At 66.8% G+C, this 114,128-nt stretch carries 101 protein-coding genes, 2 tRNA genes and 1 riboswitch (2 of these 104 only partly in view); of the genes, 43 read left to right on the top strand and 60 right to left on the bottom strand.

Annotation, left to right across the window (positions count from 1 at the left end; all coding sequences use genetic code 11):
- The 9 genes from AC07O8_RS06370 to AC07O8_RS06330 form a co-directional block, all read right to left on the bottom strand.
- Window positions 1-810, bottom strand: the 5' portion of a protein-coding gene (locus tag AC07O8_RS06370) for a flotillin family protein (protein ID WP_495047239.1). 924 nt of this gene lie to the left of the window's left edge; only the first 810 of its 1,734 coding nucleotides appear in the window; the start codon lies at window positions 808-810; its stop codon lies beyond the left edge, outside the window.
- Between the two features lie 104 nt (window positions 811-914).
- Window positions 915-1,541: a YqiJ family protein gene (locus tag AC07O8_RS06365; RefSeq protein WP_495047238.1), complete on the bottom strand. Its 627-nt coding sequence runs from the start codon at window positions 1,539-1,541 to the stop codon at window positions 915-917.
- Window positions 1,538-2,197 carry a PspA/IM30 family protein gene (locus AC07O8_RS06360; RefSeq protein ID WP_495047237.1) on the bottom strand — a complete coding sequence of 220 codons (660 nt, stop codon included), beginning with the start codon at window positions 2,195-2,197 and terminating at the stop codon, window positions 1,538-1,540. The genes AC07O8_RS06365 and AC07O8_RS06360 overlap by 4 nt, the downstream gene beginning before the upstream one ends.
- Window positions 2,198-2,210: 13 nt before the next feature.
- Complete coding sequence (locus tag AC07O8_RS06355; protein WP_495047236.1) at window positions 2,211-2,771, bottom strand: hypothetical protein; 561 nt, start codon at window positions 2,769-2,771, stop codon at window positions 2,211-2,213.
- A 289-nt stretch (window positions 2,772-3,060) separates the two neighbouring features.
- Window positions 3,061-3,312 carry a hypothetical protein gene (locus tag AC07O8_RS06350; RefSeq protein ID WP_495047235.1) on the bottom strand — a complete coding sequence of 84 codons (252 nt, stop codon included), beginning with the start codon at window positions 3,310-3,312 and terminating at the stop codon, window positions 3,061-3,063.
- 205 nt (window positions 3,313-3,517) lie between these two features.
- Window positions 3,518-3,847 carry a DUF4148 domain-containing protein gene (locus AC07O8_RS06345; protein WP_495047234.1) on the bottom strand — a complete coding sequence of 110 codons (330 nt, stop codon included), beginning with the start codon at window positions 3,845-3,847 and terminating at the stop codon, window positions 3,518-3,520.
- A gap of 258 nt (window positions 3,848-4,105) precedes the next feature.
- Entirely contained in the window at window positions 4,106-4,357 is a 252-nt protein-coding gene (locus tag AC07O8_RS06340; protein ID WP_495047233.1) for a hypothetical protein, read from the bottom strand.
- A gap of 205 nt (window positions 4,358-4,562) precedes the next feature.
- Entirely contained in the window at window positions 4,563-4,892 is a 330-nt protein-coding gene (locus AC07O8_RS06335; RefSeq protein WP_495047232.1) for a DUF4148 domain-containing protein, read from the bottom strand.
- Window positions 4,893-5,161: 269 nt separating this feature from the next.
- Complete coding sequence (locus AC07O8_RS06330; protein ID WP_495047231.1) at window positions 5,162-5,440, bottom strand: hypothetical protein; 279 nt, start codon at window positions 5,438-5,440, stop codon at window positions 5,162-5,164.
- Window positions 5,441-5,454: 14 nt separating this feature from the next.
- Between AC07O8_RS06330 and AC07O8_RS06325 the strand changes: the two genes are divergently transcribed.
- Together AC07O8_RS06325 and AC07O8_RS06320 are read left to right on the top strand one after the other, a co-directional pair.
- Window positions 5,455-5,793 carry a DUF3658 domain-containing protein gene (locus AC07O8_RS06325; RefSeq protein ID WP_495047230.1) on the top strand — a complete coding sequence of 113 codons (339 nt, stop codon included), beginning with the start codon at window positions 5,455-5,457 and terminating at the stop codon, window positions 5,791-5,793.
- A gap of 5 nt (window positions 5,794-5,798) precedes the next feature.
- A complete protein-coding gene (locus AC07O8_RS06320) occupies window positions 5,799-6,200 on the top strand; it encodes a HEAT repeat domain-containing protein (RefSeq protein WP_495047229.1) in 402 nt (133 codons plus the stop codon).
- Between the two features lie 116 nt (window positions 6,201-6,316).
- On the opposite strand, the gene AC07O8_RS06315 is transcribed toward AC07O8_RS06320, so the two are convergent.
- The 3 genes from AC07O8_RS06315 to AC07O8_RS06305 form a co-directional block, all read right to left on the bottom strand.
- Window positions 6,317-6,568, bottom strand: coding sequence for a hypothetical protein (locus AC07O8_RS06315; protein WP_495047228.1), 252 nt, complete (start codon window positions 6,566-6,568; stop codon window positions 6,317-6,319).
- Between the two features lie 204 nt (window positions 6,569-6,772).
- The gene (locus AC07O8_RS06310; protein WP_495047227.1) at window positions 6,773-7,102 is read right to left on the bottom strand and encodes a DUF4148 domain-containing protein; all 330 of its coding nucleotides are present in this window, start codon (window positions 7,100-7,102) and stop codon (window positions 6,773-6,775) included.
- Between the two features lie 258 nt (window positions 7,103-7,360).
- A complete protein-coding gene (locus tag AC07O8_RS06305) occupies window positions 7,361-7,612 on the bottom strand; it encodes a hypothetical protein (protein ID WP_495047226.1) in 252 nt (83 codons plus the stop codon).
- Between the two features lie 214 nt (window positions 7,613-7,826).
- A riboswitch (TPP riboswitch) is annotated at window positions 7,827-7,935 on the top strand.
- A gap of 80 nt (window positions 7,936-8,015) precedes the next feature.
- Between AC07O8_RS06305 and AC07O8_RS06300 the strand changes: the two genes are divergently transcribed.
- From AC07O8_RS06300 to AC07O8_RS06285, 4 genes are all read left to right on the top strand, one after another.
- A complete protein-coding gene (locus AC07O8_RS06300; RefSeq protein ID WP_495047225.1) occupies window positions 8,016-10,259 on the top strand; it encodes a TonB-dependent siderophore receptor in 2,244 nt (747 codons plus the stop codon).
- 36 nt (window positions 10,260-10,295) lie between these two features.
- Window positions 10,296-10,371: transfer RNA gene (locus AC07O8_RS06295), tRNA-Asn, on the top strand.
- A gap of 103 nt (window positions 10,372-10,474) precedes the next feature.
- Window positions 10,475-10,550, top strand: a tRNA-Asn gene (locus tag AC07O8_RS06290).
- Window positions 10,551-10,815: 265 nt separating this feature from the next.
- Window positions 10,816-14,772 carry an NACHT domain-containing protein gene (locus AC07O8_RS06285; protein ID WP_495047224.1) on the top strand — a complete coding sequence of 1,319 codons (3,957 nt, stop codon included), beginning with the start codon at window positions 10,816-10,818 and terminating at the stop codon, window positions 14,770-14,772.
- 482 nt (window positions 14,773-15,254) lie between these two features.
- On the opposite strand, the gene AC07O8_RS06280 is transcribed toward AC07O8_RS06285, so the two are convergent.
- Complete coding sequence (locus AC07O8_RS06280; protein ID WP_495047223.1) at window positions 15,255-15,545, bottom strand: helix-turn-helix domain-containing protein; 291 nt, start codon at window positions 15,543-15,545, stop codon at window positions 15,255-15,257.
- Between the two features lie 622 nt (window positions 15,546-16,167).
- Between AC07O8_RS06280 and AC07O8_RS06275 the strand changes: the two genes are divergently transcribed.
- The 10 genes from AC07O8_RS06275 (at window position 16,168) to AC07O8_RS06230 (ending at window position 24,598) form a co-directional block, all read left to right on the top strand.
- Window positions 16,168-16,551, top strand: coding sequence for a hypothetical protein (locus AC07O8_RS06275; protein WP_495047222.1), 384 nt, complete (start codon window positions 16,168-16,170; stop codon window positions 16,549-16,551).
- A 76-nt stretch (window positions 16,552-16,627) separates the two neighbouring features.
- Complete coding sequence (locus AC07O8_RS06270) at window positions 16,628-16,822, top strand: hypothetical protein (RefSeq protein ID WP_495047221.1); 195 nt, start codon at window positions 16,628-16,630, stop codon at window positions 16,820-16,822.
- A gap of 47 nt (window positions 16,823-16,869) precedes the next feature.
- The gene (locus AC07O8_RS06265) at window positions 16,870-17,331 is read left to right on the top strand and encodes a hypothetical protein (RefSeq protein ID WP_495047220.1); all 462 of its coding nucleotides are present in this window, start codon (window positions 16,870-16,872) and stop codon (window positions 17,329-17,331) included.
- Window positions 17,332-17,470: 139 nt separating this feature from the next.
- Entirely contained in the window at window positions 17,471-17,650 is a 180-nt protein-coding gene (locus tag AC07O8_RS06260; protein ID WP_495047219.1) for a hypothetical protein, read from the top strand.
- A gap of 8 nt (window positions 17,651-17,658) precedes the next feature.
- Window positions 17,659-17,796: a hypothetical protein gene (locus AC07O8_RS06255; protein WP_495047218.1), complete on the top strand. Its 138-nt coding sequence runs from the start codon at window positions 17,659-17,661 to the stop codon at window positions 17,794-17,796.
- Window positions 17,797-18,106: 310 nt separating this feature from the next.
- The gene (locus AC07O8_RS06250; protein ID WP_495047217.1) at window positions 18,107-19,435 is read left to right on the top strand and encodes a VapE domain-containing protein; all 1,329 of its coding nucleotides are present in this window, start codon (window positions 18,107-18,109) and stop codon (window positions 19,433-19,435) included.
- Window positions 19,436-19,640: 205 nt separating this feature from the next.
- Window positions 19,641-20,810 carry a site-specific integrase gene (locus AC07O8_RS06245; RefSeq protein ID WP_495047216.1) on the top strand — a complete coding sequence of 390 codons (1,170 nt, stop codon included), beginning with the start codon at window positions 19,641-19,643 and terminating at the stop codon, window positions 20,808-20,810.
- Window positions 20,811-21,550: 740 nt separating this feature from the next.
- Entirely contained in the window at window positions 21,551-21,895 is a 345-nt protein-coding gene (locus AC07O8_RS06240) for a hypothetical protein (RefSeq protein ID WP_495047215.1), read from the top strand.
- 652 nt (window positions 21,896-22,547) lie between these two features.
- Complete coding sequence (locus AC07O8_RS06235; RefSeq protein WP_495047214.1) at window positions 22,548-23,534, top strand: hypothetical protein; 987 nt, start codon at window positions 22,548-22,550, stop codon at window positions 23,532-23,534.
- 782 nt (window positions 23,535-24,316) lie between these two features.
- Window positions 24,317-24,598 carry a hypothetical protein gene (locus AC07O8_RS06230; RefSeq protein WP_495047213.1) on the top strand — a complete coding sequence of 94 codons (282 nt, stop codon included), beginning with the start codon at window positions 24,317-24,319 and terminating at the stop codon, window positions 24,596-24,598.
- 72 nt (window positions 24,599-24,670) lie between these two features.
- Here AC07O8_RS06230 and AC07O8_RS06225 read toward each other — a convergent pair whose 3' ends face one another.
- Entirely contained in the window at window positions 24,671-25,459 is a 789-nt protein-coding gene (locus AC07O8_RS06225) for a hypothetical protein (RefSeq protein ID WP_495047212.1), read from the bottom strand.
- 307 nt (window positions 25,460-25,766) lie between these two features.
- Between AC07O8_RS06225 and AC07O8_RS06220 the strand changes: the two genes are divergently transcribed.
- From AC07O8_RS06220 to AC07O8_RS06210, 3 genes are all read left to right on the top strand, one after another.
- The gene (locus tag AC07O8_RS06220) at window positions 25,767-26,381 is read left to right on the top strand and encodes a DUF4124 domain-containing protein (protein ID WP_495047211.1); all 615 of its coding nucleotides are present in this window, start codon (window positions 25,767-25,769) and stop codon (window positions 26,379-26,381) included.
- Window positions 26,382-26,396: 15 nt separating this feature from the next.
- Window positions 26,397-27,101, top strand: a complete 705-nt coding sequence (locus tag AC07O8_RS06215; protein WP_495047210.1) for a hypothetical protein — start codon at window positions 26,397-26,399, stop codon at window positions 27,099-27,101.
- A gap of 165 nt (window positions 27,102-27,266) precedes the next feature.
- Entirely contained in the window at window positions 27,267-27,890 is a 624-nt protein-coding gene (locus tag AC07O8_RS06210; RefSeq protein WP_495047209.1) for an NYN domain-containing protein, read from the top strand.
- 22 nt (window positions 27,891-27,912) lie between these two features.
- Here the strand turns inward: AC07O8_RS06210 and AC07O8_RS06205 are convergent, their stop codons facing one another.
- The 3 genes from AC07O8_RS06205 to AC07O8_RS06195 all read right to left on the bottom strand — a co-directional run bounded on the left by AC07O8_RS06205 (window position 27,913) and on the right by AC07O8_RS06195 (window position 29,872).
- Window positions 27,913-28,542 carry a hypothetical protein gene (locus AC07O8_RS06205; protein WP_495047208.1) on the bottom strand — a complete coding sequence of 210 codons (630 nt, stop codon included), beginning with the start codon at window positions 28,540-28,542 and terminating at the stop codon, window positions 27,913-27,915.
- 84 nt (window positions 28,543-28,626) lie between these two features.
- Window positions 28,627-29,388, bottom strand: coding sequence for a YoaK family protein (locus AC07O8_RS06200; RefSeq protein ID WP_495047207.1), 762 nt, complete (start codon window positions 29,386-29,388; stop codon window positions 28,627-28,629).
- Between the two features lie 91 nt (window positions 29,389-29,479).
- The gene (locus AC07O8_RS06195; RefSeq protein WP_495047206.1) at window positions 29,480-29,872 is read right to left on the bottom strand and encodes a response regulator; all 393 of its coding nucleotides are present in this window, start codon (window positions 29,870-29,872) and stop codon (window positions 29,480-29,482) included.
- Between the two features lie 136 nt (window positions 29,873-30,008).
- Between AC07O8_RS06195 and AC07O8_RS06190 the strand changes: the two genes are divergently transcribed.
- Both AC07O8_RS06190 and AC07O8_RS06185 read left to right on the top strand, forming a co-directional pair.
- Window positions 30,009-31,058: a LacI family DNA-binding transcriptional regulator gene (locus tag AC07O8_RS06190; RefSeq protein ID WP_495047205.1), complete on the top strand. Its 1,050-nt coding sequence runs from the start codon at window positions 30,009-30,011 to the stop codon at window positions 31,056-31,058.
- A gap of 457 nt (window positions 31,059-31,515) precedes the next feature.
- On the top strand, window positions 31,516-33,900 hold the full coding sequence (locus AC07O8_RS06185) for a TonB-dependent receptor plug domain-containing protein (protein ID WP_495047204.1): 2,385 nt from the start codon (window positions 31,516-31,518) through the stop codon (window positions 33,898-33,900).
- Between the two features lie 259 nt (window positions 33,901-34,159).
- Here the strand turns inward: AC07O8_RS06185 and AC07O8_RS06180 are convergent, their stop codons facing one another.
- From AC07O8_RS06180 to AC07O8_RS06165, 4 genes are all read right to left on the bottom strand, one after another.
- Complete coding sequence (locus AC07O8_RS06180) at window positions 34,160-34,612, bottom strand: cold-shock protein (protein WP_495047203.1); 453 nt, start codon at window positions 34,610-34,612, stop codon at window positions 34,160-34,162.
- 202 nt (window positions 34,613-34,814) lie between these two features.
- A complete protein-coding gene (locus AC07O8_RS06175) occupies window positions 34,815-36,809 on the bottom strand; it encodes a S9 family peptidase (protein WP_495047202.1) in 1,995 nt (664 codons plus the stop codon).
- A 153-nt stretch (window positions 36,810-36,962) separates the two neighbouring features.
- Window positions 36,963-38,276 carry a guanine deaminase gene (gene guaD / locus AC07O8_RS06170; RefSeq protein WP_495047201.1) on the bottom strand — a complete coding sequence of 438 codons (1,314 nt, stop codon included), beginning with the start codon at window positions 38,274-38,276 and terminating at the stop codon, window positions 36,963-36,965.
- 66 nt (window positions 38,277-38,342) lie between these two features.
- A complete protein-coding gene (locus AC07O8_RS06165) occupies window positions 38,343-39,290 on the bottom strand; it encodes a LysR family transcriptional regulator (RefSeq protein WP_495047200.1) in 948 nt (315 codons plus the stop codon).
- 162 nt (window positions 39,291-39,452) lie between these two features.
- On the opposite strand from AC07O8_RS06165, the gene xdhA reads away from it, so the two are divergent.
- Together xdhA and xdhB are read left to right on the top strand one after the other, a co-directional pair.
- Window positions 39,453-40,976 carry a xanthine dehydrogenase small subunit gene (gene xdhA / locus AC07O8_RS06160; protein ID WP_495047199.1) on the top strand — a complete coding sequence of 508 codons (1,524 nt, stop codon included), beginning with the start codon at window positions 39,453-39,455 and terminating at the stop codon, window positions 40,974-40,976.
- A complete protein-coding gene (gene xdhB / locus AC07O8_RS06155; RefSeq protein WP_495047198.1) occupies window positions 40,973-43,399 on the top strand; it encodes a xanthine dehydrogenase molybdopterin binding subunit in 2,427 nt (808 codons plus the stop codon). The genes xdhA and xdhB overlap by 4 nt, the downstream gene beginning before the upstream one ends.
- A 41-nt stretch (window positions 43,400-43,440) precedes the next feature.
- On the opposite strand, the gene AC07O8_RS06150 is transcribed toward xdhB, so the two are convergent.
- Complete coding sequence (locus AC07O8_RS06150) at window positions 43,441-44,406, bottom strand: SLAC1 anion channel family protein (RefSeq protein WP_495047197.1); 966 nt, start codon at window positions 44,404-44,406, stop codon at window positions 43,441-43,443.
- A 199-nt stretch (window positions 44,407-44,605) separates the two neighbouring features.
- On the opposite strand from AC07O8_RS06150, the gene AC07O8_RS06145 reads away from it, so the two are divergent.
- Entirely contained in the window at window positions 44,606-45,556 is a 951-nt protein-coding gene (locus tag AC07O8_RS06145; RefSeq protein ID WP_495047196.1) for a GlxA family transcriptional regulator, read from the top strand.
- 25 nt (window positions 45,557-45,581) lie between these two features.
- On the opposite strand, the gene AC07O8_RS06140 is transcribed toward AC07O8_RS06145, so the two are convergent.
- From AC07O8_RS06140 to AC07O8_RS06120, 5 genes are all read right to left on the bottom strand, one after another.
- Window positions 45,582-48,248, bottom strand: coding sequence for a DUF2339 domain-containing protein (locus AC07O8_RS06140; RefSeq protein WP_495047195.1), 2,667 nt, complete (start codon window positions 48,246-48,248; stop codon window positions 45,582-45,584).
- Window positions 48,249-48,385: 137 nt separating this feature from the next.
- Window positions 48,386-48,901, bottom strand: coding sequence for a hypothetical protein (locus AC07O8_RS06135; protein WP_495047194.1), 516 nt, complete (start codon window positions 48,899-48,901; stop codon window positions 48,386-48,388).
- A gap of 13 nt (window positions 48,902-48,914) precedes the next feature.
- Window positions 48,915-49,100 carry a hypothetical protein gene (locus tag AC07O8_RS06130; protein WP_495047193.1) on the bottom strand — a complete coding sequence of 62 codons (186 nt, stop codon included), beginning with the start codon at window positions 49,098-49,100 and terminating at the stop codon, window positions 48,915-48,917.
- On the bottom strand, window positions 49,097-49,786 hold the full coding sequence (locus tag AC07O8_RS06125) for a phytanoyl-CoA dioxygenase family protein (protein WP_495047192.1): 690 nt from the start codon (window positions 49,784-49,786) through the stop codon (window positions 49,097-49,099). Before AC07O8_RS06125 ends, AC07O8_RS06130 begins: the two co-directional genes overlap by 4 nt.
- Before the next feature lie 140 nt (window positions 49,787-49,926).
- The gene (locus AC07O8_RS06120) at window positions 49,927-51,945 is read right to left on the bottom strand and encodes a peptidase inhibitor family I36 protein (RefSeq protein ID WP_495047191.1); all 2,019 of its coding nucleotides are present in this window, start codon (window positions 51,943-51,945) and stop codon (window positions 49,927-49,929) included.
- Window positions 51,946-52,264: 319 nt separating this feature from the next.
- On the opposite strand from AC07O8_RS06120, the gene AC07O8_RS06115 reads away from it, so the two are divergent.
- Complete coding sequence (locus AC07O8_RS06115; RefSeq protein WP_495047190.1) at window positions 52,265-53,683, top strand: carbohydrate-binding protein; 1,419 nt, start codon at window positions 52,265-52,267, stop codon at window positions 53,681-53,683.
- A gap of 278 nt (window positions 53,684-53,961) precedes the next feature.
- Here AC07O8_RS06115 and AC07O8_RS06110 read toward each other — a convergent pair whose 3' ends face one another.
- From AC07O8_RS06110 to kduI, 19 genes are all read right to left on the bottom strand, one after another.
- Window positions 53,962-54,312: a GFA family protein gene (locus AC07O8_RS06110; RefSeq protein WP_495047189.1), complete on the bottom strand. Its 351-nt coding sequence runs from the start codon at window positions 54,310-54,312 to the stop codon at window positions 53,962-53,964.
- 56 nt (window positions 54,313-54,368) lie between these two features.
- Window positions 54,369-55,232 (bottom strand): HDOD domain-containing protein, encoded by an 864-nt coding sequence (locus AC07O8_RS06105; RefSeq protein ID WP_495047188.1) that lies wholly within the window; start codon window positions 55,230-55,232, stop codon window positions 54,369-54,371.
- A 50-nt stretch (window positions 55,233-55,282) separates the two neighbouring features.
- Window positions 55,283-55,984 (bottom strand): Crp/Fnr family transcriptional regulator, encoded by a 702-nt coding sequence (locus AC07O8_RS06100; protein ID WP_495047187.1) that lies wholly within the window; start codon window positions 55,982-55,984, stop codon window positions 55,283-55,285.
- A 143-nt stretch (window positions 55,985-56,127) separates the two neighbouring features.
- Window positions 56,128-57,477 carry a glycerate kinase type-2 family protein gene (locus tag AC07O8_RS06095; protein ID WP_495047611.1) on the bottom strand — a complete coding sequence of 450 codons (1,350 nt, stop codon included), beginning with the start codon at window positions 57,475-57,477 and terminating at the stop codon, window positions 56,128-56,130.
- Window positions 57,478-57,564: 87 nt separating this feature from the next.
- Window positions 57,565-58,497, bottom strand: a complete 933-nt coding sequence (locus tag AC07O8_RS06090) for a 2-hydroxy-3-oxopropionate reductase (protein ID WP_495047610.1) — start codon at window positions 58,495-58,497, stop codon at window positions 57,565-57,567.
- The gene (gene garL, locus AC07O8_RS06085; protein ID WP_495047186.1) at window positions 58,494-59,279 is read right to left on the bottom strand and encodes a 2-dehydro-3-deoxyglucarate aldolase; all 786 of its coding nucleotides are present in this window, start codon (window positions 59,277-59,279) and stop codon (window positions 58,494-58,496) included. Before garL ends, AC07O8_RS06090 begins: the two co-directional genes overlap by 4 nt.
- A gap of 66 nt (window positions 59,280-59,345) precedes the next feature.
- Window positions 59,346-60,341: a Bug family tripartite tricarboxylate transporter substrate binding protein gene (locus AC07O8_RS06080; protein ID WP_495047185.1), complete on the bottom strand. Its 996-nt coding sequence runs from the start codon at window positions 60,339-60,341 to the stop codon at window positions 59,346-59,348.
- A 32-nt stretch (window positions 60,342-60,373) separates the two neighbouring features.
- Window positions 60,374-61,660 carry an enolase C-terminal domain-like protein gene (locus AC07O8_RS06075; protein WP_495047609.1) on the bottom strand — a complete coding sequence of 429 codons (1,287 nt, stop codon included), beginning with the start codon at window positions 61,658-61,660 and terminating at the stop codon, window positions 60,374-60,376.
- An 86-nt stretch (window positions 61,661-61,746) separates the two neighbouring features.
- Window positions 61,747-62,742 (bottom strand): Bug family tripartite tricarboxylate transporter substrate binding protein, encoded by a 996-nt coding sequence (locus AC07O8_RS06070; RefSeq protein WP_495047184.1) that lies wholly within the window; start codon window positions 62,740-62,742, stop codon window positions 61,747-61,749.
- A 220-nt stretch (window positions 62,743-62,962) separates the two neighbouring features.
- On the bottom strand, window positions 62,963-63,709 hold the full coding sequence (locus AC07O8_RS06065) for a FadR/GntR family transcriptional regulator (RefSeq protein ID WP_495047608.1): 747 nt from the start codon (window positions 63,707-63,709) through the stop codon (window positions 62,963-62,965).
- A gap of 80 nt (window positions 63,710-63,789) precedes the next feature.
- Entirely contained in the window at window positions 63,790-64,596 is an 807-nt protein-coding gene (gene kdgR, locus AC07O8_RS06060; protein ID WP_495047183.1) for a DNA-binding transcriptional regulator KdgR, read from the bottom strand.
- A gap of 29 nt (window positions 64,597-64,625) precedes the next feature.
- Entirely contained in the window at window positions 64,626-67,031 is a 2,406-nt protein-coding gene (locus AC07O8_RS06055; RefSeq protein WP_495047182.1) for a pectinesterase family protein, read from the bottom strand.
- Complete coding sequence (locus AC07O8_RS06050) at window positions 67,031-68,182, bottom strand: oligogalacturonate lyase family protein (protein ID WP_495047181.1); 1,152 nt, start codon at window positions 68,180-68,182, stop codon at window positions 67,031-67,033. The genes AC07O8_RS06055 and AC07O8_RS06050 overlap by 1 nt, the downstream gene beginning before the upstream one ends.
- A 64-nt stretch (window positions 68,183-68,246) precedes the next feature.
- Window positions 68,247-69,584 carry an ABC transporter substrate-binding protein gene (locus AC07O8_RS06045; RefSeq protein WP_495047180.1) on the bottom strand — a complete coding sequence of 446 codons (1,338 nt, stop codon included), beginning with the start codon at window positions 69,582-69,584 and terminating at the stop codon, window positions 68,247-68,249.
- Window positions 69,581-70,795, bottom strand: coding sequence for an ABC transporter ATP-binding protein (locus AC07O8_RS06040; protein ID WP_495047179.1), 1,215 nt, complete (start codon window positions 70,793-70,795; stop codon window positions 69,581-69,583). Before AC07O8_RS06040 ends, AC07O8_RS06045 begins: the two co-directional genes overlap by 4 nt.
- Window positions 70,796-70,799: 4 nt before the next feature.
- Window positions 70,800-71,771, bottom strand: coding sequence for a carbohydrate ABC transporter permease (locus tag AC07O8_RS06035; protein ID WP_495047178.1), 972 nt, complete (start codon window positions 71,769-71,771; stop codon window positions 70,800-70,802).
- Window positions 71,768-72,655, bottom strand: coding sequence for a carbohydrate ABC transporter permease (locus AC07O8_RS06030; protein WP_495047177.1), 888 nt, complete (start codon window positions 72,653-72,655; stop codon window positions 71,768-71,770). Before AC07O8_RS06030 ends, AC07O8_RS06035 begins: the two co-directional genes overlap by 4 nt.
- A gap of 144 nt (window positions 72,656-72,799) precedes the next feature.
- Window positions 72,800-73,561 carry a 2-dehydro-3-deoxy-D-gluconate 5-dehydrogenase KduD gene (gene kduD / locus AC07O8_RS06025; RefSeq protein ID WP_421033079.1) on the bottom strand — a complete coding sequence of 254 codons (762 nt, stop codon included), beginning with the start codon at window positions 73,559-73,561 and terminating at the stop codon, window positions 72,800-72,802.
- A 41-nt stretch (window positions 73,562-73,602) separates the two neighbouring features.
- Complete coding sequence (kduI, locus tag AC07O8_RS06020) at window positions 73,603-74,439, bottom strand: 5-dehydro-4-deoxy-D-glucuronate isomerase (protein ID WP_495047176.1); 837 nt, start codon at window positions 74,437-74,439, stop codon at window positions 73,603-73,605.
- Window positions 74,440-74,619: 180 nt separating this feature from the next.
- Here kduI and AC07O8_RS06015 point away from each other — a divergent pair, with 180 nt between their 5' ends.
- The 3 genes from AC07O8_RS06015 to AC07O8_RS06005 all read left to right on the top strand — a co-directional run bounded on the left by AC07O8_RS06015 (window position 74,620) and on the right by AC07O8_RS06005 (window position 79,090).
- On the top strand, window positions 74,620-74,955 hold the full coding sequence (locus AC07O8_RS06015; RefSeq protein ID WP_495047175.1) for a cupin domain-containing protein: 336 nt from the start codon (window positions 74,620-74,622) through the stop codon (window positions 74,953-74,955).
- 261 nt (window positions 74,956-75,216) lie between these two features.
- Window positions 75,217-78,186 (top strand): TonB-dependent receptor, encoded by a 2,970-nt coding sequence (locus tag AC07O8_RS06010; protein ID WP_495047174.1) that lies wholly within the window; start codon window positions 75,217-75,219, stop codon window positions 78,184-78,186.
- Between the two features lie 139 nt (window positions 78,187-78,325).
- Entirely contained in the window at window positions 78,326-79,090 is a 765-nt protein-coding gene (locus AC07O8_RS06005) for a rhamnogalacturonan acetylesterase (protein WP_495047173.1), read from the top strand.
- Window positions 79,091-79,108: 18 nt separating this feature from the next.
- Here AC07O8_RS06005 and AC07O8_RS06000 read toward each other — a convergent pair whose 3' ends face one another.
- Together AC07O8_RS06000 and AC07O8_RS05995 are read right to left on the bottom strand one after the other, a co-directional pair.
- Window positions 79,109-80,044: a sugar kinase gene (locus tag AC07O8_RS06000; RefSeq protein WP_495047172.1), complete on the bottom strand. Its 936-nt coding sequence runs from the start codon at window positions 80,042-80,044 to the stop codon at window positions 79,109-79,111.
- 160 nt (window positions 80,045-80,204) lie between these two features.
- The gene (locus tag AC07O8_RS05995; RefSeq protein ID WP_495047171.1) at window positions 80,205-80,708 is read right to left on the bottom strand and encodes a hypothetical protein; all 504 of its coding nucleotides are present in this window, start codon (window positions 80,706-80,708) and stop codon (window positions 80,205-80,207) included.
- Between the two features lie 512 nt (window positions 80,709-81,220).
- Here AC07O8_RS05995 and AC07O8_RS05990 point away from each other — a divergent pair.
- Window positions 81,221-81,493 (top strand): hypothetical protein, encoded by a 273-nt coding sequence (locus AC07O8_RS05990; protein ID WP_495047170.1) that lies wholly within the window; start codon window positions 81,221-81,223, stop codon window positions 81,491-81,493.
- Window positions 81,494-81,555: 62 nt separating this feature from the next.
- On the opposite strand, the gene AC07O8_RS05985 is transcribed toward AC07O8_RS05990, so the two are convergent.
- The 3 genes from AC07O8_RS05985 to uraH form a co-directional block, all read right to left on the bottom strand.
- Window positions 81,556-82,809, bottom strand: coding sequence for a urate hydroxylase PuuD (locus tag AC07O8_RS05985; RefSeq protein ID WP_495047169.1), 1,254 nt, complete (start codon window positions 82,807-82,809; stop codon window positions 81,556-81,558).
- Between the two features lie 432 nt (window positions 82,810-83,241).
- Window positions 83,242-84,060 (bottom strand): xanthine dehydrogenase accessory protein XdhC, encoded by an 819-nt coding sequence (gene xdhC / locus AC07O8_RS05980; protein WP_495047168.1) that lies wholly within the window; start codon window positions 84,058-84,060, stop codon window positions 83,242-83,244.
- A 9-nt stretch (window positions 84,061-84,069) separates the two neighbouring features.
- Window positions 84,070-84,423 carry a hydroxyisourate hydrolase gene (uraH, locus tag AC07O8_RS05975; RefSeq protein ID WP_495047167.1) on the bottom strand — a complete coding sequence of 118 codons (354 nt, stop codon included), beginning with the start codon at window positions 84,421-84,423 and terminating at the stop codon, window positions 84,070-84,072.
- 100 nt (window positions 84,424-84,523) lie between these two features.
- Here uraH and AC07O8_RS05970 point away from each other — a divergent pair, with 100 nt between their 5' ends.
- The 6 genes from AC07O8_RS05970 to AC07O8_RS05945 all read left to right on the top strand — a co-directional run bounded on the left by AC07O8_RS05970 (window position 84,524) and on the right by AC07O8_RS05945 (window position 92,450).
- Window positions 84,524-85,207, top strand: a complete 684-nt coding sequence (locus AC07O8_RS05970) for a GntR family transcriptional regulator (protein WP_495047166.1) — start codon at window positions 84,524-84,526, stop codon at window positions 85,205-85,207.
- A gap of 109 nt (window positions 85,208-85,316) precedes the next feature.
- On the top strand, window positions 85,317-86,273 hold the full coding sequence (gene puuE / locus AC07O8_RS05965; RefSeq protein WP_495047165.1) for an allantoinase PuuE: 957 nt from the start codon (window positions 85,317-85,319) through the stop codon (window positions 86,271-86,273).
- 14 nt (window positions 86,274-86,287) lie between these two features.
- The gene (gene uraD, locus AC07O8_RS05960; RefSeq protein WP_495047164.1) at window positions 86,288-88,108 is read left to right on the top strand and encodes a 2-oxo-4-hydroxy-4-carboxy-5-ureidoimidazoline decarboxylase; all 1,821 of its coding nucleotides are present in this window, start codon (window positions 86,288-86,290) and stop codon (window positions 88,106-88,108) included.
- Window positions 88,109-88,139: 31 nt separating this feature from the next.
- On the top strand, window positions 88,140-89,474 hold the full coding sequence (locus AC07O8_RS05955) for a M20 family metallopeptidase (RefSeq protein WP_495047163.1): 1,335 nt from the start codon (window positions 88,140-88,142) through the stop codon (window positions 89,472-89,474).
- 197 nt (window positions 89,475-89,671) lie between these two features.
- Window positions 89,672-90,070 (top strand): DUF2946 domain-containing protein, encoded by a 399-nt coding sequence (locus tag AC07O8_RS05950; RefSeq protein WP_495047162.1) that lies wholly within the window; start codon window positions 89,672-89,674, stop codon window positions 90,068-90,070.
- A gap of 55 nt (window positions 90,071-90,125) precedes the next feature.
- Window positions 90,126-92,450 (top strand): TonB-dependent receptor, encoded by a 2,325-nt coding sequence (locus AC07O8_RS05945; protein WP_495047161.1) that lies wholly within the window; start codon window positions 90,126-90,128, stop codon window positions 92,448-92,450.
- Here AC07O8_RS05945 and AC07O8_RS05940 read toward each other — a convergent pair.
- Window positions 92,444-92,734: a type II toxin-antitoxin system RelE/ParE family toxin gene (locus AC07O8_RS05940; protein WP_495047160.1), complete on the bottom strand. Its 291-nt coding sequence runs from the start codon at window positions 92,732-92,734 to the stop codon at window positions 92,444-92,446. The two genes, AC07O8_RS05945 and AC07O8_RS05940, sit on opposite strands and share 7 nt — an antisense overlap.
- Window positions 92,731-93,036 (bottom strand): hypothetical protein, encoded by a 306-nt coding sequence (locus AC07O8_RS05935; protein ID WP_495047159.1) that lies wholly within the window; start codon window positions 93,034-93,036, stop codon window positions 92,731-92,733. Before AC07O8_RS05935 ends, AC07O8_RS05940 begins: the two co-directional genes overlap by 4 nt.
- 321 nt (window positions 93,037-93,357) lie before the next feature.
- Here AC07O8_RS05935 and AC07O8_RS05930 point away from each other — a divergent pair, with 321 nt between their 5' ends.
- From AC07O8_RS05930 to AC07O8_RS05920, 3 genes are all read left to right on the top strand, one after another.
- Complete coding sequence (locus tag AC07O8_RS05930; protein WP_495047158.1) at window positions 93,358-95,565, top strand: prolyl oligopeptidase family serine peptidase; 2,208 nt, start codon at window positions 93,358-93,360, stop codon at window positions 95,563-95,565.
- 179 nt (window positions 95,566-95,744) lie between these two features.
- Window positions 95,745-96,851: a hypothetical protein gene (locus AC07O8_RS05925; RefSeq protein WP_495047157.1), complete on the top strand. Its 1,107-nt coding sequence runs from the start codon at window positions 95,745-95,747 to the stop codon at window positions 96,849-96,851.
- 462 nt (window positions 96,852-97,313) lie between these two features.
- Window positions 97,314-98,534 (top strand): hypothetical protein, encoded by a 1,221-nt coding sequence (locus AC07O8_RS05920; RefSeq protein WP_495047156.1) that lies wholly within the window; start codon window positions 97,314-97,316, stop codon window positions 98,532-98,534.
- Window positions 98,535-98,592: 58 nt separating this feature from the next.
- Here AC07O8_RS05920 and AC07O8_RS05915 read toward each other — a convergent pair whose 3' ends face one another.
- The 3 genes from AC07O8_RS05915 to AC07O8_RS05905 all read right to left on the bottom strand — a co-directional run bounded on the left by AC07O8_RS05915 (window position 98,593) and on the right by AC07O8_RS05905 (window position 103,422).
- Window positions 98,593-101,025, bottom strand: coding sequence for a membrane-bound PQQ-dependent dehydrogenase, glucose/quinate/shikimate family (locus AC07O8_RS05915; RefSeq protein WP_495047155.1), 2,433 nt, complete (start codon window positions 101,023-101,025; stop codon window positions 98,593-98,595).
- A 194-nt stretch (window positions 101,026-101,219) separates the two neighbouring features.
- A complete protein-coding gene (locus AC07O8_RS05910; RefSeq protein ID WP_495047154.1) occupies window positions 101,220-102,542 on the bottom strand; it encodes a class I SAM-dependent methyltransferase in 1,323 nt (440 codons plus the stop codon).
- A gap of 142 nt (window positions 102,543-102,684) precedes the next feature.
- Complete coding sequence (locus tag AC07O8_RS05905) at window positions 102,685-103,422, bottom strand: response regulator (protein WP_495047153.1); 738 nt, start codon at window positions 103,420-103,422, stop codon at window positions 102,685-102,687.
- A 119-nt stretch (window positions 103,423-103,541) separates the two neighbouring features.
- Between AC07O8_RS05905 and AC07O8_RS05900 the strand changes: the two genes are divergently transcribed.
- Window positions 103,542-104,975: a hypothetical protein gene (locus AC07O8_RS05900; RefSeq protein WP_495047152.1), complete on the top strand. Its 1,434-nt coding sequence runs from the start codon at window positions 103,542-103,544 to the stop codon at window positions 104,973-104,975.
- A 30-nt stretch (window positions 104,976-105,005) separates the two neighbouring features.
- Here AC07O8_RS05900 and argJ read toward each other — a convergent pair whose 3' ends face one another.
- Entirely contained in the window at window positions 105,006-106,235 is a 1,230-nt protein-coding gene (gene argJ / locus AC07O8_RS05895; protein ID WP_495047151.1) for a bifunctional glutamate N-acetyltransferase/amino-acid acetyltransferase ArgJ, read from the bottom strand.
- A 120-nt stretch (window positions 106,236-106,355) separates the two neighbouring features.
- Between argJ and AC07O8_RS05890 the strand changes: the two genes are divergently transcribed.
- Entirely contained in the window at window positions 106,356-107,714 is a 1,359-nt protein-coding gene (locus AC07O8_RS05890) for a hypothetical protein (protein WP_495047150.1), read from the top strand.
- Here AC07O8_RS05890 and AC07O8_RS05885 read toward each other — a convergent pair.
- The 3 genes from AC07O8_RS05885 to AC07O8_RS05875 all read right to left on the bottom strand — a co-directional run bounded on the left by AC07O8_RS05885 (window position 107,605) and on the right by AC07O8_RS05875 (window position 109,801).
- Complete coding sequence (locus AC07O8_RS05885) at window positions 107,605-107,856, bottom strand: hypothetical protein (RefSeq protein WP_495047149.1); 252 nt, start codon at window positions 107,854-107,856, stop codon at window positions 107,605-107,607. The two genes, AC07O8_RS05890 and AC07O8_RS05885, sit on opposite strands and share 110 nt — an antisense overlap.
- Before the next feature lie 29 nt (window positions 107,857-107,885).
- Window positions 107,886-108,986, bottom strand: coding sequence for a DnaJ-like protein C-terminal domain-containing protein (locus tag AC07O8_RS05880; RefSeq protein WP_495047148.1), 1,101 nt, complete (start codon window positions 108,984-108,986; stop codon window positions 107,886-107,888).
- 170 nt (window positions 108,987-109,156) lie between these two features.
- Window positions 109,157-109,801, bottom strand: coding sequence for a prolyl hydroxylase family protein (locus AC07O8_RS05875; protein WP_495047147.1), 645 nt, complete (start codon window positions 109,799-109,801; stop codon window positions 109,157-109,159).
- Window positions 109,802-109,928: 127 nt separating this feature from the next.
- Here AC07O8_RS05875 and urtA point away from each other — a divergent pair, with 127 nt between their 5' ends.
- From urtA to urtC, 3 genes are all read left to right on the top strand, one after another.
- Entirely contained in the window at window positions 109,929-111,245 is a 1,317-nt protein-coding gene (urtA, locus tag AC07O8_RS05870) for an urea ABC transporter substrate-binding protein (RefSeq protein ID WP_495047146.1), read from the top strand.
- Window positions 111,246-111,567: 322 nt separating this feature from the next.
- The gene (urtB, locus tag AC07O8_RS05865) at window positions 111,568-113,172 is read left to right on the top strand and encodes an urea ABC transporter permease subunit UrtB (protein ID WP_495047145.1); all 1,605 of its coding nucleotides are present in this window, start codon (window positions 111,568-111,570) and stop codon (window positions 113,170-113,172) included.
- 18 nt (window positions 113,173-113,190) lie between these two features.
- Window positions 113,191-114,128 carry the 5' portion of an urea ABC transporter permease subunit UrtC gene (gene urtC / locus AC07O8_RS05860; RefSeq protein WP_495047144.1) on the top strand. 304 nt of this gene lie beyond the right edge of the window, so only the first 938 of its 1,242 coding nucleotides appear in the window; its start codon is at window positions 113,191-113,193; its stop codon lies off the right edge, out of view.

Genomic DNA, 114,128 nt, shown 5'->3' with positions numbered 1-114,128 from the left:
CTGCGATGCGATCAACGCCACCTGCTCGGCGCGGGTGATCTCGATCTCGCGCTGTTGGGCGAGCGAGGCGAACTCCTGATCCTTCTCGATCGTCAGCTTCAAGCGCGACGCCTCCAGATTCTTGGTCCGGACCTGGACCTCGGTGTCCTGTTCGACGTCATTGCGCTGCTTGCGGCGCGCCTCCGTCTGCTCGGTCAGACGGGTCAGGCCTTCGGCATCGAAGGCATTGTTCGGGTTGAAAAACTGCTTGTCGGTCTGGTCCAGGCTGGTCAGCGAGACCGACTCCAGTTCCAGACCGTTCTTTTCCAGGTCTTCGGCGACGGCGTTCTGGACGGCCTGCACGAAGTCGCGGCGCTTGTCCTGCAGCTCCTGGATCGACATCGTCGCGGCGGTCGCGCGCAGCGAGTCGACGAACTTGTCTTCCACCAGCGCCTTGAGTTCGTTCGGGCTCATCGTGCGGGCGCCCAGGGTCTGGGCGGCAATGCTGACGGCCTCCTCCGTCTGCTTCACGCGGACGAAGAACGCGGCGGTCACGTCGACGCGCATGCGGTCGCGGGTGATCAGGCTTTCGCGCTCGCGGCGCAGGACCTCGAGCTTCAGCGTATTCATGTTGACCAGCACACGCTCATGGAAGACCGGCAGCACGATCGCGCCGCCGTCCATGATCACTTTCTGGCCGCCGAGCCCGGTGCGAACGAAAGCGGTCTCCTTGGTGGAGCGCTTGTAGAGGCGGGCGAAGATGATGCCGATCGTCAGCAGCGCCAGCAGGGCGATGCCGGAAATGATCAACAGCTCAATCAGGTTGTCCATGGACTGTTTACTCCCTCGATGAAACTTGAATTCCGGGTGAGCCGGTGTGTCCGGCGTTCTGGAAAGGATGAACGTGCCGGGCGTTCTTTGCGGCGGGCGGAGCTCTACATCAGCGACGGATGCGGATTGGCGATGCAGCGGTAGAAGGCGCCGACCTTCCGCACGATCAGTACCTGCACGCCCTCCTCGAAGATGTCGTCGTCGACGTCGGGCTCGACCATGAGGTAGTGCGATCGGCCACGCGCGTCCTTGACCCTGGCCTGCGCCGCCAGACCGCGGCGGGCGGCGCCGGTCACGACGACACCCACGCGGCCGACGAGGCTCTGCTCGCTGATGGCGCTGGTCTCGTCCTGCGGAATGATGTGCGCGATCAGTGCGCCCAGTCCCCGGACGGTGGCCAGCCCGGCGGGCACGGCGGCAATGCCCGCGGCGGCCGCCGGCAGATAGCCGCCGAAGAGCCCGTTCATCACGACCTGCAGGCTGTAGCCGAAGACCGTGTAGCCGGTCAGGAAGAGCAGCAACAGCACGAGCGCTGGCACCCTGCCCAGATGCAGCCAGCCCAGCACCCGGTCAAGGCCGGTGTCGCCGTGGATCTCGGGCAGCCACTCGTCGACCAGGTTGCTCGGGCTGAACGAGATCAGCATGCCCGCGCCCTCGACCAGCGCGATGCCGACGATCAGCGCGAACCCGATGCCGAACGGCAGGTTCTGCGGCGCGGTGAACAGGCTCATGGCTTCGCAGCCTTGAGTTGCGCCATGCGCTCGGCGATCTTGTTGTCACGGACCAGGTCGTCCAGCTCTTTGAGCTGGGCGGCCTGCTGCAGACTGTTCTGGCGGGCCGTGCCGGTCAGGCCAGTCTGGCGCTCGTAGACGCGGTCGAAGGCGTCTGCCGCCTTGCCGATGCGGTGTGCGGCGCTGCCGGCGCCTGACGGGCCGGCCGCGACGGCGACGGCAGTGGCGCGGCTCTTTCGGAATTCAGCGAGCGCTTCCTGCATCTCGCGCTTCTTGGCCAGCAGCGCGGCGACAAAGCCGGTCAGTTCGTTTTCCTGCCGGGCGTGCTCTGCGAGCGTGGTCTCGAGCACGGGCAGTTGCGCCTCGATGTCGAGCTGCCGGGCGACGGCGGCGCGCGCGAGGTCTTCCCGGCCGGCGCTCATCGCCTCGTCGATTTGGGACGAGAGCGTCGCGTGCAGCTGGTTGAGGTTGGCGTGCTGGCGCTGAGACAGGTGGCGATTGGCAGACACGGTGCCCAGTTCATGACGCACATCGTCGACGACGGCGTCGGCCTCGCGGATCGACTGCTCCATCGTGGCTTCGGGAGCCTGGTCCTCGATGCGGTCCAGGAGAGCATGGACACTGCCGGCGATCACGCGGCCGACGCGGGTCTTCAAGGAGTCGGTCATCTCAATTGCCTTTCGAAAGAGGAGCGGAATGCAGCGGTTGTGCAAGCTCGAGGGTGGGGCCGAGGTGACGGCGCACGACTTGCGGGTCATAGGCGGACGCTGTCAGTGGCGTCCCCTGTCTGAGCAGGGTCTCGGTCAACGCGTAGGCGCGGCGCACGAGTGCTTCCTCGAACTTGCGGGCCTCGTCGGCGTCGGCGGGCGCCTGGCTGATGGTCAGCGCCAGCGCGCCCACAAAGTGGTCGAGCAGCAGGCTGACGACTTCAGAATGCTCGCCGGACTCGCTCTCCACCCTGACCAGCGATTCACGCAGTCGGGCGGTCAGGTCACGGGTCCAGGCATGAGCGGTCACGTAGTCGAAGGCGCCATCGTGCTGCCGCTTGAGTTGGCCGAGCAGGACGCGGAGCTTGTCACTGTTGGTCGCCGCGCCTTCGACTTGCAGCTGAGACAACCAGAAGTAGAGGTCGCTCGGGACGCGGGCGGACAGCGGCTCCATGGTGGGAGGTGAACTGCTCGGGTTCATGGCGGTGACTGGAAAACGTTGGGACAAGTTCAGTGTATTCATCTGAATTCATCCGTCAGCAATCGAGTTCCACTGCATTTCCTGCGCGCCATGGAGGTTTCTTCGAAACCGTGGATGGATACGAGGGCGGAGCGGATCGGGTGCGACACCGGCGGTCGGTCGCTCCCCCCTTGGTGGGAGATGGTTGTTGCGCCGATGTCAACCAGTCCAGGATCTTGCATTCCAGTCGCCAAAAGAAAAACGCCCGGCACAGGCCAGGCGTTCGGTGGGAGCGGCATGGGGCGTTGTCAGCCAGAGGCTCGCTCCATCGATACAGCGCAACCGTCAGGGCTTACTGGGCGGAAGCGATCTGGACCGCGTCGGCGGACGTGTCGCGGCGACCGGTGATGTAGACGGTCGGCAGCTGTTCGCGCTTCACGGTGATGACGACCGGATCCAGCGTGACGATCGAGGCGCGCATCTCGCGCTGGCCTTCGGCGTGGGCGATGCCCAGGCCCAGCACCACGGCGGTCACGGCGCCGAAGAGGACGGCCTTGACGGTGGTTTCAGTGGCGGAAGCGATGTGGAAGCGGGTGGTGGTCATGTCGTTCTCCTGAGGCGGTTTGCTGTGTCGATGGAGTCAGTGTCGTCATCGACCCACCCGCTTGCGAGCCTCAGGAGACGAAGCTGCGCGGCGGCGGCGTGAACTGCATCTGCGGCGGACAAACGGAAAGCGCCACCGGGTGCTCTCCATAAGAAACGCCGCCAGGACTTGCATCCGGGCGGCGCCGCGAGGGCAGGATCGGAAATCAGCGGGCCGACACGCCTTCGGTGGCGGCGCCCTTGCCTTCCTTGGCGGCGAAGCGCTGCACCAGGGCGGCGTACTTCGGCGAGGACTTCAGTTCGGCGTAGCGGGCTTCGGCCTTGGCGCGCTGGGTGGCGTTCAGCGCGAAGTCTTCGGTGCGATCGACGGCGGCCAGACCAGACTCGCGATAGATCTCCAGGTCAGCCAGCACTTCGGCGCGGCTCTTCTGGCCCTGCGTGATCGGGTCGAGGTGGCTGTAGCTCTGCGCGAAGGCCGGCACGGCGGCGGCGGACAGGGCGATCAGGGCGGTAGCGATCAGGGTCTTGGCGGTCATGATGGTGTCCTTTGAGAGAGCGTTGGATCGGGTGTCTGGGGTCTTGGGCCGGCTTCGTTTGCCGATGACTGAAGGTTAGGTGCGGGCCCTGTTTGGATAAACGGCCCGCGTCGCAATGGGCCGTTGTGATCGCCGCAACAATCGCCCGAGCGCTGCACAAAGCAAGACGCCCGGCGTGAGCCGGGCGTCTTGCATGGGAGCGAACCGAAGGGCGTCAGTCCGTGGACCGCTCCACCGAAACAGCGCAACCTCAGACGATCACTCGGCCAAGGCGACTTGCGTGTCGACCGCGTCGGCGCTGCGACGGCCAGTGATGTAGACGGTCGGCAGCTGTTCGCGCTTCATGGTGATGACCACCGGATCCAGCGTGACGATCGAGGCACGCATCTCGCGCTGCCCTTGTGCATGAGCGATCCCCAGACCCAGGGCCAGCGCCGCGATGGCACCGAAGGCGACAGCCTTGACGGTGGTGTTGGTGGCGGAAGTGATGCTGAGGCGGGTGGCGTTCATGTCGATCTCCTGAAGGCGTTTGCTGTGTCGATGGAGTCAGTGTCGTCATCGACCCGACCACTTGCGAGCGCCAGGAGACGAAGCTGCGCGGCGGCGGCGTGAAGTGCATCAGCGGCTGACAAACGGAAAGCACCATCGGGTGCCCTCAATGAGAAACGCCGCCAGGACTTGCATCCGGGCGGCGCTGCGAGGGCGGGATCGGAGATCAGCGGGCCGACACGCCTTCGGTGACGGCGCCCTTACCTTCCTTGGCGGCGAAGCGCTGCACCAGGGCGGCGTACTTCGGCGAGGACTTCAGTTCGGCGTAGCGGGCTTCGGCCTTGGCGCGCTGGGTGGCGTTCAGCGCGAAGTCTTCGGTGCGATCGACGGCGGCCAGACCAGACTCGCGATAGATCTCCAGGTCAGCCAGCACTTCGGCGCGGCTCTTCTGGCCCTGCGTGATCGGGTCGAGGTGGCTGTAGCTCTGCGCAAAGGCCGGCACGGCGGCGGCGGACAAGGCGATCAGGGCGGTAGCGATCAGGGTCTTGGCGGTCATGATGGGTTCCTTTGAGAGAGCGTTGGATCGGGGTGTCTGGGGTCTTGGGCCGGCTTCGTTTGCCGATGACTGAAGGTTAGGTGCGGACCCTGTTTGGATAAACGGCCCGCGTCGCAATGGGCCGTTGTGATCGCCGCAACAATCGTCCGCCCTCAGCCGAGCCGGTGCGCCACGCCGAGCTGCCGTCACCTGCGCAACGGACTTCGCAGTCCCCTCCACGAACCACGCGACAGTGCTTGCTCCATGTCTTGAGAGTCGGAATGAATCCCTCAAGCGCCCTCACGACGCCCCTGATTGCGGCCAGGGTTCTTCAACCTGCTGTCGGCCAATTGCTGCTGGATCGAACCCGAGCTGGCGGATGTGCCCGGCGCCGACAGCGGTGCAGCGCTCGTTTGAGCGCTGCGGGCGATGCCCGTGGCGGTGTTGGCCTGGCTCTTCGATATCGGCTTCGCGACGTGGTGTTTCGCGCTGCGCCTTCGCACGGGCCGGTGGCCGGTGAATCGCTGGTGCTGGAGCGTGGTGCCGATCTGGGCGTGTACCCTTGTCATCGACAACCTTCGACATGGCATCTGACTTGGACGACGATCAACACCCGTGGGACGCCCTCTCCGACAAGGAACTCGCGGCCGTGCGCGCGCTGACGCCGGGCGAGGTGTCTCAGGTGGATGCGCTGTTGCTGAGCGCATCCAGCACCAGATGGCAGAAGGTCGCTCTTGTCATCGCCAGGGTGATGAACGACTTCGAACAGAGGTTCCCGGATCTGCCCTTTGAGTTCCTGAGTTATCGCATGCAAGAGCTCGGAGCCCTTGGGACCTTGAAGATCGCTGGCGACCCCTTCCGGTCAAGATACTCGGAGATCCGGCTGAACCAGCCTGCGAATGGCGTTGGCGTCAGCACGTGACGTCCGTGAAATCCATCGAGGCCCTGCTCCAGGAGGTTGAGAGCACGGATCCCGGCGTTCGACATGTGGCGGCGCTCGACCTGATGAACCGCGGCGACGCGCGAGCGGTCCCCGTCCTGTGGAGCGCCATCAATCGGCCAGAGAACCTCAACCATCGCGGCACACTGGTGTATGCGTTGTCTGCCTTCGATCAGTCGGAGCACCTGGAGTCGCTGGTGACCCTAGTCCTCACGGGGAACTTTGAAGTCTCCTGGCAGGCTTTCACAATTCTTGAGGACAGCACCCGCTCCCCTGAATCGCTGGCTCGCATATACGCGCAGCTGGCGCAACATCCCATCAAAAGCCTGACTCGAGAGCATCACGCCGAAGCACTTGAAGCCCTCCTGGAACTTCTCCAGGTCAAGTAGGCGGGCTGCGGCCTTCAGAAAGCACAACGCCCGGCTCAGGCCAGGCGTTTGGGGGGAGCGGTAGAGGCGTTGTCAGCCAGAGGCTCGCTCCATCGATACAGCGCAACCGTCAGGGCTTACTGGGCGGAAGCGATCTGGACCGCGTCGGCGGACGTGTCGCGGCGGCCGGTGATGTAGACGGTCGGCAGCTGTTCGCGCTTCACGGTGATGACGACCGGATCCAGCGTGACGATCGAGGCGCGCATCTCGCGCAGGCCTTCGGCGTGGGCGATGCCCAGGCCCAGCACCACGGCGGTCACGGCGCCGAAGAGGACGGCCTTGACGGTGGTTTCAGTGGCGGAAGCGATGTGGAAGCGGGTGGTGGTCATGTCGTTCTCCTGAGGCGGTTTGCTGTGTCGATGGAGTCAGTGTCGTCATCGACCCACCCGCTTGCGTGCCTCAGGAGACGAAGCTGCGCGGCGGCGGCGTGAACTGCATCTGCGGCGGACAAACGGAAAGTGCCTTTAAACGCTGCAATGGAGAACGCCGCCAGGACTTGCATCCGGGCGGCGCTGCGAGGGCGGGATCGGAGATCAGCGGGCCGACACGCCTTCGGTGGCGGCGCCCTTCCCTTCCTTGGCGGCGAAGCGCTGCACCAGGGCGGCGTACTTCGGCGACGACTTCAGTTCGGCGTAGCGGGCTTCGGCCTTGGCGCGCTGGGTGGCGTTCAGCGCGAAGTCTTCGGTGCGATCGACGGCGGCCAGACCAGACTCGCGATAGGTCTCCAGGTCAGCCAGCACTTCGGCGCGGCTCTTCTGGCCCTGCGTGATCGGGTCGAGGTGGCTGTAGCTCTGCGCGAAGGCCGGCACGGCGGCGGCGGACAGGGCGATCAGGGCGGAGGCGATCAGGGTCTTGGCGGTCATGATGGGTTCCTTTGAGAGAGCGTTGGATCGGTGTGTCAGGGGTCTTGGGCCGGCTTCGTTTGCCGATGACTGAAGGTTAGGCGCGGCCCCTGCTTGGATAAACGGCCCGCGTCGCAATGGGCCGTTGTGATCGCCGCAACAATCGCCCGAGCGCTGCACAAAGCAAGACGCCCGGCATCAGCCGGGCGTCTTGCATGGGAGCGAACCGAGGGCGTCAGTCCGTGGATCGCTCCATCGATACAGCGCGACCTGGGACGTTCACTCGGCCAAGGCGACTTGCGTGTCGACCGCGTCGGCGCTGCGACGGCCGGTGATGTAGACGGTCGGCAGCTGTTCGCGCTTCACGGTGATGACCACCGGATCCAGCGTGACGATCGAGGCGCGCATCTCGCGCTGCCCTTGTGCATGAGCGATCCCGAGGCCCAGAGCCAGCGCCGCGATGGCACCGAAGGCGACAGCCTTGACGGTGGTGTTGGTGGCGGAAGTGATGCTGAGGCGGGTGGCGTTCATGTCGATCTCCTGAAGGCGTTTGCTGTGTCGATGGAGTCAGTGTCGTCATCGACCCGACCACTTGCGAGCGCCAGGAGACGAAGCTGCGCCGCGGCGGCGTGAACTGCATTTGCGGCGGACAAGCGGGAACGGCCATCGGCGCGCGGCAGGCCTGGCCGGAGCCGCGGGCAATGATGCTCGACTAGAATCACCATCACTCGCCGGCCCGCCCGGCGAGTTTCGCTAGGGGTGCTGCGCCATCGATCCGTCGACGGCGCGGCTGAGAAAGTCCCTTTGAACCTGATTGAGGTAATCCTCGCGCAGGGAAGCATGCCTTCGACACGCCTCGTGTCCCGCACGCCGCCTTCTCATCGGCGTGTCCGGTTTGCCGACCTGCCATCGCATTTCTGGCTTCGGCACATCGATGGCAACTTCGTCCGCTCTGAATTCCTTCCCGCTGCATCGGCTCGCGATGGCGCTGATCGCCGCCGGCGTCTCGGTCCATGCCGCCGCGCAGTCGACGACGTCCGCCGCCGCGCCGGCAAATGCATCTACCAATGCTCCGGCCAACGCGCAGGCGACCTCCCCCGCCCTGCCCAGCGTCGTCGTCAAGGGCACGTCCGAAGCGCCCGTGATGGCTGGCGGTTTCGGCGACACGCCGGTCGCCAAGCTCCCGATCCAGGCGAGCATCGTCAGCGCCGAGCAGCTCACCGATCGCGGGCTGTCCAACCTCGCCGGGTTGACGCTGCTCGACGCGAGCGTGGGCGACTCGTACAACTCGGCCGGGTACGTCTCCTACCTGAAGATCCGCGGCTACGACCTCGACAACCGCTTCAACTACCGCCGCGATGGCCTGCCGATCAACGCCGAGACCGCGCTGTCGCTGGCCAACAAGAGCAGCGTCGAGGTCATCAAGGGCACGACCGGCATCCAGGCCGGCACCAGCGCACCGGGCGGCCTGGTCAACCTCGTCGTGAAGCGCCCGACGGTGGAGCTCACCAGCGTGCGCCTCGGCGTCAGCGAACGCGGCACGATCGAGTCCGCGATGGACTGGAGCCACCGCTTCGGCGACGGTCACGGCAACGACAAGGCCTTCGGCCTGCGCGTGAACATCGAGGCCGCCAAGCTGCGCCCCGAACTGCGCGATGCCGACGGCAACCGCTGGATGATGGCCGTCGCCGGCGACTGGCGCGTCACGCGCGACACGCTGGTCGAGGCAGAGGTCGAGATCAGCCGCCAGTCCCAGCCGAGCCAGCCGGGCTTCAGCCTGCTCGGCGACAAGCTGCCCGACGCAAAGGCCATCGATCCGCGCATCAACCTGAACAACCAGTCGTGGAGCCAGCCGGTGGTCTTCGAAGGCCGCACCGCCTCGCTGCGCGTGCAGCATCAGCTGAACGCCGACTGGAAGCTGCAGGCGCACGCGGCGATCCAGCGCCTGGTGAACGACGACCGCCTCGCCTATCCGTTCGGCTGCACCGCGGGCGACGGCACCTACTACCCGAGCACCTACTGCCCCGACGGCACCTTCGATCAATACGACTTCCGCAGCGACAACGAGCATCGCAACAGCGATGCGCTCGACCTGTCCGCGCAAGGCAAGCTGAACGTCCTCGGCATCGAGCATCAGGTGTCGACGGGCGTGCTGTTCTCGCGCTACAAGAGCCGGCTGCAGGGTCAGGCCTATAACTGGGCGGGCACCGGCAACATCGACGGCACGCTGCCGACGGTGGCCGACCCGACGCTGGGCTCGACCAACACGGACCGTACCGAGCGCAGCACCGAGTTCTACTTCCGCGACGCGATGCAGTTCAGCGCGCAATGGCAGGGCTGGCTGGGTGTGCGGCACACGCGGCTGGATCGTGAGTCGTTCAAGGTGAACGTGCCCACGGGCGGGAGCGACGAAGCGACGAGCTATCGCCAGTCGGTCACGACGCCGTGGCTGGGTGTGAGCTACGCGATCGACCCGCAACTGCTGGCGTATGCGAGCTGGGGCGAGGGCGTGGAGTCGGCCGTCGCGCCCAACCTGCCGATCTATGTGAATGCGGGCCGGCCGCTGGCGGCGATCCGCAGCAAGCAATGGGAGATCGGTCTGAAGTCGGGCAGCCGCACCGTGGACTGGTCGATCAACTACTTCGACATCAGCAAGCCGGCGACGAGCGATGTGCCGGTGGTGGTCGGCGGCGAGGACCTGCTCGAAAGCCGCATCGATGGCAAGCAGAACCACCGCGGCGTGGAAGCGCAGGCCGACCTGAAGTGGACGGGCGGCGGCCTGATGGCGAGCGCGATGAAACTGCGTGCCCGCCGCGACGACAGCGCGGACGCGGCGCTCAACGGTCTCAAGCCGACGAACGTGCCGGAGACGGTGCTGAAGCTGCAGGCGCGGCACGGCGCGGGCGTCCCCGGGCTGGAGCTCCTGGCGGGCGTGGTCTACGAAGGCAAGCGGATGGTGGTGCCGGACAACTCGGTGGCGATCCCGAGCTGGACACGCCTGGACCTGGGCGCGCGCTACGAGCAGAACGTCGGGCGGCAACTGCTGATCTGGCGCGTCGGCGTGGACAACGCGACGAACCGTCGTGCGTGGCGCGAGTCGCCTTACCAATACGGCCACGTCTACCTGTACCCGCTCGCCAATCGCACATGGCGTGCGTCGGTGGAGTGGGTCTTGTGAGGGTCTGATTTTTCTGTGTATACTCTTAGGCTCTGATCCCCGATAGCTCAGTCGGTAGAGCGCCGGACTGTTAATCCGTAGGTCCCTGGTTCGAGCCCAGGTCGGGGAGCCAAGGTCAGAAAACGAAGGTCCTCGGACCTTCGTTCTTTTTCAGCCGGTGTCCGACCGAAGACGCTGGCCCAAGAATTCAGATCGATTGGATCTGAGCAGACTTTTCCTCGATAGCTCAGTCGGTAGAGCGCCGGACTGTTAATCCGTAGGTCCCTGGTTCGAGCCCAGGTCGAGGAGCCAAAATTGAAGCCCCCAACATCGCAAGGTGTCGGGGGCTTTTTCTTTTGGCGCGCGGCGAGGCCTCGATTCGCGCGCCGTCTTCCTAGAACTTTTCCAACCGTAGAGGACTGTGAACAGTTCTTATGCGCGGTTGCAACCAGCCGCTCTCACCGCGACGAAGCACGGGCGTGTCGCCCCCCCCCTCGGAATCGCTGATGGATGTCTCACCGCGCATGGCATACGCTTCAAAACGAAACAAGTGCATCAGCACGATAAGGGAGGACCAATGAACGACTATCAGCTCGAACGCCTAAACACGCGCTCATTTGAACAGCTCGTTCAATCGCTCTCGCTATCCGTTCTCGGCCAACAGGTAGTTATTTTTGGCGACGGACCGGACGGCGGACGAGAGGCTTCCTTTGTTGGTATCGCAGATTACCCCAAGGCTGCTCCGTGGGACGGTTACGGGACGATTCAAGCCAAATTTCTGCAACAGCCAGCGGCCAAAGCCAAAGATAACGCCGACTGGGTACTTGCACAACTGCGAGGCGAATTTGAAAAGCTCAAGCCAGCGCCCCGCCGTCCTACAAGTGCGGCCAGAACTGCGCAGAAACGTATGTGCCCGGATTACTACGTTTTTGCAACTAACGTACGACTTAGCCCATATCTGACGGCCGGCGGAAAAGATCGAGTTACCGCATTTCTAGAAGAGAAGAAGCGAAGCCATGGTCTTCGCGATTTCGCCATCTGGGACGGCGATCAAATTTGCCGAATGCTGGATGGCAACGCATCCATCAGAACTAGTTTTCTCCCGTTCATTGTTTCTGGCGACGTGCTATCAGCAGTCATTGCTGAGATCAAACCGCGTCGACCAGATTTCGCTTCGATAATGCAGAGGCATTTGCAGCATGAATTACTTGATGATCAATACGCAAAATTGAGCCAAGGCGGCTATACCAACGCCAATCAAATCGCCCTCTCCAACGTTTTTGTCGACCTCCCTGTCGAACGATCCAACAATACTATTGCCACGGGCGCGGAACCCAACCAACAACGAGACACAATACTCACCAATATATTCCGCGAGGCTGCGCTCGTGCTTAAGCCTTCGATTCAGCTACCATCACACGCCGCAATTGCACAGAATACACAAGAAGGAAGCGGACGCTTTGTAGTTATTGGCGGACCCGGACAAGGAAAAACCACCGCTGGAGTGTTCGCATGTCAAATTATGCGAGCATCCCTACTCCGAGCAACAGCTAAGCGATTTGACTCGGCAGTAGAACGCGCACTTAACGAAGTGTTAAGTCAGAGCTCTTCCTTGCCTCCCCTGTCCGCCTATCGTTACCCCTTAAGAGTAGATTTAAAGAAACTTGCAGAGTCTTTGGCAGCATCGGACGGAAATGGCGCAACATCGCTCCTCGAGTTTCTGACGAGACAGATCTCGGCTCGGACCACAAGTCATATTGAAAGCTCGGACTTTCGCCTATGGCTCCGCAGCTATCCTTGGCTGCTAGTTCTAGACGGCCTTGATGAAGTACCAGCCTCGAGTAACCGGGCATTGATGATGGACGCCATCAATGACTTTGTAAGGATCGAAGCATTCCAGGCAGATGCCGATCTTTTGGTTATTGCGACGACGAGGCCTCAAGGATATTCTGATGAATTCGACACGACCAACTACGCCCACCTGAATCTCTTACCCTTACACCCGAAGGAGGCGCTGCATTACGGAAAACGGTTGGCCGAGGCTCGCCACGCAGCTGCCAGAACTCGCATCGACGATCTCACCAAAACCCTTTCGTTGGCTGTCGCTAACCCCGCGACCGCGCGGCTGATGGAATCGCCACTCCAGGTGACGATCATGCTGTCCCTGATCGAACTAGGTGGACACCCACCGGAACAACGTTGGCAGCTATTCTACCAATATTACGATACGATTTTCAAAAGAGAAAAGGAGCGCGGCACCGGATTCTCAAAAATTCTTCAAGACTATGAGGCAGATATTCATTGGATACATCATCGAGCAGGGTGGATTCTTCAACAGCGAAATGCAGAAGTCGGAAGAACTGCGGCACGCCTTACTCATACAGAATTCGATCAACTCGTCCGCAGTCGTCTACTCTCCAAAGGGCATGAGCAAGACGCGCATCTAGAATATCTAGTTTCACAGATTCGCAAGGCGGCAACCGACCGCCTAGTTCTATTGGTTGGAAATACTGAGCACGAGATCGGATTTGAAATTCGCTCGCTTCAAGAATTCATGGCTGCGGAACACGTCTTCGACGGGGAAGATACGCGCGTCAAGGAAACCCTAGAAAAAATCGCCGCCTTTCCATACTGGAGAAATGTCGTTCTATTTATTGCGGGGCGAATATTTTTTGCCAAAGAATCCTTGGTGGATTCTCTAATCTCCATATGTGGCGAGTTGAATGAACCGCTAAACGACAATGCCAATGCACTCACCCTAGTCGGGTCGAAACTAGCGCTAGCAATGCTTGCCGACGACGCATGTCGGAAGCAGCCAGCCAACATTCGTCGCCTAGCGCGCCTAGCTTCACTTCTATTTGATCGCCCGCTCTGGGAAGAACGGCAGACTCTAGTCTCTCAGTTTAAACGTGAAGCTGGAGCGATTCTGATTGGCGAATCAACTGATCGCGCCGTCGGCGGTGGATTTCCCTTTGGCACATGGACATGCATTATTATCCTGGCCGAGGAAGGCGAAGAATGGGCAAGAACTTTAATCGCCGAGAAATTCCCCTGGAATGATCCGGAGCTGAACACATTTCTCCTCTATCATTTTGATGGGGGAGACACTATGGGTGGATTTTTTGCCAATGTGTTGACACACAACCTTAAGAAGGCGAGCTTCCAGTTCATCGTTCGCCAATTGCGAAGAGCAAGAGCACCAGGGCTCAAGAATCAATTCGATCAAACTATTGTCGAGGGAATTTTAGCTCTTGGCTCACGTAATGAAATATCGCTAGTTTCAAAACAGCAGCGCGCCCTCCACAACAGCCTATCCGGCGTATTCGATATCGATAAATACGAAAAGCTTAAATTAAATGGAGAGGACTTATCCGAAGCACATATCGATTGGCGTCAACTCCAATGCTGCGCCGACTTTCTAAGAAGTCCGACGGAAAGCACCTTGGTGGAGCACTTCGCCAAATTTCTAAAGCACACTAATAAGTTCGAACCCTCGTACATTTTCCCATGGCAGTTCAATGTGTGCTTGGAAGCGCTGGGGCAAGGGGCTCCGCTAGCTGAAGTCGAGCAATCCATCATGGAGGGAAAACTCGGAACTGCTTCACTTTGGTCCCGTTGGGCAAAGCTTCGAAAGTTGCCCATCGCATGGCTTGGGCAGCCAAATAAGTTCGAAGTTGGGGACAAAGCATTTGGCGCCGCCTTTTGTGGCACCGGATGGCAACACAGTGTCGCAAATGTTCAGGAAGAGATTGTGTTCCTGAAGGAACTGACGGCTGCTCTACCAAGCCTATCACCCGATAGCACTATCACCGCAATACTTACTCAGCTATCCGCCTTCGGGCTAAGTAAGGTGGCTAAACGCATCACCCTTGCGGATATTCCGCCCCTTCAAGACTTTCTCCACGCAGCACACGCTTACGGGCATAGCGTGGCGGGAGAGTTGGCGCTTGCAATACTTTTAGCAAGTATTCCAGGGGACAGGAAGCTTGATCTTCTAAAGGATATCAAGTGGAGTCTGCGCGAAGGGTTCTGGTTGACCGAATCCCCTGACAACAAGGAGGAACTAGAAATTGCTTGGCAAGAGGTCTTCAATCTCGCTGCTGCGCGCGGCATAGAGCAAGATGTATGTTGCGGACTCAGCTTGTCTCCCCCGTTAACATGCATGAGTATGGTACCCGCGCTTCTAAGAGCGAAACTCCACAATGGGACGCAGGCTCAAAAACATGCGGCACGCCTGCTCACGGTCGGCGGCTTGGATTTTTCATCGACGCCACTAAAAGACTTTGCCCATGAAATACTAAACTTGGCTCGTGAAAATCCTAGATGGGTATCCAGTTGGATCGCGCATCTAGACACAATTGGTGTGCACGAAAAAAATCACGAGGCACTGTTAGTGGAATTACTATCTGCGAAGGACGATTCGGTTCTAAGCCGTTTTGGCATAAAATGGATGCGGATCTTGGAAAAGATAGTTGATCGACGGGTTGCGCCGATTAGCCTTCCAGAGCCTAACGCCACCTCAGCGGCAATATGATATAAAACGATAAGCCAAGCAGCCATCGGTTTACTAAGCGCCATATCGCCCTCAACGACCTGCCCTACGGAGAGGGAGTGTCGAAATATCTTGTCTTGCAGAATCGCCATTTCTATCGGCTTCGCTGATCTGCGCATTGTGATAAAGGGCGACGAGAACTTGGCGGAGCGCATACGCGCATTATTGTCATGGCGACGTGAAATTTAGTCGTATTGCGGAGCTCCGAGCAACTTAAGCGGGTATCGGTGCTGTGCCGCTGTGAGGTGGGCACGCCGTAGCGGCGCTATGACCGCCATCTACTTACAAGACGAGTAAGGAAATTCATCCGGGGGCGACAAGCGTCTTTGCAAGTTGCCGCACGACCTAATACCGGTTGCCGGACTAATTGAGGCTCATTCCCGCTCTGTCTACGCACCAATCGCAACGGCAACCCGTTCAATTGTCGGCCCCGCGTTTTCGCGCACCTGAACAAAAGGGGCTGTTCAGTCTTCTAGCTTAAGCATGAGGGCAAATTGGCTCGCCCTCACCGCTCGCTCCTCCGGCCGCAACTGGTGCAATGCCAGTAGTAGCGCGGCTACACCTTCGTCTTCGCAGTAGAAGTACGCCAGAGGTGCCCGCAGTGCCCGTGCAATGGCCTGAGCAGTCTGCACCGGCGGCTCATGCACGCCTGACTCGTATCGGCTGATGCGGGCCCTGCTGCTGGACTCATCGATCCCGATGTCCACGCCGACCTTCTCCTGAGACCACCCAAGCTCCTCCCTGCGGGCGCGCATTCGGCGTCCGACGACAGAGGTGCTTGAGCCACGAGACATGTTTCGAGTCTCGTAACAGCGCACATAATTGTCGTTACGTTAGTCGTAACACGCACCTAGGGCCTTGCCCTTCCGCATCACTCAACCAAGGAGGTCTTTGTATGTCCTTTGCGCCTGAGCGCCTCGCGTCCGCGGTCATGCCCGCTATCACCCTCTCACTGTTGCTTGCCGCATGCGGCCGATCGGAGGATGGGCCCCCGTTGCCTCCAGAGATGCCGAAGCGCGAGCTCATCGAGCAAGCAAAGCAGCAGATCGTTAGCCGTTTGAATGACCCTTCATCTGCCCAGTTTCGCAACGTCGAATGGCAGACGCCTGTTGAGCTAGTTGTGCTCTGTGGCGAGTTCAATGCCAAGAACGGATTCGGCGGCTACGGGGGCTTCCAACCGTTCTATGCAGTGCAGCCTGGCCTACTTGAGAAGGGACGCTATGACCCAGAGAGTCCCCTGGTAGTACACGTTAACGAGAGGGGTCCTTGCCGATAGCCCCTTGTCCTTCCCACCTAAGCGCCCTCGGAGCAATCCCTGGGCGCTTTTTCTTTGCCTAAAAGGAAATGCCTATGCTTCTACTTGGCGATACGAACGCCATGAATTCTTATTTCAACCAGCACCAGGACAAAGACCTAAGCGGAGAGTTCCTCCAACGCCTAGGCGATTTAGATGAGTATGACTGCGACTATGGCGATTTATTGAACATCGCAGTCTTCGCGCCAGAGGATCAAGCGGAGTGCGCCACTGCATATATCGGCTGCTCGGCACTTGAGATGCGCGGCAGCGGACAACCTCATGGAACCATCGATTTCTCACCCTCCTGGGATGAAATTCTTGAAATGGAGCATTGGTATGGTCTTCTCTACATTATTAGAGATGACGGCTTCGGGGTGTTCCTTTTAATCCCCAAAAATTCCACAGACTTGCGTCTACTCGCCATGCTGTCCGAGTTCAGCACGAACCAAAGGGCGCGAATATGAGATTCATTCCTCAACCACCAGGCCACCTTCGTGTGGCTTTTTTTATGGGCGTTTCAAAACGCAATGGAGCTAACCAATGAGTTTGAAGGTCGAGGACATCATCCAGGCGCTCAGCCCGGAGTTGCGGGAGGCATGGGAAGAACGTAGCGCTGTGAGGGAGTTCGATGGCGGACTGGATCGCGACGTCGCCGAGGTCTTGGCGCTTGTGGATCTGGCCGGCATGTATCAGGACGCGTTCATCGACACGCTTCAAAAAATGAGACGCGGATAAATCTGCATCTTATATGAAGGAACAACCTTCATTAACAAGGAGATTAAATGTCAGAAGCATCCAATCTGCGCGTCCTTACCGTCGCATCTTGCCCTTCCCTTTCTGGTCGCTCCAACCTCATTTTCCACGTTGGCTGCGATGAAGAAAAGTCCATCCACATGCGTGTGGTTGAAAACTCTGGGAAGGGATATTTCAACAACAAATGGATTTCTTTCAAGGCCGTCGATGACCTTTTGCCGGACGACACGCCTCTCACGTTCAACACCCTACAACCGCTCTACGCAGGGCTGTCGATCAATAACGCCGGCTTCCTATTGGCGGCGCTGAAGTCTGTTGGGGTGGTCGAACTCAACCCGGAAAACCCACGGGTTCACAAGCGAGGAGCTGTCGAGAGTTTCGTCTTCGGCATTAATGCTCTGGCTGAAACGGAAACCTCACTAGGCGACAACGCCCGGCCCGAAAGCGGAAAGGGGCGCAGAAAGGGGGTTAAAGCAACGACGGACCAATAACTGTAGGTTGTATTTCTAGTCCGCAGGTGCCGTCGACGCCACAGTCGTAAGTTCTTGATTTTGAACGCCTCGGAGACTTCCCTTCGGTCTCGGTGACCAATACCGAGCCAATACCGACCGTTCACAACCAGGACACCCAATGGCATCTCTCGCTTTCGCCCTACTCGCTGCGGCCATCCTCAGCTTCGCCTTCAAGACGACTCGCACGGTCGGGATCGTCTGCGTCGGAATCTTCACCTTCCTCTTCCCCGCGTTCGCCGCGATTCTCACCACGTTTGCAGTAATCGTGCTGCTCTTTTACTACCACCACACTCACTAGAACTCACCATGACCTATCAAGACTCGATCCTCCTGGCTGCGCTGCAAGCTACAGACGACGACCTTCCTGTGGCACTCCTTCCCAACAGCATCAGTAGCTGGGCTTCGGCCTGGACGCCGTACATCGTCGTGCGGAACATCGACTGAGAGTCGTACCGCTACGGCCTCTTGGGGGAGGACAGCAGACCGCAATCCATCCTCCTCCGTGCACGAGGTCGCACGCCCAAGTTTGTGCGATGTACGGATAGTTTCCTTAATGGACAGAAGCGTCGTCCCGGACATGCAGGTCCGCGGACGTCTTAGATGCTTCATCCGGCGCTTTTTCCCGAAGCCGTCAACAGGCAAGTCGCCCAAGCGAGTGTTGTCGTCGACGGGAAGAAGCGTCGCCCAACTCGAACCTTCGAGGCCCCCTCGAAAGAAATCATGACCAAGACTTCCGAAGCTACGAAAGATCCGAATGACCTCCATCGACCACCTTAGCCCACGAGACAAACAGGACACCCGCGCCCACGCACTTGCGGCTACCTACGACCGTCGCGAGACAAGACGCGTTCCAGTCAACCTATTCCCCGAGCAGCCCGCTGCGGAACGCGGCCTACCTCCTTCGACCCTCAACAACTTTGCCTACGCGCTGCGCCACGATGGGATTGACGTTGGGTTTGACGTCATTCGCAAACAGATGATGATTCGCCGCGACGGGGTTGCATTCAAAGATGCAAATTCGGCCTTCGCCAGCATCCAGAGCGTTTGTGAGCGGAACAAGCTGACCACAGCTCACATCAGCACCTACTTGGCTGCGATTGCCGGCGATAACGCGATGAACCCCGTCGCTGCATGGATTCGATCGTTGCCATGGGATGGGATTGACCGCTTGCCGCAGTTTTTCGCTTTGCTGACTGTGGCTGATCCGTTTCCCCCCAACCTCCGGAACATCCTCATGCGGAAATGGCTGCTGTCCGCGGTTGCAGCCGCCTGCACGCCAAAGGGATTCCAGGCTCGAGGCGTACTCGTACTTCAAGGTCGTCAGTCGCTAGGTAAGACCTCCTTCTTCCGCTCCCTGATGCCGCCTCACCTCATCGACTGCTTCTTGCCAGGCCATCATCTCGATCCGAGCTCAAAAGACAGCCTCGTCACAGCGATATCCCATTGGATCGTCGAGCTGGGCGAGTTGGACTCAAGTTTCAAGAAGGACATTGCTCGGTTGAAGGGAGCGTTGACCGCTGATGTCGACAAGGTACGTCGGCCATACGACAGAGCCGATTCGGAGTACCCGCGCCAAACTGTCTTCGGCGCCTCCGTCAATGACGCAGCATTTCTCGTAGATACCACCGGCAACACTCGCTTCTGGACCATTCCGGTGGTCGCCATCGACTTCCGACATGGCATCGATCTTCAACAGCTATACGCGCAACTGGCTGAAGACTTCGAGGCAGGCAAGACATGGCACTCGGCTAAAGACGAGGAGGCCCTTCTCGAAGAGCACAACAAGGCTCACCAAGCCACCACCGCAATTGCCGATCTGCTTCAGACGCACCTCGACGTTGGACCATCTACCTCTGCCGTATCGCTAACAGCTCGGGAAGTGCTTGTCCGTTGTGGCATCACGCAACCAACTAATCCGCAATGCCGAGAGGCCGGGGCATTCTTGCGAGATCTCTACGGTGATCCCAAGAAGAACACCGGCATCTACAAGTGGCCTGTAGTGCTGCGTGAACCCGGGGCCGATCTGAATGTGCCTGTCACTTCGCCCGTTGCCCCTCAACAAGCGAACGGTGAGGCGTTCTGACCGCCGGCACCGGCGACCGGTGAAGAGGCGCGGGGGGGCATCGCAGCGCAGACCGGGTCACCGCTGCTCCTTGCTCCTTGGCTAAGAAGAAGTTCCTACCCTCCCTCCCCTAACCACCCCCCCCTGGCCCGCCTCATGACTCATGTCGAGAGGTGCGGCCGCTGCATTGTTTTTTTCCCCAAGGAGAGCCATGCCCCAAGTAGACATGAACCAAGACTTCATCAAGAACGGCCTACGTTGCCCGCCAGGAAAGGGCCGTATCGAGTTCATCCCCAAGGACCTCCCTGGGATGTATGTCGAGGTGCGAGAGAGCACGCCCGGCCAGGGCACGTACGCCTATCGATACAAGGACGCCTCGGGCAAGACCTGCCACCAGAAGATCGGACGAACCTCGCAGATCAGTCTCACGGACGCCAGAAAGGCGGCCATCCAATTCAAGGCCAAGGTCAATCAGGGTGAGAGTCCGCGCGCCGAGTCCAAGCGACAGAAGGAGGCGCCGATCCTGTCCGCGTTCTTCGAGGACACCTATCTTCCCTACGCCAAAGCCCACAAGCGCTCATGGAAACGGGATGAAGAGCTTTATCGGCTGCGCATCAAGGGATCGTTCGGCAGCGTTCGCCTCAACCAGCTCAACCGCCAGCGGGTGCAGCAGTTCCACACCTCGCTACGCGATCAGGAGGGTCTGAGCCCCGCGTCCGCCGATCACCATCTGAAGCTCATGCGGTCCTCGCTCAATCTCGCGGTCGGCTGGGGTCTCATCGACACCAACCCGATCATCGGCGTGAAGCAGTTCAACGCAGACAACAGGATCGAGCACTACCTACAAGGCGAAGACCTCAAGCGCCTGGTCGACGTTCTACGGAACGATGAGAACCGCATGGTGTGCATGATCTGCATGTTTCTGCTGAGCACGGGCTGCCGACTGAATGAGGCCCTGCAGGCGGAATGGAAGGATGTCGATCGAGGAAGTCGGACGTGGCGCATCCAAGCGAAAAACTCCAAGTCGAAGCGGATGCGGTCGGTGCCCTTGAACCCAAGTGCTCTCATGGTGCTGGACCAACTCGGCACCGAGGATGACTACGAGCATGTCTTCGTCAATCTCAAGACCCGACGCCCCTACACGACCATCATGAAGGCTTGGTCGAGGCTCCGATTGAAGGCTGGCGTTCCCCATCTGCGCATCCACGACCTTCGACATCAGTACGCGTCGCTTCTGGTCTCCAGCGGACGCACCTTGTACGAGGTGCAGCAGATCCTTGGGCACTCCGACCCGAAGGTCACCACGAGGTATGCCCACCTGAGTTCTGACGCCCTCCAAGCGGCGGCCAACAGCGCGTCCATCCTGATTCCGTCCCCAGTCCCCGCCGCCGCCTGACCCCAGGCCCGACTCGCCCCACAAACCACCCGTAGAGCCGCGACTGGCGCCAGGGGATGACAACCCCCATCCCTTGGCCCAGCGTGGGCCTATGCGGGCATCTACGCACAACCCTGAAAGTACCTGTGATCGCAATGCAACCTTACACAATCGACTTTGGAGCCCATCATGGAAAAGACGCACTGCAAATCTGCCTCACCGACCCCAACTACGTGCACTATGTCCTCACCAAGGAGGACGCAGACGGTCCGCTCCTAGCCTTCGGCCAGTCCTTCGCCAACTCATCGATGCGATCGACACCGTGCCGTGGACTTCTCGATGCTCATGCGGAACCGCCGCCGACCGCTGTGTTCCTGATCTTCGCTCGCTGGCGCTTGTGCCGGCTTGCAGCAAGTGCAGTCGCTACCAAACTGAACCCGGGAACTCGAACCTACTGGAGGCGGCGTCATACATGGATGTGTACAACGCCTGCGTCATCGCCAAAGCAAGCGAAGTGGCTCGGCGCAACGTAATCAGAACGTTCTCGCGTCACAAGGGATTGAGCATCGGTGGAAGGCGCTTGTGTGCCATCGACATAATTCGCTTCTATGCCGTCTTGACTCCGTCCCAAACCTGACGGCGCGCCCAGGCGGCCATCTGCATCCGTCAAGAGGAACCCAATGCGTCGTCGACTTGCCCTCGGACTTGCAGTTCTTTCCGCGTTGACCGCCACCGGATGTGGTGCTCCACAGGCTCTGGTCATGCCAGCATCCCAACAAGCAGCCGCCCTCCGCCCAAGCACGGGGAAGGCTCTGCTCGTGGTGATCAGGGAACGGATGTTTAAGGGGTCTGCTGGCTCGTGGGTCGTGGCAGTAGATGGTCGAGAAGTCGCCCACCTTTACTCTGCGAACCATGCGGTCATCGATCCCGGGGAACATGCGATCGGTGGCCCGTCGGTGACGCCGCAATTCTTCGTGTTGAAGGCAGACACGGTGCTGTACCTCAACATGGACATCCCATTTCTGCCGGGATCGGCGTACACAGCGCTGAGAGAAGAAAAGGCTGCGGGTCTCCTGGCCGCCTCAGTCCGAGTCAGAACCTATTGAGCCGATGGCAGGCCCTAGTCCGGGACAGCCATGAGATCGAGACAACGACCAGGGAGGGTGACCGGCAAAGACTTCGCACCAGTAGCCGGCTCCGACGCACGCTTCCATGGCTACAACCGATGGAGGTAGAGCCGCGAAAAAGGGCTCCAACTCGGCCCTAGTCAGGCTTCGGCTACCGAGGTCCCGTCCGTCTGCAGACTGAAGATGCACCCAGAACAGGCGCTTCGCCAGGTCGAGGCCGACGAACCGCAGCTCTTGCGTGTCCATGGCCACCTCCATGGGAGCCAACTGAGCCGCTGATTTTGATCTCGTACGGCGTTGACGCGTTCGTGCAAACACGAATGCTGCGGAAAAGGCTCATGAGCAGCTCAACTCTGCCCCGGCTCACCGAACACTCGCGCTTACGGGCGGCTCTTACGTCCAGGAGGCATAGTTAATTCTGACTATCTGCTGATTGATGCCGCCATGTGTGCGTGAGACGATGTCACCGCGTGTTGAACGACGCCATCGCGTCTCGAGAACGCGCGCTACGTCCGGGAGGGCTGTGGTGACGAGGAATCGTAGGGGAAATAGCAAGGCGGAAGCGCCTTCGGTACCCGTAGGCGCGCCAGCGTCTGATCATGTTCCGAAGCCTTGGCCAATAGGGCTGCTCATGCTTTTCGCGATTGCGGTTCTCACACTGCTTGCGGCTCTATGGGTTTTTATACAAGGACCAATCGGCGAGGAGGCTGCTGCAAAGACCGAACCTGCGCCGCCGTTAGTCGCGTCATCTCCAATTCAAGGGGCACCTTCTGCATCGCGGGTGGTCAGCGAAAAGCAAGTCAGTCTTTTTGCCTTCTCTTGCGGAGGGAAAATTCAAAAGAGTGCTGAAGTAGCGCTCAAGGCGGGAATCTCTGAAAAATCCATAAAGACAGGCGCCTTCATCGACAGCATCATGAATGCCCCTGGGGAGTTCCCCGACAGCAGAGAAGGTACCCAGAAGCAACTCAACTTTATTCAGTGCATGGACAGGCGGTTGACGGCAACCGTATCCGGAGAAGGTCACATTGCTTCAGCGTGCACAGAGGAGTCCCCCTGCGTCGACATAGTCAGAGTTGCGGATTTTGGGAAGAGCACCTGTTCGCCAAAAAAAACGGACGAGGTAGAGCTTATAGACACAATCGAAGTCAGACCAAAATCCCTGGGCGTTTATCAGCCGAGCATTCAACCTAACGGAAACGCGCTTATTCGCGTCACTCGGAAGAGTGGGGACAATGAGATTACCGTACCAAGTGTGGACGAGCCATGTCCCGAATGCCCCTACCCCCGTAAAAAATTCAATATTCCACTGGTAGATGGCAAGGCCACATACAGTTGGCACATTACTAATGGCCACCTCGGCGACAACGAAGGCTTGGCGTTCAAAACGCTATTTCAGCTTCAAAATGCCTATGCACATGTGATCCTTCCGAAAGGAGTCACCATCAGCGACTCAAAAGTCCATCCGCCGCTGATTGCTGAGAAATGTATTCTCGGAAACAACACATTGGCCTGCCGCAGCCTCTCTGGGACTGAAGGACGCGATGTACTAGTGTGGGCGTGGAAATGGAATATGTGGGCAAACTGCGCAAAGAACGCTGCCCACAAAAAACCAACCTGAGATTCGGCTATGGCCTAAGTCTTAAAGCCCAAACCAATCAACCGCACGCCTGCATTTCAAGCGGGCTACCGCAGGCCTGCATGTTCAGCGCCCTCCCGCGAGGCAGCGCCTTGCTGCAGCCGTCCTTGCGCGGCGAGCCGCAAGCTTGCATATGGAGACCTTGGTCTTGGTCGAACGCGAAGTTGCTCATACTGACACCCCTTTTAAAGGCCGATGAAGGGTTCTACAACCGCTGACACGCTCTCAACGCGCGGAAGGCGGTTTGAGTTGACACCAGTCCATTTCAAGGCACAACAGCATCCGGGCGATGACTGTCGGCACTTCGTGACACGCCGCACGCCGCGCATCTGGTGAAGGCATGTGACGGCCCTGAACTAGGCATCTTCCGCTTCAAGCCAAGCTGGTGCTGCCATGACGGCACACCGAGACAGCCGGCCGACGCCATTCCCGGTTTTCACTCAGCCGATAGCTCGCTAACTCGTTGATTCAGTTGACTAATTTTCATGTCCAGCACACCCTCATCTATGTCAGTCTAGGCTTTGGTTCGGCTTCTTCATCAAGTACCGGTACCTCGGTAGATGAAGTCTTACGGATCTTGGGCTTAGGGAGGTTCGCATCCTCGGCAGCCCTGGACTGTTAATCCGTAGGTCCCTGGTTCGAGCCCAGGTCGAGGAGCCAAAATTGAAGCCCCATTCGTGCAAGCGAGTGGGGCTTTTTCTTTCTGTCGATAGCAGTGAATATCATGAAGCGATGCTGGCCGGCAGTCCTCGCGCAATCGCGGGGTGGCTGCCGAAGCCCAGTACCGGGCGCATCTCGTGTCATCGAACGAACCGTGCTTCTCCTTCGATCCTGACACCGCCAAGGTCATCGTGGACGATGAGGTGTATGGCAGGTCGCAACATTCGCAGACTTGGCACTACCGCGTCGAGCGTATCGTTCGCAACCCCAGCCGCGAGTACTTCAAGATCATCTACGGCACTTCGGACATCCTGCGCTTCTCTCACATCGCGCACCGCGGCGCAGCACTGGTGTTGAAGGATCGGTATCTCCCACCGGGGAACTAGGCCACATCAGGGCGCCAACATCGCAAGGTGTCCGGGGCATCCCGGGAAGCTCTCACACTTTGACGTTGAAATTCACTGTCGAACTGTGGTCTCCCGAGGGCCGGCCAACTCGGGCGAACCATTATTCAGCGGATTCAAGAGCGCTCCAAGTTTCTCAACTTCGCCATCCTTAAATCGACCGGGGTCGTTGGCAATCCACGCGTATATCCCTGGATCAATTCTGGCGCCTTGCCGCACAAGAAGTTCGACAGGAGCAGCCGACGCGGGCGTGTTGTAGATCAGAAATTTCAGCGACGCGACATAGATTGGCGATTTTCCCGCAAATATGTCTTTGAACTTCCCGTAGTCGTATTTGACCTGCAACGGCGCATTAACCGGATGCCCCAGTTCCAAGCCGTATCGAACCCATTCCGTTTTGCTATTCTCCAAGCCAAATCTGATGAATTTCGCCCCTGAGTTTTCACTCAACACCTTTGCTTCCTTGAGTCGATTCAAGTAGTAATTCTTGCGCTCAACTCCATACCCGCCTTCAAGCTGATTCAAAGCGATAAATAGTGGAAACCCTCTTGAATCACATCTAAATGGATCAGCGCCTTTGACAATAGCCTCCTCAACAAGGTCCGCTTTGTTATAGGCTAACGCCCACTCCAAGAAGCAAAAGCCGTTTGGAGATCGCCATCGCGAGTTCACGTTTACCGAGTCTATCGGGCTGACAATGCGGCCGCATCTGATGCCGGCAACATATGCTTGAGCCGGACTATCTGAACAAATGTCGCCTGTCGAGCGCCCAAGAAATGGCTCAGCAACTGCGACCGCAGCAAGTTGAGCGCCAAGGGAATTGGAGCATCCCTGCTGAAGCACGGAAAAAGCCAATATCCCTACGCTACATATCAATCTCTTCGTCGGCATATTAGTTAGTTATCACATTGTCGATCCAGAATGACCTGCAAGCCCACCAAGCTAGTGGAAAAACTTGATCATCTATTGGAGTGAGGGGCGACACAGGCTGTCAATCACCCCGAGGAGGCTGTAGTGGACCTCCCGGAAAACGTGATATCGCAGGGAGCCAAAATTGAAGATCGATCGGCGGTTCGGAGCACCCTTGCCAGCAACTGCAGTCAACCGCTCCGTCGCGCCGTGCGTTCGATTCGTTTCAGGGAGACATGAAATGCAGAAGATCCATCTGGCCGTCATCGGCGGATTGCTCGCCATCTTCGCCACGACCGGAGCCCACGCCCAAGTCTGGAAATGCACCACCGACGGCAAGACCCATTACTCGGACCAGCCCTGCGCGGCCAAGGGCCAGCAGATGAAGCCGCAGTCGCTGCAGAGCAATGTCATCGACACCTCCGCGGACCGCGCTGCGGCGGAGCGATCAAGAGCGGCTACTGAGCAGCAGCAAGCCAACGCGGCACCCGCTGCTGCGCAGACCGCCCCGTCCAGCTACTGCCCCTCCGACCGCGACATCACCGCGATGGAGACCAAAGCCACTTCCATCTCCCTGAGCGCGGACGCCAAGCGCTTCGTCCAGGACGAGATCCGCCGCGCGCGCCAGTGCCAGAAGGGCCAGGGCAGCTACACCGCCACGGACTGGAACGTGAGCAAGCAGGCCGTCGACGCGCAGAGCAGCCTGACCGGCGGCGCCGACGCGCGCCGTCGAGCCGAGGCGATGCACAGCGCCGCGAACGCCAACGAGGGCGACCGCATCGCGCGCCAGCGCGAGACCGACGATCGCAACGCCCAGCGCCGACTCAACCAGCAACAACCGCTGCGCGATCGCTGACGACAATCAGCGCTCATGTCGCTCGTCGCCCGCCTCATCCTCGCGTTCTTCTGCATTCTTTTCGCAGCGATGTTCGCGGCTTGGGCGAGCGACCCCGAGCGCCGGTCACTGATCGACTGGATTCCGGCCGCGTTCTGCTTGGTGATCGCCCTGATGTGCTTCGTGAAGGGCCGTCTCTTCCATTTCCTCGGCGGGATGCTCGCATCGAGCGTGCTCGCCGCTGGACTCTGGTACCTGCTCAGCCTACTGACGGACGGGCTTCACAGCCTCACCGCCGAATCGATCCTGGGCGCCCTGGGGTTCTTCGGCGCAACCGGCTGGACCGCCGTGAGGTACCTCCTCAGGACTCGCTTTGGATTCGTGGTCCCGCCCAAACGTATGCTCGAGCAACTCTCGGTGGAATTCGATCAAGTCCACGTGCGGGTCGTCGAGACTCAGGACGCTTCGAGCGATTGGAATCAGCAATTCGCCTGGGACGACATCATTCGGGTGTGCTTCGTCGACGGCGGCATCGACGATTCCGACTATCTGTTCTTCACCCTGCGCGGGCAGGAGAAGCCACGGGTCATCCCGACCGAGGCCAGCGGAGGCCCCGAGCTATTCGGCGCGGTGGTCGATCGTGGCCTGTTCCCCGAAGACGTGTGGCGCAAGGCCATCACCGAGACAAGCGGCCGCACGCATTGCTGGCCACCGCACGACGAAGCCGCCGCCACGCGCTGAACGCAGCGACCACCGCCCAATGCGTCGGCCGACTCTTCCGCCAAGCCAAACAGCTCCCCAACTCCGCGAACGGCAGGAAGCCTTCGACCGCATCGCGCGCCAGCGCGAAACCGACGACCGCAACGCCCAGCGCCGGCCGAACCCGCAACAACCGCTGGGCGATCGATGAAGGTGTTGGACACTCCGCCAAACTCCAGGGAGAGGCCGAGTGGACACCACCGACATCCGCACCGACGCCAAGGTCGGAACACCGCGGACATCGCGCTCGCGCTCGATGCCATCGAGGTACTCTTCGACCGGCGCGCCGACACCTTCTGCATCGTCACCAGCGATTCCGACTTCGCCTATCTCTGCCGGAAGCTGAGGGAGCGCGGATCGACGGTGCTCATCGTGGGCGAGGCAAAGACGCCAGCGGCATTGCGCAACGCGAGCGATCAGTTCTTCCAGTGGACGCCTCCTGAAGTGATCGCACCCGCGATTGCCGAGCCCACATCGGCCGAGCCCGCCGCGGCGAAACCAGCAGCCCCGGCACCGGCGCCCAAGCCGAAACAGCGCCCGAAGGCGCTGGTCAACGCAGTGAAGCTGATGGCCGCCGACACCTCCGATGGCCGCGTCCATGTCGGAACGCTGGGCTCCTATCTGCGCCGCACTGATCCGGGCTTCTCACCGCAGACATTCGGACATTCGGGACTTGTCAGCATGCTGAAGACCTACGACTTGCTCAACGTGCGCCAAGAACCCGGCGGTCACTGGACCGTCGCGCTCGCCGCCGGCAACAACGCGGCGTGACCGGACGGAGCTTGGCCGCCGCTCAATGCGTCAGCCGACTCTTCCGCCAAGCCAGGTAACTCCCCAGCTCCGCGAACGGCAGGAAGCCCTCGTCGTCGGGGTCCGCCGGCACGTCGCAGACCTCCACCAGATCGACGTCCGTCGCGGCTGCTTTCTCGCCTAGCGCCGTATCCAGCATCAGCAGCAGCCCGTTGGCGAAGTCCTCTTCCTGATCGTCGTTGAACCCCTGCACCGCAACGCGCAAACCCAGCACATCCGGCGCGTCAGGGTCGACCATCGGCTCGAACCAGAGGTCCTGGGGATCCAGCTCCAGCCCCCGATAACCGATGCTGAAGCCGAACCCCATCGCCGGCTTCAAGGCCACGGGGATCCATCCCGGCAGCTCCGGCGCCACGGAGACCATGGCCTCGACCAGCGGGAACAGCGCCCACTCGCCTTGCGCGGTGATCACCAGCTCGCGATCCTCGTCGCCGGGCGCGGAGACCTCGAACCACAAGCCTTCGTTTACCCCCTGAAGATGCGCCAGGAGTTCATCCCAGAACGGATCGTCGGGCGATTCCAAGGCGTTCAGCGCTGACTGGTGCGACGCCAGCCACGCCCAGAAGGCGCTGATCTTTTGAGGGTCGAGGTCGACGTCGTGGGGGTCTTGCATGCGAGGCTCCAATCGTCGCGATTGTCCGTCGGCCAGCGCCCGGCACCGTCGACCCGTGAACGTCGCCGCGTGAACGTCGCCGCGTCAACGTCCCCGCGCCAGCAGCCCCCGCCACCGCCCCCAGTCCTTCGTGATCGGCGGCAGCGCCAGCACGAACAGCACCGCCGCCAGGGGCACCACGAACACGAACCCGAGGTGCTTGAATCCGAGCGCACCCACGCATCCGCCGACCACGAACGCCGCCAGCAGCCCGCCCGCACGCTTCGCCCGCTGCCGGTCATGCCGAACCGCCGCGCGTGTCGCCGGCGGCTGCCGGTTCCAATACAGCATCTTCCCCAGCTCCATCCCGAGGTCGGTGATGTTGCCCGTCATGTGGGTGGTGCGGATGCTGCCGCCCGAGGTCTTCGATCCCACCGCGTTCTGCAGTCCCATGATGAAAGCCAGCAGCAGCACCGTCAGCGGCACGGCGAACGGCGTGTGCCAGGTCAGTGTGATCGCACCCATCAATCCGAACGGGAACAGCAGCGCCGCCTCCAGCATCAGCGGCAGCGCATAGACGCTGCGCAGGCCGTGCTGCCTCGCCCAGTTCACCAGCACCGCGCACACCGCCGCGCCGGCCACGAAGGCCAGGATCGCCCCCAGCGCGTTCAGCACCAGCGTCCCCTGCCCCATCACCGCGCCGTCCGCCAGCTGCGAAGCGAAGCCCGTCATGTGCGAGGTGTAGCGCTGCAAGACCAGGAACCCGCCCGCGTTCACCGCCCCCGCGTTGAACGCGAGCAGCAGCCCCAACGCCTGGTTCGTGGACGGCGCGCGATGGCGGCTCGTCAGGTGCAGCAGTCGCCTCACGGCGTCTCCCGATGTCGATGACAGTGCGGCCGATGATACGGGCGCCCTCGCCAGGCCGTGGCGGCCGTGGCGGCGTCGGTCCGGGCGACGCTCAGTAGATCGTCGGCTGGCCGTCCAGCTTCGCGCCGTACTTCGTCAGCGTCTTGTGCAGCCGCCCGAAGTCGATCGGCTTGACGAAGTAGTCGTCGAAGATCAGATCCTCATACACCTCGAAATCGGTATTGAGCGGCGTGCCGCTGACCGCGATCGCGATCAGCGTCGGCAGGCTGACCTTCAGCCGCCCCGCCAGGTGCCGGCCGTCGGCGTCCGGCATGTCGATGTCGGTGATCAGGATGTCGGGCTCCCACTTCAAGCCGATGCCGATCGCCTCCAGCCCGTTGCGGGCGACCCGCAGTTCGAAGTTGTAGACCGTGAGCAGCTCGCGCAGGAGATCCAGCGAATCCGGCTGGTCATCGGCGACCAGGACCTTGAGGCGTTCCGACATGGCGTGGGAGGAATGACAGTTGGGGCGACAAGAGCAAGCGGCGAGCCCGGGCGGCCACCGACACGGGAATTGCGGCGCATTCTTCTATCGAACCCGCGCGGGAGTAGGATCGACCCGTTCTTGAAAGCGCTTTCCCATGAAGAGAAAGAAGCCCCTCCTGTCGACGTCCAGCGAGGTCACGCTGGGCATGGTGGCCGTCGCCAGCGGCGTTTCGCCGAGCACCGTCTCGCGCGTGCTCAGCGGCAGCGCGCAGGTGAGTTCGGAGAAAGCCGAGCGCGTCCGGCGCGCGATCGACGCGCTGGGCTTCGTGCCCAACACCATCGCCCGCGCGCTCGCGGACGGCAGGACCTTCAACATCGGGCTGCTTGCGCAGTACTTCGAAAGTCCGTTCTACGCGCTGCTGCTGCGCGGCATCGAGGAAGTGCTGACGCCCGCGGGCTACGGCCTCGTCGTGGCGAGCGGCCATTGGCAGCCGGATGAGGAGCAGCGCTGCATCGCCTCGCTGCGATCGCGGCGCGTGGACGGGATCATCGTGCTGACCGGCGGCTTGAGCGACGGGTTCCTCGCCGCGCTCGCGCGCGAACTCCCCGTCGTCGTGACCGGTCGCGCGCTGCAGGCCGCGGGGCTGCATGCGCTGAAGACGGATGACCTCGAAGGCGCACGCGTGGCGACGCGGCATCTGATCGAGCGCGGTCACACCCGCATCGCGTTCATCAGCGGCGACGCCACCCACGCGGATTCGTCCGAGCGCGAGCGCGGCTACCGCGCGGCATTCGCCGAAGCGGGTCTCGATGTCGACGACGCCTTGATCGGCTGCGGCAACTACTGCGAAGTGGGCGGCGCGGCGGCGATGACCCGGATGCTCGACCGCGGCGCGCAGTTCACGGCGGTGTTCGCCGCCAACGACCAGATGGCGGCCGGCGCCGCGCGCGTGCTGCACAGCCGCGGCTTGCGCGTGCCGGAGGACGTCTCGCTCGTCGGCTACGACGATCTCCTGAACACCGCGCATGCGAGCCCGCCGCGCACGACCGTCGATGTCCACATCGCCGAGCTTGGCCGGCGCGCGGCGTCGGCGATGCTGGACCTGCTGCGCACCGGCGGCTCGGCGATCGAGCCGCCGATGCCCCAGTTGATCGTGCGGGAGTCGACCCGGCGCCTGCAGCCTGCGGGGGCGAGCGCCTGTTGAGGAACTGACCGGCCCTCACCTTGCTTTTCGTCAACTGCCCGTCACAAAAGCTCGGCAGAATGCAAGGCATCCGAGACAACAACCGGCTGCACTACTGGGCAGAAAGCTGGAACCCGTCACCAGCGTCACGGATACCCTTTTCAGAAACGAAGCCACCCGATGGGTGGCTTCTTTCATTTGGACGGCCAGATCGCGATCGTCGCTCCGCAATCCCCCAGGCGAAGGGCGTCACCCGGGGTTTTCCCCGCCCCAGCGTCGCGCCCGACCATCACCTTGGGTAAAGAACTTTGAAAGTCCGCGCTCGCCTTCGGCACGAAACGTACAGCGTGCGATCCTTTCGACCCATCCGCGACGAGACGCCTTCCGCCCTCGCCCGCGGGACCCCACAACCCTGTTTCGCGCTTCCGTCCCAGCCATCGCCAGATCGGGCCGCGCTTGCTCCGCCATTGCCTTTTCGATGACAAGCACCCGCCGACCTGCCCTGCATCCGCTGTCCTTCGCCTTGATGCTGGGCCTGAGCGCCTCCGCCTGGTCCCAGGCCACGCCGCCCGCCCCCGCACCCGCCACGCCGCCCGCGAAGGCGCCTGCACCGACGCCTGAGCGCTCGCGCCCCGCCGCGCCGCCACCCGCCAAGGACGCCGACAACCCCACGCAGCTCGACCGCGTCGAGATCCAGGGCACCTCGCGCGACGACGACCAGCGCCGCGCCTCCACCGCCTCGAAGATCATCATCGGCCGCGAGGAGATCGAGCGCTACGGCGACTCCACCATCGGCGAGGTGCTCAAGCGCCTGCCCGGCGTCACCACCGGCGGCCGCCCCGGCCGCGGCGGCGAGGTCCGCATGCGCGGCATGGGCAGCGGCTACACCCAGATCCTCGTCAACGGCGAACGCATGCCGCCGGGCTTCTCGCTCGACGAGCTCCCGCCCGAGCAGATCGAACGCATCGAGGTGATGCGCGCCCCGACCGCCGAGTTCGGCGCGCGCGCCATCGCCGGCACCATCAACGTCGTCCTGCGCGAGGCTCTCCAGCGCCGGCTCAACGAGGTCCGCCTCGCCGCCGCCTTCGAGCGCGACCACCTCACCCCGCACTTCAACTGGACCCGCAACGACAAGATCGGCGACAACGGCGACGCCTACAACTTCACCGTCAACGCGATGCAGCACAAGCGGCTGGACGACATCGACTCGCAGTCCTTCACCCAGCGCTTCGACACGACGACCGGCGCGCCCAAGAGCGACACCCTGCTCCAGACCCGCGGCCAGACCGCCGACGAGCGCAAGTCGCTCAACATGACCGGCCGCCTGCAGTTTCGCCTGGACGGCGGCGACACGATCGCGCTCCAGCCCTTCGTGATGGTCAACCGCGGCAGCGGCGGCAGCAGCTCCCGGCAGACCCAGTCCGCGGTGCCCGACGAGAACGCCTTCGAGCGCATCAAGTACGACACCGCCACGAACGACAGCAGCAGCCGCTCCGCGATGGCGCGCCTGAACCTGCAGTGGAACAAGCGCATCGACGAGCGCACCCGCATGGAAACGCGCCTCGGCGCCGGGCGCATGACGATGGACAGCAGCGCCCATCGCGAGGAAGACCTCGACGCCACGCCGGGCGTCTTCTATCGCACGCAGGACGACACCACCAAGAGCCGCGACACGCAGTGGAGCGTCAACCTCAAGCTCACGCACCAGATGGAGAACGAGCACAACCTCGTCGCCGGCGTCGAGGGCGAAGGCACCGAGCGCACCCAGACGCGCGGCTGCTACGAGGTCTTCGGCCGCACCATGAGTGGCAACCCCTGCGCCTTCCTCGCCGACTTCGGCGAGAACGTCAGCGCCTCCACGCGCCGCCTGGCCGTCTACGGACAGGACGAATGGAGCGTCGGCAAGCAATGGGGCTTCTACGCCGGCCTGCGCTGGGAAGGCATCCAGACCGACAGCACCAACAACCAGGGCCCGGTGAAGAACACCTCCAGCGTGCTCACCCCGCTGCTGCACGGCGTCTACAAGATCGACGAGAAGAGCCGCGAGCAGATCCGCGCCAGCCTCACCCGCAGCTACAAGGCGCCCAACCTCAACGACGTCATCGGCCGGCTCAGCATCAACAGCCAGTTCACCTGCCAGCCGCCGGACATCCTCTGCGGCCCCAACCTGATCAACTACCCGGACCGCTTCGGCAACCCCGACCTGAAGCCGGAGATGGCCACGGGTGTCGAGATCGGTTACGAGAAATACCTTTCGAAGGGCGGCCTGCTCAGCGCGAATTTCTTCTACCGCCGCATCACCGACCTGATCCGCAGCCAGGCCGAGCTCGAGACGGTGCCCTACGCCACCACGCAGCGCTGGGTCATCCGTCCGCGCAACATCGGCAATGCCAAGACCTACGGCGTCGAGCTCGAGGCCAAGTTCCGACTCGACGAGTACTTCAGCGACGCGATCCCGGTCAACGTGCGCAGCAACCTGTCGCTGTTCCACTCCGCCGTCGACGGCATCGTCGGCCCCAACAACAAGCTGGACCAGCAGCCGCGCTACACGGCCAACCTCGGCGCCGACTATCGATTGCGCTCGGTGCCGCTGACCTTGGGCGCGTCGCTCAACTACACGCCCACGACCTTGCTGCAGCAGAGCGACCAGGTCCTCAACGACATCGACAAGAAGCGTGTCATCGATCTCTCCGCGATGTGGACTTTCTCGCCGACGGTGGCGGTGCGCGTTGCTGCCAGCAATCTTGTCCCGCTGACTTTCGGCAACGGCAGCATTGCCACGACGCCGGGCCGCATCGTCACCGGCGAGAGCACCGGCCGCAGCTTCACCGTGTGGACCGTTCGCCTCGAACTCAAGGTCTGACCCTCCGCCGCCTTCCTCGCGCCCCTGATTCCGAGTCAACGGAAGGCGGGCAGGGGGCGACGATTTTGTGAGCATGCGAACAGTATGAGGAGCCCCCTGCCCGCCTTTCGTTGACGAGCGACATGAGCGACGTCAGCGACGTGAGCCGACGGGCCGGACGCAAAAAAGGCTGCCCGGGAGGGCAGCCTGAAAGAAGCGGAGCAGTGGGCCTCCGCGAGGGCGACGGGGCTGCAGGTGCCAGCCCCAAGGAGTCAACTTGTCAGCGGCCCACCCGGCCCTGGGCCTTGGCCTGGCTCGGCGTCTGATTCTGAGCCTGGGCCTGGGCCTGGCTCTGCATCTTGCCCGCGATCGCATGGCTGGCCGGCGACCACACGGTCGCGCCCACGCCCAGCAACAGCAGCACCAGCACCGTCCAGGTCAGCGGCGACGTCCGACGGCGCGCGATCGGCCGCGGCGGGCGCGAGCCCATGCGCGCGGGACGCAGCTGCGAAGGCAGCTTGTATTCCTGCAGACGATGCACCCGCACGGCCTGTTTGCTGCCGTCACTCCTGGACACAACCTCGAAGCTCAGGCGCTCGCCTTCCCGAGGCGGCTGACCGTCCATGGGAAAGGCAGACACGTGCACGAACAGGGCATCACCGCCCTGCTCCGGCTTGAGCATCCCGTGGCCGCGCTCGGCGTACCAACTCTCCAACGTGCCATCGAATCGCATGATCTGATCCCCCATCGTGTCGAAGCCCGACGAGCCCCGCAGGCTTGTGACCTGCGCAAGGCGTCCTGGACCGGGCGCTTCTCTCTCTGTCTAGACAAAAAGGCCCGGCACGGGGCCGGGCGCTTTTTGCTTGTGGGGGCATCCTGCCTATGCCGGGGCGAGGCCCGGCAACAGCCTGTAAACCGTGCAACTTCGCACGGATTTAATTCTTCAAGCCGGGCTTCAGGTACTTGTCGAGGAATTCGAGCGTTTTCTGGTTGGCCTCGATCTGGTTCTTCTTCTTCGAGAAGCCGTGGCCCTCGTCCTCGAAGACCACGTACTCGACCGGCACGCCGTTCTTCTTCACCGCGTCGACGATCTCATCGCTCTCCGGCTTGATGACGCGCGGATCGTTCTTGCCCTGGATCACCAGCAGCGGCTTGCGGATCTCCTTGGCATGAAACAGCGGCGAGGTCGCGATCAGGAAATCCTTGTCCTTCACCGGATCGCCGATCTCCAGGTACAGCGCCTTGCGGAAGCTCTCCCAGTACGGCGGGATGGACTCCAGCGTGCGCAGCCAGTTGGATACGCCGAAGATGTCGATGCCGACCTTGAAGGCTTCCGGCCGGAAAGCCATCGCCGCCAGCGTCATGTAGCCGCCGTAGCTGCCGCCCATGATGCCGATGCGTTCGGGGTCGATGACGCCGGTGCCGGCCAGGTAGGTCTTGGCCTCGATGCAGTCCCACAGCGGCTCGCGGCCGTGCTTGCCGTCGTCGGCGGTGAAGAAGGTCTTGCCATAACCTGAGCTGCCGCGGTTGTTGATGCCCAGCACCGCATAGCCGTGGTTGACCAGGTACTGCACCATCGCCGCGTAGCCGCGCGTGGTCTGGCCGCCCGGCCCACCGTGCACCATCACGACGGCCGGTACCTTGTTGGTCGGGGACGCCTCCTTCGGCTCGTAGTAGACCGAGGGGATCACCATCCCGTCGAACGAACGGAAGCGCACGATGCGGCCTTCGACCAGTTCCTCCGGATCGATGTCCTTGGACAGCGTGCGCGTCAGCTGCTTCACCTGCTTCGTGCCGAAGTCGTAGACGTACAGGTTGCTCGGCGAACGGTCGCCGTTCAGGTAGAACGCCATGCGCTGGCTGGTCTTGGAGAAGGTCACGCCGCGGAGTTCGCCGCCGGGCAGCTTGGGCAGAGCCACCGGCTTGCCGTCGGCGGTCTGCACGATGCGCAGCTCCAGGCTGGCATCGGCGTTGACGCCGGTCACGCGATAACGGCCGTCCCGCGAATAGCTGCTGTAGACGATGTCCCAGTCCGCCTTCTCCAGGTCGCGCTTCTGGCCCGAGGCCAGGTCGTACGCGACCAGGCGCTGGAATTCGGAGCCCTCGTTCGAGAGGATCAGCAGCGTCTTAGACTCCGGATCGAAGTCCGTCGTGCTGAACGAGGCCACGCCCTGGTGCGGCGTCAGATGTTTCGTTTCCTTGCTCTGCGTGTCGTAGAGGTAGACGTCCGAATCCGCCGTCGTGTTGGTCTTGCCCAGCGCCACCCAGCGGCCGTCGCCGCTGACGTCGAACACCGCGTTGCCGTCGTTGTTCTGGTAGATCAGCGTGCGCGCGTAGGTCTTGGCGTCGTAGCGGTAGACGTCGATGTAGCGGGCGTCGCGCTCGTTGGTCGTGACGAAGAAGGCGTCGCCGTCGCGGCTCCAGCCGGTGAAGCCGGCCTTGACCTTGTCGCCGGGCGTCAGGTCGCGCTCGCTGCCGTCGAGCTCGCGCACGATCAGGTGGTTGTTCTCGTTGCCGCCCTGGTCGCGCGTGAACAGCACGCGGTCGTCGGTGCGGAAGTAACTGACCGCGTAGTGGCTTTCCGTCGTGGACTTGGTCAACGCCACCGGCGCGCCGCCGTCGACGGACTGGCTGTAGACGTTGAAGATCCCGGTCTCATTGCTGCTGAACAGGATGCGGCGCTCGTCCTGCGAGAACGAGGCCCCGCGGACCGAGGTCGTCGCCATGAACTGCTCGATCGTGTAGGGCTTGGCGGGCCGCGGCTGCGAGGGCTTGGCCTGCGCCTTGGCCGTGGCCGCCGTGGCGGGCGTCCTGGCGACCTTCTCCGTCGCGGCCTGTGCGGGCATCGCGAGCGTCGCGGCGGCGGCCAGCGCCAGGCACAGCGCGGTCAATGCCGTCTTCGGCGTGCCGTTCGGGGACAACTTCGTCATCGGGGATCTCCTCTCCTGATCGCTCCCGGGGACGTCCCGGGAAGCTCCGACTGTAGGCATCGGGGTCAGGATTTGACTATCCCCGGTTCCACGCGCTGCGCCCTGCACCGACAGGCTGCGTGCAGAGGCGACGGACGGCAGCCCCCGGGGTTGTCAGGGTCGCCGATAACGCGGCACGCCCGCGACATAGCTCGCCACCAGGTTGCGGTCGTCCGACAGCGTCATCCAGGCGAAGGCGCGTTCATGCGGGTCGCGCGCCAGGCTCATGCGGGCCTCGGCGACCGGGCCGGCGGCCCAGTCCCAGACGCAGACGTCGGCCAGGGTCTTGGCGCCGAAGTGGCCCAGCTCGTCCGACAGGCCCAGCGCCTCGGCCGCGCCGAGCGTCGCCGCATGCAGCCCCGCCCAGGCGGTCAGGCGCTGGCCGTTGAGCGCCTGCACCTTGTAGCCGTCCGCCAGCGTGCGCTGCGCCGACAGCGAGGTCCCGCCGCCCACGTCGCTGGCCGCGCTCACGCGCACGCCCGCGGCGAGCGCGCCGGGCCAGTCGAACAGCCCGCTGCCCAGGAACAGGTTGGATGACGGGCAATGCGCGATGTGGGCGCCGGTGCGCGCGACGACGCGGCGGTCCTCGTCGTCCAGCCAGATGCCGTGCGCCAGCACCGAGCGCGGATGCAGCAGGCCGACGCGGTCGTAGACGTCGAGGTAGCTGCGGGCCTCGGGGAAGAGCTTGGCGACCCATTCGACCTCGCCGCGGTTTTCCGCCACGTGCGTCTGCATGTAGAGGCTGGCATCGGCGCGGCACAGCGCGCCGGCCATCGCGAGCTGCTCCGGCGTGCTCGTCGGCGCGAAGCGCACGGTCACCGCGTAGGACAGGCGCTCGCGGTGGTGGTGCTTCGCGATGAGGTCGAGGCAGTCGCGCTCCGCCTGCGCGACGTCGTCCCGCAGCGCCTCGGGCGCGTTGCGGTCCATCAGCACCTTGCCGGTGATCAGGCGCATGCCGCGCGCCGCGGCGGCGTCGAACAGCGCATCGGCCGAGACCTTGTGCACCGTCGGATAAACGACCGCCGAGGTCGTGCCGTGCGCCAGCAGCGCGTCGAGGAAACGGCCCGCGCCGACGTGCGCGACCTCCGGATCCATGTAGCGCTGCTCCGCCGGGAAGGTGTAGGTGTTGAGCCAGTCCAGCAGCTCCGTGCCGTAGGACGCGATCACGTCCAGCTGCGGGCTGTGCACGTGCGTGTCGACGAAGCCCGGCAGGATCAACCGGCCGCCGTGATCCTCGCGGACCCAGCCCTCGCCCGGATCCTCCGCCTGCGCGCCGACGATGCGGCCCTGCTCGATCAGCAGCCAATGGTCCGGACGGAAACGCACGGCGGGGTCGTCCACGCGCGCCCACTGCGGCGCGGCGGTGAAGTCCAGCAGGTCGCCCTTCAGGGCCAGGCGTGCGGGAGCGGCGGATCGGTCGGTGGTCATGCGTTCAGCGGAGGAGATTCGGAAGGAAGACTTCAGGGAGAGATGCGGAGAGCAACGCGACGGCCCCTACTTCACGAGCTCGCGCGCGACTTCGCGCACCTGCTCGCGCAGCCAGCGCAGCGGCGCGCTGTTGTGGCTGACGTCGTGCCACAGCTGGTAGTAGGTCATCGGCGGGAACGCCACCGGGCAGCGGAGCACCGTCACCGGCAATTGATCCACGTAGCGGTTGCAGAACAGCCGGCCGGTGGTCAGCACCAGCAAGCTGCGCGCCACCATCTGCGGCAGTTGCCCGAAGTGGGCGCAGCGCACCGCGATGCGGCGCTCCAGGCCGAGCGAGGCCAGGTGCTGCTCGATCACGCCCGGCTGGCCCCGGCTCAGCGGCATCGGCGCCAGGTGCTGGCAGTCGAGGTAGCGCTCCTGCGTCCAGGCGCGCGGTGCCATACGCGCGGCGGGGTGGTCCTTGCTGACCAGGCAGACGACCTCGTCCACCAGCAGCCGGCCCATGTGGAGCTCGCCGGGCGGCTCCAGCCAGTTGCCGATCACCAGGTCCACCTCGCCGCGGGCGAGCGAGGCGCGGTAATCGAAGTCGGCGTTCAGCGGCTGCAGGTCGAGCTGCACGCCCGGCGCCAGCCGCTGCAGATGCGCCACCAGCAGCGGCAGGAACAGCGGGTCGAGGTAGTCGCTCGCCGCGACGCGGAAGCGCAGCTCGGCGGTCGCGGGATCGAAACCGGTCTTGCGCAGCCGGGCGCCGAAGAGCTCGTCGGCCTCGCGCAGCAGGCGTTCGGCGGGCGCGAGCAGTTCCAGCGCGGTCGCGGTCGGCGTCATGCCGGCGCCGCTGCGCACCAGCAGCGGATCGCCCGTCAGGGTGCGCAGACGCCGCAGCTGCGCGCTCAAGGCGGGCTGCGTGCTGCCGAGCCGCATGGCGGCCCTGGACACACTGCGCTCGGAAATCAAGGTATGCAGGACCCGCACCAGAAGGAGGTCGATCTTGTCGAAGTTCAGTGCTTCCGACATGGCCGGTGGCATATGGATGTCATAAGTCCCATCGTATAACCATAGGGACGGCGCAGGAGTACCGTCCTGGTTAATTGCATCCGGCGGCGCCGGAGCCACCCTCGCCCGCTTCTTGCTTGCCCGCCAGCGGTCCTTCCGGCCCGCCCAGCCTTGCTCTCGTCCATGACCGAACCCCGTCCGATCCGCTTCTTCCACCAGGGTCAGCTCCAGTCCGTGTCCGGGCTGCCGCCGACGACCACGGTGCTGCAGTACCTGCGCGAGCACGCCCGCTGCGCCGGCACCAAGGAGGGCTGCGCAGAAGGCGATTGCGGCGCCTGCACGGTGCTGGTCGGCGAGCTGGACGCGGACGGCCGGGCCGTCGAACTGCGCAACGTCAACGCCTGCATCCAGTTCCTGCCGATGCTCGATGGCAAGGCGCTGCTGACGGTCGAGGACCTCGGCGACAGTGCCGACCTGAACCCGGTCCAGCAGGCGCTGGTCGACTGCCATGGCTCGCAATGCGGGTTCTGCACGCCTGGCTTCGCGATGACGATGCAGGCGATCTATGAGCGCCATCAGGCCTGCGGGACACGCCCGGAGCGCCAGGCGCTGGCTGACGACCTGTCCGGCAACCTGTGCCGCTGCACGGGCTACCGGCCGATCCTGGAGGCAGGCGAACGCATGTTCGAGGCGCCGGCGCGCACGATCGATCGCACGCCGATCGTCGAGGCGCTGCGGGTGCTGGCTGAAGATCCGCCGCTTCAGTACGAGGCGCTCTCTCGCGCCGGTACGCCGCAGCGCGTCTTCGCGCCGCGCTCGATCGACGAATTCGCCGCGCTGCGCGAGGCGATGCCGCAGGCGCGGCTCGTCGCCGGTGCGACCGACGTCGGCCTGTGGGTCAACAAGCAGCAGCGTGAGCTCGGCGACGTGATCCTCACGGGGCGCGTTGACGAGATGCGACGCATCGACTCGGTGACGGCGCAGGACGGCACCACGCTGCGCATCGGCGCATCGGTGACTTTGGAAGACGCCTGGTCCGCGCTGACCGCGCGCGTGCCCGCGCTGCGCGAGCTGTGGCTGCGCTTCGCGTCGCCGCCGGTGCGCCACGCCGGGACCTTGGGCGGCAACATCGCCAACGGCTCGCCGATCGGCGACGGCGCCCCGGCGCTGATCGCGCTGGGCGCGCGCATCGTGCTGCGCCGCGGCGCGTCGCAGCGCACGCTGCCGCTCGAGGCTTTCTACCTGGACTACATGAAGAACGCGCTCGAGCCCGGCGAGTTCGTCGAGGCGCTCGAGGTCCCCTCGCCGCCGCCCGGCACGCGGCTGCGCGGCTACAAGCTCGCCAAGCGCTACGACAGCGACATCTCCGCCGTCTGCGCGGTGCTCAGCCTGCGGCTGGAGGACGGCGTCGTGCGCGACGCCCGCTTCGCGTTCGGCGGCATGGCCGCGATCGTCAAGCGCGCGGCGAAGGCCGAGGCCGCCGTGACCGGCCGCGCCTGGGACGAGGCGGCGTCGATCGACGCGGCCGCCGCGCTGCGCGAGGACTTCAAGCCCATGACCGACCTGCGCGCAAGCGCGAGCTACCGAGAACGCACCGCCGCGAACCTGATCCGCCGCTTCTGGCTGGAGACGCGCGCCAATGCGCCGGTCGCCGCCGAATCGAGCAGCGTCTGGCAGGCCGTCAACCTGCAGCGGAGCGTCGCATGAACAAGCCCTCGGAACTGCCGCTCGGCTTCGACGCCGACACGCCCGCCATACCCCTCGATGCGCGACAGACCGCGCTGCAGCCGCAGGTCGGCGTCAGCCGCGCGCACGAGGCCGCGCATCTGCACGTCAGCGGCGAGGCCACCTACATCGACGACATCGCCGAGGCGCAGGGCACGCTGCACGCGGCACTCGGTCTTTCGCCGATCGCACATGGCACGCTTGTCGCCATCGACGTCGAGCTGCTGCGCCGGCAACCGGGCGTCGTCGCGGTGCTGACCGCCGCCGACATCCCGGCCGAGAACAACTGCGGCCCGCTGCTCCACGACGACCCCATCCTCGCCGACGGCGACCTGCGCTACGTCGGCCAACCGGTCTACGCGGTGATCGCCACCGATCGCGAACTCGCGCGCCGCGCCGCCGCGATGGCGAAGCAGGCCATCGTCGGCACGCCGCTGCCGGCGGTGCTGACCGCCCGCGAGGCCCATGCCATCGGGCAATACGTCATCCCGCCGATGCATCTGGCGCGCGGCGACGCGCAGGCGGCACTTGCCTCGGCGCCCCACCGGCTCGACGGCGAATGGGGCGTCGGCGGACAGGAACAGTTCTACCTGGAAGGCCAGATCAGCTACGCGCTGCCGCAGGAGAACCAGGCGCTGCTGATCCACTGCTCGACGCAGCATCCGTCGGAGATGCAGCAGTTGGTCGCGCATGCGATGGGCTGGCAGGCGCACCAGGTCACGGTGCAGTGCCGGCGCATGGGCGGCGGCTTCGGCGGCAAGGAATCGCAGTCGGCGCTCTTCGCCTGCGTGGCCGCGATCGCGGCGCACAAGCTGCGCCGGCCGGTCAAGCTGCGCGTCGACCGCGACGACGATTTCCTCGTCACCGGCCGCCGCCACGGCTTCGATTACCGCTGGTCGGTCGGCTTCGACGATGAGGGCCGGATCCTCGCCGCCGACATCGACCTGATCTCCAACTGCGGCCACAGCGCGGATCTCTCCGGACCGGTGATGGCACGCGCCTTGTGCCACTTCGACAACGCGTACTGGCTGCCGAACGTCTCGATGCACGGCTACGCCGCGAAGACGAACACGCAGAGCAACACGGCCTTCCGCGGCTTCGGCGGGCCGCAGGGCGCGCTGGCGATCGAGATGATCCTCGATGGCGTGGCGCGGCGCCTGGGCCTCGATCCGCTGGCGGTGCGGCAGCGCAATTTCTATCGCGACGGCCAGGACGTCACGCCCTACGGGCAGCGCGTCGAGGACAACCAGATCCGCCGGCTCACGGACCAACTGGTCGAGACCTCCGGCTACCACGCGCGACGCGCGGAGATCGCCGCCTTCAACGCGGCCAACCCGGTGCTCAAGCGCGGGCTGGCGCTGACGCCGGTGAAGTTCGGCATCTCGTTCAACGTCGTCCACCTGAACCAGGCGGGCGCGCTGGTCCATGTCTACACGGACGGCTCGGTGCTGGTGAACCACGGCGGCACCGAGATGGGCCAGGGGCTCAACACCAAGGTCGCGCAGGTGGTGGCGCATGAACTGGGCGTTCCGGCGCTGCAGGTGCGCGCGAGCGCGACCGACACCAGCAAGGTCGCCAACACCTCGGCGACGGCGGCGTCCACGGGCTCGGACCTCAACGGCAAGGCGGCGCAGGACGCGGCGCGCAAGATCAAGCAGCGCCTGAAGCCGCTGGCGGCACGGCTGCTCGGCTGCGACGAGGACGCGCTCGTCTTCGACGGTGGCGAGGTGCGCGTGGATGCACGGGCCGACGGCGCCGGCGATGGTCATCTCGAGGGACTCGACGGGCCGAAGTCGATCAGCTTCAAGGAGCTGGTCGCCAAGGCCTACCTGGAGCGCATCCAGCTGTGGAGCGACGGCTTCTACGCGACGCCCGGCCTGCACTGGGACCGCGCGAAGCTGCAGGGTCACCCGTTCTACTACTACGCCTTCGGCGCGGCGGTGGCGGAGGTGCTCGTCGACACGCTGACCGGCGAGTCGCGCGTGCTGCGCGCGGACGTGCTGCACGACGTGGGCAAGTCGCTGAACCCGGCGCTGGACATCGGCCAGGTGGAAGGCGCGTTCGTGCAGGGCCAGGGTTGGCTGACCAGTGAGGAACTGGTGTGGCATCCGCAGTCGGGCCTGCTGCTGACGCACGCGCCGAGTACCTACAAGATCCCGACGGCCAACGACATGCCGAGGGACTTCCGCGTCGCGCTCTACGACGCGCCGAACGCGGCGGACAGCATCCACCGCTCGAAGGCGGTCGGCGAGCCGCCGCTGCTGCTGCCGTTCTCGGTGCTGCTCGCGATCAAGGACGCGGTCGCGGCCTGCGGGCCCGAGCGCTGCGATCCCCCGCTGCGCGCACCGGCAACGCCGGAAGCGGTGCTGGATGCGATCGACGCGGTGACGCCGGCAGGTCGGTGACCTCAGCCGCCTCGGCGGCGCCGGTGACCGCGATGGTGGGATCACCTGAACAGCTGTCCGTTCAACACGATCCGCACCGTCCGCACGAACAGGACCGCCAACGCCACGCTCAGCACGCCCAGCAGCACGATCGCCAGCACCTGGAGCGGGATGCCGCCTTCGTGGCCCGCGTACTTCAGCGCGGCGCTCGCCAATGCGGCCATCGGGAAGCTGATGCCCCACCACGCCGGTGAGAACGCGATGCTCGGGCGGAACACCTTGGGCGAGATCACCAGGAACAGGAACAGTCCGAAGTAGAAGAGCACGGCCGCGAAGCGGTCGACGCCGACCAGGTTGCTGTAGGCGAGGAAACCCACCTCGAACGGCGCGACCAGCATCATCAGCGAGGGCGTCACCGCCGGCGCGAGCGGCTCACGGTGCACCAGGCGGCTCACGATCATCACGAAGAGCACCGGCGCCAGCATGGCGCCGAGCGCGCCCGCGATCAGGTTGATCTCCGGCGCCCAGGCCATCGGCATGTCCCGGCCGGTGACCGCGATGTCGAGCGTCGCCACGCCCGAGAGCAGCCACGCGGGCATCACGAGCGCGGCGTCCAGTTGCCCCTTCAGCAGCCGCGACACGGCGATGAACGCGAGCACGAACGCGCCCACTGCGCCGAGGGTCCACAGCGCCTGCGCCGTCGACGCGCTGTAGGGCTCGATCAGCGAGGAAAGCAGCAGCAGCGAGATCGCGATCGTGCCGAAGAAGTTGCCGCCCACCGGGTGACGGAACTCCGCCTGCACGACTTCGGGATGCTTCGCCAGCTTGGTGAGGTAGCCCGCGGCCATCAGCACGAAGACGAGCACCGCGAGCGCGCCCACCGCCTCGCCGATGAAGGCGGGGGCGGAGAGGCTCCGATGCGCGAGCCGCCAGGCCAGCGCCAGCCCGGACAAGCCCATCACCGAGGCGAAGAGGTTCACCGGCAGATGGCGGATCGAGGCGCCGGCTTGCCCGGCGGAGGCCGGCATTCCCGACGTCATGGACAACGGCGGAGGCATGGAAGGTGAGGCGTGCATGTCGGCGTCCTTGGCTGAAGTCGCTTGGCTGAAGTCGATTGGCTGAAGTCGATTGGCTGGATTTGCGTGTCCGGATATTTTCTGCCAAGCTCACCGGAGCGTGCCGGTCGCCGGCACGGCGTTTCCTGCCAATCACCGGGCATTCACCGCCATGCGCATCGCCATCCTCGCCTTCCCCCGTTTCCAGCTGCTCGACGTGGCCGGGCCCGCCGACGTCTTCGCGGAGGCGTCCCATCAGCTCGGCGACGCCAAGGCGTATCAGGTGAACGTGATCAGCACCGACGCGGGGCTGTTGCGAAGCAGCAGCGGACTGCGCATGGCCGTCGACGCGACGGTGGCGACGCATCGCGGCCGCATCGACACGCTGCTCGTCGCCGGCAGCCCGCGACGCGACGACATGGTCGTCGACGCGGACCTGCGGCGCTGGCTGCAACGGCAGGCGCGCACGGCGCGTCGATACGGCTCGGTCTGCACCGGCGCGTTCGCGTTGGCGTCGGCCGGGCTGCTGGACGGCAAGCGGGTGGCGACGCACTGGAACTCGACCGAGCGGCTCGCCGCGGACCATCCCGACGCCTGCGTCGAGCCCGATGCGATCTACGTGAAGGACGGCAGGCTCTTCACCTCGGCGGGCGTGACCGCCGGCATGGACCTGGCGCTGGCGATGGTCGAGGACGACCACGGGCGCGAACTCGCGCTGCGCGTGGCGCGGCAGCTGGTGATGTTCCTGAAGCGGCCCGGTGGGCAGAGCCAGTTCAGCGCCCACCTGGCCGCGCAGACCGCCGAGCGCTCCGACGTGAGCGCGATCCAGGACTATGTGCTCGCGAACCTGCGCGCGGACCTGTCCGTCCCCGCGCTCGCGAAACGCGCTGGCATGAGCGAGCGCAGCTTCGCGCGCGTGTTCCGCGACGAGACCGGCACCACGCCGGCGGAGTTCGTCGAGAACGCGCGCATCGACGCCGCGCGCCGCATGGCGGAGGACTCGGATCTGCCGGCCAAGCGCCTGGCCGACGCGGTCGGCTACGCGAATGTGGACGGCTTCCGGCGCGCGTTCGGCCGGCGTCTGGGACTCACGCTGGTGGAGTACCGGAAGCGCTTCGCCTAGCGGGGGGCGGCGACGTCGGTCCCGCCTACTCCCGCGCGGGCGGCTGCGGCGCCAGATACCCCGCCAGCAGGAACAGCGCGCCCATGCCGAGGAGACTGCCGACGATGCCCATCGGCGAAAGTGCCAGGCTGCCCAGTGACAGCAGCAACTTGACCGCCGAACCCGCCAGCACGGCGGCGGAAAGCTGCCAGGCCAGGCGGCGACCGCTGCGCGTGCTCAGGAACAGGAAGCCCACGCCGATGGCGGCCAGCGCGACCGGCAGCAGGTAGCTGTCCCACGCGAGCGGGAACGCGAACTGCGGCGCGTCGGTCACACCGCGCACGACCACATAGCCCATCGCGACGCCGGTCGCGGCGGCGACGATGTGGCGGACCTGCGCGGGCACGCCCTCACCGAGCTTCCACCAGGTCACCAATGCGGCGTAGAAGGACGCGCCGGCCAAGACCCACTCTGCGCCGCCGGCCGAGCCGGTCCAGGGCCAGGCGGCGATCACGAGCGGCACCGGCGACGCCAGCCCTGCCGCGTGCGCCATGCTGGTGGCGGAGATGAAGACCTCCCTGGCCCCCGGTGCGTCCACGCGCAAGCGCGTGAGCACGTGGGCGAAGGCGACAGTACCCGCCACGAGCAGCAAGGCGATCTGCGTCCAACTGCAGTTGAAGACGAAGGCCACGAGCGCCGGCAGCAGGTGCGCCAGCCAGAGCAGCGCCTTCGCCCGCTCGGCGGCATAGGGGCTCAGGGTCCTGCGCAGCGACAGGAACGCCGCCACCGCGCCGAAGACCACCGGCGCCACCACCGCGGCCAGCGTCAGGACACGCGGTGCCTCACGCGCCACCGTCAAGGTCAGCAACCAGCCCGCGGCGAGCACCGCCGCGTAGATCGAGCGCACGAGGAGGATGTCGGACGGCTTCGCCTCCAGCGCTTCCTGCGATGTCGACAGAAGCCGAGACGGCGACGACGAGGACTCCCCCGGCGATGTCGCACGGCCCAGCACATGCGCCAGCAGCGTCGCCGCCAGCATGATCAGCGTGAAGATCGGCAGCAGCTCGAAGCGGAGTCCGGCGTATCGGTACGACAGCGCCGCCGCGGCCGCGACGGTCACGGTCGCGGCCAGGCCGGCGTCGACCGGCCTGCTCTCGCGCTGCATCCGCACCGACAGCGCGAGGCCCGCCAGCGACAGCAAGGCGACAGGCCACAACGCCGGCACGTCGATCACGGCGAGGGCGCCGACCGCCACGAGCACACGCGCCACGAGGCGACGGAACACGGACTGCGCGCGCGTCGTCAGCGTCAGGATCGCGCCTTCAGCGAACAGGCCGAAGCTCGCGACGGATCGCGCCAGATCGCCCTGCACCAGGCCGGCGGCCACGCTCAGCGCGCTCAGCACCCAGGCGGTCTCGCGCAACGCACGCTGCGGGAACAGCCGCATGCCTGCGAAGGCCAGCGCCGCCGCGGTGACGAAAGCGACGGCCATGAACGCGGTCGGCGCCAGCAGCCAGCTCTCCAGTGCGACGAAGACGACGGCGGTGGTCGAGAAGCAGGCGCTGAGGACGGGGATCTCGCGGGCCGAGGCCGACAACAAGCGCCCGAGCGGCTCCTCGGAGGGACGATGGCGTCGAGCCCAGACCAGCGCCCAGCCGGCGAACTGCGCGACATAGGCCAGCAGCAGCACCTGCTGGTGCCAGGCGGGCAGCGAGGGCTCGTAAGTCGCGCCCGCGTAGGCCAGCGCGGCCAGGCCTGTCGCGCAGACGTGGGCATGGATGCCGATCTCCTGCCAGCGGCGGGACAGGCTCACCCCCAGCGCGAACGCAGTCACGATGAGGCCGTAGACCAGATTGAAGAGCAGTCCCGCGTGGCCGTACATGGCGAGCAGCGGCGCGGCATAGGCGCCCAGGAAGCCGACGCCGGCCAGGACCTTCGCGTCCTCCTTCAGCGCGCGATACACGAGCGCGCCGGAGATGGCGGTGAAGAGCACCAACGCGACCGTCGGCGAGACGACCTCGTAGCCCGACGCGCCGACATAGGTGGCGAGGAAGCCGATGGCCGCCGCGCCGCCTTGCACGACCTGGCCCCACAGCCCGTTGCGCGCGCTCAGCTTGATGCCCGCGAAGCCGAGCGCCGCCGCGGCGACCCAGCCCAGCGACACCTTGGCGAGCGGCGACAGCAGATGGCCCCACTCGATCGAGCGGAACAGCACCACGAAGCCGAGCAGCAGCAGGACGATGCCGGCGACGGCGAAGACGTTCTTGCGCAGCAGGTCGAAGAAGGCGGCCTGCCATTGCGGTGTGACGGAGGCGGCCGGCGACGGCGCGACGCGCGGTGCCGCCGGCGGTCGGACCGGCGGCGACGATGGCACGGTCGCCGCGGCCTCGGGCATCGGAGCGACTGGAACGGCCGGAGCGGTCGGAGCGGTCAGAGCAGACGCCTGCGGCGCGTCAAGGGATCGAGGCGTCGGCGCCGACTCCTGAGGCGGCGGCACCGTCGCCGTCGCCGCTCCCATTGGCGATGCGGTCGCGGGCTGCGCGCTCGGCGCCTGCGCCGCACGCGCCGGCTGAGTCGCCGCGGGCTGCACTCGCACGACGTCCTGCGTGGCCAGCCGTTCCTCCAGCTCGCGGACGCGCCGCTTCACTTTGGAGAGCTGCCACCACAGATGGCCCAGGGCGACGACCAGGAGGAAAGCTTCGAAGGAATCCATGTCGCGCGCAGCCGCAGCAGGTCGAGGAAAGGCCCGCAGTGTCTTTCACCGGGCCGCGGCGTCAATGGACGAAAGTCCTGCGGTAGCGCGTGGCGGCACCAGTGGTGGCGCCGCGAACGGCGACGTCGAAGGCGGTGTCACCGGCAGGTGGGCGATTCCACCTCGTATCCGAGCCAGAGGTAGAGATGCGTCGCCACCTTGCCGCCTTGCTTCTCCGTGAGGTGCACTCCCTCCCGGCTGACGCAAAGGTCGGCGCGTACGCGGACGCCGTCCCGACCTGTGACCATCAGGCTCGTTGAATCGCCCTTTACGCTGCCGGTATCGCCGAAGGCGGCGACGCCGATGAATGGCAGTTCGGCCCAGTCGCCAGGGACCTTCGCGCGATAGACCAGCGGCTTGGCGTCAGTCAGCTTGTTGGTGGCGACGACATCCTCAGTGCTCGCCTGGAGGTCGCTGCCTCGAAGCTGCTTGCAGCACCGGGGCTGGGACTGCGGATCGGCGAACTGAAGATGGATCGTTGCCGTGGCCGGGACCGGGCGATCGACAATCAGCAATGCATTGCCGTCACCGTCCAGCGACACGAGACCGAACGCGACCTTTGGCGAGCCAACGCAGGCAGAGCACCACAAGAGAAGTGCCAGCAACGGCAGCATCAGCAATCGGGACTTAATGACCATCGTCTGACCAGTGAGGTTCGTCGTCGAGGAGTTTGATGACACCGTATTTCTTTCCTACGGCATGAAGATCAGCCTCGGTCTTCACCTCGACCTCTTTGCCGTCCGCACCGCGAATCAATTCGATTGGGCGCTGTTTTACCTGTGACGACGCGGTCGCGCAGTTCACGTCAGTCATCCCGCTGAATGTTCCCTCTTTACCGACCATTCCAGTCCCAGCGGCAATCGCGCAGGACCGAACACGAAATGCAGGACACGACGCCTGCTGGTTCCGGCGGACTTCGATGACGCATGCAGCGCCAGCGGGCGCATGACCAGCGCATCGCCCGCGGAGGCGGTGCAGGTGGACTCGCCGCGATCGGCGCGGACCGTTGCGGCGGCTTCCGGCGTGAGCACGCCCAGCCGGTGCGATCCAGGCACCACGCGCAGCAGCCCATCGTCCGCGCCGCACGCATCGACGTGCAAGCGGACGGCGATCAATTGCTCCAGCACCTCTCGCGGCGGTTGCACGAACAGCGTGCCTTCCTTGTCGGACCAGCCTCGCAACCCCGGCGCGTCCACGCGTCGGGCCACGGGAATGCTCAGGTCCTGATGCAGGGCGACCAGCCAGTTGCGGTCGCTAGACTTCTCGAAATAGGTGCACTGGACCGCGACGTGGTCCTTCGGAATCAGCGACCCCAGCACGCGATGCGCCTTCAGCGAGACCGCCAATGCGGCAATCTCCCGTCGCTCCAGCAGACAGCGCGAACCACCCACCGCGCCCTCGCGCAGCATCACTGGCGCCAGCGCCAGCAGTTCCTCGGGATCCACCACGGATACGATCAGCGCGAATCCGTCGGCCTCGAAATCGACGACGACACTCATGCAGCGCATTCTGCGTCAGGACGTCCGCCCTCCCCTCGACCGCGCATCGCGCACCGGCGATCCCAACGACAACGGGGGATCGCGCCCTCAAGCCCGATCCCCCGTCTGACTGACAGCGCGCTCTCGCGCGCACAGCCGCTTCAGCGTGCCGTCTCGACCCGCTGCGCGTTCAGACCGTCCGACACGATGAACTCGAAGCGGCCGCCGGCCGGCAGTTCATGCGTGTCCAGCGTCGCCTCGCCGCCCTGCAGGTCCTGCGCCAGGTTCAGTCGGCGCGTGCCGTCCGTCCAGGTCACGCTCAGGAACGGCGCCGAGTCCGCATCCCAACGCAGCGTCGCCTTGCCCGACGCTTCCTTCACCGTCACCTGCGCGCGGCTGCCGCCGGCCGCCTGCGCCTTCGCACGGGCGTTGCTCACCCGCGCCTGGGCCTGCGACAGGGTCACGCCGTCCTTCAGCACGCTGATGGCGGCGATGTTGTCCACCTTCGGCACCAGCACGCTGAAGTGCTGGTTGTCGCCGTCATGGTCCAGCGCCTGCGCCGTGAAGGCCACGTCCTGGATCTGTCCGCCCGTCGTCTGCACGCGCAGCACGTACGGGCCGGAGGCCGCGTCAGGCTTGGCGAACAGCGCCTTGACCGGGTTGATCTCGACCTGCCGGCCGTTGATGCTGCCGCTCACCAGCAGCACGTCCTGCGCCACCGCCTTGGCCTCCGCCGCCTGCGCCTTGACCGTGTCGGCCGGCGTCAGGTAGGTCTGCATGATGCGGTAGTTGTAGTCCGAGAACACCGTGCCGCCGCAGTAGCTCATGATGTCGTGGCGGTCCGTCGGGCGCGGGTCGTAGAACGAGCCCGTGTCCGACAGGTAGCTCCAGATGTAGCGGCCCGGCTTGCCCAGGTTGGCGTCCGGGTACGGGTACTTCGGATCCGGCGAGCCCGCGCCGCCGCAGGCCGCGTGCGGCAGCGAGAAGTTGTGGCCGAGCTCGTGCGCCACCACGTCGCGCACCGTGTCCGGATTGCTCGGCATGTCGAAGCCGACCGCCGAGTTGCCGGGCACGTAACCCAGACCCGCCAGGCCCCAGGTGCGCTTCGGGATGAAGCCGAAGTAATAGTCGTGGCGCGCGGCGCCCTCGATGCGGTGCAGGTCGGCGAGCTCGCCCAGGATCTTGCCGAAGGCGTCGCTCCATTGCGCGTCGGTGCTCGGCAGCGTCGTGACCTTGCTCGAGACGAAGGCCGGGTGCGACTGCAGCGTCACCGTCGACACCGGGAACAGCGCGCGCAGATGCGCGGACTGGTCCGTCGGCAGCTGGCCGGTCGTGCCGGCGATGCGCACCGGGATCGGGATGAATCGCATCGGCGTGCCGCCGCCCACGCGCGGCGTGATGCTCTGCGCCGCGGCGCCCGCGACGTTCACCGTCACCTTCAGGCCGTTCTTCACCAGCTCGGCCGGGATGCTCACGCTGTAGGCGTCGTCGAAGGACTGCGTTTCCGACACCGTCGTCGGCAGGCCGCGGCGCGGCGCGGCCAGCACCAGGTCGCGGCCGCTGCCGTCGACGGTGTTGTCGATGCGCACAATGCCCGTCGGCGCGACGGTGCCCGCGGGCGCGGTCACGTTGACCTTCAGCAGCGCCGGCTTGTTGGCGACCAGCACCAGCTGGCTGTCGCTGCTGCCGTAGAGCATGGACTGTGCGAACTGCACCGAGGCCAGCGTCACCTTGGCGGCCGCCGGCGGCGCGGTGATGCGCATCGACGAGGCGGCGTCGTTGAAGCCCGAAGGCACCAGGTTGGCGTTGTCCGCCGTCAGCGTGATCGACTTGCCGCCGTAGTTGATGTCGGCGAACAGCTGCACCTTGAAGCCGGCCGGCACCTTCACCGACGAGATGCGGTCGTTCCAGCCCGACCCCACCCAGGCCGAGTCGGCGGCCAGGCACATGCTGGCGCCGGCGTAGTTCACATGCTCGTAGAAGCAGACCTGCGTCCCGGCCGCGGCCGCGGTCGAGCCGGTGGATGCGGTCGCGCCACCGTTCTGGCGCGCAGCACCGACCAGCGCGCCCGAACCGTCGCTGCCGCCGCCGCAGCCGGCGAGCACGCCGGCGACGACCAGGGACAGGGCCAGCGGATGCAGGCGGAGGGCAGCGCCGCAGCGCCTCGTGGTGGTGTTCATGGAATCCGTCCTTTAGACCTTTGGAGGTAGGCGGCGGATTATTCGGAGCGCTCCTCGCACGACCTGCAACCGGTGGCGCCGTTTGGTAAGCGGGCGCAAGCAGGTTTCCAGGCTTTTGCGCTTTACACAGCCGACATGCGCCTCCGACGTACTCAGGACGCGCAACGCCTCGTTGCACTCGATACGGAACATGCGTCGCCTGTTCAGGGACACGATTGAAAGCGGTTTCACAAAACGCCACAGAATCGCCGTCGATCGATCGAGGCCGCGCGGATGTCGCGCGACGCCCGACGGTCCTTCAATCCCAAGGGAGCTCGCGATGACACTGTCCGAATCGTTCCGCCGTCCTGTCCTCACCGGCCTTTCGTTCGCCCTCGCCGCACTCGCCCTGTGCGGCACGGCCTCCAGCGCCTTTGCCCAGACCAAGGTGGTCGGCTACATCCCGGCGTGGAAGGGCCTGCGCGCCGTGGCCGACCGCACCGACCTCACCAAGCTCACCCATGTGAACCTCGCCTTCGCGAATCCGTCGGGCAGCGGCGCCTTCCTCAGCAACGGCAATCCGACCTGCATGGACGCCTCCGCCGCGGACATCAGCTACGTCGTGCAGAAGGCCCACGCGGCGGGCGTGAAGGTGCTGATCTCGGTGGCCGGCGGCGCGATCCCCGGCTGCTCCGGCAACTGGCAGACGCTGCTGCAGCCCGGCAGCCGCGCGGCCACCGTCAACGGCCTGGCGCAGTTCGTCAACACCTTCGGCCTGGACGGCGCCGACATCGACATCGAAGGCGCCGTGCTGACCGCCATCGACCGGGCCGGCAACTACACGCCCTTCATCCAGGCGCTGCGCGCCGCGCTGCCCGGCAAGCTGGTCACCGCGGCCACGGCGAGCTACGAAGGCGGGATGGTGCCCGTCTCGTCGATCCCGCACTTCGACTTCGTGACCATCATGTCGTACGACAACGTGGGACCGAGCTGGGGTCAGGTCGGGCAGGAGCATTCGTCCTACGCGCAGGCGCAGCGCGACGTCGCGACGTGGCAGTCGCGCGGGCTGCCGAAGGACAAGCTGGTGCTGGGCGTGCCGTTCTACGGCTACGGCTTCAACGGCTATGCGTCTGATTACGGCTTCAACGACATCGTCAACCAGTTCGGCGCGGCGGCGGCGCAGAAGGACCTGGTCGGCACGCTGTGCGCCAGCTGCGGCTACATCACCTACAACGGCATCCCGACGATCAAGGCCAAGACGCGGTTGGCGCTACAGCAGGGCGCGGGCGTGATGATCTGGGAGCTGGCGCAGGACGGCACCGGCGCCAACAGCCTGCTGACCGCGATCCGCTCGGAGATCGGCGGCACCACGCCGCCGCCGACGAGCGGCAAGTTGATCGAGGCGGAGAGCTTCACCAACCAGAGCGGCGTGCAGACCGAAGCGTGCAGCGAAGGCGGCAGCAACGTCGGCTGGATCGACGCCGGCGATTGGATGGCCTATGCGAACGTCAACTTCCCGACCAGCGGCAGCTACCGCGTCGAGTACCGCGTCGCCAGCCCGAGCGGCTCGCGGCTGTCGCTGGACCTGAATGCGGGCAGCATCCAGCTCGGCCAGGTCACGATCCCGGCGACCGGTGGATGGCAGAACTGGACGACGGTGTCGCACACGGTGAACGTGAACGCCGGCACCTACGCCCTCGGCATCTATGCGCCGGCGGGTGGCTGGAACCTGAACTGGGTGCGGGTCACGAAGCTGTGAGCGTGCGCTGACGGGCTGCGCCGGGGCAAGAAGGCTTCAGTACTTCCACCGCCGCTGGCCCTCACCCCTGCCCTCTCCCGCAAGCGGGAGAGGGAGCAAGACAGGTAGAGCAATCTACCGGTCAGCTCGGTGCACTCTCACTCCCTCTCCCGCTTGCGGGAGAGGGTGGGGGTGAGGGCCAGCAGACTCGGCAGTCAGAGGGCTTCCGTACTTCAACGGCCGCTGGCCCTCACCCCCTGCCCTCTCCCGCAAGCGGGAGAGGGAGTCAGAGCGCGGCATCAGGCATCCCGGCCGTTGTAGTGCGTGACCGGAACGCTCTCCAGATCGATGCCCTCGAGGCAGCGGACATTGATCGCCGCCATCGCATTGCCTTTGGGGTTCGTGCCTTCCGCATAGGGATGGATCCCGCACACCGCGCAGAAGCGATGCTTGATCGCGTGCTTGTTGAACACGTAAGTGGCCGCCGCCGCATCTTCCGTCTTCAGCCGGAACTGCGCGCGCGGCACGAACCACAGCAGCGAGCCCTTGCGCTGGCACATCGAGCAGTTGCAGGCCATCGCGCCGTCGATCTCGCCCTCCACCTCGTAGGCCACACGCCCGCAGTGGCAGCTTCCTTGGTATGTCGTCATGCCGTCTCCGATGCTCGTCTGGATCGTGAAACGACTGACCTTACCTCAGCCTGGCCTCACTTGAGCATCAGCTCGACGTCCTGCCCCGGATCCCCGCAGCCATCCAGGCGCAGGCGCAGGAAGTCGAGGTCCAGGTGGAGGTGCTCGACCAGTTCCGGCACCGCCGTCGTCAGCGCGGCGATGCGGTCCGCGTCCTGGTCGCAGGCGTCCGCGATCACCTCCGACAGGTGCAGGATCGCGGCGAGCATCGAGAAGGGCTTGACCTCCAGCGGCACGTTCGCGTCCGTGAAGGCCTCGACCAGATCGGCCGGGAAGTGCCAGTGCGCCGCGAGCGCCGCCGTCACGTCCGCATGCGTGCAGCCGAAGCGGCTGGACTCCAGCGAGAAGCGGCTGCCCGGCTCGCCCGCGTGGGCCTCGACGTCCGCGACCTGGTCCGGCTCGGTCATCGCCATCATCAGCTGCCCGGTGCGCAGCATCAGGCCGGCCAGGTAGGCCGTGTCGGCGTCGCCCTGCAGCAGCTTGGCCAGCAACCGCGCGTACCCGGCCGTGCGCATGCTGTGGCGCCAGAAGCGCTGGCGGTCCAGGCCCTTCACGTCGGGGAAGGTGCCCGTCAGGCTGGCCGCCATCGCGAGGTTTCGCAGCGTCTCCAGGCCCAGCGCCATGGCCGCGTCCTGCAAGGTGCTGATCGTGTGCGACGGGCTGTAGCGCGCCGAGTTGGCCAGCCGCAGCACCTTGGCCGCGAGCGTCGAATCCTTGCCGATCAGCTCGGCGATCTGGCCGAGCGAGACACCGTCGTCGTCCAGGCTGCGCAGCAGCTTGCGTCCGACCTCGGGCATCACCGGAAGGCTGGCATGCCCCCCGAAGAATCGTTCCGCGCTGGAAACGGTGGTGGCGGCGGGGGTCACGCTGGCGATCGTCACATGGGCCTCCTTGGGACGCGACGGAAAGTGTGGCGACCAGTCTAAGCCGCTCAGCGACCGCGCGCCAGCGCCAGCAGTTCGACCCGGTCCAGCAGCCCGATGCGATAGCCGCGGACCGCCACCACACCACGATCGGCGAGCTGGCGCAGGGTGCGCGACAGCGTCTCCGGGGAGATCGACAGCTGCGCCGCCACGTCCCGCTTGCGCTCGGCGAGCTGGAATTCCTCGGCGGCGCCCGCCTGCGCGAGCAGCCAGGCGGCCACCCGACCGGTCGCGTCCTTCATCGTCAGGCCGCGGATCGCCGACTGCGCGTCCCGCATCTGCGCGGCCGAGGCCCGCACCAGCGACTCCAGCACCAGCGGCTGCGACCGCAGCCACATCGTCGCCACCGCCATCGGCCAGACCATCAGCAACGCCGAGGCGGACACGACGCTGACGTCCTCCTCGTAGCGGCCTTCCAGCCAGGCGGTGTGCAGGTCCAGCCACTGCGGCCCGGCCGTTGGGGCGCGCGCGGCGACCTTGCCCTCGCACAGTGCGAGCATGGCCACGGCGGCGTCGCCGCGACGGATGGCCAGCTCGCCGGCCTGGCAGCGCCGCACCTGGGTCATGCCGGCCAGCGCGGACCAGCTGGCGCCGTCCAGCAGCAGGTCGCCGAGCAGCGCACGCCAGGGGATCGGATGCGCGGGGCCGGGGATCAACCCGGCGCTGGCGGGAGGAGACGGGTCGGAGATCAGGGGGGCAATCACGGGCATGCTCGGCAACTCTCGGAAAGCGGGAATGCCGGACTGTCCTCGCCCTCGACGGAAATTGCCTTGAGGCACGTCAACATCTGGTCAATCTCCCCCTCGATTCGCTCGATGGGGGGAGATGCGCCGCCCTGCGCGGGCGTGACCGCTCAGCGGATCAGCAGCGCGCGGAAGTCGTTGACGTTGGTCTGCGTCGGCCCGGTGATGAGCAGGTCGCCGAGCGCCTCGAACAGCGCATAGCCGTTGTTGGCCGCCAGCAGGTCCGCCGGCTTCAGGCCGAGCGCGCGGGCGCGCTCCAGGGTGCTGGGGCTGAGGAAGGCGCCGGCGTTGTCCTCGACGCCGTCGATGCCGTCGGTGTCCGCGGCCAGGCCCCAGACCTCCGGCTGTCCGTCCAGCGCGATCGCGCAGCCGAGCACGAACTCGCCGGCCCGGCCGCCGCGTCCGGGTTGCGGCACCAGCGTCACCGTGGTCTCGCCGCCGGACAGGATCAGGCAGGGCCTGGCGAAGGGCTCGCCGTGCCGCGCCACCGAGCGCGCCAGCGCGGCGTGCACGCGGCCGACCTCGCGGGACTCGCCCTCGATCTCGTCGGACAGCACGTGTGCGGTGATGCCCAGCGCGCGCGCCGCCTCGGCGGCCGCGAGCAGGCTCTGGCGCGGCGCCGCGATGATGCGCTGCTCATGGCCGTCGAAGCATCGGTCGCCGGGCTTGGGCGTCTCCCATTCGCCGCGCTCCAGCGCGTCGACGGCGAGCTGCGGCAAGGCGATGCGGTAGCGGCGGCAGATCGCCAGCGCCTCGGCGCAGGTGCTCGCGTCGGGCACCGTCGGGCCGGAGGCGATCACCTGCGGATCGTCGCCGGGCACGTCGGAGATCATCAGCGTCAACACCTTGGCCGGCGCGCAGGCGGCGGCCAGCCGCCCGCCCTTGATCCCGCTGAGGTGCTTGCGCACGCAGTTCATCTCGACGATGTTGGCGCCGCTGGCCAGCAGCGCGCGGTTGACCGCCTGCTTGTCGGCCAGCGTCAATCCCGGCGCCGGCAGCGGCATCAGCGCCGAGCCGCCGCCGGAGATCAGGCAGATCACCTGGTCGTCGGGGGTCGGGTTGAAGTCGCGCACCTTCTGCATCATCCGGGCCGCGGCGCGTTCGCCGGCGGCGTCGGGGACCGGGTGCGCGGCCTCGACCATCTCGATGCGGCGCGGCCGGTAGTCCGGCGGGATGTGCCCGTAGCGCGTGATCACCAGCCCGGTCATGGGCGCGCTCGCCGGCCAGGCGGCCTCGAAGGCCTGCGCCATCGACCCGCCGCCCTTGCCCGCGCCGATCACCAGCGTGCGGCCCTTCGGGGGCGGCGGCAGGTGGCTCTCCAGGATCTTGCCCGGCAGCGCCCGGTCCACCGCCACGCGGTAGAGATGCTTGAGCAGCGCGCGGGGATCGGCAAGCAGGGCTTCAGCCTCCGGAGAGCCGGCGATCGGGGAGCCCGGGCCGGACGAACCAGGACCGGACATCTGGGAGGCCGAGGCGGCCGGGGCGGCCGAGGAGGCGGAAGCGTCGATGGACTGGCTCATGACCGGCGATTGTGGAGACTCGCCCCCTCAGGCGGCGTCCGTAGTGCTACCGACCTCGTGGTTGGCCAGCACTTCCAGCGCGCGCACCAGCGCCGAATGGTCGAGCTGGTCCCAGCCCTGCGCCGCGGCGGCCTGCATCAGCTGCGCGGTGTTGGCGGTGTTGGGCAGTGCCACGCTCATCGCCTTGGCGCTCTGCAGCGCGAGGTTCAGGTCCTTCTGGTGCAGCGCGATCCGGAAGCCGGGGTTGAAGGTGCGCTTGATCATGCGCTCGCCGTGCACCTCCAGGATGCGGCTGGAGGCGAAGCCGCCCATCAGCGCCTCGCGCACCTTGGCCGGATCGGCGCCGGCCTTGGAAGCGAAGACCAGCGCCTCGCTCACGGCGGCGATGTTCAGCGCCACGATGATCTGGTTGGCCACCTTGGTGACCTGCCCCGCGCTGGCGCCGCCGACCAGGGTGATGTTCTTGCCCATCAGCTCGAACAGCGGCCTGATGCGCGCGAAGGTGCCCTCCTTGCCGCCGACCATGATCGACAGCGTGCCGGCCTTGGCGCCGACCTCGCCGCCGGAGACCGGCGCGTCCAGCCACTCGGCGCCGAGCGCCTCGATGCGGGCCGCGAAGTCCTTGGTCGCGATCGGCGAGATCGAGCTCATGTCCACGACCGTCTTGCCCGCGCCCTTGCCGCCGGCGAACGCGGCGGCGATGCCGCCCTCGCCGAACAGCACGCGCTCCACGTCCGGCGTGTCCGGCACCATCGTGAAGATCACCTCGGCCTGCTGGGCGACTTCCGTCGCGCTGTCGCAGACGGTGACGCCGACGGCGGCGACGTCCTCGCGGACCTGGGAACGGGTGTGGACGAACAGCTGATGCCCGCCCTGCGCGAGACGCACCGCCATGGGCGCGCCCATGATGCCCAGGCCGATGAAACCGATCTTGATGCTCATTGCAGTTCTCTCTTTCAGTCCTTGAACTTGTCTCGCAGGCTTTGCGTCGCGCCGCGGAAGATGCCGAGGTCGCTGCCGACGGCGACGAAGGTCGCGCCCTGCTCGATGTAGCGGCGCGCGTCGGCCTCGACCGGCGCGAGGATGCCGACCGGCTTGCCCGCCGCCTTGCAGGCGGCGTAGATGGCGGCCATGGCGGCCTGCACGTCGGGGTGCTGCGGGTTGCCCAGGTGGCCGTAGCCGGCCGCCAGGTCGGACGGGCCGATGAACACGGCGTCCACGCCCGCCACCGCCGCGATGTCCGCCACCGCGGCCACGCCGGCCGGGCTCTCGATCTGGACGATCACGGCGATCTGCTCGTTGATGCCCTGGAAGTAGCCCGGCACCGTGCCGTAGCGGTTGTTGCGCTGCGAGACCGACACGCCGCGGATGCCCTGCGGCGGATAACGCGTCGAGGCGACGGCCCGGGCCGCCTCCTCCGCGCTCTCGACGAACGGGACCAGGAAGTTGGAGAAGCCCGCGTCGAGCAGCCGCTTGATCTCGACGGGGTTGTTGCTGCTGGGTCGCACGACCGGCGCGCTCACGCTGTCCTTGAGCGCCATCAGCTGCGGCACGAAGCTGCTGACCTCGTTGGGCGAGTGCTCGCCGTCGAGCAGCAGCCAGTCGAAGCCGGCCACGCCCAGCACCTCGGTGCTGATCGGGCTGGCGAGCGAGCACCAGCAGCCGATCAGGCGTTCGCCGGCGACCAGGCGCTGGCGCAGCGTGTTGGGGAAGGCGGAATAGGGCGTGGTCGGCGTCGGCATGGCGGGGCTCCTGAAGGCGGAATCAAACGGGGATCACTCGAGCGGCGCTCGAGCATCAGACGGACATCAATCGAGCTTGAGCCCGCTCTTGGCCACGACGCCCGCCCACTTCTTGCGCTCGGCGTTGAAGAAGGTGTCCATCTCGGTCGGGTTCATCGTGCTGACCTCGGCGCCCTGCGCGGCCAGGCGCGCGCGGACCTCGGGCGAGCGGATGATCGCGATCAGCGCGGCGGACAGCTTGTCGATGTTGGCCTTGGGCATGTTGGCCGGGGCCAGGATGCCCTGCCAGGTGCCGGACTCGAAGCCGGTGGCGCCCTGCTCGGCCAGCGTCGGCACGTTGGGCAGCAGCGGCACGCGGGTGGACTTGCTCACGCCGATGACCTTGAGCTTGTTCTGCTGCACGAAGGGCAACGTCGCGAGCATGCCGTTCATCAGCACCTGCGTCTGGCCGGCGATGGTGTCGGTGACGGCCTGCGAGCCGCCCTTGTACGGGATGTATTCCCACTTGGCGCCGGTCAGGCTGGCGACCTGGAAGCCGGCCAGATGCGGCGCGCTGCCCATCGCGGTCACGGCGAAGTCGATCTTGGACTTCTTGGACAGCTCGACCAGGTCCTTCAGGTTGTTGGCCGGCACCGACGGGTGGACGACCAGCATGTGCGGCGAGTACGCCAGCATCGCCACGCCCTTCAGGTCCTTGGACGGGTCGAAGTTGAGCTTGGTGTACAGCGACGGGCTGATGGCCAGCGCGCTGACGTCGCACAGCATGATGGTGTAGCCGTCGTTGGCCTTGGCGGTCTGGTCGGCGCCCATGTTGCCGCTGGCGCCGGGCTTGTTCTCGACGATGACGGTCTGCTTGAGCGCCTCGCCCAGCATCGGCGAAATGATGCGGGCGATGATGTCCGAGGAGCCGCCCGGCGTGTACGGGACGATGATCTTCAGCGGCTTGCTGGGCCAGGCGGCCTGCGCGAAGGCGCCGGGGGCAACTCCTGCCACCGCGGCGAGGGCGGCGGCGGCGATGACGGCACGGCGGGTGATGCGGAACGACTTCTTCTGATCTTGCATGTCTCTCTCCAGGTTTCGTTCGGGGGGATCGTTCAGCGGACCATGCAGGGCCGCTTGGGATCGAACTTCCAGTCGGGGATCAGGTGCTGCATGGCGAGGGCGTCGTCGCGCGCGCCCAGGCCGTGCTGCAGGTAGAGCTGGTGGGCCGCTTCGACGGCCTTCATGTCGAGCGTCACGCCCAGGCCGGGCGCGGTCGGCACGGCGACTTCGCCGTCGACGATCTGCAGCGGCTTCTCGGTCAGGAACTGGCCGTCCTGCCAGATCCAGTGCGTGTCGATCGCGGTGAGGCGGCCCGGCGCGGCGGCGGCGGCATGGGTGAACATCGCCAGCGACACGTCGAAGTGGTTGTTGGAATGCGAGCCCCAGGTCAGGCCGAAGTCGCGGCAGGTCTGCGCGACGCGGACCGCGCCGGACAGGGTCCAGAAGTGCGGATCGGCCAGCGGGATGTCGACGGACTGCAGGCTGAGCGCGTGCGTGAACTGGCGCCAGTCGGTGGCGACCATGTTGGTGGCCGTCGGCAGGCCGGTGGCGCGTCGGAACTCGGCCATCACCTCGCGGCCGGAGAAGCCGTCCTCGGCGCCGCAGGGATCCTCGGCATAGGCCAGCACGCCGCCCAGGTCGCGCAGCAGGCGGATCGCGTCCTTCAGCAGCCAGCCGCCGTTGGGATCGAGCGTGACGCGCGCGTCGGGGAAACGTGCCTTCAGCGCCTGGATCGCCTCGACCTCTCGCTCGCCGGCCAGCACGCCACCCTTGAGCTTGAAGTCCTTGAAGCCGTAACGCGCCTGCGCGGCGGCGGCCTGCTCGACGATGGTCTCCGGCGTCATCGCGACGTGGTGACGCACCTTGAGCCAAGCGTCGGTCGCGGCGTCGCTGCAGGCTTCGTCCTCCGGGGTCTTGTAGGCCAGGCCCGTCTTCGTGCGGTCGCCGACGAAGAACAGGTAACCCAGCATCGCGACGCTGTCGCGCTGCTTGCCTTCGCCGAGCAGCTCGCACACGGGCACGCCGAGGTGCTGGCCGAGCAGGTCCAGCAGCGCGCATTCGACGGCGGTGAGCACGTGGATCGTGGTCCGCAGGTCGAAGGTCTGCAGGCCGCGGCCGCCGCTGTCGAGGCCCTTGAACTGCTCGCGGACCTGCGCGAGCAGCGCGTTCCACTTCGCGACCGGCTGGCCGACGAGCAGCTCGCCGGCCAACTCCAGCGTCTTGCGGATGGGCTCGCCGCCGGGGATCTCGGCGATGCCGACGTGGCCGGCGTTGTCCTCGAGGATCAGCAGGTTGCGGGTGAAGAACGGCGCGTGCGCGCCGCTCAGGTTCATGAGCATGCCGTCGCGGCCGGCGACCGGGATCGCGCGGGCGGAGGTGACGAGGGGACTGCTTGCGCTCACGAGAAGCTCCTGGTCGATCTGGATCAATCGGCGGTGATCTTGCGGGTCTCGATGACCTGCTTCCAGCGCGCGAACTCGGTCTTCTGGAAGGCCTGCGCCTGGTCCGCCGTGTTGGCGACGGTCTCGATGCCGATGTCGGAGAACTTCTGCTTCACCGCCGGGTCGTGCAGCGCGGCGACGATGTCCTTCTGCAGCTGCGCGCGCACGGCGGGCGGCAGGCCCCGGGGGGCGGCGACGCCTTGCCAGGAGTAGACGTCGGCGCCCTTGATGCCGGACTCGGACAAGGTGGTCACGTTGGGCAGCACGGCGGAACGCTTGTCGCCGGTCACGGCCAGCGCGCGCAGCTTGCCGCCGAGGATGTGCGGCAGCACCGCGTTGACGTTCTGGAAGGAGGCCTCGATCTGGGCGCCCAGCAGGTCGCTGATCGCGGGGGCGCCGCCCTTGTACGGCACGTGCAGGCCGTTGGTGCCGGTCTGCAGCCAGAACAGCTCGGCGGTGAGGTGGTCGGAGGACCCGTTGCCCGAGGAGGCGAAGCTCATCTTGCCCGGCTCCTTCTTGAGCGTGTCGATGACGTCCTTGACGCTCTTGAGCGGCGAGGAGGCGGGCACGACCAGCACGTTGGGCGCCTGGATGGCGACGGTGAGCAGGTCGATGTCCTTGAGGGCGTCGTACTGGACGGCCTTGATCAGGTGCGGCGCGATGACGAAGGGGCCGAGCGAGGACACCAGCAGCGTGTAGCCGTCCGGCGCCGCGCGTTTGACCTGGGTGGTGCCGAGGGTGCCGGTGGCGCCGGGGCGGTTGTCGACGATGACGGTCTGGCCCCACCTCTTCTGCAGCTCGGCGCCCATGGCGCGGGCCAGCATGTCGGTGGAACCGCCGGCGGGGAACGGGACGACGATGGTCACCGGCCGGTCGGGGAAGCCGCTGGCGTGGGCCAGGCCGGCCGCGAAGGTGGACAGGACGGCGGCGCCGAGGGCGGCAGCGGCTTTGACGGCCAGGCGGCGGGTCAGGACGGTCATGGTTTGTCTCCGGGAAGGAACCGTGGAAACCGCTCTTGGTGCGACGCCGGGGCTCAACCCGTCGACACTTTGGCGGTCTTGTTGTCAGTCATCATACAAGTTAGCTTGCGCCGATGGCAAGGCGATCAGCCGCCATCCGGGTCGGGAAAAACGCGTAATCCGATAGGTTCAGCGGCGCTGCTCGTGCGATGCGTGCGAGGCGTCGAGCGCGGGTACGGGCCTAGCGCTTGTCCTGCAGCGCGAGCGCCGCGCGGCGACGCCGCTCGCGGCTGTTGGCCAGGTGCGTCCGCATGGCGGCACGAGCCGCCTCGGGGTCGCGCGCGGCGATCGCATCGAGGATGCTCTCGTGCTCCGCGTTGACGCGCAGCAGGTAGTCGCGCTGGGCGAGCGGGTCTTCGTCTCCCGCAGCCGCCAGGCTGGCCAGGCGCGCGCGCGGGATGCTCGGTGCACCCAGGGTCGCCATCAGGTGCTCGAAGTGCGGATTGCCGGTGGCACGGGCGATCTCCAGGTGGAACTGGAAGTCCGCCGCCACGGCGTCGCGGCCCGCCTCCGCGGCCTCGGCGAATGCCGACAGCGCCGCCCGCATGTTCAGCAGATGCGCATCGCCGCGCCGCTGCGCAGCCAGCGCCGCGGCCTCGGTCTCGATGCCGATCCGGAGCTCCAGCACCGCGACCACGTCATGCAGCGTCGCCATCTGCTCGGCGCCGATCCGGAACGGCCCGCCCTCCCCCAGGCCCAGGACGAAGGTCCCGATGCCGTGCCGGGTCTCGACCAGCCCCGCCGCCTGCATCTTCGAGATCGCCTCCCGGACCACCGTCCGGCTGACCTCGAACTCGGCCATGATCGCCGCCTCGGTCGGCAGCTTGTCGCCGTTGGCGAGCGCACCCGCACGGATCCGGTCCTCCAGCGCGCGGACAAGTCCGAGGGCCAGCGATTTGGGGCGGGAACGGGTCAGCGAGGCATTCATCGGGATCAGTTGTACGACAACATCGGCCTCCGCGACAACCTCGTTATCGCGCTGTCGCGTTATCGCGTCGATGCCGCGCGTCACGCATCGTCCAGCGGGAACTTCGTGCAGCCCAGCCGGGCCGAGATGTCCCGGCTGGCCGCCTGCAGCATCGCCACGACCTCGGGCGCCTTGGCGTCGTCGTAGCGGAAGGTCGGGAAGCTGACGCTCATGCCGGCGATGGGCTGGCCGAGCCGGTCGAAGATCGGCACGCCCAGGCAGCGGATGTGGTCGTCGAATTCCTCGCGGTCCTCGCCGAAGCCCTGCCGCTTCACCCGCTCCAGTTCGGCCTGGAAGGCCGCGGGCTCGGTGATGGTCTTGTCGCGGAAGCGCTGGAACTCGGCGCCGGCCAGCACGCGCGCCCGGCGCTCCGGATGCTCCCAGGCCATCAGCACCTTGCCGATGGCCGTGCAGTGCAGCGGCGCGCGGCGGCCGATGCGCGAGTACATGCCCAGCATGTGCTTGGAATCGACCTTGTGGACGTAGATGATCTCGCTGTCGATCAGCGTGCCCAGATGCACCGTCTCGCCGGTGGCGTCGGCCAGCATCTGCATGTGGTGCTTGGACAGGTCGACCAGGTCCGGGTACTGCAGCGCCTTGGCGCCGATCTCGAAGACCTTCATCGCCAGGCCGTAGCGCTCGCTGTCGGTCTCCTGCCGGACGTAGCCCAGCGTCTTCATCGTCTGCAGGAACCGGTAGACGGTCGCCTTGGGCATGGCGAGCCGGACGGACAGCTCCGAGATACCGGTATCACTGCGTTCTGACAAGGCCTGCAGGATGGCGAAAACCTTGAGCACCGCGGCCACGGATTCGGGCTGCTGCTTGCCATCGTTCAGATCGTCATCCATGCGCAAGGTATTCCTGGAAAGGGGAGATTTCACCACAGCCGGCCCGTCCCCGCGCCCGCGCGAACCCGGGCCGGCACATCGGCCGCAACATCGATGGGCAGGCGGTACGGCGGGGTCCAGCCGGCGTCGCCGACAACTGCCTTGTCGGGGTTGGTGGCGCGCAGCAGGCGCACCGGATCGACGGGGTCGCCGTTGAAGCGGGAGCCGCGGTCCTCGATGCGGTCGCCCTTGAGCAGGCGCACGATGCGCTCCGGCACGATGCCCGGCGACGCCTCCCAGATGTTGTGCTCGCTCAACACCTGCGAGGCGATGCCCACGCCGATTGAATAACCGTAGGGGTAGTCGCCGCCGGCCGTCGCGACGTAGAGGTTGTTGGCGACGTGCACCTGCCCGTAGCGCACGCGCGGCGTGCGCTCCTTCACCTGATCCCAGAGGTTGTGGTGCAGCGTCACGCGCAGGTGGCCGCGATCGTCGCGGTGGCCGTCGCCGCCGCCAATCAGCATCGTCTTGTCGTGACGGCGGAAGACGTTCCAGGACACGGTGACGAAGTCCGAGCGACGGGTGATGTCGAGCAGCCCGTCGTGGCGCTGCAGGCGCTGGCCCAGCGCCACGGGCTCACGCGGATCGGGCCGTTCGCCGTCGTCGAAGGCGCAGTGGTCGATCCACACCTGCATGGCTTCGCGCAGCGAGACGGTGTCGTACTCGGAGTTCCACTCGCCGTGCCCGTTGTCGTTGGGGTCCCAGGCGGGGAAGAAGTCGTAGGCGTCGGAGAAGCGCAGGTTGCGCAGGATCACCTGCGAGACCTGGTCCAGCATCAGCGATCCGCCGTCGAAACCCGCGTCGGGCGTCACGCCGATGAGGGTCGTGTTCGACGGCAGCTTGACCACGACCTGCGCGGCCTGCCGCTTCGCGGAACGCCTGCGCGCGTCCTCGAGCGGTCCCGAGGGCTCGCGGCGGCCCCAGGTCGCGGGGTCGTACTGCCTGACGAAGGCGTCGAGGTCGAACGCGGGATCGCGGAAATCGTCGATGCCCAGTCGCCGCCCCGCCGCATCCGCGGCGAGGTCGATACGCGCCGCGAGCGCGATCAGCTTGGGCGTGTCGCCAAGCGCGAGCGCCGCATCGAGTTCCGCGCGCGTGCGCACGACGCGGACCGCCTCGGGCTTCGCCCTCGCGCCGCCGACCGTGCCGCCGTTCATTGATGCCCAGCCGTCGCCCGACGGGATCGCGTCGAACGCCGCGGCCGGCAACGCGACAGGCAGCGTGAGGTTGCGGTACTCGGTCATGCGATTCACCGCTTCGCCGCTCGCGCTGAACGGACGACGAGAGGTCGACGCAGACCACGCAGCGAGGTGCGGCCCGAGCAGGTTGCCGCGCAGCACCGCTTGCCCATTCGGAACGGTGGGCGACGCGCGCCATTCACCGCGCGCGACGCCGCGGTCCCACGCCCGGCCCAGGCTGATGCTGGCCGGGGCCACGCCGGGCTCGGCCAGCCAACGCGAGTTTTGGATCAGGAAACCCCGCGCGAGCGCGTTCGGCGTGCTGGGCGCGATCACGTGTCCGCCATGTCCCGGCACGCGGCGACCCGCGCGACTGACGATCAGGCTGTCGTCGATGACCAGCGTCGCGCCGCCAAAGATGAAGTCGACATCGCCGCGGATCTCCGCGCGACGCACCAGCACGCGGGCCTCGTCGGACGCGACATGCGGCGCGTGCCCGCCCGCGGATGCGGATGCGACGCTGCGCTCCGCATAGAACGTGTCCTGGTGCCCGATGAGTCGCACCTGTTCCAACTGGATCCGGTCGCCGCGCGTCATCAGCGCGACGGCTTGCGCGCCGCCGCTCTCGGCGACGCCGGCTGGATAGCCCTGTCCATCGCGAACGCGGTCCATCGCGTCATTCGCGATGGTCAGTCGGGCGAGCTGGACGTCGTCGCTGAACAGCATCACGCTGGCACTGCCGGGCGTGCCGTGGGTCTCGGCGTCGAGCAGCGGCATGCAGCGGTGGGCCGACTCGCCCTTTGCCTTCGGCAGCGCGTTGTAGCGGCCTTCGACGATCACGACCTCAGACGGATCTCCGGCGCCATACAGCGCGAACGGCGCCTTGTCCTGGATGCAAAGCGGCTCGCGGTAGGTGCCGGGCTTCACCAGCACGTACGCGCGCGACGTGGTCGGCGGGGTCGAGGTCGCCGCAGTCTTCGCGGGCAATGCATCGATGGCGGCCTGCACCGTGCGGTGCGTGCCGCTGCCGTCGGCGGCGACGACGAAGGTCGGCGTCCAGCGCGACGGATCGAGCGGCACCGGCTGCCAGTCCCCGAGGTAGCTCGCCATCGTCGCCGTGGCCGCCTGCGCATCGCTGAGCTGCGGGCGCTCCTGTGCCGAAGCGCCGAGCAGCGTCATCGCTCCCACGACCGCCATGGCGACACGAGCCATCCGCATCACAGATCCGCCAGATACAGCGCGGGCTCGCCTTCGGCGTCCGCGCTGAAGAGCACCTGCTTCTCGTCCGGCGTGAACGACGGATGCGGATGCGTGACCTGCCGGTTGCCCTTGTAGACGCGCCAGGAGCTGTCGTGCCGCGCGACGCGGCGCTCGGTGCCGGCCTTCAGGTCGAAGAGGTGAAGGAAGGGATCCGTCGCGATCTGGTGGCTGCCGGTGTCGGCGACGTCGGCCGGCGAGTCGCAGCCGTCGCCGATGAGCAGCGTGCCGTCCTGGTTGCTCATCAGGTGCGAGCACGGCGGCATGCGCGTCAGTCGCTTCGATTCGAGCGTGACCGGGTCGAGCGAGCAGATCCAGCGGTCGCGCTGTCCCTTCAGGTAGGAGACATAGATCATCGCGGAGCCGTCCGGCACCCAGAACTCGTGGGTGCAGCTTTCGCCCGGATCGTGGCGGCGACCGCAGCGCACGTTGCGGCCGTCCTCGTCGATGAACCACATGCGCGCGTCGACCAGGTCGTGCGGCCCCTCGTGGCAGTACGCGACGGTGTTGTCGTCGCCCGGCCGGTACTGCGGGTGGCCGAGCCAGCCTTGCTGCTCGAGGATCACCTCGCGCGCGCCCGTCGCCAGGTCGATGCGGATCAGCCGGCAGCGCGGCTTCGCATGGAACATCTGGTGGAACTTCTGCCAGTCGCTGAGCGGGAACCAGTCGCTCGCCGCGATCTCGATGCCGACCATTTTCGTGCAGGCCGAATTCGCCACCCAGGTGCCATAGCCCACCCAGCCTTCGGGCACGGTGTAGACGACCTCCTCGCCCAGATCGCGCATCGAGAGCCGGATCAGCTGCCGCTCCGCGCGGACGAAGTAGAGGTGCCGGTCGTCGGGACTGAGGAATCCGCCGAAGGTGTTCTCGCCCGGCTGGTCGGTGAGCTGCGTCGCCACCTGCGTCTTCAGGTCGAGCAGGTGGTAGTTCCAGCTCGTGCCGGGCCCGAACTCGGCGCCGAAGATCAGCTTGGACCCATCGTTGGTGAAGCACTTCTGATAGAAGTAGTTGCGGTGGCAGGTCACGTCGGTGGGCGTCAGCCGCGTGACGCGCGCGCCGGTGTCCGGGTCCTCGCGCGTGGCGAAGTGGAGCTGTCGTTCGTTGGCTTTCATGGTCGTTCTGATCGCTGGTGTTGTCGCCGGTGTGGTCGCCGGTGTTGTCGCTGGCAGGGCGTGTTCACTTGATCCGCTGCAGCAGCGCCTGGCCTTCCGTGACCAGGCGGCGCGCGGCGTCGACGTCGCTGGTCTTGCCGTAGGCCACGGTCTCGAAGACCTCGCGCATGAACTTGTGCAGCCGCGCGTGCTCGAACAGCGGCGCCGGTCGCTTGAGCCGGCCCGACTCGCGCTGCACCTTGATCTGCTCGTGCGCGGCGACCTCCAGCGGCGGCAGCTTGCCGGCGGCCTTCAACTGCTCGTAAGGCCCGCGCGCCGATGGCAGGCCGCGGGTGCGACCCAGCAGCGCCGCGGCCTCCGGATCCGTCAGCAGGAAGTTGACGAGCTTGGCCGCCATCTCCGCGCGGCCGTTCTTCTCCGCATGACGGCTGACCGCGTACATCACCGTGGGGCGGCCGAACATGCCGCTGTCGAGCGCGCCGGGCAGCGTCGGGAACTCGCCGAGCACCAGCTTCTGCTGCTTGTCCAGCGTGGAGGCGCGCAGCGCGATGACCGAGTCCCAGGTGTAGTTGCCGGCCCAGCGGCCGACGACCCAGTCGGGCTGCTGCTCGGTCGGTTTCTCCGCGCCGCCGAGGCTGGCGCGCAGCGGCAGCGGCGTCGCGACGTGGTCGGTGACCAGGCGTTTGTAGGTGCGCACCCAGTCGAGCGCCGCGGCTTCATTCATCGCCACGCGCGGCCGCGCAGGATCGACGTAGGCCATGCCGTGCCGCTGCTGCACCCAGGCCTGGGACAGCAGCATCATGTCGTAGAGCTCGCCGTCCAGCGGATAGGCGTCCTCGCCGAGGACGCGACGGAACGCGGGGCCCGCCGCGAAGAGGTCGTCCCAGGTCCTGGGCAGCGCGAGACCGGCCCGGTCGAACGCCGCCTGGTTCCACAGCATGACCCGCGCGCTGAACGAGACCGGCAGCGCGTTGAGCTTGCCGTCGACGTCGCCGTAGGCCAGGTCCTCGCGGTCGAACTGCGCGAGGTCCAGCAGGCGCCCGTATCGGTTCAGGTCGGCGAAGCCGTTGCCGCGCTTGCTGAACATCGCCATCCAGGCCCAGTTGATCTGCATGACCTCGGGCTCGGAACCGCCGGCGATCTGCGTCGTCAGCCGCTCCAGGTAACCGTTGAAGCCCATGTACTCGGCCTTCACGCGCACGCCGTGGCGGCGCTCGAAAAGCGCGAGCGCCTTCAAGGTCGCTTCGTGCCGGCCGGCGCCGCCCCACCAGGCGAAGCGCAGCACGGTCGGCTTGTCCTGCGCGCGCGCCGGCGCGGTCAGCGCCGCGGTGAGGCCCGCGGTCGCCGCGATCGCGGCCGACCCGGCGGCGATGCCGAGCAGCTGTCGTCGGGGCAGGCTCATGCGTAGCTTCCTGAGGAAGAGGACGAAGAGGCGGACGAAGACGCGGATGAAGAGGCGAAGGTCGAGGAGGCGGTCGACAGCAGATTCAGGCCGTTCGTCGCGTCGAACAGGTGGCAGGCCGAGATCTGCAGGTGCAGCGTCAATGCGTCGCCGCGTGCGAGACCGTTCAGCGCCACGGCTTGCTCCGCGGGCACGCGCGCGGTGATCGGCAACGGGCCGAGCTCGGCGTGCAGGTAGACCTCCGACCCCATGTGCTCGGTAAAGCGCAGCCGCGCGCCGACGGGGACGCTGTCGCCCTGCGCGCGCGGCGCGAGGCCGATGTGCTCGGGCCGCAGACCGAAGGTCACCGCGCCGTCCGCCAGGCGCGGCAACGCGGCGATGCCCGCGGACTTCTCCGCCGGCAGCGGCAGCCGCGCACCGCCGACCTCGACGGCCAGGCCGACGTCGGTCGCGACCAGTCGAGCGGCCAGCAGGTTCATCTCCGGCGATCCGATGAAGCTCGCCACGAAGGCATTCGCCGGCCGGTCGTACAGCGCCGTCGGCGTGTCGACCTGCTGGATCACGCCATCCTTGAGCACGCAGATGCGCTCGCCCATCGTCATCGCCTCGACCTGGTCGTGGGTGACGTAGACCGTCGTGGCCGGCTGGCGGCTCTCGCGCAAGGTGCGGTGCAACTCGGTGAGCCGCACGCGCATCGCGGCGCGCAGCTTGGCGTCGAGGTTGGAGAGCGGCTCGTCGAAGAGGAACACGTCGGGCTTCTTCACGATCGCCCGGCCCACCGCGACACGCTGCGCCTGGCCGCCGGAAAGCTGCTTCGGATAACGGTCGAGCAGGTGCTCCATCTCCAGCAGGCCCGCGGCGTGGCGCACGCGCTGGTCGAGCTCCGCCTTCGGCGTGCCCGCCAGCTTCAGGCCGAAGGCGAGGTTGTCGTAGACCTTCATGTGCGGATACAGCGCGTAGTTCTGGAACACCATCGCGATGCCGCGCTGCTTGGGCGGCAGCGCGTTGACGGCACGGTCGCCGATGCGCAGCTCGCCGCCGCTGATGCTCTCCAGCCCCGCGATCATCCGCAGCAGCGTCGACTTCGCGCAGCCCGACGGGCCGACGAAGACCATGAACTCGCCGTCCCGCACTTCCAGGTCCACCCCGTGCACGGCCTTGAAGCCGTTGGGGTACACCTTCTCGATCTTGTTGAGGCTCAGTCTTGCCATGTCGTCAACCCTTGACTCCGGAGGACGTCGCGCCCTCGATGAAATGCTTCTGCGCCGCGAAGAACACCGCGACCGACGGGATCAGCGCCACCACCGAGATCGCGATGACGTTGGCCCACTCGACCTCCTCGGTGGCGCCGATGCTCATCTTCAGCGCGAGGGAAACCGGATACCTCTCGACGGACGCGAGGTAGATCAGCGGGCCCATGAAGTCGTTCATCGTCCAGATGAACTGGAAGACGACCACGGAGATGATGGCCGGCTTGAGCAGCGGCACGATGATGTGCCACAGCAGCTGCAGCGCGTTGCAGCCGTCGATCTGCGCGGCCTCTTCCATGTCCCGCGGGATGCCGCGCAGGAACTGCACCAGCATGAAGACGAAGAAGGTGTCGGTCGCGAAGGCGGAAGGCACGATCAGCGGCAGGTAGGAGTCCAGCCAGCCGATCTCGCGGAAGACCAGGTACTGCGGCAGCCGCAGCACGATCAGCGGCAGCATCATCGTGGCGATCATGATGCTGAACAGCGTCTTGCGGCCCCAGAACTCGAAGCGCGCGAAGGCGTAGGCCACCAGCACGCAGGAGATCACCGTGACGATGATGCGCGGGATGGTGATCAGGAAACTGTTGAGGAAGTAGGTCGCGAAGGTGTATTCGGTGCTGGTCTTCCAGCCCTTGGCGTAGGCGCTGAAGTCGAGGCGGTCCGGCCAGAAACCGGCGGAGCTGAAGATCTCGGCGTTGCTCTTGAAGGAGGCGCCGATCAGCCAGAGCAGTGGGTAGAGCATCACGATCGCCACCGCGCCCAGCGCGAGGTAGCGCAGCGTGCGGTTGCCGCGGTCGCGGCCGAGGATCAAGGCAGGCGCGGTGCCACGACCGCTGCCCTCACCCCCGCCCTCTCCCGCAAGCGGGAGAGGGAGTTGGGAAGAACGAGGCGTGTTCACGTGCGCGCGCACCGGGACGGATTCGGGCGGGCGGCTCATCGTCGGGTTTCCTTCTCGCCGGAGTAGAAGACCCAGTACTTCGAGCTCCAGAAGGAGAGCGCCGCCAGGCCACCGACCAGGGCGAACAGCACCCACGACAGCGCCGCGCCGTAGCCGAGGTTGAAGAAGCGGAAACTCTGGTCGTAGATGTAGAGCGCCAGCACATAGGTCGAGTGCAGCGGGCCGCCCTCGGTGATCATGTACGGGCCGTTGAACTCCTGGAAGGCGTGCACCATCTGCATGATCACGTTGAAGAAGATCACCGGCGTGATCAGCGGGACCGTGATCTTCCAGAGCTGCTGCATCTTGCTGGCGCCGTCGCACTCGGCGGCCTCGTAGAGCGAGATCGACACGTTCTGCAGCGCCGCCAGGAAGATCACCATCGCCGAGCCGAACTGCCACGTGAACAGCAGCACGATGGTCCACATCGAGTAATGCTCGTCGGCCAGCCACGCGATCGGCTCGATGCCCAGCTTCATCAGCACCAGGTTGACCAGGCCGTTGCGCGCGAAGACGAAACGCCACAGCACCGCCACCGCGATCGAGCCGCCGAGGATGGACGGGATGTAGAACGCGGCGCGGAAGAAGTTGATGCCGCGCAGCTTGAAATTGAGCACGTGCGCGATGAACAGGGCGAAGCCCACGCGCAGCGGCACCGCCAGCAGCGCGAAGAGCAGCGTCACGCCCAGCGACTTGCGGAACAGCGGATCCGCGGTCGCGAGCTCCTCATAGTTCCGCAGCCCGACGAAGGTCGGCGGATCGATCAGGTCGTACTGCGTGAAGCTGAGCGCGAAGCTCATCACGAAGGGGAAAAGCTTGAACAGCAGCACGCCCAGCACGAATGGCAGGACGAACAGAAACCCAAGTCTCTTGTTCTCGTACATCGATCCCCCGTTGTCTCATCGGTGGCCGATCATTGAAGCCGCGCGCGTGGTGTATTCATCCAGCGGAACCCACGGACTGGCTTTGCCGGCCGTTGGGTTCGCCCCCTTGAGGGGGCGCGCGCAGCGCGTAGGGGGTGGGCCCGGTTATCGAGCGAGCCAACCCCCATCGACCGCGACGGTGTACCCGTTCACGTAATCGGATGCCTTCGATGCGAGGAACACGACCGGGCCGGCCAGGTCATCCGGGCTTCCCCAGCGGCCGGCCGGGATGCGATCGAGGATCGCGGCGTTGCGCGTCTCGTCCTGGCGCAGCGCGGCGGTGTTGTTGGTCGCCATGTAGCCGGGCGCGATCGCGTTGACGTTGATGCCGTGCGAGGCCCATTCGTTGGCCATCAGCCGGGTGATGCCCATCACGCCGCTCTTGCTGGCCGTGTACGACGGCACCCGCACGCCGCCCTGGAAGGACAGCATCGACGCGACGTTGATGATCTTGCCGCCGCCGCCCTGTGCCAGGTATTGCCGGGCCACCGCCTGCGAGAAGAAGAACACCGTCTTCAGGTTGAGGTCGACGACGTCGTCCCAGTCCTTCTCGCTGAAGCGGATCGCGTCCTCGCGCCGGATGATGCCGGCGTTGTTGACCAGGATGTCGACGCGGCCGGTCAGCGACTTGGCCTCGGCGACGAGGCCCTCGATGCAGCTGATGTCGCCGAGGTTGGCGCGCAGGTCGAGGAAGCGTCGCCCCAGGCGCTCGACCTCGCCACGGGTCTCCGCCGGGTCGGACACGTTGACGCCGACGATGTGCGCGCCGGCCTGCGCCAGCGCGACCGCCATCCCCTGCCCCAGGCCGGTGTTGCAGCCCGAGACGATGGCCACGCGGCCGTCGAGTTGGAAGTTGTCCAGGATCATGTGATTCGTTCCGTTGATTGCCGTGACACCACGATCCGCGCTCAGCGCAGCGTCGTCATCGGCACGTGGTCCATGTCCTTGAACACCTGGTTCTCGCCGACCATGCCCCAGATGAAGGTGTAGGCCTGCGTGCCGACGCCGGAGTGGATGGACCAGCTCGGGCTGATGACCGCCTGCTCGTTGCGCACGACCAGGTGGCGGGTCTGCGTCGGCTCGCCCAGCATGTGGAACACCACCGCGTCGGACTTCATGTCGAAGTAGAAGTACACCTCCATGCGGCGGTCGTGCTGGTGGCAGGGCATCGTGTTCCAGAGGCTGCCCGGCTCGAGCTGGGTCATGCCCATCAGCAGCTGGCAGGTCGGCAGCACGTCGGGCACCAGGAACTTGTGGATGGTGCGGCGGTTGCTGGTCTCGGGCGAGCCCAGCGTCTCCGGCGAGGCCTCGGCCAGCGTGACCTTGCGCGTGGGGTAGGCGGTGTGGGCCGGCGCGCAGTTGAAGTAGAGCTTGGCGGGGTTGGCGCTGTCCACGCTCTTGAACTCGACGATCTTCGCGCCCTGCCCGATGTAGAGCGCCTCGCGCGGCCCGACGTCGTACTGCGTGTCGTCGACGAAGATGCGCGCCGCGCCGCCGATGTTGATCAGGCCCAGCTCGCGCCGCTGCAGGAAGTAGTCGGTGCCGGTGTACTTGCCCAGCTCCGCCGAGAAGGTCACCGGCCGGGTCACCGGCATGATGCCGCCGACGATGATCCGGTCGATCTGGCTGTAGGTCAGCGTCGCCTCGTCGGGCTTGAACATCTCGTCGACCAGGAACTGGCGGCGCAGGCCTTCGGTGTCCAGCGTGCGGGCGTGTTCACTGTGGATGGGTTGGCGGATTTCCATGTCGTCTCCTGGCGGTCCTGTGGCTTCACGAGCTCTGATGGGTTCGCAGCGTACGGGCCTGCGGACTTTCCCGGAACTATGGTTTCTATGTAGTGAACCGCTGTTTCAATTTTCTGCGACGTCGTTATAGTTGCTCGCAACGACGGCCGAGAACCGTCCCGATTCCAGGAGACAAGCCCGATGACCCGCCCGTACTTCCTGAACGACGCCGAGCCGTGGACCGAGCTCGGCGACGGCATCCGCCGCAAGATCGTCGGCCACACGCCAGAGCTGATGTCGGTGCTTGTGCAGTTCGACCATGGCGCGATCGGCACCCCCCATGCGCACGACGCGCATGACCAGATCGCCTTCGTGATCAGCGGCGCCTTCGAATGCGACGTCGGCGGGGTGAAGCGCGTGCTCAAGCCCGGCGACGCGTTCGTGGCGCCGAGGTTGACGACGCACGGCGTCGTCGCGCTGGAGGCCGGCAGCACGCTGCTGGACCAGTTCTCGCCGCGGCGCGAGGACTACCTCTGAGCTGAATCCCCAGGGTCCGCGCGCGCCGCGGATCGCATCGTCCAGCAGTACCGAGGCGGCGGCGCACTACAGCGCTCCCGCTCCCTACCCTGCCGGCGCCCTGCGCGCGCCTGCGACCCCATGCCGCGAGAGCGACGGGCCACGATCCCGCGCCCGCGACCGCAGAAGAACCTTGGAGACAACGTCATGCCCCATCGCATTGGGACTCGCCTCGGGACGTCCACGTCCAACCGCCCGCGTCGGGCCCCACGGGCCGCGCCCGTGGCATCCACCCCCCGCCTGACCCGCCTCGCCGCCTGCCTGCTGGGCACCGCGACGCTGTCGCTGCCCGCGTGGAGCCAGGACCAGGCCGCCCCTGCGCCGGCCGCCGCTGCATCGGCCGCCGCGCCGGCGCCCGCCCCCGACAAGGCCCTCGACACGGTGGTGATCACCGGCATCCGCGCCTCGCTCGAGAGCGCGCTGAACGCCAAGCGCCAGGACCGGGGCATCGTCGACGTGATCAAGGCCGAGGACATCGCCAAGTTCCCCGACACCAACCTGGCCGAATCGCTGCAGCGCATCCCCGGCGTGGTCATCGACCGCGACGCCGGCGAGGGGCGCAACATCACCGTGCGCGGCCTGGGCGCGGACTTCACGCGGGTGCGCATCAACGGCATCGAGGCGCTGGCCACGACCGGCGGCACCGACAGCTCGGGCGGCGCGAACCGCTCGCGCGGATTCGACTTCAACGTCTTCGCGGCCGAGCTCTTCAACACCATCACCGTGCGCAAGAGCAGCTCGGCCGAGGTGGACGAGGGCTCGCTCGGCGCGACCGTGGACCTGCAGGCCGCGCGGCCCTTCGACTTCAACAAGCGCGTGGTCGCGGCCTCGGTGAAGGCCCGCTACAACGACCTGGCGCGCGAGACCGATCCGCGCGCGGCCTTCCTGCTCAGCGACGTGTTCCTGGACAAGAAGCTGGGCGTGCTGGTCTCGGGCGCGTACTCGAAGCGCCGGCTCTTCGAGGAAGGCTTCTCGACGGTGCGCTGGGACAACGGCGCCTCCTCCGGCGGCTGGTGCTCGCCGCAAGGCGTGACCCCGGCGAATCCGACCACCACCGCCGCCAACTGCGGACCGGCCGCGCAGGGCGTGCCGCGCCTGCCGGCCTCCGCAGGCGCGACCGCGGCCTACAACGCGGCCAGCAGCGCGGACAACTTCCACCCCCGCCTGCCGCGCTACGGCCGGCTCACGCATGACCAGGACCGGCTCGGCCTGACCGGCTCGATCCAGTTCAAGCCGACGGACAGCACGCTGCTGACCTTCGACATGCTGTATTCGAAACTGGACGCGACGCGGCGGGAGGACTTCCTCGAGGCCATCTCGTTCAGCCGCACGGCGAGCCAGGGCGGCAAGCCGCAGACCAGCGTCGTCGAGGCGCAGTACGCGCCCAACGGCGCGCTGCAGTACGGCGTGTTCAACGGCGTCGACATCCGCGCCGAGTCGCGCTACGACGAGCTGACGACCACCTTCCGTCAACCGAGCCTGACGCTGGAGCAGGACATCACCGACCACCTCAAGCTCAACGCGAAGGTGGGCCGGGCCGACTCCAAGTTCCGCAATCCGGTGCAGACCACGGTCACGCTCGACGCGCTGAACGTCAACGGCTACACGCTGGACTTCCGCAACGACGACCGGCTGCCGGTGATCAAGTACCCCTTCGATCCCACGGCGCAGAACGGCGCGCTGCAGATCGTCGGCGTGCCGCAGGTCAGCACGGGCACGCAGCCGACGACGGTCACCAACACGACCACCAGCGAGATCCGCATCCGGCCGCAGGGCGCCAACAACATCAACGACATCGGGCATCTGGACCTGGCGTGGGAGGTGATGCCGGACACGCTGACGCTGAAGGCCGGCTTCGACTACAAGAAATACAGCTTCGACACCTTCGAGTTCCGGCGCGTCAACCAGAACGACACGATCTTCTCGCCGGCGGCGGGGTCGGGCGTGCTGACCAAGATGTTGACCGGCTTCGGCCGCGGACTCAGCCTGCCGCAGGGCACGCCGACCTCGTGGGTCATCCCCGACCTCAACGCGATCGCCGCGGCCTACGATATCTACTGCAACTGCATCAAGAGCGGTCCCGCGGGCGGCCCGGGCGACTTCACGCTGTCCTCGACCACCAACGGCAACGCGCGCGGCAACAACCGCGCGGTGGTCGAGAAAGACACGGGCGGTTTCGTGCAGGCGGACTTCGAGGGCCGGCTCTTCGGCCTGCGCCTGCAAGGCAACGTCGGCGTGCGCTACGTCGTGACCGAGCAGGACGCCACCGGCTACCTGGCCACCGGCGGCGGCACCGAGGTCGTGATCGGGCAGAAGTACAAGGACTGGCTGCCGGCGCTGAACGTCTCGGCCAACCTGACCAAGGACCTGATCGCGCGCTTCGCCGCGGCCAAGGTGATGGCGCGGCCGCAACTGGGCAACCTGAACCCGGGCGGCACGATCAGCACGACCGGCACGCTGTCGATCACCACGGGCAACCCGTACCTCAAGCCCTTCCGCGCGAAGACCTTCGACGGCAGCCTGGAGTGGTACTTCGGCCGCAACGCCTTCATCGGCGTGGGGCTGTTCCAGAAGAACATCGACACCTACATCCAGAGCCTGCGCACCAACGCGCCGTACAACCAGACGGGGCTGCCGATGTCGCTGCTGCCGTCCAACTTCACCGGCGAGGAGGTGTTCCAGCTCACGACGCCGATCAACACGCCCGGAGGCAAGCTGCGCGGCATCGAGCTGAACTACCAGCAGCCCTTCACCTTCCTCCCGAGCTGGGGGAAGAACTTCGGCACGGTGCTCAACTACACCTACGTGAAGTCCAAGATCACCTACCTGATCTCGCCGACCAGCGACACGACCATCTCGGACGATCTGCTCAACATGTCGCCGAAGTCGTGGAACGCGACGCTGTACTACGACGACAACACCTTCAGCGCACGGGTGTCGGCGTCCAAGCGATCGTCGTTCCTGACGCGGGTGCCGGGGCAGAACAACAACGACGTCGAAGGGAAGAACGCCACGCTCAACGTGGATGCGTCGATCTCGTACAAGGTCAACGACAACCTCACGATCACGCTGGAGGGCGTCAACCTGACCAATGAGGCGAACGACCAGTTCATCTCGAGGGCGCGGAACAGCCCCGTGGTCTATCACGTGACGGGGCGGGAGTTTCTCCTCGGAGCGAGCTACAAGTTCTGAGGGGGCTTGGCTGGCTTGGCTGGCTTGGCTGGTTTGGTCGGCTTGACTGCGTGAGGACAAGCGCCGACTCTCCACGGGGCATGGGGCCTCCCTCCGGGAACCCCAAGCCCCATTCCGGTCGCATCACCACGGAGCACTCATGAAGAAGTCATGGCTCGCGGCGCTGGTCCTTGTGGCAGGCGCCGCGTCCGCGCAGGAGGCAGCATCCTCGCTGCGCGTGATCCTCGTCGGCGATTCGACGATGGCCACGAAGAGCGGCTACGGCGACGCGCTCTGCGCACGCTTCAAGCCCGAGGTCATCTGCCTCAACGTCGCCAAGGGCGGGCGCAGCACCAAGAGCTTCCGCGCCGAAGGCCTCTGGGGTCAGGTCATGACACTGCTGCGCGATCGACCCGCGGGCCAGACCGACGTGGTGCTGATGCAGTTCGGTCACAACGACCAGCCCGGCAAGCCGGGCCGCTCCACCGACCTGCAGACGGAGTTCCCCGTGAACCTGGCGGGCTACATCGCGGATGTGGCGCCGACCGGCGCGCGGCTGGTGATGCTGACGCCGCTCACGCGAAGGAGCTTCGATGCGCAGGGGCGACTCGAGAACAACCTGCGCCCGTGGGCCGACGCGACGATCCGCGTCAGCGCGGAGCATCAGGTTCCTCTGCTCGACTTGAATGCGATCAGCCACGCGGCGGTCCAGGCGATGGGCGAGACGGAAGCTGACACGCTGGCGATGGCGCCGAAGCCGATCGATGCGCCTGCGCAGGCGGCGTCCTCGCCCGAGCGCGCGGGCGCCGCGAATCCCGTCTTCGACCGCACGCACCTGGGCGCCAAAGGCGCGCAGGTGTTCTCGGCGATGGTCGCCGAGCAACTCGTCGTGGTGATGCCCGAGCTCAAACGCTGGATGCGCTGAGCGCGGGCTTTCCGCCCTTCAGAGCAGATCCGCCATCGCCTCGGCGGGAATGATCGCACCGGGATATCCGATCACGCGCGCTGCGACGCGATTGCCATGCGCCGCGGCGCTGACGGCGTCATGCCCCGACAAGCGACGCGCCAGATAGCCGCCCGCGAAAGAATCTCCCGCCGCCGTCGTGTCGACGACGCGCTCAACCCACTGCGTCGGCGCTTCGAGCCAACGTCCCTGGCCATCGCCTGCACGCACGAGCGTCGATGAAGCGCCGCGTTTGATCAGCACCTCGGGGGCCGCCAAGGCTTTCGCATGCGTGATGGCTGCATCGAGGTCCGGCAAATCCATCAGCGACTGATGATCGTCCGCCGTGACAAGCGCGATCGTGGCGAGCGAGAACGCCCGCTCGAACTCGACCCGCGCCGCCTGCCGGTCCTTCCACAGTCGAGGCCGATAGTTGTTGTCGAAGACGACGTGGGCACCGCGCTCGCGCATCGCGGCCATCAGCGCGTAGAAACGCTCGCGCCCGTCGGCCGGCAGGATCGCCAGCGTGATGCCGCTGAGGTAGAGCGCGTCGAACTCATGCGCATGGATTTCCAGCGGCGTGCGCTCGACATCGAAGTACGCCTTCGCCGCGGCGGTGTCGCGCCAATAGTGGAAGCTGCGCTCGCCGCGGCCGTCGACCTCGATCATGTAGAGCCCCGGCATGCGGCCTGCGAGGCGCCGCACCAGCCGCGTATCGATGCCCTGCTCGCGCCAGCGGTCGAGCAGGCCGGCACTGAGGCCGTCCTCGCCGAGGGCCGTCGCATACGCCACCTCCAGCCCGGCCGCCGCGCCGCAACGTCGCAGATAGACAGCGGTGTTGAAGGTATCGCCGCCGTAGCCCAGCGTCATCGCGCCGAAGGCCTCGCCCTTGAGCTCCAGCATGCATTCGCCGATCACGGCCACGCGCTTGGTCATCGGAATCCTCTTCGTTTCTACTTTTGAAACGGCGTTTTGGATTCTGATTTCAAGAAGTTAGCCCTGCCACAGGAATGACCCGTACTACCCGGCTCGCAAAGACAAGACCGTGTCCCAGACAACGAGAGACGAGGCACGCATCGTTCAAGAACAGTGCTGCTCAGTCTGCTGAATACCGCGTTCCAATGGCTCCAATCGGCTTCAACCACCCGCGAAGCCTGAAGACCTCATTCACTGGACGCCACAGTGGCGCCTCCGCCTGCGGACGATAGCGAATTCGATCGGCTTCACCCTCACTTGCGCCAATCGAGCCCCAACGCATCACGTCAAGATCGGCTTCCGACTGGGGATTCTTACTGGAAGGCATCTTTATGCCCACACGTTTGACTACATAGTTGCCAACGGCCAAGACGTGCATTTGGGCTGCGCTAACAGAGGCAAGCGCGACCTCAGAGCGGGCAAACAGATAGTTCTCCGCCGCCGCATGATCTAGGTCTAGCGAATTCGGCGGCTGCCCAAGAATCGGATCCTTGTCGCGCCATCCGAATTTCAAGTCTGCCCAAGCGGCTCGAATGTTGTCACCCGCCCATCGACCGTCGACACCGCCATGCTTCTTCAGATAATCATTGATGATCCGCCGCACGTTGACATCGTTCACTGGCATGACTCACCTCCAGGCAAAGCAGGTCATCACATCTTGGAATCTTCTGGAACGATCGCGCATCCCCAGTCTTGTGGAAGTAGCAGTTTGCCGAACTAGACCGATTGCGAGGCGCGCCAGGTGGGCGGCATGGCACGCAGACCGGCTTGACGTCCGGGTGCGGCCGCAGTTCCAACAGCAGAGGCAATTCGCGCGCCTCGACCAGTACCGAATGCTCCGCAACGGGGCGTTGGTCGACGACGGGCTTGGGATGGCGGAAGAAGAACATGGCGCCCACATCGCGACGCGCCGCGACGCTTCAACCCAGGGCTTTCCCTTGAGCTCAACGGTAGTGGGTGAGTCGGCACGCAATGGTTTGACCTCTCATACGCGGTCGACATCCATTCGCCCCACGAAGCGCGGGCCGTTGGTCAGAGTGCAGGCTTTAGGGTTCGTCCCGCTTCTGCCAATCGCTGACGCTTGCTAGCGTCAAAGGGCCACTAATTTTATTGAGCGGAATGCTCTAGGGAGGAAACATGGCAAGCAAGAACATCGCAACCGCACAGGCAACACCGGACCAACAACCAGCCGCCGCTACGCCAGCCAAAGCGAAGCGAGTTAACTCTTTTGCACCGAAAAAATTTGAAGAGCACACGCTCGTGGATTCTGACAACAAGATCGTCGGTCATGTGCGAGTGAAGCCCAACGGAATTCTCTGGTCGCCGAAGAATGGCAAGGATTGGTATGGCGTTTCGTTGAACGATTTCGCCAAGTTCCTCGAGGAAAACGGCAAGAAGCAGTCTAAGTAACCCGCATCGCACCTAGTTCCTAACCGGACGGGGAGGGGCTAGCGCTCCGCTGGGCTTGCCCCTCACCTCGCCCTGAACCACCGCCCCAACGCCGCCCGTTCCTCGTCGGTGATCCCGGTCGCGTTGTTCAGCGGCATGGTCTTCTGCACCACGGCCTGCTGGTAGATCTCGGCCGCGTGTTGCTCGATCATCTGCGGCTCGTGGAACTGGATGCGCTTGGGCGCGAGCGCCGCGTTGTGGCATGCGAGGCAGCGCGCGTTGACGATCGTCTTCACCTGCTCGAAGGTGACTTCGGCTGAGTCGCTCAGCGTAGCCGTCGCGCCGGGGCCAGGTGTTGCCGACGAGGTTGCCGTCGTGGTCGGTGGAGCCATCGTGACGGGCACGGTCGCAGGCCGAGGCGCCAGCCAGGCGATCAGGATTGCCAGCAGCATGACCACCGCCACCAGCAGCGGCCAGGCGTCGACGCCCTTGTGGCGCTTCACGAACCAGGTGCGCACCAGCACGCCGGTCAGCATCAGCATCACCAGCACCAGCCAGTTGTGCGGGTGGCTGTAGAGCATGCCGTAGTGGTTGGACAGCATCGCGATCAGCACCGGCAGCGTGAAGTAGGTGTTGTGCACGCTGCGCTGCTTGCCGCGCTGGCCGTGGACCGGGTCCACCGGCCGCCCCGCCCGCATGTCCGCGATCACCTGCTTCTGGCCCGGGATGATCCAGAAGAAGACGTTCGCGCTCATCATCGTGGCGATCATCGCGCCGGTGATCAGGAAAGCCGCCCGGCCCGCGAAGAGCTGGCTCGCCCCCCATGCCGCGCCCACGACCGCCACGGCGATCAGTCCGAGCACCACGCCGTCGTTGCCGATCGAGCCGTCGGCCTTGCGGCCGAAACGCCGGCAGATCTGGTCGTAGACCAGCCAGCCGCCCGCCAGGAAGCCGAGCGCCCCGGCAATCGCCGCCGGCGCGCTCCAGTCGAAGACGCGCTTGTCGATCAGGTAGGTGTCGGCGTTGAAGAGGTAGAGCAGCGCGAAGAGCGCGAAGCCGCTCATCCACGTCCAGTAGCTCTCCCAGTAGAACCAGTGCAGGTGCTGCGGCAGGTTGGCCGGCGCGACCATGTACTTCTGCGGGTTGTAGAAACCGCCGCCGTGCACCGCCCAGAGTTCGCCGTCCACGCCTTTGGACTTGAGGTCCTCGGCTTGGGGCTTGAGGAGGTGGTTGTCCAGCCAGACGAAATAGAACGAGGCGCCGATCCAGGCAATGGCCACGATCACGTGCAGCCAGCGCAGCAGCAGATTGGCCCAGTCAAGCAGGTAGCTGTCCATCAACGAACGTCGTGCAAGATCCGGACCACCACTGCGGGCGCTGTGAACCGGCAAGCGTCGCGCTGAGAAATGGGCGCCGCGGCGACGTTGAGGTGGGAAGTGTATACAGTTTGGATGGCCGTACTGCGACGGCCGCTGGCCCTCACCCCAGCCCTCTCCCGCAAGCGGGAGAGGGAGTCAGAGGTCGCATGACTGCCCAGACCCCGCGCGCTGCGCGCGCCCCTCACCCCAGCCCTCTCCCGCAAGCGGGAGAGGGAGTCAGAGGCCGCATGACTGCCTAGACCCCGCGCGCTGCGCGCGCCCCTCACCCCTGCCCTCTCCCGCAAGCGGGCGAGGGAGCAAGAGGAGCCGGCGCTACGAGGAGAGCCGGTCGGGCTCCCTCTCCCGCTTGCGGGAGAGGGCGGGGGTGAGGGCCAGCAGCCGTGGCATCGCTCAGAGCGGCTCGGTCGGCTCCTGCATCGCCTGCGCCACGACCGACAGCGCCACCATTTCCGGCTGCTTCCCCGGGATGCCGGGAATGCCGATCGGGCACGTCACGTGCGCCAGCTCGGCGGGCGTGAAACCTCGCGCTTCCAGCCGGTGGCGGAAGGTCGCCCACTTGCTCTTGCTGCCGATCAGGCCGATGTACGGCAGATCGCGCAACTCGCGTTGGCGCTTCAGGCAACTGGCGAGGATGTCGAGGTCCTCGGCATGGCTGAAGCTCATGATCAGCACGTGCGAGCCCGCCGCCAGCGTCGGCACCGCGCCTTGCACCGGCTCGGACTGCTCAGCCCGGACGTTGTCCGGCAGCGGCTCCGGGAACATGCCCTCACGGCTGTCGATCCAGTGCACCGTCGCCGGCAGCCTGGCCAGCAGGTCGACGATCGCCCGCCCGACGTGGCCGCCGCCGAACAGCGCGATGCGCCGCCAGTCGCGCCGGTCGCCGAGACGCTCGGCCAAGCCGGCAATCGATCCCGCGTCCAGCCACTCGAAGTTCAACCACACCACGCCGCCACAGCACTGGCCGAGCGATGGCCCGAGCGCGAAGCGCTGGCGCGGCTCCATGACCCGCCCCGCCGCGAGCGCGGCACGTGCCTTCGCGATCGCGTCGAATTCGAGCTGCCCGCCGCCGATCGTGCTCACGACGTCGGACGCGGTCACCGCCATCCACGCGCCAACCTCCCGCGGCCCGCTGCCCTGCAGCTCGTCGACGCGCACCAGCACCGCCGGCTCGCGCGCGAGTCTCAGGGCCAAGGTCTGCCAGGACCGCATGGGACGACCTCAGCTGCCCCGGTAGGTCGAGTACGACCAGGGACTCGCCAGCAGCGGCACGTGATAGTGCGCGCCCGGATCGGCGATCCCGAAATCCAGCGGCACCTCGTCCAGGAAGGCCGGCTCCGGCAGCGTCACGCGCCGGCCGCGGAAATACTCGGCCACGGCAAACACCAGCCGGTAGCGCCCGACCTGCAGCGTCTCCCCCTCGAGCAGCGGACCGTCCGCCCGCCCGTCGACGTTGAGCGTCAGCGCCTGCAGCAGGTGCGGCTCGCCGGACTCGATCCGGTACAGCCGCACGGCCATGCCGGCGGCCGGGCTGCCGTGCATGGTGTCGAGGACGTGAGTCGTGAGCTTGCCCATGGTCGCCATCGGTGAAAGGGAAACTGGAAATCCAAAGTGTATACACTTCAGGACACACCGCCCACCGCCCGATCTGCCGATCACGACCGACCGCCCGACCATGAACGCCCGGGACCTCGACGCCAGCGCCTCCGTCACCGGACGCATCACCGCCGCCATCACGCAGGCGATCGTCGAGCGTCGGCTGATGCCGGGCACCAAGCTGGTCGAACAGCAGCTGGCGGACATCTTCGACTGCTCGCGCACGCTGGTGCGGCAGGCGCTGAACCAGCTCAGCCGCGATCGGCTCGTGCGGCTGGAGCCGGCCCGCGGCGCCTTCGTCGCGCAGCCCAGCGTCGAGGAGGCGCGCCAGGTCTTCGAGGTGCGCAAGATGCTCGAGGCCGCGATGCTCGCCGACCTCTGCCAGCGCATCACGCCCGCCCAGATCAAGCAGCTGCGCGCCCATCTGAAGCAGGAGCGCGAGGCGGTCGCCCGCACCGACGTCCCCGGCCGCACGCGGCTGCTGGCGGACTTCCATGTCGTGCTCGCCCGCATGCAGGGCAACGAGGTGCTGGCGCAGCTGCTGACCGACCTGCTCTCGCGCAGCTCGCTGATCGCGCTCATGTACCAGAGCTCCCATTCCGCCGCCGAGTCCCAGGCCGAGCACGATGCGATCGTCGACGCGCTGGAAGCGCGCGACAAGCGTGCGGCGCTGAAGCTGCTCGACGCCCACCTCGGCAACGTCGAGGCCAACCTGCGGCTCGATCCGCGCGTGCAGGACCTGAAATCGGTCCTTCAACCTTGATGCCGCCGCCCACCTCCACGTCCACGCGCCCGTCCAAGCGCTCATCCACAGACATGCCCACCGCAAAGTCTGTCGATGCGTCCCTCGACACCGCCATGAAGTCCGTCGCATGAAGCCCGTTGTCTCTCCCGGTTATCCCCGCGACCTCGTCGGCTACGGCGAGCATCCACCGCACGCACAGTGGCCGGGCCAGGCGCGCATCGCCGTGCAGTTCGTCCTCAACTACGAGGAAGGCGGCGAGAACAGCGTGCTGCACGGCGACGCCGGCAGCGAGCAGTTCCTGTCGGAGATGTTCAACCCGCCGGCCTTCCCCGCGCGGCACCTCAGCATGGAAGGCATCTACGAATACGGCTCGCGCGCCGGCGTGTGGCGGCTGCTGCGTGAATTCGAGAAACGCGCGCTGCCCTTGACCGTCTTCGGTGTGTCGATGGCGCTGGAGCGGCACCCGGAGCTGACCCGGGCCTTCGTCGAGCTGAACCATGAGATCGCCTGCCACGGCTGGCGATGGATCCACTACCAGGGCGTCGACGAAGCCATCGAGCGCCAGCACATGGACATCGGCATGGACATCATCCAGCAGCTGACCGGCGAGCGGCCGTCGGGCTGGTACACCGGCCGCGACAGCCCGCACACGCGCCGGCTGGTGGCCGACTTCGGCGGATTCGAGTACGACAGCGACTACTACGGCGACGACCTGCCGTTCTGGCTCAACGTCCGCAAGACCGACGGCGCGCTGACGCCCCATCTCGTCGTGCCCTACACGCTGGACTGCAACGACATGCGCTTCGCGCTGCCGCAGGGCTTCAGCCATGGGGACGAGTTCTTCGACTACCTGCGCGACACCTTCGACGTGCTCTACGCCGAGGGCGCCGAGGCGCCGAAGATGATGAGCATCGGCATGCATTGCCGGCTGCTCGGCCGGCCGGGCCGGATGCGGGCGCTGCAGCGCTTCCTCGACCACGTCGAGAAACACGACCGCGTCTGGATCGCCCGCCGCGTCGACATCGCCCGCCACTGGCGCGCCACGCATCCGTTCGATGCGGACAAGGCCTTCGTGTGGGGCTGATGATGAGCAACACCTTGAGTACGGCTTCCCTCTCCCTCGATCAACTGAACGTCGCCGGCGAAGACACCTTCGTCGCGCTGCTGGACGGCGTCTATGAACACTCGCCGTGGATCGCGCAGCGTGCCTTCGTCGCCCGGCCTGCGAGCGGCTTCGCCAGCCTCGCGGCGCTGAAGCACGCGATGGCGCGCGTCGTGCGCGAAGCCGCGCTCGACGAGCAGCTCGGCCTGATCCGCGCGCATCCGGAGCTCGCCGGCAAGGCGATGGTTGCCCAGTCGCTGACAGCAGAGTCCACGAACGAGCAGAGCAAGGCCGGCCTCACGAACTGCTCGCCGGAAGAGTTCGCGCGCCTGCAGCAGCTGAACGCCGACTACAACGCGCGCTTCGGCTGGCCTTTCATCCTCGCGGTGCGCGGCCCGCGCGGCGACGGCCTGACGCGGCAGCAGATCATCGACACCTTCGCGCGGCGCCTGAACGGGCACCCGGACATCGAGCGCGCCGAGTGCCTGCGCAACATCCACCGCATCGCGGAGATCCGGCTCAACGACAAGTTCGGCCACACGTCCGGCGAGAAGTCCAGCGCCACGCCGACGCTCGGCAACCAGGTCTGGGACTGGGCGGAATCGCTCGCGCGGTTCTCCGATCCCGGCTTCGCGGAGAACGGCCAGCTCACCGTGCTCTACCTGACCGAGGCCCATCGCGCCGCGGCGGCGCAACTCGCCGACTGGATGCGCGAGTGCGGCTTCGACGAGGTCTCCATCGATGCCGTCGGCAACGTCGTCGGCGTCTATCACGGCACCCTTCAGGGCCAGCCTGACGAGCCTCCGCGACTGCTCACCGGCAGCCACTACGACACCGTCCGCAACGGCGGCAAGTACGACGGCCGGCTCGGCATCCTCGTGCCGATGGTCTGCGTGCGCGAGCTCAAGCGCCAGGGGCGCCGGCTCCAGCACGGCCTCGAGGTCGTCGGTTTCTCCGAAGAGGAAGGCCAGCGCTACAAGGCGACCTTCCTCGGTTCCAGCGCGCTGGTCGGCCGATTCGATCCGGCGTGGCTGGATCAGGCCGATGCCGACGGCGTCGTGATGCGCGACCTGATGCGCGACGCCGGCCTGCCCGGCACGATGGACGCGATCCAGGCCCTGAAACGGGATCCGGCGCGCTACCTCGGCTTCATCGAGGTCCACATCGAGCAGGGCCCGGTGCTCAACGAGCTCGACCTGCCGCTGGGCATCGTCACCTCGATCAACGGCAGCATCCGCTACGTCGGCGAAGTGCGCGGGCTCGCCTCGCACGCCGGCACCACGCCGATGGACCGTCGGCGCGATGCCGCCGCCGCGGTGGCGGAGTTGATCCTCTACGTGGAAGAACGCGCCGGCGCGGTGCCCGAGGTCGTCGGCACCGTCGGGCAGCTGCAGGTGCCCAACGGCTCCATCAACGTGATCCCGGGCCGATGCCGATTCAGCCTGGACCTGCGCGCCACCACCGACGCCGCGCGCGATGCGCTCGACGCCGACGTGCGCGCCCGCCTCGCCGAGATCTGCGAGCGGCGCGGCGTCAGCTTCACGCTGGAGCGCACCGAAGCCGCCGCCGCCGCGCCCAGCGACGCGGCGTGGCAGGCGCGCTGGGAAGCGGCCGTCGGCGCGCTCGGCCTGCCGGTGCACCGGATGCCTTCGGGCGCCGGCCACGACGCGATGAAGCTCCACCAGGCGATGCCTCAGGCCATGCTCTTCCAACGCGGCCTCAACCTGGGCATCAGCCACAACCCGCTCGAAGCGATCAGCAACGACGACACCGAACTCTGCGTGCAGGCCTTCCTCGCCCTGCTCGACCGGCTCTGAACGCCGCCCGATCTTCCGGACCAATCAGCTCATGACCGACTCCTCCCAGCCCGCGCCACAGTCCGCGCCACAGACCACGTCCCCGACCACGTCCCAGGCTTCGTACGAAGCGCTCGACGCGTGGATCGACGCCCACTTCGACGAGCAGGTCCGCTACCTGCAGGCGCTGGTGCGTGTGCCCACGGACACGCCGCCAGGCAACAACGCGCCCCATGCCGAGCGCACGGCCGAGCTGCTCGCGGAGATGGGCTACGTCGCCGAAAAGCACGCGGTGCCGCAGGCGCAGGTGCGCGAGTACGGCCTCGAGTCGCTGACCAACCTGATCGTCCGACGTCGCTTCGGCGCCGAAGGCGGTGGCCCGGTGATCGCGCTGAACGCGCACGGCGACGTGGTCCCGCCCGGCGACGGCTGGACGCACGATCCGTACGGCGGCGAGGTCGTCGACGGTCAACTGTTCGGACGCGCGTCCGCCGTCAGCAAAAGCGACTTCTCGACCTACACCTTCGCGCTGCGCGCGTTGGAGGCGCTGGCCGCGCAGGATGTCGCACAGGGGGCCGCGCCGGGCGTGGCGCTGAAGGGCGGCGTCGAACTGCACTTCACCTACGACGAGGAGTTCGGCGGCGAACTCGGACCTGGTTGGCTGCTGCAGCAAGGGCTGACCAAGCCCGATCTGCTGCTCGCCGCCGGCTTCGGCTACCAGGTGGTCACTGCGCATAACGGCTGCCTGCAGATGGAGGTGACCGTCCACGGCAAGATGGCGCATGCCGCGATCCCGGACACCGGTGTCGACGCACTGCAGGGCGCGGTCACGATCCTCAACGCGCTCTACGCGCGCAACGCTGCGTACCGCGAGGTCACGTCGAAGGTCGAGGGCATCCAGCATCCCTATCTCAACGTCGGTCGCATCGAGGGCGGCACCAACACCAACGTCGTGCCGGGCAAGGTCACGCTGAAGCTGGATCGCCGGATGATTCCCGAGGAGGATCCGGTCGTCGTCGAGGCGGAGATCCGGGACACCATCGCAAAGGCGGCAGCCTCGTTCCCCGGCATCACGGTCGACGTGAAGCGCTTGCTGCTCGCTCGCGCGCTCCAGCCGCTGCCAGGCAACCGGCCGCTAGTAGAAGCGCTGCAGCGTCATGGCGAAGCGGTGTTCGGCGAGCCGATCCCGACCTCGGGCACGCCGCTCTACACCGATGTGCGGCTCTACGGCGAGCATGGCATCCCCGCGGCGATCTACGGTGCTGGTCCGCGCACCGTGCTGGAGTCGCATGCCAAACGTTCGGACGAGCGTGTCGACCTCGACGACTTGCGTCGCGCGACGAAGGTGATTGCCCGCACCCTCTTCGATCTCTTGAGCGCTCCCTGAGTCAGCGACTCGTCGAACGCGAAGCGGGCATGGCCGGGGCCGGGGGCGAAGCCGAGCGTTCAAGACTGACTTGAGCGCCGTCTGTCTGAGCGACGCGAGCCGGAGGTGAGCAGAGCGAGTTGGCGCGACCTCGCTCGTCTTCGCCGCCGGCCCCGGCCATGCCTGCTTCGCGCGCTCGTCCTAGAATCCACCGCGTCATGCGCCTGCATTCCCCCGCACTCTTCGCCCGCTGGATGGCCGTCCTGGTCTTCTGGCTGGCGGCGCTGCTGCCTGCGGCGTCCATGGCGGCGCAGGCCTTGAACGGGGATCTGGCGCCGTGGACGCAGATCTGCCGATCCAGCGTGGTGGGTCCGCGCGCTGCCGAGCTGCGTGCTGGCTTGGCGGACAGTGGCGCGGACGACCAGGACCACGCGCTGTTCCAGCACTGTGCGTTCTGCCACCTGCACCAGGATGCGCTGCCGTTGCCGCCGATGCCTGCGGTGCTGCCGCTGCGCACCGAGCTGCGTCACGGCCTGCCGGAGCGTTTCTACAGCGCCTCGGTCACCGCGCATGCCTGGCGCAGCGCGCCGGCCCGTGCGCCGCCCCTGACGGTCTGAAGTCCGCTGCACCGGCCCGAGCCGGTGCTCCTTCATTCCGTTGGAGTTCCTTTCCATGCACAGCATTTTCCGTGCGCGCCGGCTTCGAGCCGGTGCGCTGACGGTGCTGGCGTCCGCTTCCGCTGCCGCGTGTACGACTGTGTACGCCGCGGAGGACGCCGACGTCCGCGCTCTTTCCCTGGGTATCGTCCGTGTCGACGGTGCCGCGCCGACCTCGCTTCCCAGCCGCATTCCCACCACGATGGAGGGCGTCACCGGCGAGGCGATCGCCCGCGACATCAACGCCACCGACGCCGAGGACGCGCTCAAGTACCTCCCCAGCCTGCTGGTGCGCAAGCGCTACATCGGCGACTACAACCACGCCGTGCTGTCGACGCGCGCATCCGGGACGGGCAACAGCGCGCGCTCGCTGGTCTACGCGGACGGCATCCTGCTGTCCAACCTGCTCGGCAACGGCGCGACCTTCGCGCCGCGATGGGGGCTGGTGTCGCCGGAGGAGATCGCCCGCGTCGACGTGATGTACGGGCCGTTCTCGGCCGCGTACTCGGGCAATGCGGTCGGTGCCGTCGTCGACTACCAGACGCGCATGCCGACGCGGTTCGAGGCGCATGCGCGGGTGGGCTACAGCCATCAGCCCAACGACCTCTACGGCCACAAGCGCGACTACGACGCGAAGCAGGCGAGTGCCTCGATCGGCAGCGCTGAAGGCGCGTTCTCGTGGTGGCTGCACGCCGGCCGTACCGACAGCGAGGGACAACCGCAGACCTTCGCGACACGGACCTTGAGTGCGTCGGCCCCCGTGGCCGGCGCCGTACCGGTCACCGGCGCCGTGGCCGGACTGAATCGCACCAACCAGCCGTGGTTGCTGCTCGGCAGCGGCACGCAGTACGACACGGTGCAAGACCAGGCGAAGGTGAAGCTCGCCTACGACATCGATCCGAGTCTGCGCGCGATGTACGTGTTCGGGCTGTGGAGCAACGACTCGGACGGCCGTTCGCAGAGCTTCCTGACGGACGCGAACGGACGGACCATCGACCACCGCGCCGGCGGCGGCATCACCCAGCCGGTCAGCATCGACGGCAAGGGCTACACACTCAGCGCGAGCGACTTCCCGCAGACGCGCGATGAACTCGAACACCGCATGCACGCGATCTCGCTGAAGCGCCGCGTGCGCGACGGGCTGGGGTGGGAGGTGTCGGGGAGCTTGTACGACTACCTCGCCGACCGCTCGCGGGCTTATGCGCCGACGAGCGCCGCCCCCGACGCCGGCCGGCTCACCGATCAGGCGGGCACCGGTTGGAACACGCTGTCCGCCAAGCTCACCTGGACGCCGGACGGCGGCGATCACACGGTCGATGCGGGCGTGTCGCAGGAGCGCTATCGGCTGCGCACGCGCGTCTCCGCGCTGGCGGACTGGCGGGCGGGGGACGCCGGTGCGTTCACCTCGCGCTTCGACGGCGACACGCGCGTGCGCGCCGTCTTCGCGCAGGACGCCTGGGCGTTCGCGTCCGACTGGACGGCGGTGCTCGGCCTGCGCGGCGAGCACTGGCAATCCTTCGACGGCGTCACGCAATCCACGACCAACCTGCAGAACCACCCATCACGCGCACAGACCGCCTGGTCGCCGAAGGCGGCGCTGTCGTATGGACTGAGCGAGCAATGGGTGATCAAGGCCAGCACCGGCCGCGCGGTGCGCTTCCCCACGGTGAGCGAGCTGTTCCAGGGCGGCTTCAACGCGGCGGGGCAGTTCATCAACAACGACCCGAACCTGAAGGCGGAGCGCAGCTGGACCAGCGAACTCAGCGCAGAATGGACCGGCAAGGATCGCGATGCGCTGCGGGTCACGTTCTTCCATGAGGACAGCCGCGATGCCTTGTACTCGCAGTTGAACGTCGCGACCAACGCGAACACGGTGCAGAACATCGACCGCATCCGCACGCGCGGCGTGGAGCTCAGCGGCACGGCGGGACTGCCTCAGCGCGTGACCCTGACGGGCAGCGTGACCTTCGCCGACTCGATCATCCTGGCCAACGCCGGCTACGCGACGGTGCCGGGCGACACGATCGGCAGGTGGCAGCCGCGCGTGCCGCGCTGGCGCGCGACGATGCTCGCGCAATGGCAGGCGCGCGACGACCTGAGCCTGAGCCTCGGCGCGCGCTACAGCGGCAAGCAGTTCAGCACGCTGGACAACAGCGACGTCAACGGCTTCGCCTACATGGCGGCGAGCAAGTACTTCACCGTCGATGTCCGGGCCCAGTGGCGAATCGACAGGCAGTGGACCCTCGCCGCCGGCATCGACAACCTCAACAACTACCAGTACTGGAACTTCCATCCGTATCCGGGGAGGACATTCCAGGTAGAGGCGAGGTGGGATTACTGATCCGTTGAGGACGGCGGCCACTGCCGCGCCGTGTGGATGACGCGGACCACCGAGAGAAAGTCGTCCTCCACTCGATAGACGATGCGGTAGTTCCCCCTGACAAAGGTCTCCCGTGTTTCGCCGCCGACGCCGAGCGTGCCGATCCCTGGCTGAAATGCAATCAACGAGAACGACCTGGAGAACTCCTTTCGCAACTTGCGAGCTGCGATCGGGTCTTTCTCGCGAATATGAAGCAGGATGTCGGACAGTTCGCGCTGGGCCGATTGGCTCAGCGCGGCCTTCAACGCTTCGACGGGAGATCCGGCGACCCCTCCGCTCCAAGAAGTTGATCCATGGACTTCTCAAAGTCTTCCAGCGAGACCGTGTCTCCGCGAGCGATCTCTCCGAGCCCTTCCTCGACCATGCGGAAGTGGCGGGCCCGCTCGCTGTTCGGATCGTGATACTCCGGAGAGTTCCGGAACAGCGACGCGCTGATCATCTGCGTCACCAACTCGTCCACCGTGAAATGGACGCGCTGAGCTCGTGCTTCAAGCTCGCGCATCAGTCCCGATGCGATACGGACGGTCAACGTGGTGATCTCGGACATGAGGAACCTGAAGTCGATCGGTTTCAGTAGGGCGTTCATTTTGCACCTGCGCTTTTCCAACAGCGGAAGCACCGATTCTCAGAAGCGCCCGGCGGGCCAGATTCGAGCCAAAGCCCAAAACGACTCCGACAAGTCGGTCCGTCGCGAAAGACGATCACTTTGAGCCACCGTCGCCGCGATGGATTCGATGAAGTTCGTCCACCCCGTACTTCCCCGCCCTGACCAAAGGCACCCCAGGGACAGCGGGGCACAATCCCCGCGCACCGCCCCGCCTGGCCACGAGCCGCGCGGGGCGGCTTCCCGACTCCAGGAGCACATCGCATGCAATTCCGCCTCACGTTGACCGCCGCGCTGGTGGTCGGGCTCGGCACCGGCACGGCCGCCACCGCCCAGACCGCCACGGCGCCGGCCGCGGCCACCGCTTCCGCGACCGCCTCGACCACTTCGCAGGGCCTGACCTATCCGGTCACCCGCAAGGTCGACCAGACCGACAACTACCACGGCACCACCGTCTCCGACCCGTACCGCTGGCTCGAGGACGACAACAGCGCCGACACCAAGGCCTGGGTCCAGGCCGAGAACGCGGTCACCGACAAGTTCCTCGCCGCGATGCCGCAGCGCCTGTCCGCGCGCAAGCTCTACACCGACCTCTACAACTTCGAGAAGTTCGGCGTTCCCTTCAAGGAAGGCGGCCGCTACTTCTGGACCCGCAACAACGGCCTGCAGCAACAGGCGGTGCTCTACACCGCCCGCAGCCTGAAGGACACGCCGCAGGTCGCGCTCGACCCGAACACGCTGTCCAAGGACGGCACCGTCGCCCTGACCGGCAGCGTCGTGTCCCGCGACGGCCGCCTGATGGCCTACGGCACCGCCGGCGCCGGCTCCGACTGGCAGACCTGGAAGGTCCGCGACCTCGACGCCGGCAAGGACCTGGACGACACCATCGACTGGGTGAAGTTCTCCGGCGCGTCCTGGACGCCCGACGGCAAGGGCTTCTTCTATTCGCGCTACGACGCGCCCAAGGCCGGCGAGGCGCTCACCGGCGCCAACTACTTCCAGAAGGTCTACTACCACCGCCTGGGCACGCCGCAGTCCGCCGACACGCTGGTCGTGGAGAACCCCGCCGAGAAGGAATGGGGCTTCAACGTCGACGTCACCGACGACGGCCGGCTCGCGCTGATCAACGTCTGGAAGGGCTCCGCCCGCAAGAACGGGCTGATGGTGCTGCCGCTGGACGGCAAGGGCGGCTACGGCGGCGCCAAGCCGGTGCCGCTGACCGTCAGCTTCGACGCCGAATATGCGCCCGTCGTGCTCGACGGCCAGCGCCTGATCGTCAAGACCGACAAGGACGCGCCGCGCGGCCGCCTGATCGCGATCGACCTGGACAAGGACTGGCAGGCCAGGGATCCCAAGACCTGGACCACGCTGGTGCCCGAGACCCAGGACGCCCTGACCTCCGCCAGCGGCGTCGGCGGCCAGCTGGTGCTGAGCTACCTGCAGGACGCCGCCACGCTGGTGCGCGTGCACGCCCCCAGCGGCAAGCATGTGCGCGACATCCAGCTGCCCGGCGTCGGCACCGCCGCCGGCTTCGGCGGCAAGTGGAACGACCCCGAGACCTTCTTCAGCTACACCAGCCTGACCACGCCGGGCGAGATCTGGCGCCTGGATGCGAAGACCGGCAAGGCCGAGCTGTTCAGGCGCACGCAGACCGCGTTCGAGGCGGACCAGTTCGAGAGCCGGCGCGTCTTCGTCACCAGCAAGGACGGCACGAAGCTGCCGATCTTCATCGCCCATCGCAAGGGCCTGAAGCTGGACGGCAGCAACCCGACGCTGCTCTACGGCTACGGCGGCTTCAACGTGCCGATGACGCCGGGCTACGGCGTCACCGCCGCGACCTGGATGAAGATGGGCGGCGTCTACGTGCTGGCCGTGCTGCGCGGCGGCGGCGAGTACGGCGCGGCCTGGCACGAGGCCGGCACCAAGGGCAAGAAGCAGAACGTCTTCGACGACTTCATCGCCGCCGGCGAATACCTGGTGGCCCACAAGTACACCCAGCCGGCGAAGCTCGCCATCAACGGCGGCTCCAACGGCGGCCTGCTGGTCGGCGCGGTCGTGAACCAGCGGCCCGACCTGTTCGGCGCCGCGGTGCCGCAGGTCGGCGTGATGGACATGCTGCGCTTCCACAAGTTCACCATCGGCTGGGCGTGGACCTCGGACTACGGCAGCTCGGAGAACGCCGCCGACTTCCAGTGGCTGAAGGCCTACTCGCCGCTGCACACGATCAAGAGCGGCGCGCGTTACCCGGCCATCCTGGTGACCACCGGCGACCATGACGACCGCGTCGTGCCGGCCCACAGCTTCAAGTACACCGCGACGCTGCAGGCCGCCGATACCGGCCCCGCGCCCAAGCTGATCCGCATCGAGACGCAGGCCGGCCACGGCGCCGGCAAGCCGACCTCGAAGATCATCGAGGAGCGGGCGGACATCCTGGCCTTCATCGCGAACACCTTCGGGATGGACGTCCAGTGAGTCGCGCCAGGCGCGTCCCGCCCGGCAGGGCGACGCGCTGACCCGCCGGTGCGCGATCGCGCACCGGACGGATCGAATCCAGGCCCGGTCCGCCTCGTGCGCGCCGGGCCTGTCGCTTGTGGCAACGCCGTGGAGCGAACCGAAAGGGTCGCATCGGACAACTGATCAGTCCAACCACTGTGTCCGACGTCGCCATGCATCCCCTGCCCGCCTCCGCCACCCCCTCCCTGATCGATGACTGGGAGATCGTCGACGAAACCGACGCGCCCATCCCCCATCAGCCGGTCGACGAGTTGCGCATCGCACTCCAGGAGGCCAACCCGGACCGCGCGCGAGCAGCCATCGACCTGCTGCGGGATCAGACCGACCGGCGCAAGATCGATGTCGACCAGTGCCTGCGGCATCTCCTCGACGCGCTCGGCGACAGCGCGCTGAGCCGCGCCAATCCTGCGGCGGCGGTGTATGTCGACGCCCTGGTCGCCCTCAAGAAGGTCATGTCGCAAAAGCACCGCCATGGCGGGGGCCGATGGTCGGAAGACACCGTGGCGAAACGGCTCGAAGCCTCCATGCCGGCGCTTCTGGGCCAGGCGGGGTGGCCGACGGACGATCGGCGGCCCGCGGCCGCCGCCCGCTTCATCGAGCGTATCGCGACGTTCATGCGTGCGGACCTCGTGGGTCCGAAACGAGGCCTCGCGCTGATGCAGGGAGCGACGGGCGGGCTCTCCCTGGCACAGAAAGCAGTGCGACAGGGCGATCAACACGGCAAGGTGTTCGCCGCCGTCGTCAAGGCCTATGCAGACGCCGCGCGGACCGGCACTGTCCAGGGGCCGGCGCTGATGTCGCTGATGCAGGCAACCACCCGCGGACGCACCCTGCTCGGCGAGGCCGCATTGCGTTCGCAGCCCGTGGACATCGCCTCGCTGCTCGACGCGGCACGGGAGGCGCTCGACGCCAAGGCGCTGAGCCAGGACGAATACAGGCGTCTGGTCACCGAGTCGGGACCGTCGACCGACGTCCTGCCGGTCCTGTGCGGCGACGACAACGAGGACGCCGGGCCGCTGGCGAGTTATCTCCACGCCCTCAGCCACGCGGAGCGAACCGGGACGGCCCCTGCGGGCCTGTTGGCCGGCATCCTGCAGGGTCGCGACAGCCGCGGCGCTTTCCAGCTCCGGCAGATCGACACGGCGAAGGCCGGAGTGGTCCGCGACATCCTGGACCAGCCTGACGCTGCCGGTTCGATCTCCACGGCGGCGCGGGCGGCGATCCGTCAGTTGCTCCCGCGCTGAGCGGCAGGCGCCGCTTCACCGAAAGCGAGGAAATGGGCGCAAATTCCGGCCACTTGTTTGGCCGGAATTGCGCCCTGTTCTTGTCGTCTCGACCTCTTTGGCGACAGCGATGATGCGAAGCATGACGACACGCCGCACGCCCGCCAGCCCGCAGTCCACGCTCCCGCGTCCCTGCCCGCATTCCTGCCCGGCCAGGCCAGCCCCGGCGCCGGTCCCGCCCCCGCGGACCTGAGTTCACACGATCCACGCGCCCAGGCCGCGTCCCATCGCGGGTCGCCCATGGCCGGCGCGCATGCGCTTCCCCTTCGCCACGCCGCAGCGTCACGCCCTCAGCAGTCCGGGCGTTCAGGCGGCGTCACAGCGCCCTTGCCCGGCCCTTCCACGAGGGGCCGGGTTTTTTATTGGCACCGGGGCTTGAAAGCGCCGTGTGCGCCCGCCGCTCACCCGCCACGTGCCCGCCACATGCCCGCCGTGCGTCGCATGAACCAATGGCGGCAGGCGTCGACTGACGTGCTTTGCCACTGTCAGCCCCCCATGAGAGCCGCCTTTCCCTCCGCCCCCTCCTCCCCCTCATTCGTCACCGACTTCGTCGTCGTGGGCACCGACGGCAACATCGAACACGAACCGCCCAGCAGCCTGCGGGATCGACTCAACGCGGCCGTCGCCGACGGCGATGTGGGCACGACCGAGGACCTGCTTGAACGGATCCAGACGCGCAGCGGGTGGTGCGGCGAGATCGACGCCAGGACGCATTTCGACATCCTGCAGGCGGCGTTCGAGGTCGGTGTGCGCGCAGGTCACGAGGCCACGAGCACCGCCTGCCTGCGGGCCATGGCCCAGGACGCCGAGCTCAAGGAGGTCGCCCGGGACGGCCTCCCCGCCACCCTGTCACTCGGGGGAAGCCGGTCGGACCAGGCCTTCGCCAAGATCACGCCCGAAGTCCTGGGCTGCAGGATCCGTCACATCGCACAGGCCGCCATCGCCGGTCTTGTTTCGCCTCGGCGCGCAGCGGCGCTGCTGACCGGCGATGGCCCACAACCCCTGCTGCGCGCGGTGCTTGGGACGCCCGATCGCTTTCGTGCGGCTGTCCAGGCGTATGCGTGCGCCGGCAGGGAGAAGGTCGTCCGCGGCGAGCCCTTCAAGTCGCTGATGCAGGCCCGGCATGACGGAGAGACCCTCCTGCTCTGCGCCGCGCGTCAGGACCTCGGCCAAGCCGTGTTCGACTTCATGGATGCGGCCCACGCCGTGCGACGCCGGCAAGCCATCGACGAGAACACCTACCTGCAGTTGATCACCGAGGGCCGCGACGCAAGCACCGTCGTGGCTGCCCTGTGCGCACCGCCGGGGCTCATCCATCTGGACAAGCCGACGACCGCCCTGGAGAGCTATCTGAAGGGACTGTTGACGGCGCGGCTCCCGGGCGCCGTTACCCTGAGCGAACGGGCGTTCGCGAAGATCCTGCTGGCACCCGGCGGCGACGGCCAGCCCGCCATCGCCCAGTGTGGCCGGGATCAGGCCGCCATGATCCGATCGAAGCTCAAGGATGCGCTCGACATGAGATTGCTGAAGCCCTCGACGGTGGCGGACATCCTCGGGCACCTGCCCCGCGCCGAGGTGGACGAGTTGAGCGGCGAGGACGCGGCGCTCGCGTGGCAGCACTTGAAGGGTCCTTCCCGCTTCTGAGCCGTGCCCCCCGCAGGGAGCCGGCCCACCGTCGCCGCACCTGGGAATCCGCCGCGCCTCAGCGTTTCTCCAAGGCATACGCGCGCACATGGTCGCCGGGTTTCGTCCCGGTCGACCCGTGCCCGCCGGCGATGACGAGCAGGTACTGCCGGCCGTCCGCGCCGAGGTAGGTCATCGGCGTGGCCTGACCGCCGGCCGGCAGCCGGCTTTCCCACAGCACGCGGCCGTCGTTGACGTCGTAGGCGCGCACGTAGTCGTCCATGCTGCCGGACAGGAAGGCCACGCCCCCCGCCGTCATCAGAGGTCCGCCCAGGCTGGGCACGCCCAGCTTGAACGGCACCGGCAGCGGCGACAGGTCGCGCACGGTGCCGTTGCGATGGCGCCAGACGACCTTGCCCTCGTTCAGGTCGACACCGGCCACCGTGCCCCACGGCGGCGCCTGGCAAGGGATGCCCAGCGGCGAGGTGAAGGGCTTCATCTTCGCGGCGAACGGCGCGCCGAAGTTCTCGTTGAGCGCCGGCAGCGCGCCCTTTGGCGGCCCGCCGTCCTGCACCAGCAGCGAGGTGTCGTCGCGCCGCGGCACCAGCGTCGAGGTGAAGCCCAGCACCGCCGGTGTGGTGAACGCGATGCCGCGCACCGGATCGACCGCGATGCTGCCCCAGTTGAAGACGCCGAAGTTGCCCGGGTTGATCAGCGAGCCCTGCTCGGACGGCGGCGTGAAGCGGCCCTCGTAGCGCAGCTTGTGGAAGGCGATGCGGCACCAGAGCTGGTCGAACATGGACACGCCCCACATGTCGCGCTCGCGCAATTCCGGCGGGTTGAACGAGATCGCCGACACCGGCTGCGTCGGCGCGCTGAAGTCGCCCGCCGCCGCGCCCTGCGGTGCCGGCGTTTCGGTCACCGGGAACACCGGCTTGCCGTCGCGGCGGTCCAGCACGAAGAGCTCGCCCTGCTTGGTCGGCTGCACGAGCGCGGGGACGCGCTGGCCCTTCACCGTCAGGTCGACCAGCACCGGCTGCGCGGGCACGTCGTAGTCCCACAGGTCGTGATGCACCGTCTGGAAGACCCAGCGGACCTTGCCTGTATCCAGATCGAGCGCCACGACCGACGACGAATGCTTCTCGACCGCCGCGGAACGCTTGCCGCCCCACTGGTCGGGCGGCTGGTTGCCCATGGGCAGATAGACCAGACCGAGCGACTCGTCGACGCTGGCCACCGACCACATGTTGGGCGAATTGGCCATGTAGCTCTGACCGGCCGCGATCGGCGCGGTGGCGTCGGGATTCCCGGAATCCCAGTTCCAGACCAGCGCGCCGGTCTCGATGTCAAACGCGCGGATCACGCCGGACTGTTCCTTGGTCGAGGCGTTGTCGAGCACCGTGCCGCCGACGATCACCAGCTTGCGGGTCACCACCACCGGCGAGGTGGAGTAGTAGGCGCCCGGCTGCGCATTGGGCATGCCGGCCATCAGGTTCACCGCGCCCTGCTGACCGAACGAGGGGCAGGTCTTGCCGGTCGCGGGATCCAGGGCGATCAGCCGCGCGTCGGCGGTGGGCATGAAGAGCTTGGCCGCGCAGGCCGCGGGCTGCGCCCCCGCCGCCGCCATCGTGTCCGCCGGCGGCTGGTAGGACAGGCCGCGGCAGGTCAGATGCTGCAGCGCCAACTGTCCGCGCACCTGCGGGTCGAAGCGCCACAGTTCGCGACCCGTGGTCGCGTCCAGTGCCAGCACCGTCTGGTGCGGCGTGCAGAGGAACAGCCGTTCGCCGACCTTCAGCGGCGTGACCTCGAAGGTGGTCTCCACGGGATCGCCGGGCCGGCCGCGGACGTCGCCGGTGCGGAAGTCCCAGGCCAGCTTCAGATCGCCGACGTTGGCCGGCGTGATCTGCGCCAGCGGCGACCAGCGCTGGCCGAAACCGGTGCGGCCGTAGGCGTGCCATTCCCCCTCCGGCACCGCTGCTGCCCCCGATGCCGGCGCGCCCGGCGGACGTGCGGCACCATTGGCCGGCATCGTGCCTTCGACCGAATGCAGATCGCGCGTCCAGGACGTCACCGCGACGATCACGAAGATCCCGAGGACCGCCGCCAGCGCCAGCGCCGGCGGACTGCGCCACGCGACGCGACGCAGGTCGTCGACCGGCAGATGGCGCCGCATCGTCGGCACCAGCGCGAGCAGCACCGCGCCGATGAGGAAGGGCACGCCGAGGCGCGCCCCCAGCGGCCACCAGTCCAGGCCCGTTTCCCAGAGGCTCCACACGAGCGTGGCGAGGAAGTAGAGCGCGTAGCCGAACACCGCCTCGCGCAAGCGCCCCCACATCAAGGCGCCGATGACGGCCCAGGCCAGACCCGACAGCGCGTAGAACCAGCTGCCGCCGAGCGAGGCCAGCAGGCCGCCCGCGGCGAGCATGACGAAGCCCAGGATCAGCAACGCGGCGCCGAGGACGCGGGCCAGCCAGGGGACTGGGGCGGGAGAAGGGGCAAGGACGGTCGACATGGCGCGTGTTCGGCAATCGACATGCCGGTTGCCCCCGCCGTCTGTGGACAAGTCCTGGGAAAAGCTGAGGTCGGCGCGCCCAAGCCGTTGATCCGTCAGGCCCTTTGTTGGTCTGCTCCGGAATTGGGCAGCGCGGGCGTCTTCACGTCGGCCTCACGGCCGGTTCATGCCACCTCAAGCCGCCTCATGCCGCCTCATGCAGCTTCGAGCCGACCTTCCACCCGCAGCAAGGTCTCCAGCGCCTGGCTGCGCAGGCCGTAGAAGCGCTTGATCTCGTCGAGCTGCGCCAGCAGCTCCGCGCGCCGCGCCGGGGTCGGGTCTTGCGGGCGCTTCACCGCGAGCACCATCTTGTTCTTGCTGGTGTGCTCCAGCGCGATGAACTCGATCACCTGCGTGTCGTAGCCCATCAGCTCCAGCAGCAGCGCCCGCAGCGAATCGGTCACCATCTCCGCCTCCTGGCCGAGGTGGATGCCGTGCTGCAGCAGCGGCCGCAGCGCGGCCGGCGTCGTCATCTGCGGGCGGATCTCCTTGTGACAGCACGGCGCGCACATGATGATGCGCGCGCCGCTGCGCAGGCCGAAGTGCATCGCGTAGTCCGTCGCGATGTCGCAGGCATGCAGCGCGACCATCACGTCCAGCGGCTGGTCGCCACACTCGCGCACGTCGCCGTGCTCGAAGCTCAGGCCCTCGAGCCCGTGCCGCGCCGCCGCCGCATTGCCCAGCGCCACCATGTCCTGCTTGAGCTCGACGCCCTGCACCCGCGGCGCCAGGCCTTGCGTGCGCAGCCAGTCGTGCATCGCGAAGGTCAGGTAGCCCTTGCCGGAGCCGAAGTCGGCCACGCGCACCGTGCGTGCCGCGCCTGGTTGCGCATCCTGGGGCGCGTCCAGGCCCGCCTTGCGCACGGCCGCGCCGAAGATCTCGATGAACTTGTTGATCTGCTTCCACTTGCGCGCCATCGCGGGCACCAGCGCGGGCTGGCCCTTGAGCTCGTGCGTCACGCCGAGGTCGCGCCAGAAGGGACGTTCGGCGGACAGCTCGCGCGGCTTGGCGCGGTCGTGTCCGCCGGGGGTCGCGGCCTCGCCCGCGTCCTTCGCGTCCTTCGCGTCCTCCGCGGCAGGGGCGCCTGCGCCGCCCTTCTTCCCGACCTGCAGCAGCGGCTTGCCCTTGCGGCTGAAGCGCAGCTGCACCTCCTCGCCGAGCGTGTCCAGGTGCGCCTGATGGAAGTCGCGCCCCAGCAGGCCGTCGATCAGCGCGAGGCCCTCGTCGAGCGGATGGTTCTTCGTGACGTCCTTGGTCTTGTGCCGCCACAGGAAGCTCAGCGCGCGCTCGCCGCGCAGCTCGATGTCACGCACCGTCAGCCGTTCGATGCTGGTGTCCTCGCCCTCGTGACGGCCCAGCAGCAGGCGTTGGAAACGGCGTTCCGCCAAGGCCGTGCGCAGCAGGCGCAGGAAGCGCTGGCGCTCGTCGGGCGCGGGAGGATCGAGGGGCGGGGTGAACAGGGGACTTCCGGCAGGCATGGGACGGATTGTCCCGCCAATCGAATGTCCTGCTGGAGGTCCCGTCCGAGGCCTGGTCCGAGACCTGGTCCGAGGCCCGGTCCGAGGCCCCATCCGAGGTCCCGTCGGCAATCCCGTCCGAGCCCCCGGTGCCGGGGTCGGGTCACTCCGGGCGGTCGAGCACCAGCAGCCAGTGGCCTTCGCCGATGTCCGCATCGTCCCCGGCCGTCAGCGTGAAGCTCAGCCGCTGTCGCGTCTCGCCCGCGCGCGGCGCGATCGTCAGCGAGGACGGCGGCGCCCCGGCGCGGCGGCGCAGCGCCTCGCGGTGCAGCCAGGCCAGCACTTCCGGCGGCAGCCGGGCGTGCTCCGCCCACGGCGGCGGAAAGTGGGCCGCCATCAGCGCGCGCGCCTGCGGCGTCTGCCAGGTGCACTGGCCGTCGCGCTCCCGCACCGCCATGCGGGCCGTCGGCCGGCGCGGCTCGATGGGCACGGCCGTCGGCGCCGGCGACATCAGCCCCTCGATCCGCTGCAGCAGGTCGCTCATCCGGACCGGCTTGAGCAGGCACTCCGAAGCGCCGGCTTCCCGCAGGGCCTCCACCGGCTGCAGGCTGCGCGGACGGCTCAGCGTCAGCACCGGCACCCCGCTCGCCGCCAGGCGCCGCAGCAAGGTCAACGGGCCGTCGCCGGGCAGCTCCGGCAGTTCCATGTCCATGATCAGGAGGGCGGGGCCGGCGCTCAGGCCGTCGATGGCCGCCAGCGCGTCGGCGGCCCGGAGCAGTTCATAGCCGCTCTCCTCGAGCACCGCCGCCAGCGGCTGCACCGACAGCGCCTGCACGACCAGCAGACGCGGTCGTGCCGAGGCGGGCGGGCGGGTCGGATCGGGAGGCGGCATCGATGGCATGCGCTTCACCATACAAGTCCCGTGCCCGCCGCTCAAGCCCGAAGCGGCGAACTCCGGGGCGTTCGCCCCCGTCCCGCGGCGATCGACGCCGCGGGCGCTGACGCACAATGGCCGGCGCCATGGACGATACCCCCGCCTCGCCCGACATCGATCCGACCGCCCCGCCCGCCGGCGAGGCCGCCGCGCCTGTCGCCGCGCCCGTGCCCGCCGCCCCGGCGGCGCCTTGGGAAGGGCCGTCGCCCGATGTCGTCGCCTGGTTGCTGGTGAACTGGCACAACCGGCATCCGCTGGCGCGCCGGCTCGGCATCGCCGACGTGCACACGGTCGGCGCGGTGGCCCTGCCCTTCATGGCGCAGGCGCTGCCCAAGGAGCCCAGCCTCGAAGGCGGTGCCGCCGTCGAAGCGGCGCCTGCGCCACCGAAGCGCCGCCTGCCCTGGCAGCGCCAGGTCTTGCGTTCGGGCCCGCGCCCGGCGTGGATCGATGAATTCATTCCCGGGTTGAAGACCCCCGCGGTGGCCGCGATGGCCCTGGACAACGGCTTCACCACCGCCCCCGACGACCTGCCGCTGCGCCGCGTCGACATCGACGAACGCGCCCTGGCCGCGGACGCGAACCAGGCTGGTGCATGGCCGATGGAATTGGTGCTGCTGAGCGCCGCTTTCGATGCGGGGCCGGCCCGCCGCCGCGTGCTCGTGGGGCGCCGCGATCAGGTGCTGGGGCAGCGCGCGCTGGACCCCGCCCGGCTGGGCGTGGCCGGCAGCATCGCGGCGCTGGTGCTGATGGCGGCGATCTGGGCGCTGTGGCCCTCCTCGAAGCCCTCCAAGGAGGCGCAGGCGGCCCTCGCCGCGGCCGAGGCGGCATCGGCCGCCTCCGCGGCTCAGGCGGCTCAGGCGGCGTCCGCGGCCGTCCTGGCCGCGCAGTCGGCCAAGGCGGCCGAAGCCGCCGCCGCGGCATCCGCGGCGTCTTCTGCCGTGCTGCCCGTCGACCCGGCGTCTGATGTGGGCGCCGCAAGCGCCGCGGTGTCCGCGCTGCCGAATGGCGAAGGGCCCGCCGCGTCGGCACCCGTCGCCGCGATCCCGAACATCCGCCCGGCGCTGAAAGGCGCCGCTGAACGCCCATCGCCAGAGAAGGACGCCGCGGCGGCGCCGGCGGCTTCAGCACCCGGGACCGCCTCGACCGCTTCGGCCGGCTCGACCGAGGCCGCCAAGCCAGGCGCCTCCGCCCCGGCCGCCGACGCCGAGCGCCGCGTGAGCGTCGACGACACCGGCCTGAGCAGCCTGATGAAACGCGACGGCGCGGCCGGCGGCAAGCTGGTGGCGCTGGTGAGCCAGCCGCACAAGAACAAGGCCGACGCCGAGGCCCTGCTGGTGCGCATGCGCGAGATGATCGGCGCCACGCTGGGCGGCAACGCCGTGACGCACGGCGAGGTCTTCCAGACCAAGGACGGCTGGCGCGCCGCCGTGTGGCCCTTCGGCAGCCGCGAGGAAGCGCAGCTCATCAACGCCACGCTGCTGGCGCGCGGCATCCGCGGGACGCGGGCGGTCGACTTCTGATCGGGACCGATCAGGCCTGATCAGGCCTGGTCAGGACCGGTAGTCGGCGTTGATCGTCACGTACTCGTGGCTGAAATCGCAGGTCCAGACCGTCGTCTGCGCCGGGCCGCGGTTCAAGCCCACGCGCACGGTGATCTCGCTCTGCTTCATGACGCGCTGGCCGTCCGCTTCCGTGTACTCGGGATGGCGGCCGCCCTGCGTGACGACGTGGACGTCGTCCAGGTGCAGGTCGATCAGGCTCTGGTCGAGGTCGTCGATGCCGGCGTAGCCGACCGCCGCCAGGATGCGTCCCAGGTTGGGGTCGCTGGCGAAGAACGCGGTCTTGACCAGCGGCGAGTGCGCGATCGCATACGCGACCTTGCGGCACTCGGCCTCGTCCTTGCCGCCCTCCACCACCACGGAGATGAACTTGGTCGCGCCTTCGCCGTCGCGCACGATCGCCTGCGCCAGCTGCTGCGACACGGCCACCACCGCGTCGCGCAGCGCGCGGCCTTCGTCGCTGGTCAGCGAGGTGATCCGGTCGTGGCCCGCCTGGTGGGTGGCGATCAGCACGAAGGAGTCGTTCGTCGACGTGTCGCCGTCGATGGTGATGCGGTTGAAGGACAGGTCCGCCGCCTCCTTGACCAGCGGCTGCAGCAGCTCCGGCGCGAGGACCGCGTCGGTGGCGACGAAGCCCAGCATCGTCGCCATGTTCGGACGGATCATCCCGGCGCCCTTGGACACGCCGGAGATCGTCACGGTCCTGCCGCCGATCGTGACCTGCTTCGAGCAGGCCTTGGGCAGCGTGTCCGTGGTCATGATGCCGGCGGCGGCCTCGGCCCAGTGGTCGGCCTTCAGCGCGGCGATCGCGGCCGGCAGGCCGGCGACGATGCGGTCGACCGGCAGCGTCTCCATGATCACGCCGGTCGAGAACGGCAGCACCTGCTTCGCGTCGAGCTGGAGCGCCGCGGCCAGCGCGTCGCAGGTCTGACGCGCGCGCGCCAGGCCGTCCGCGCCGGTGCCGGCGTTGGCGTTGCCCGTGTTGATCACGATCGCGCGGATCTCCGTGCCGGCGGCGAGGTGCTCTCGGCAGACCTGGACCGGCGCGGCGCAGAAGCGGTTGGCGGTGAACACGCCGGCGACGCTGGCGCCTTCATCGAGCGCGATCACGGTGAGGTCGCGGCGGTTGGCCTTGCGCACCCCCGCCATCGTGACGCCCAGGCGCACGCCGGGCACGGGCAGCAGGGTTTGCGGATCGGGAGCGGTCAGGTTGACGGGCATGGTGGGTGGGCGTAGGGGGATGAGCAGCCGCAATTGTAAAAGCGGGCCACATGCCGAACGACGACAAACCGGATCATCGACGCGCGCACTGACCGCCTTTCCGTTTCAAAGAAGGTTGTCATGAAGCAACTCCCGTCGACCTCTTCCACGATCAGCGCGCCCGCCAGCGACCCGGCGGACTTGCCGATCCCACCGTCCGCGCCGCCGGAAGACCCGCCGACCTATGCGTCGAGCGACCTGGATCTGATCATGGACGCCGCCGCCGACATGACCGACAACCAGCTGGCGGAACGCCTGAACCGTCCCTTCGACATCCGGCAGCCATCGCGCATCGTCGAACTGGTCCTGACGAAGGACGTGGACGGCGCGCGCCACTGGTTCGGCGCGCTCCGTCGGCTGCGGGCCCAGGGGCGACTGAAGAATGAGCTCGCGCAACTCCTGTCCGGCCAGGGCACGGCGCCGCTTTCCACGCAACCGCTCCAACAGGCCTTGCTCACGCACGGTCCCTGCGATTGCATCCGGGACTACTGGTACAACCACGGCGATGTCACGCGCGAAGAACAGTGGCTCACCAAGGTCGAGGCGGACGCCCTGCTGCTCAGTCGGACTTCTGCCCTGCGCGACGCGGTCCACGCCGGCTGCGAGCTGGCGCCGTTCAAGGCATTCGTGACCGCGCTGCTCCCGGGATTGCAGACCGGGCATGTCTCCCCCGCCGACTTCGTGACCTTCGTCCACGGCGGTCCTGGTGCCGGCAACGTGCTCGATGCGGCGCTCATGCACGAGGATCCCCGTGTCCTGGACGTGTTTCTCGAGCTGGCCACCACGGCCCATTGCCGGACGACGAAGGCAGCGAAGGCCCCAGGGAAGAGACTCCTCCATGTGTTCCCTGTGACCGACGCCCAGTTCGAACGGATCCTCTTGCCGAGCACGACCGGCCAGGCCGACAGTCTGCTGCGCCGACTGGTGGCGCTGGATGCGGCGCCCCAACTGCAGGTCTACCTGAAACGCCTGATGGACGGATGCGCGTATCACGGCCTGCCCACCAAGCTGCTGGTGAAAGCGCTTGGCGATTGCCTGCCGCAGGGGCGGGAGTTGAAAGATCTGGCGATCGATCTTCCCCGCGTTCACGACGTGCTGGCCCTCGCGGTGCGCGACGCCGTCAGGGCGGGCCTGCTCGCGCCATTCGAAGGCGCGCGCTTTCAGTACAACGTGGAGATGGTTGATTTCGACGACCCTGCGCATGCGGCCGCGCACGAGCGCGACACGCCCGCACGCTCGCGAATGGACCGTGGGACGCAAACCGAATCGAGGCGCCGTCGCGGGGGCGGTCTGCTCGCCTGCTTCGGCAGCGGCCGCCGGCCCAGGATGCTCAATCCTGACGGCGACGCTTCCCGAGCAGGAGCGTCATCAATGCCAGACCACCGAGGAACATCGCATAACTCTGCGGCGCCGGCACGGCGCTGGCAGGCAGCACGTTGAAGGTGCCGGAGTAGCTCGCGCTGATCGGCGTGCCCGTCGTCAGGCCCTGGCCGGCGTAACCGCGCACGGTCAGCACCAGCGGACCGCTCAGGCGCACGTCCGGCAACGCGGCGATCTCGAGCGCGTTCGTGTAGCCGCCCACGGCCGCTTCAAGGCCGCTTCAAGGCCGCTTCAAGGCAGGCGGATCCGCTCGCCCTCGCGCGCTTCGCGCGTCTGTTCCCGGCCGCGACCCAGCGTGAAGGTCACGCGCAGCGTCTTCTGCTCGCCGACGGCCGGATCGCGGCTGGCCAGGTCGTTGTCGACACGGATGTCGAGCACGCCGCCGCGGCTGATGTTGCGCAGGCGGTCCGTCACGTCGACCGTGCGTCCACCGCTGCCGTAGGTGGCGCGCACGATGTTCAGGCGCTGGTCCTGGGCCGGACCCTGGCCGCCGGGGTTGTAGCCGCCGGGGTTGGTGACGCTGCCCGGACGGCCGTCCCAGCCGCCGTTCCAGCCGCCCTGGCCCCAGTCGCCGCGGCCCCAGCCGGTGAACTGGCCGCCGTCGATCCACGCGCCTTCACGGTAGTCGAAGGTCCTCACCTGACCGCTGCGGTCGCGGGCGTAGATGCGCAGCGTCTTCGTGCGACCCACCGCCGGGTCGTCGCGGAACAGGCCGTTGGTCACGCGCACCTTCGCGTCGCGCCGCGCCAGCTCGCGCAGGCGGCCGGTCACGTCGATGCTCGCCTCCGGCACGCCGTAACGCGCGCCCAGGATGGCGTACGTGCCGTCGTCGCGGCCGCCGCCACCGCCGCCACCGCCGCCTTCCCAGTTGCCATTGCCGCCGCCGTGGCCCCAGTTGCCGCCGCGCCAGTCGGTGAAGTCGTTGCCGTCGATGACGCTGCCCTCGCGGAATTCGAAGGTGCGGTTGTCGCCGTCCCGGTTGCGCGCGTAGAGGCGCAGCGTCTTCGTCTGGCCATAGGCCGGATCGTTGCCGAACAGCTCATTGGTCACCCGCACCCGGTCGTCGCGCCGCGCCAGGTCGCGCAGGCGGTCGGTCACGTCGATGTTGCGCTGCGCCGTGCCGTAGCGTGCGCTCAGCACCTGCCACTGGCCGTCGTCGCGCGCCGCCCAGGCCGACGAGCCCGTCAGCATCGTCACCAGCAGCATCAGCGCGGCGAGCACCGCCCTGGCCGTCTCGCCGAACCTCCGCGCCATCGCGCGGTCCGGCCGCGCGGCCGGCATCGTCCTCGTCATTCCAGTCATCGACATCGTCATCGCCGTCGTCATCGTCATCGCGGTAGCTCCTCGTGCTTTCCTGTTGTCCGGAGTTCTTCTCAGGCCCTCATTGCCGGGGGTCACGACCTCGACCGGCAAGGGGCGGGATGTTGCATCAACGGGATGAGCTGTCCGGCGGTGCACGCACACTACTTCGAGGTGTTACGAGCGGTCACCACCGCCGAAGATCAATCGAACCGGGAATCAAATCGGGAGTCGAAGCGCGAGTCGAACCCGGAGTCGAACCCGGAGTCGAACTTCGAATCGAACTTCGAATCGGCCGCCAGGTCGACCTTCGGCGCGTACATCACGTCCGAGCGCAGCACGTACTTGGTGCCGGAGCTCACGGGCGCGCCCTCGTGCCAGGTGTCGTGGACGAAGGCCAGCGCGCCGCCGGCCCGGGGCCGCACGGCGAAGTCGCGGAAGCCCGTCTCGCCGCCCTCGAAGCCCTCGTTCAGGTAGACCAGGAAGCTCAGCCGGCTCACCAGCCCGTCCTCGCGCCACGGCCCGTCCTTGTGCATCCGGAACCGCTGGCCCGCCGAGTACTTGTAGAAGCGCAGTTCCCGGGGCAGGCCCACCGCGCGCGACCCGTCGAGCTCCGGCAGCGGCAGCCGCCGCAACCGGTCCCACAGCCGGTCGACCCAGGCGGCGCTCGCCACCATCGTGCGCTCGTTGTTGCGGATGTGGGCCAGCAACTGCTGCCCCGCCTCCAGCCGCACCGTCGCTGCGTCGAAGCCGCTCTGCTCCGCCAGCGCGATGACCTCGGTGCACTCCTCGGGGGAGAGGAAACCCGGCACGGTGAACACGCGGTCGTTGTGGAAATGGGCTTGCATGCGCCCATTCTCCCGGATGTACGCCATGTGCCGTATATGCCCCGCGTCCCCTCCTTCCTAGCATCCGGTCACTTCCTGAAGTCCTGCGAAGTCCGTCGACGTCTTCCTTCATCCACCGGAGCTCCCCATGTCCTCGCACCCGCTGAAATCCGCCCGCACGTCCCGACCCCAGCGCCCCCAGCGCCGTCACGCCCTCAGGACCCTGGCCGTCGCCGGCGCCCTGGCCGGCCTGAACCTGGCCGCCCTGCCCGCCTTCGCCGCCGACACCATCAAGGTCGGCGTGCTGCACAGCCTGTCGGGCACGATGGCGATCTCGGAGACGGTCCTCAAGGACACCGTCCTGATGGCCATCGACGAGATCAACGCCAAGGGCGGCGTGCTGGGCAAGAAGCTCGAGCCGGTGATCGTGGACCCGGCCTCCAACTGGCCGCTGTTCGCCGAGAAGACCCGCCAGCTGCTGACCCAGGACAAGGTCGCGGTGATCTTCGGCTGCTGGACCTCGGTGTCGCGCAAGTCGGCGCTGCCGGTGGTCGAGGAACTCAACGGCCTGCTCTTCTATCCCGTGCAGTACGAGGGCGAGGAACTCAGCAAGAACGTCTTCTACACCGGCGCCGCGCCCAACCAGCAGGCCATTCCGGCCGTCGACTACCTGATGAGCAAGGACGGCGGCGGCGCCAAGCGCTGGGTGCTGCTGGGCACCGACTACGTCTACCCCCGCACCACCAACAAGATCCTGCGCGCCTACCTGAAGAGCAAGGGCGTGAAGGACAGCGACATCGACGAGAAGTACACCCCCTTCGGCCACAGCGACTACCAGACCATCGTCGCGGACATCAAGAAGTTCTCGGCCGGCGGGAAGACGGCGGTGGTGTCGACGATCAACGGCGATTCCAACGTGCCGTTCTACAAGGAGCTGGGCAACGCCGGGCTGAAGGCCAAGGACGTGCCGGTGGTGGCGTTCTCCGTCGGCGAGGAGGAGTTGCGCGGCGTGGATACCAAGCCGCTGGTCGGCCATCTGGCGGCGTGGAACTACTTCATGTCGATCAAGAACCCGACCAACGATGCGTTCATCAAGAAGTGGTCGACGTATGCGAAGGCCAAGAACCTGCCGGGCCACAAGGACAAGCCGCTGACCAACGATCCGATGGAGGCCACCTACATCGGCATCAACATGTGGAAGCAGGCGGTGGAGAAGGCCAAGTCGACCGACACCGACAAGGTGATCGCGGCGATGGCCGGCCAGACCTTCAGCGCGCCGTCGGGGATCACGTCCAAGATGGACGAGAAGAACCATCACCTGCACAAGTCGGTGTTCATCGGCGAGATCCGCGCGGACGGGCAGTTCAACGTGGTGTGGAAGACGCCCGCGCCGGTGAAGGCCAAGCCGTGGAGCCCGTATATCGCCGGGAATGAAGGCAAGCCTGACGAGCCGGCGAAGAAGTGAAGGCCGGGCTCTGGCTGACTGCCTAGAGCCCGCGCGCTGCGCGCGCCCCTCACCCCTGCCCTCTCCCGCAAGCGGGAGAGGGAGTGAGAAGGGCGCGGCTTCACTCCCTCCCCCGCTTGCGGGAGAGAGGGTAAAGAAGTGAGCCAGTCGGACTCCCTCTCCCATTTGCGGGAGAGAGGGTAAGAAGTGAGCCAGTCGGACTCCCTCGCCCACTTGCGGGAGAGAGGGTAAGAAGTGAGCCAGTCGGACTCCCTCTCCCGCTTGCGGGAGAGGGCGGGGGTGAGGGCCAGCGGCCTTCGCACCCCACCAACCGGAACGATCGATGACCTTGTTCCTGCGCCTGCTGACAGCAGCTTTCTTGATGTTCTCCGCTGCGGCCCATGCGCTCACGCAGCCGCAGGCGCTGTCCGTCGCGCAGGGCGAGACCGAGGAGCGCATCGCCGCGCTCGGCAAACTGGTCGCGGCGCCGGACGAGCGCACTGCCGTGCTGCTGCAGGCGCTGTCCGAAGAACGCGTGAAGCTCGGTCCCGATCGGCGCGTGCTGATCGCGACCGACCCCGGCGCCGGCACTTTCCTCGACGCCGCCACCGGCGCGGCGGTGACGCTGTCGGCGGACGTCCAGTCCTCGCTCGAGGACGTGATGCTCAACAACCGGCTGCGCGGCGAACTCGACGGCGCGCTGGCCGCGCTCCATCTGTCGAGCGCGGACAAGGCCGAGCGCCTCGCCGCGGCGAAGGCGCTGATGGACGCCGGCGGCGACGACGCGCGCGTCGCGCTGCTGGAGACCGCCATCGCGAAGGAGCAGGACGCGACCGTGCTCGACGCCTTGAAGCTCGCCCGCGCCGCCGCGCTCGCCGCGAGTCCCGATGCGACCAAGCGCCTCGCCGCCGCGAAGCTGCTCGGCGAATCGCACAGCCCCGAGACGCGGCTGCTGCTCAACCAGCGCCTGTCCGACGAACAGGACCCCGGCGTGAAACGCGCGCTGCAGCGCTCGCTGCGCGCCGTCGAGGACACCCTCGCCTGGGGCGAACGCCTGGGCGCGCTGTTCACCGGCATCAGCCTGGCCAGCATCCTGCTGCTGGTCGCGCTGGGCCTGGCCATCACCTACGGCCTGATGGGCGTCATCAACATGGCGCACGGCGAGCTGATGATGATCGGCGCCTACGCGACCTACCTCGTCCAGGTCGCCTTCCGCCACTGGCTGCCCGGCTGGTTCGACGCCTACCTCATCGTCGCCATGCCGGCGGCCTTCCTCGCGTCGGCGCTGGTCGGCGCGGCGCTGGAGCGCACCGTCATCCGCTGGCTCTACGGCCGGCCGCTGGAGACGCTGCTCGCCACCTGGGGCCTGAGCCTCGTCCTGATGCAGGCGGTGCGCTCGCTCTTCGGCGCGCAGAACGTCGCGGTGGAAAGCCCGTCCTGGATGGGCGGCTCGCTCGCCCTCCTGCCGGGTCTGGCGCTGCCGGCGAACCGGCTCGTCATCATCGTCTTCGCGCTGGTGGTGCTCGGCGGCATGTCGCTGCTCATCGCGCGCACGCGGCTCGGGCTGTTCGTCCGCGCCGTCACGCAGAACCGCCCGATCGCCTCCTGCATGGGCGTGCCCACCGCCCGCGTGGACACCTACGCCTTCGCGCTCGGTTCCGGCCTCGCGGGACTGGCCGGCTGCGCGCTGAGCCAGGTCGGCAACGTCGGCCCAGACCTCGGCCAGAGCTACATCGTCGACGCCTTCATGGTCGTCGTGCTGGGCGGCGTCGGCCAGCTCGCCGGCACCGTGCTGGCCGCGCTCGGCCTGGGCCTGGCCAACAAGGCGCTGGAAGGCGTCGTCGGCGCGGTGCTCGCCAAGATCGCCGTGCTGCTCTTCATCATCGTCTTCATCCAGAAGCGGCCGCAGGGCCTGTTCGCGGTCAAGGGCCGCGCGCAGGAGTCCTGAATGCGCAGGGATCCCCTCATGACCGCGACCACGCCCGCCATCGCCGCCACCGCCACCGCCACCGCCGCCACCGCCGCGCCTTCCGCGGCAACGCCGGCCGCTGCCCATGCGTCGCCCGCCTCCGCCCTGCTGCTGCCGCAACGCCCCGCCCTGCTCGGCCGCGCCGGCTGGGTCGCCGTGCTGGCGGCGCTGACCGTCGCCTGCGTGCTGCTGCCCTCGTTGAACCTGCTGGTGCCCGCCGGCCATCCGCTGCATGTGGACGGCTATTGGATCAGCCTGCTCGGCAAGTTCTGCTGCTACGCGATGTGCGCGCTGGCGATGGACCTGATCTGGGGCTTCGCCGGCATCCTGTCGCTGGGCCACGGCCTGTACTTCGCGCTCGGCGGCTACGCGATGGGCATGTACCTGATGCGCCAGATCGGCACCGACGGCCAATACCGCAGCACGCTGCCGGACTTCATGGTCTTCCTCGACTGGAAGGAGCTGCCCTGGCACTGGGCCTTCAGCGACAGCTTCCTCGCGACGATGCTGCTGGTGCTGCTGGTGCCGGGCGGCATCGCGTTCGTCTTCGGCTTCTTCGCGTTCCGCTCGCGCATCAAGGGCGTGTACTTCTCGATCATCACGCAGGCGATGACCTACGCCGCGATGCTGTTCTTCTTCCGCAACGAGAGCGGCTTCGGCGGCAACAACGGCTTCACCGACTTCAAGCGGCTGCTGGGCCTCTCGATCACGACGCCCGGCATGCGCATGACGCTGTTCGTGCTGAGCGCGGTGGCGCTGGTCGGCTGCACCCTCGGCCTGCGCTGGCTGACGCGCGCGAAGTTCGGTCGCGTGCTCAGCGCCGTGCGCGATGCCGAGTCGCGCCTGATGTTCTGCGGCTACTCGCCGCTGCCCTACAAGCTGGCCGCGTGGGTGCTGTCGGCGCTGATCTGCGGCCTGGCCGGCGCCTTGTACGT

This window comes from Roseateles sp. GW821-FHT09G09, assembly GCF_059415965.1.
This window is presented reverse-complemented; position numbering and strand designations above follow the sequence as displayed.

Coding starts and splice junctions, on each gene's coding strand:
- AC07O8_RS05935 (WP_495047159.1), bottom strand. CDS start 93,036: ATGTCCGAGATCACCACGTTGACCGTCCGTATCGCATCGGGACTGATG.
- AC07O8_RS05910 (WP_495047154.1), bottom strand. CDS start 102,542: ATGCCTGCCGGAAGTCCCCTGTTCACCCCGCCCCTCGATCCTCCCGCG.
- AC07O8_RS05905 (WP_495047153.1), bottom strand. CDS start 103,422: ATGCCATCGATGCCGCCTCCCGATCCGACCCGCCCGCCCGCCTCGGCA.
- AC07O8_RS06125 (WP_495047192.1), bottom strand. CDS start 49,786: ATGAGTGTCGTCGTCGATTTCGAGGCCGACGGATTCGCGCTGATCGTA.
- AC07O8_RS06270 (WP_495047221.1), top strand. CDS start 16,628: ATGAGTTTGAAGGTCGAGGACATCATCCAGGCGCTCAGCCCGGAGTTG.
- kduI (WP_495047176.1), bottom strand. CDS start 74,439: ATGGAAATCCGCCAACCCATCCACAGTGAACACGCCCGCACGCTGGAC.
- AC07O8_RS05890 (WP_495047150.1), top strand. CDS start 106,356: ATGAAGCAACTCCCGTCGACCTCTTCCACGATCAGCGCGCCCGCCAGC.
- AC07O8_RS05985 (WP_495047169.1), bottom strand. CDS start 82,809: ATGGACAGCTACCTGCTTGACTGGGCCAATCTGCTGCTGCGCTGGCTG.
- guaD (WP_495047201.1), bottom strand. CDS start 38,276: ATGACCACCGACCGATCCGCCGCTCCCGCACGCCTGGCCCTGAAGGGC.
- AC07O8_RS06180 (WP_495047203.1), bottom strand. CDS start 34,612: ATGCGATTCGATGGCACGTTGGAGAGTTGGTACGCCGAGCGCGGCCAC.
- AC07O8_RS06260 (WP_495047219.1), top strand. CDS start 17,471: ATGGCATCTCTCGCTTTCGCCCTACTCGCTGCGGCCATCCTCAGCTTC.
- AC07O8_RS06165 (WP_495047200.1), bottom strand. CDS start 39,290: ATGTCGGAAGCACTGAACTTCGACAAGATCGACCTCCTTCTGGTGCGG.
- AC07O8_RS06035 (WP_495047178.1), bottom strand. CDS start 71,771: ATGAGCCGCCCGCCCGAATCCGTCCCGGTGCGCGCGCACGTGAACACG.
- AC07O8_RS06345 (WP_495047234.1), bottom strand. CDS start 3,847: ATGACCGCCAAGACCCTGATCGCTACCGCCCTGATCGCCCTGTCCGCC.
- AC07O8_RS05945 (WP_495047161.1), top strand. CDS start 90,126: ATGCACAGCATTTTCCGTGCGCGCCGGCTTCGAGCCGGTGCGCTGACG.
- AC07O8_RS06080 (WP_495047185.1), bottom strand. CDS start 60,341: ATGCAAGATCAGAAGAAGTCGTTCCGCATCACCCGCCGTGCCGTCATC.
- AC07O8_RS06330 (WP_495047231.1), bottom strand. CDS start 5,440: ATGACAAGGGTACACGCCCAGATCGGCACCACGCTCCAGCACCAGCGA.
- AC07O8_RS06110 (WP_495047189.1), bottom strand. CDS start 54,312: ATGACGACATACCAAGGAAGCTGCCACTGCGGGCGTGTGGCCTACGAG.
- AC07O8_RS06255 (WP_495047218.1), top strand. CDS start 17,659: ATGACCTATCAAGACTCGATCCTCCTGGCTGCGCTGCAAGCTACAGAC.
- AC07O8_RS05920 (WP_495047156.1), top strand. CDS start 97,314: ATGCCCGCCGTGCGTCGCATGAACCAATGGCGGCAGGCGTCGACTGAC.
- uraH (WP_495047167.1), bottom strand. CDS start 84,423: ATGGGCAAGCTCACGACTCACGTCCTCGACACCATGCACGGCAGCCCG.
- AC07O8_RS06365 (WP_495047238.1), bottom strand. CDS start 1,541: ATGAGCCTGTTCACCGCGCCGCAGAACCTGCCGTTCGGCATCGGGTTC.
- AC07O8_RS06115 (WP_495047190.1), top strand. CDS start 52,265: ATGACACTGTCCGAATCGTTCCGCCGTCCTGTCCTCACCGGCCTTTCG.
- AC07O8_RS05995 (WP_495047171.1), bottom strand. CDS start 80,708: ATGCCAGTGAACGATGTCAACGTGCGGCGGATCATCAATGATTATCTG.
- AC07O8_RS06340 (WP_495047233.1), bottom strand. CDS start 4,357: ATGAACGCCACCCGCCTCAGCATCACTTCCGCCACCAACACCACCGTC.
- AC07O8_RS06325 (WP_495047230.1), top strand. CDS start 5,455: ATGGCATCTGACTTGGACGACGATCAACACCCGTGGGACGCCCTCTCC.
- AC07O8_RS06135 (WP_495047194.1), bottom strand. CDS start 48,901: ATGCTGCCGTTGCTGGCACTTCTCTTGTGGTGCTCTGCCTGCGTTGGC.
- AC07O8_RS06350 (WP_495047235.1), bottom strand. CDS start 3,312: ATGACCACCACCCGCTTCCACATCGCTTCCGCCACTGAAACCACCGTC.
- AC07O8_RS06335 (WP_495047232.1), bottom strand. CDS start 4,892: ATGACCGCCAAGACCCTGATCGCTACCGCCCTGATCGCCTTGTCCGCC.
- puuE (WP_495047165.1), top strand. CDS start 85,317: ATGAAGCCCGTTGTCTCTCCCGGTTATCCCCGCGACCTCGTCGGCTAC.
- AC07O8_RS06310 (WP_495047227.1), bottom strand. CDS start 7,102: ATGACCGCCAAGACCCTGATCGCCTCCGCCCTGATCGCCCTGTCCGCC.
- AC07O8_RS06235 (WP_495047214.1), top strand. CDS start 22,548: ATGCTTTTCGCGATTGCGGTTCTCACACTGCTTGCGGCTCTATGGGTT.
- AC07O8_RS05970 (WP_495047166.1), top strand. CDS start 84,524: ATGAACGCCCGGGACCTCGACGCCAGCGCCTCCGTCACCGGACGCATC.
- AC07O8_RS05930 (WP_495047158.1), top strand. CDS start 93,358: ATGCAATTCCGCCTCACGTTGACCGCCGCGCTGGTGGTCGGGCTCGGC.
- AC07O8_RS06100 (WP_495047187.1), bottom strand. CDS start 55,984: ATGCCCGTGATTGCCCCCCTGATCTCCGACCCGTCTCCTCCCGCCAGC.
- AC07O8_RS06175 (WP_495047202.1), bottom strand. CDS start 36,809: ATGACGAAGTTGTCCCCGAACGGCACGCCGAAGACGGCATTGACCGCG.
- AC07O8_RS06015 (WP_495047175.1), top strand. CDS start 74,620: ATGACCCGCCCGTACTTCCTGAACGACGCCGAGCCGTGGACCGAGCTC.
- AC07O8_RS05955 (WP_495047163.1), top strand. CDS start 88,140: ATGACCGACTCCTCCCAGCCCGCGCCACAGTCCGCGCCACAGACCACG.
- AC07O8_RS06130 (WP_495047193.1), bottom strand. CDS start 49,100: ATGACTGACGTGAACTGCGCGACCGCGTCGTCACAGGTAAAACAGCGC.
- kdgR (WP_495047183.1), bottom strand. CDS start 64,596: ATGGATGACGATCTGAACGATGGCAAGCAGCAGCCCGAATCCGTGGCC.
- xdhC (WP_495047168.1), bottom strand. CDS start 84,060: ATGCGGTCCTGGCAGACCTTGGCCCTGAGACTCGCGCGCGAGCCGGCG.
- AC07O8_RS06205 (WP_495047208.1), bottom strand. CDS start 28,542: ATGCAAGACCCCCACGACGTCGACCTCGACCCTCAAAAGATCAGCGCC.
- AC07O8_RS06355 (WP_495047236.1), bottom strand. CDS start 2,771: ATGAATACACTGAACTTGTCCCAACGTTTTCCAGTCACCGCCATGAAC.
- AC07O8_RS06005 (WP_495047173.1), top strand. CDS start 78,326: ATGAAGAAGTCATGGCTCGCGGCGCTGGTCCTTGTGGCAGGCGCCGCG.
- AC07O8_RS06195 (WP_495047206.1), bottom strand. CDS start 29,872: ATGTCGGAACGCCTCAAGGTCCTGGTCGCCGATGACCAGCCGGATTCG.
- AC07O8_RS06140 (WP_495047195.1), bottom strand. CDS start 48,248: ATGGATTCCTTCGAAGCTTTCCTCCTGGTCGTCGCCCTGGGCCATCTG.
- AC07O8_RS06120 (WP_495047191.1), bottom strand. CDS start 51,945: ATGAACACCACCACGAGGCGCTGCGGCGCTGCCCTCCGCCTGCATCCG.
- xdhA (WP_495047199.1), top strand. CDS start 39,453: ATGACCGAACCCCGTCCGATCCGCTTCTTCCACCAGGGTCAGCTCCAG.
- AC07O8_RS05880 (WP_495047148.1), bottom strand. CDS start 108,986: ATGACGATGACGACGGCGATGACGATGTCGATGACTGGAATGACGAGG.
- AC07O8_RS06305 (WP_495047226.1), bottom strand. CDS start 7,612: ATGAACGCCACCCGCCTCAGCATCACTTCCGCCACCAACACCACCGTC.
- AC07O8_RS06280 (WP_495047223.1), bottom strand. CDS start 15,545: ATGCGCGCCCGCAGGGAGGAGCTTGGGTGGTCTCAGGAGAAGGTCGGC.
- kduD (WP_421033079.1), bottom strand. CDS start 73,561: ATGATCCTGGACAACTTCCAACTCGACGGCCGCGTGGCCATCGTCTCG.
- argJ (WP_495047151.1), bottom strand. CDS start 106,235: ATGCCCGTCAACCTGACCGCTCCCGATCCGCAAACCCTGCTGCCCGTG.
- AC07O8_RS06145 (WP_495047196.1), top strand. CDS start 44,606: ATGCGCATCGCCATCCTCGCCTTCCCCCGTTTCCAGCTGCTCGACGTG.
- AC07O8_RS06240 (WP_495047215.1), top strand. CDS start 21,551: ATGCCAGCATCCCAACAAGCAGCCGCCCTCCGCCCAAGCACGGGGAAG.
- AC07O8_RS06040 (WP_495047179.1), bottom strand. CDS start 70,795: ATGGCAAGACTGAGCCTCAACAAGATCGAGAAGGTGTACCCCAACGGC.
- urtA (WP_495047146.1), top strand. CDS start 109,929: ATGTCCTCGCACCCGCTGAAATCCGCCCGCACGTCCCGACCCCAGCGC.
- AC07O8_RS06150 (WP_495047197.1), bottom strand. CDS start 44,406: ATGCCGGCCTCCGCCGGGCAAGCCGGCGCCTCGATCCGCCATCTGCCG.
- AC07O8_RS05915 (WP_495047155.1), bottom strand. CDS start 101,025: ATGTCGACCGTCCTTGCCCCTTCTCCCGCCCCAGTCCCCTGGCTGGCC.
- AC07O8_RS06095 (WP_495047611.1), bottom strand. CDS start 57,477: ATGTCCGGTCCTGGTTCGTCCGGCCCGGGCTCCCCGATCGCCGGCTCT.
- AC07O8_RS06045 (WP_495047180.1), bottom strand. CDS start 69,584: ATGAGCCTGCCCCGACGACAGCTGCTCGGCATCGCCGCCGGGTCGGCC.
- AC07O8_RS05990 (WP_495047170.1), top strand. CDS start 81,221: ATGGCAAGCAAGAACATCGCAACCGCACAGGCAACACCGGACCAACAA.
- AC07O8_RS06065 (WP_495047608.1), bottom strand. CDS start 63,709: ATGAATGCCTCGCTGACCCGTTCCCGCCCCAAATCGCTGGCCCTCGGA.
- AC07O8_RS05875 (WP_495047147.1), bottom strand. CDS start 109,801: ATGCAAGCCCATTTCCACAACGACCGCGTGTTCACCGTGCCGGGTTTC.
- AC07O8_RS06000 (WP_495047172.1), bottom strand. CDS start 80,044: ATGACCAAGCGCGTGGCCGTGATCGGCGAATGCATGCTGGAGCTCAAG.
- AC07O8_RS06070 (WP_495047184.1), bottom strand. CDS start 62,742: ATGACCGTCCTGACCCGCCGCCTGGCCGTCAAAGCCGCTGCCGCCCTC.
- AC07O8_RS06300 (WP_495047225.1), top strand. CDS start 8,016: ATGGCAACTTCGTCCGCTCTGAATTCCTTCCCGCTGCATCGGCTCGCG.
- AC07O8_RS06185 (WP_495047204.1), top strand. CDS start 31,516: ATGACAAGCACCCGCCGACCTGCCCTGCATCCGCTGTCCTTCGCCTTG.
- AC07O8_RS06050 (WP_495047181.1), bottom strand. CDS start 68,182: ATGAAAGCCAACGAACGACAGCTCCACTTCGCCACGCGCGAGGACCCG.
- AC07O8_RS06285 (WP_495047224.1), top strand. CDS start 10,816: ATGAACGACTATCAGCTCGAACGCCTAAACACGCGCTCATTTGAACAG.
- urtB (WP_495047145.1), top strand. CDS start 111,568: ATGACCTTGTTCCTGCGCCTGCTGACAGCAGCTTTCTTGATGTTCTCC.
- AC07O8_RS06190 (WP_495047205.1), top strand. CDS start 30,009: ATGAAGAGAAAGAAGCCCCTCCTGTCGACGTCCAGCGAGGTCACGCTG.
- AC07O8_RS06250 (WP_495047217.1), top strand. CDS start 18,107: ATGACCTCCATCGACCACCTTAGCCCACGAGACAAACAGGACACCCGC.
- AC07O8_RS05900 (WP_495047152.1), top strand. CDS start 103,542: ATGGACGATACCCCCGCCTCGCCCGACATCGATCCGACCGCCCCGCCC.
- AC07O8_RS06055 (WP_495047182.1), bottom strand. CDS start 67,031: ATGCGGATGGCTCGTGTCGCCATGGCGGTCGTGGGAGCGATGACGCTG.
- AC07O8_RS06075 (WP_495047609.1), bottom strand. CDS start 61,660: ATGCTCATGAACCTGAGCGGCGCGCACGCGCCGTTCTTCACCCGCAAC.
- AC07O8_RS06315 (WP_495047228.1), bottom strand. CDS start 6,568: ATGACCACCACCCGCTTCCACATCGCTTCCGCCACTGAAACCACCGTC.
- AC07O8_RS06245 (WP_495047216.1), top strand. CDS start 19,641: ATGAACCAAGACTTCATCAAGAACGGCCTACGTTGCCCGCCAGGAAAG.
- AC07O8_RS05950 (WP_495047162.1), top strand. CDS start 89,672: ATGCGCCTGCATTCCCCCGCACTCTTCGCCCGCTGGATGGCCGTCCTG.
- AC07O8_RS06215 (WP_495047210.1), top strand. CDS start 26,397: ATGTCGCTCGTCGCCCGCCTCATCCTCGCGTTCTTCTGCATTCTTTTC.
- AC07O8_RS06220 (WP_495047211.1), top strand. CDS start 25,767: ATGCAGAAGATCCATCTGGCCGTCATCGGCGGATTGCTCGCCATCTTC.
- AC07O8_RS06030 (WP_495047177.1), bottom strand. CDS start 72,655: ATGTACGAGAACAAGAGACTTGGGTTTCTGTTCGTCCTGCCATTCGTG.
- AC07O8_RS06275 (WP_495047222.1), top strand. CDS start 16,168: ATGAATTCTTATTTCAACCAGCACCAGGACAAAGACCTAAGCGGAGAG.
- xdhB (WP_495047198.1), top strand. CDS start 40,973: ATGAACAAGCCCTCGGAACTGCCGCTCGGCTTCGACGCCGACACGCCC.
- AC07O8_RS06210 (WP_495047209.1), top strand. CDS start 27,267: ATGAAGGTGTTGGACACTCCGCCAAACTCCAGGGAGAGGCCGAGTGGA.
- AC07O8_RS06265 (WP_495047220.1), top strand. CDS start 16,870: ATGTCAGAAGCATCCAATCTGCGCGTCCTTACCGTCGCATCTTGCCCT.
- garL (WP_495047186.1), bottom strand. CDS start 59,279: ATGCCGACGCCGACCACGCCCTATTCCGCCTTCCCCAACACGCTGCGC.